At 72.7% G+C, this 112,182-nt stretch carries 113 protein-coding genes and 2 tRNA genes (1 of these 115 only partly in view); 64 read left to right on the top strand and 51 right to left on the bottom strand.

Features of this window, described 5'->3' with window-relative positions:
• Window positions 1–608, bottom strand: the 5' portion of a protein-coding gene (locus CFP66_RS38445; RefSeq protein ID WP_094930309.1) for a methyltransferase domain-containing protein. It extends 97 nt beyond the left edge of the window; the window shows 608 of its 705 coding nt (coding positions 1–608); the start codon lies at window positions 606–608; its stop codon lies off the left edge, out of view.
• On the opposite strand from CFP66_RS38445, the gene CFP66_RS38440 reads away from it, so the two are divergent.
• Complete coding sequence (locus CFP66_RS38440) at window positions 607–1,116, top strand: MerR family transcriptional regulator (RefSeq protein ID WP_233160052.1); 510 nt, start codon at window positions 607–609, stop codon at window positions 1,114–1,116. The two genes, CFP66_RS38445 and CFP66_RS38440, sit on opposite strands and share 2 nt — an antisense overlap.
• Here the strand turns inward: CFP66_RS38440 and CFP66_RS38435 are convergent.
• From CFP66_RS38435 to CFP66_RS38405, 7 genes are all read right to left on the bottom strand, one after another.
• On the bottom strand, window positions 1,082–1,582 hold the full coding sequence (locus CFP66_RS38435; RefSeq protein ID WP_198961957.1) for a hypothetical protein: 501 nt from the start codon (window positions 1,580–1,582) through the stop codon (window positions 1,082–1,084). The two genes, CFP66_RS38440 and CFP66_RS38435, sit on opposite strands and share 35 nt — an antisense overlap.
• Before the next feature lie 31 nt (window positions 1,583–1,613).
• Window positions 1,614–1,994 carry a hypothetical protein gene (locus CFP66_RS38430; protein WP_143517520.1) on the bottom strand — a complete coding sequence of 127 codons (381 nt, stop codon included), beginning with the start codon at window positions 1,992–1,994 and terminating at the stop codon, window positions 1,614–1,616.
• Window positions 1,991–2,326 carry a VOC family protein gene (locus CFP66_RS38425; protein WP_094930281.1) on the bottom strand — a complete coding sequence of 112 codons (336 nt, stop codon included), beginning with the start codon at window positions 2,324–2,326 and terminating at the stop codon, window positions 1,991–1,993. Before CFP66_RS38425 ends, CFP66_RS38430 begins: the two co-directional genes overlap by 4 nt.
• A gap of 23 nt (window positions 2,327–2,349) precedes the next feature.
• A complete protein-coding gene (locus CFP66_RS48755) occupies window positions 2,350–3,210 on the bottom strand; it encodes a DoxX family protein (RefSeq protein WP_233160058.1) in 861 nt (286 codons plus the stop codon).
• A gap of 61 nt (window positions 3,211–3,271) precedes the next feature.
• A complete protein-coding gene (locus tag CFP66_RS38415) occupies window positions 3,272–4,144 on the bottom strand; it encodes a sigma-70 family RNA polymerase sigma factor (RefSeq protein ID WP_094930280.1) in 873 nt (290 codons plus the stop codon).
• Between the two features lie 85 nt (window positions 4,145–4,229).
• Window positions 4,230–5,024 (bottom strand): SDR family oxidoreductase, encoded by a 795-nt coding sequence (locus CFP66_RS38410; RefSeq protein ID WP_094930279.1) that lies wholly within the window; start codon window positions 5,022–5,024, stop codon window positions 4,230–4,232.
• Between the two features lie 108 nt (window positions 5,025–5,132).
• Window positions 5,133–5,621, bottom strand: a complete 489-nt coding sequence (locus tag CFP66_RS38405; RefSeq protein WP_094930278.1) for a MarR family winged helix-turn-helix transcriptional regulator — start codon at window positions 5,619–5,621, stop codon at window positions 5,133–5,135.
• 72 nt (window positions 5,622–5,693) lie between these two features.
• Here CFP66_RS38405 and CFP66_RS38400 point away from each other — a divergent pair, with 72 nt between their 5' ends.
• Entirely contained in the window at window positions 5,694–6,284 is a 591-nt protein-coding gene (locus tag CFP66_RS38400; RefSeq protein WP_143517519.1) for a hypothetical protein, read from the top strand.
• Window positions 6,285–6,325: 41 nt separating this feature from the next.
• Complete coding sequence (locus CFP66_RS38395; protein ID WP_094930276.1) at window positions 6,326–6,805, top strand: NUDIX hydrolase; 480 nt, start codon at window positions 6,326–6,328, stop codon at window positions 6,803–6,805.
• A gap of 72 nt (window positions 6,806–6,877) precedes the next feature.
• Here CFP66_RS38395 and CFP66_RS38390 read toward each other — a convergent pair whose 3' ends face one another.
• From CFP66_RS38390 to CFP66_RS38375, 3 genes are all read right to left on the bottom strand, one after another.
• Window positions 6,878–7,288 carry a hypothetical protein gene (locus CFP66_RS38390; protein WP_094930275.1) on the bottom strand — a complete coding sequence of 137 codons (411 nt, stop codon included), beginning with the start codon at window positions 7,286–7,288 and terminating at the stop codon, window positions 6,878–6,880.
• A gap of 1,017 nt (window positions 7,289–8,305) precedes the next feature.
• Window positions 8,306–8,698, bottom strand: coding sequence for a VOC family protein (locus tag CFP66_RS38380; RefSeq protein WP_094930274.1), 393 nt, complete (start codon window positions 8,696–8,698; stop codon window positions 8,306–8,308).
• Between the two features lie 6 nt (window positions 8,699–8,704).
• On the bottom strand, window positions 8,705–9,079 hold the full coding sequence (locus tag CFP66_RS38375) for an MmcQ/YjbR family DNA-binding protein (RefSeq protein ID WP_198961954.1): 375 nt from the start codon (window positions 9,077–9,079) through the stop codon (window positions 8,705–8,707).
• 34 nt (window positions 9,080–9,113) lie between these two features.
• Between CFP66_RS38375 and CFP66_RS38370 the strand changes: the two genes are divergently transcribed.
• Window positions 9,114–10,265, top strand: coding sequence for a cytochrome P450 (locus CFP66_RS38370; protein ID WP_094930272.1), 1,152 nt, complete (start codon window positions 9,114–9,116; stop codon window positions 10,263–10,265).
• Between the two features lie 77 nt (window positions 10,266–10,342).
• Here CFP66_RS38370 and CFP66_RS38365 read toward each other — a convergent pair whose 3' ends face one another.
• Together CFP66_RS38365 and CFP66_RS38360 are read right to left on the bottom strand one after the other, a co-directional pair.
• Entirely contained in the window at window positions 10,343–11,050 is a 708-nt protein-coding gene (locus CFP66_RS38365) for a DUF6319 family protein (protein ID WP_094930271.1), read from the bottom strand.
• Between the two features lie 61 nt (window positions 11,051–11,111).
• Complete coding sequence (locus CFP66_RS38360) at window positions 11,112–11,909, bottom strand: SAM-dependent methyltransferase (protein WP_094930270.1); 798 nt, start codon at window positions 11,907–11,909, stop codon at window positions 11,112–11,114.
• A 102-nt stretch (window positions 11,910–12,011) separates the two neighbouring features.
• Here CFP66_RS38360 and CFP66_RS48275 point away from each other — a divergent pair, with 102 nt between their 5' ends.
• A complete protein-coding gene (locus CFP66_RS48275) occupies window positions 12,012–12,338 on the top strand; it encodes a PASTA domain-containing protein (RefSeq protein ID WP_094930269.1) in 327 nt (108 codons plus the stop codon).
• 12 nt (window positions 12,339–12,350) lie between these two features.
• Here the strand turns inward: CFP66_RS48275 and CFP66_RS38350 are convergent, their stop codons facing one another.
• Complete coding sequence (locus CFP66_RS38350; RefSeq protein ID WP_094930268.1) at window positions 12,351–13,445, bottom strand: substrate-binding domain-containing protein; 1,095 nt, start codon at window positions 13,443–13,445, stop codon at window positions 12,351–12,353.
• Window positions 13,446–13,553: 108 nt separating this feature from the next.
• On the opposite strand from CFP66_RS38350, the gene CFP66_RS38345 reads away from it, so the two are divergent.
• From CFP66_RS38345 to fmdA, 4 genes are all read left to right on the top strand, one after another.
• Window positions 13,554–14,009, top strand: coding sequence for a MarR family winged helix-turn-helix transcriptional regulator (locus tag CFP66_RS38345; protein WP_158228381.1), 456 nt, complete (start codon window positions 13,554–13,556; stop codon window positions 14,007–14,009).
• An 89-nt stretch (window positions 14,010–14,098) separates the two neighbouring features.
• On the top strand, window positions 14,099–14,374 hold the full coding sequence (locus CFP66_RS38340) for an FmdB family zinc ribbon protein (protein WP_094930266.1): 276 nt from the start codon (window positions 14,099–14,101) through the stop codon (window positions 14,372–14,374).
• A 1-nt stretch (window position 14,375) separates the two neighbouring features.
• Entirely contained in the window at window positions 14,376–14,996 is a 621-nt protein-coding gene (locus tag CFP66_RS38335) for an AmiS/UreI family transporter (RefSeq protein ID WP_094930265.1), read from the top strand.
• A gap of 16 nt (window positions 14,997–15,012) precedes the next feature.
• On the top strand, window positions 15,013–16,260 hold the full coding sequence (gene fmdA / locus CFP66_RS38330) for a formamidase (protein WP_094930264.1): 1,248 nt from the start codon (window positions 15,013–15,015) through the stop codon (window positions 16,258–16,260).
• A 557-nt stretch (window positions 16,261–16,817) separates the two neighbouring features.
• On the opposite strand, the gene CFP66_RS38325 is transcribed toward fmdA, so the two are convergent.
• Together CFP66_RS38325 and CFP66_RS38320 are read right to left on the bottom strand one after the other, a co-directional pair.
• Window positions 16,818–18,308: an NAD(P)/FAD-dependent oxidoreductase gene (locus tag CFP66_RS38325; protein ID WP_198961953.1), complete on the bottom strand. Its 1,491-nt coding sequence runs from the start codon at window positions 18,306–18,308 to the stop codon at window positions 16,818–16,820.
• A gap of 62 nt (window positions 18,309–18,370) precedes the next feature.
• A complete protein-coding gene (locus CFP66_RS38320) occupies window positions 18,371–19,462 on the bottom strand; it encodes an FAD-binding oxidoreductase (protein WP_094930262.1) in 1,092 nt (363 codons plus the stop codon).
• Between the two features lie 35 nt (window positions 19,463–19,497).
• Here CFP66_RS38320 and CFP66_RS48750 point away from each other — a divergent pair, with 35 nt between their 5' ends.
• Window positions 19,498–19,920 (top strand): class I SAM-dependent methyltransferase, encoded by a 423-nt coding sequence (locus CFP66_RS48750; protein ID WP_198961952.1) that lies wholly within the window; start codon window positions 19,498–19,500, stop codon window positions 19,918–19,920.
• A gap of 63 nt (window positions 19,921–19,983) precedes the next feature.
• Window positions 19,984–20,337, top strand: a complete 354-nt coding sequence (locus CFP66_RS48745) for a hypothetical protein (RefSeq protein WP_198961951.1) — start codon at window positions 19,984–19,986, stop codon at window positions 20,335–20,337.
• A gap of 19 nt (window positions 20,338–20,356) precedes the next feature.
• Here the strand turns inward: CFP66_RS48745 and CFP66_RS38310 are convergent, their stop codons facing one another.
• Window positions 20,357–22,039, bottom strand: coding sequence for an Hsp70 family protein (locus CFP66_RS38310; RefSeq protein WP_094930261.1), 1,683 nt, complete (start codon window positions 22,037–22,039; stop codon window positions 20,357–20,359).
• Between the two features lie 245 nt (window positions 22,040–22,284).
• Here CFP66_RS38310 and CFP66_RS38305 point away from each other — a divergent pair, with 245 nt between their 5' ends.
• The 5 genes from CFP66_RS38305 to CFP66_RS38285 all read left to right on the top strand — a co-directional run bounded on the left by CFP66_RS38305 (window position 22,285) and on the right by CFP66_RS38285 (window position 28,721).
• Window positions 22,285–22,884 (top strand): hypothetical protein, encoded by a 600-nt coding sequence (locus CFP66_RS38305; protein WP_094930260.1) that lies wholly within the window; start codon window positions 22,285–22,287, stop codon window positions 22,882–22,884.
• Window positions 22,885–22,965: 81 nt separating this feature from the next.
• Window positions 22,966–23,595, top strand: coding sequence for an IniB N-terminal domain-containing protein (locus CFP66_RS38300; RefSeq protein ID WP_233160057.1), 630 nt, complete (start codon window positions 22,966–22,968; stop codon window positions 23,593–23,595).
• Between the two features lie 30 nt (window positions 23,596–23,625).
• On the top strand, window positions 23,626–25,482 hold the full coding sequence (locus CFP66_RS38295; RefSeq protein ID WP_094930258.1) for a dynamin family protein: 1,857 nt from the start codon (window positions 23,626–23,628) through the stop codon (window positions 25,480–25,482).
• On the top strand, window positions 25,479–26,948 hold the full coding sequence (locus tag CFP66_RS38290) for a dynamin family protein (RefSeq protein ID WP_094930257.1): 1,470 nt from the start codon (window positions 25,479–25,481) through the stop codon (window positions 26,946–26,948). The genes CFP66_RS38295 and CFP66_RS38290 overlap by 4 nt, the downstream gene beginning before the upstream one ends.
• Before the next feature lie 210 nt (window positions 26,949–27,158).
• Window positions 27,159–28,721 (top strand): helix-turn-helix transcriptional regulator, encoded by a 1,563-nt coding sequence (locus CFP66_RS38285; protein WP_143517516.1) that lies wholly within the window; start codon window positions 27,159–27,161, stop codon window positions 28,719–28,721.
• A gap of 6 nt (window positions 28,722–28,727) precedes the next feature.
• Here CFP66_RS38285 and CFP66_RS38280 read toward each other — a convergent pair whose 3' ends face one another.
• Genes CFP66_RS38280 through CFP66_RS38270 form a run of 3 tightly spaced genes read right to left on the bottom strand, consistent with a single transcriptional unit; the run spans window position 28,728 to window position 33,063 of the window.
• The gene (locus CFP66_RS38280) at window positions 28,728–30,701 is read right to left on the bottom strand and encodes an ABC transporter ATP-binding protein (protein WP_094930255.1); all 1,974 of its coding nucleotides are present in this window, start codon (window positions 30,699–30,701) and stop codon (window positions 28,728–28,730) included.
• Window positions 30,698–32,431 (bottom strand): ABC transporter ATP-binding protein, encoded by a 1,734-nt coding sequence (locus CFP66_RS38275; RefSeq protein WP_094930254.1) that lies wholly within the window; start codon window positions 32,429–32,431, stop codon window positions 30,698–30,700. Before CFP66_RS38275 ends, CFP66_RS38280 begins: the two co-directional genes overlap by 4 nt.
• On the bottom strand, window positions 32,425–33,063 hold the full coding sequence (locus CFP66_RS38270; protein WP_198961950.1) for a TetR/AcrR family transcriptional regulator: 639 nt from the start codon (window positions 33,061–33,063) through the stop codon (window positions 32,425–32,427). The genes CFP66_RS38275 and CFP66_RS38270 overlap by 7 nt, the downstream gene beginning before the upstream one ends.
• 206 nt (window positions 33,064–33,269) lie before the next feature.
• Between CFP66_RS38270 and CFP66_RS38265 the strand changes: the two genes are divergently transcribed.
• Window positions 33,270–34,055 carry a polysaccharide lyase family 7 protein gene (locus CFP66_RS38265; protein WP_158228380.1) on the top strand — a complete coding sequence of 262 codons (786 nt, stop codon included), beginning with the start codon at window positions 33,270–33,272 and terminating at the stop codon, window positions 34,053–34,055.
• On the opposite strand, the gene CFP66_RS38260 is transcribed toward CFP66_RS38265, so the two are convergent.
• From CFP66_RS38260 to CFP66_RS38250, 3 genes are all read right to left on the bottom strand, one after another.
• The gene (locus CFP66_RS38260; protein WP_198961949.1) at window positions 34,025–34,363 is read right to left on the bottom strand and encodes a hypothetical protein; all 339 of its coding nucleotides are present in this window, start codon (window positions 34,361–34,363) and stop codon (window positions 34,025–34,027) included. The two genes, CFP66_RS38265 and CFP66_RS38260, sit on opposite strands and share 31 nt — an antisense overlap.
• 49 nt (window positions 34,364–34,412) lie before the next feature.
• Window positions 34,413–35,042: an SPFH domain-containing protein gene (locus tag CFP66_RS38255; protein ID WP_094930251.1), complete on the bottom strand. Its 630-nt coding sequence runs from the start codon at window positions 35,040–35,042 to the stop codon at window positions 34,413–34,415.
• 247 nt (window positions 35,043–35,289) lie between these two features.
• Window positions 35,290–36,006, bottom strand: coding sequence for a GntR family transcriptional regulator (locus CFP66_RS38250; RefSeq protein WP_233160051.1), 717 nt, complete (start codon window positions 36,004–36,006; stop codon window positions 35,290–35,292).
• A 76-nt stretch (window positions 36,007–36,082) separates the two neighbouring features.
• Here CFP66_RS38250 and manD point away from each other — a divergent pair, with 76 nt between their 5' ends.
• Window positions 36,083–37,297, top strand: a complete 1,215-nt coding sequence (gene manD / locus CFP66_RS38245; RefSeq protein ID WP_094930249.1) for a D-mannonate dehydratase ManD — start codon at window positions 36,083–36,085, stop codon at window positions 37,295–37,297.
• Between the two features lie 40 nt (window positions 37,298–37,337).
• Window positions 37,338–38,432, top strand: a complete 1,095-nt coding sequence (locus tag CFP66_RS38240) for a malate/lactate/ureidoglycolate dehydrogenase (RefSeq protein WP_094930248.1) — start codon at window positions 37,338–37,340, stop codon at window positions 38,430–38,432.
• A gap of 6 nt (window positions 38,433–38,438) precedes the next feature.
• On the opposite strand, the gene CFP66_RS38235 is transcribed toward CFP66_RS38240, so the two are convergent.
• Window positions 38,439–39,035 (bottom strand): hypothetical protein, encoded by a 597-nt coding sequence (locus CFP66_RS38235; RefSeq protein ID WP_094930247.1) that lies wholly within the window; start codon window positions 39,033–39,035, stop codon window positions 38,439–38,441.
• A gap of 63 nt (window positions 39,036–39,098) precedes the next feature.
• Here CFP66_RS38235 and CFP66_RS38230 point away from each other — a divergent pair, with 63 nt between their 5' ends.
• Together CFP66_RS38230 and CFP66_RS38225 are read left to right on the top strand one after the other, a co-directional pair.
• Entirely contained in the window at window positions 39,099–39,944 is an 846-nt protein-coding gene (locus CFP66_RS38230) for a helix-turn-helix transcriptional regulator (RefSeq protein ID WP_094930306.1), read from the top strand.
• A 24-nt stretch (window positions 39,945–39,968) separates the two neighbouring features.
• On the top strand, window positions 39,969–40,184 hold the full coding sequence (locus CFP66_RS38225; RefSeq protein WP_094930246.1) for a DUF397 domain-containing protein: 216 nt from the start codon (window positions 39,969–39,971) through the stop codon (window positions 40,182–40,184).
• 9 nt (window positions 40,185–40,193) lie between these two features.
• Here the strand turns inward: CFP66_RS38225 and CFP66_RS38220 are convergent, their stop codons facing one another.
• The 7 genes from CFP66_RS38220 to CFP66_RS38190 form a co-directional block, all read right to left on the bottom strand.
• The gene (locus CFP66_RS38220; RefSeq protein ID WP_094930245.1) at window positions 40,194–41,111 is read right to left on the bottom strand and encodes a carbohydrate ABC transporter permease; all 918 of its coding nucleotides are present in this window, start codon (window positions 41,109–41,111) and stop codon (window positions 40,194–40,196) included.
• Complete coding sequence (locus CFP66_RS38215; protein WP_233160050.1) at window positions 41,104–42,039, bottom strand: carbohydrate ABC transporter permease; 936 nt, start codon at window positions 42,037–42,039, stop codon at window positions 41,104–41,106. The genes CFP66_RS38220 and CFP66_RS38215 overlap by 8 nt, the downstream gene beginning before the upstream one ends.
• A 30-nt stretch (window positions 42,040–42,069) precedes the next feature.
• Window positions 42,070–43,356: an ABC transporter substrate-binding protein gene (locus CFP66_RS38210; RefSeq protein WP_198961948.1), complete on the bottom strand. Its 1,287-nt coding sequence runs from the start codon at window positions 43,354–43,356 to the stop codon at window positions 42,070–42,072.
• A 14-nt stretch (window positions 43,357–43,370) separates the two neighbouring features.
• Window positions 43,371–45,437, bottom strand: coding sequence for a hypothetical protein (locus tag CFP66_RS38205; RefSeq protein ID WP_094930243.1), 2,067 nt, complete (start codon window positions 45,435–45,437; stop codon window positions 43,371–43,373).
• The gene (locus CFP66_RS38200; protein ID WP_094930242.1) at window positions 45,424–46,716 is read right to left on the bottom strand and encodes an ABC transporter substrate-binding protein; all 1,293 of its coding nucleotides are present in this window, start codon (window positions 46,714–46,716) and stop codon (window positions 45,424–45,426) included. Before CFP66_RS38200 ends, CFP66_RS38205 begins: the two co-directional genes overlap by 14 nt.
• A gap of 131 nt (window positions 46,717–46,847) precedes the next feature.
• Complete coding sequence (locus tag CFP66_RS38195; RefSeq protein ID WP_198961947.1) at window positions 46,848–47,861, bottom strand: LacI family DNA-binding transcriptional regulator; 1,014 nt, start codon at window positions 47,859–47,861, stop codon at window positions 46,848–46,850.
• 511 nt (window positions 47,862–48,372) lie between these two features.
• Window positions 48,373–48,657 (bottom strand): hypothetical protein, encoded by a 285-nt coding sequence (locus CFP66_RS38190; RefSeq protein ID WP_143517515.1) that lies wholly within the window; start codon window positions 48,655–48,657, stop codon window positions 48,373–48,375.
• A gap of 194 nt (window positions 48,658–48,851) precedes the next feature.
• Here CFP66_RS38190 and CFP66_RS38185 point away from each other — a divergent pair, with 194 nt between their 5' ends.
• The 6 genes from CFP66_RS38185 to CFP66_RS38160 all read left to right on the top strand — a co-directional run bounded on the left by CFP66_RS38185 (window position 48,852) and on the right by CFP66_RS38160 (window position 54,830).
• The gene (locus CFP66_RS38185; RefSeq protein ID WP_158228379.1) at window positions 48,852–49,865 is read left to right on the top strand and encodes a LacI family DNA-binding transcriptional regulator; all 1,014 of its coding nucleotides are present in this window, start codon (window positions 48,852–48,854) and stop codon (window positions 49,863–49,865) included.
• Between the two features lie 66 nt (window positions 49,866–49,931).
• Entirely contained in the window at window positions 49,932–51,155 is a 1,224-nt protein-coding gene (locus CFP66_RS38180) for a sugar ABC transporter substrate-binding protein (RefSeq protein WP_094930239.1), read from the top strand.
• Window positions 51,148–52,125, top strand: a complete 978-nt coding sequence (locus CFP66_RS38175; protein WP_094930238.1) for a carbohydrate ABC transporter permease — start codon at window positions 51,148–51,150, stop codon at window positions 52,123–52,125. The genes CFP66_RS38180 and CFP66_RS38175 overlap by 8 nt, the downstream gene beginning before the upstream one ends.
• A gap of 7 nt (window positions 52,126–52,132) precedes the next feature.
• Complete coding sequence (locus CFP66_RS38170) at window positions 52,133–52,951, top strand: carbohydrate ABC transporter permease (RefSeq protein WP_094930237.1); 819 nt, start codon at window positions 52,133–52,135, stop codon at window positions 52,949–52,951.
• A gap of 35 nt (window positions 52,952–52,986) precedes the next feature.
• Window positions 52,987–53,733, top strand: coding sequence for a ThuA domain-containing protein (locus CFP66_RS38165; protein ID WP_233160049.1), 747 nt, complete (start codon window positions 52,987–52,989; stop codon window positions 53,731–53,733).
• Window positions 53,730–54,830 carry a Gfo/Idh/MocA family protein gene (locus tag CFP66_RS38160; protein WP_094930235.1) on the top strand — a complete coding sequence of 367 codons (1,101 nt, stop codon included), beginning with the start codon at window positions 53,730–53,732 and terminating at the stop codon, window positions 54,828–54,830. Before CFP66_RS38165 ends, CFP66_RS38160 begins: the two co-directional genes overlap by 4 nt.
• An 86-nt stretch (window positions 54,831–54,916) precedes the next feature.
• Here CFP66_RS38160 and CFP66_RS38155 read toward each other — a convergent pair whose 3' ends face one another.
• The gene (locus CFP66_RS38155) at window positions 54,917–56,113 is read right to left on the bottom strand and encodes an amidohydrolase family protein (RefSeq protein ID WP_094930303.1); all 1,197 of its coding nucleotides are present in this window, start codon (window positions 56,111–56,113) and stop codon (window positions 54,917–54,919) included.
• 273 nt (window positions 56,114–56,386) lie between these two features.
• Between CFP66_RS38155 and CFP66_RS38150 the strand changes: the two genes are divergently transcribed.
• The 7 genes from CFP66_RS38150 to CFP66_RS38120 all read left to right on the top strand — a co-directional run bounded on the left by CFP66_RS38150 (window position 56,387) and on the right by CFP66_RS38120 (window position 61,541).
• On the top strand, window positions 56,387–56,887 hold the full coding sequence (locus CFP66_RS38150; RefSeq protein ID WP_094930234.1) for a 2'-5' RNA ligase family protein: 501 nt from the start codon (window positions 56,387–56,389) through the stop codon (window positions 56,885–56,887).
• Between the two features lie 92 nt (window positions 56,888–56,979).
• Window positions 56,980–57,609 (top strand): hypothetical protein, encoded by a 630-nt coding sequence (locus tag CFP66_RS38145; protein ID WP_094930233.1) that lies wholly within the window; start codon window positions 56,980–56,982, stop codon window positions 57,607–57,609.
• A complete protein-coding gene (locus CFP66_RS48270; protein WP_094930232.1) occupies window positions 57,606–57,923 on the top strand; it encodes a hypothetical protein in 318 nt (105 codons plus the stop codon). Before CFP66_RS38145 ends, CFP66_RS48270 begins: the two co-directional genes overlap by 4 nt.
• A gap of 17 nt (window positions 57,924–57,940) precedes the next feature.
• Complete coding sequence (locus CFP66_RS48265; protein ID WP_094930231.1) at window positions 57,941–58,750, top strand: hypothetical protein; 810 nt, start codon at window positions 57,941–57,943, stop codon at window positions 58,748–58,750.
• A 347-nt stretch (window positions 58,751–59,097) separates the two neighbouring features.
• Window positions 59,098–60,072 carry a PQQ-binding-like beta-propeller repeat protein gene (locus CFP66_RS48260; RefSeq protein WP_158228378.1) on the top strand — a complete coding sequence of 325 codons (975 nt, stop codon included), beginning with the start codon at window positions 59,098–59,100 and terminating at the stop codon, window positions 60,070–60,072.
• A 52-nt stretch (window positions 60,073–60,124) separates the two neighbouring features.
• Window positions 60,125–60,568, top strand: a complete 444-nt coding sequence (locus tag CFP66_RS38125; protein WP_094930229.1) for an SRPBCC family protein — start codon at window positions 60,125–60,127, stop codon at window positions 60,566–60,568.
• A gap of 7 nt (window positions 60,569–60,575) precedes the next feature.
• Complete coding sequence (locus tag CFP66_RS38120) at window positions 60,576–61,541, top strand: carbohydrate kinase (RefSeq protein ID WP_094930228.1); 966 nt, start codon at window positions 60,576–60,578, stop codon at window positions 61,539–61,541.
• A gap of 85 nt (window positions 61,542–61,626) precedes the next feature.
• Here CFP66_RS38120 and CFP66_RS38115 read toward each other — a convergent pair whose 3' ends face one another.
• Window positions 61,627–62,499 (bottom strand): AraC family transcriptional regulator, encoded by an 873-nt coding sequence (locus tag CFP66_RS38115; RefSeq protein WP_198961946.1) that lies wholly within the window; start codon window positions 62,497–62,499, stop codon window positions 61,627–61,629.
• Window positions 62,500–62,603: 104 nt separating this feature from the next.
• On the opposite strand from CFP66_RS38115, the gene CFP66_RS38110 reads away from it, so the two are divergent.
• The 4 genes from CFP66_RS38110 to CFP66_RS38095 are packed head-to-tail and all read left to right on the top strand — an operon-like array spanning window position 62,604 to window position 66,429.
• On the top strand, window positions 62,604–63,389 hold the full coding sequence (locus tag CFP66_RS38110) for a phytanoyl-CoA dioxygenase family protein (protein WP_094930301.1): 786 nt from the start codon (window positions 62,604–62,606) through the stop codon (window positions 63,387–63,389).
• A gap of 9 nt (window positions 63,390–63,398) precedes the next feature.
• Window positions 63,399–64,643, top strand: coding sequence for an ABC transporter substrate-binding protein (locus CFP66_RS38105; protein WP_094930227.1), 1,245 nt, complete (start codon window positions 63,399–63,401; stop codon window positions 64,641–64,643).
• An 11-nt stretch (window positions 64,644–64,654) separates the two neighbouring features.
• Window positions 64,655–65,605 (top strand): carbohydrate ABC transporter permease, encoded by a 951-nt coding sequence (locus tag CFP66_RS38100; RefSeq protein WP_143517514.1) that lies wholly within the window; start codon window positions 64,655–64,657, stop codon window positions 65,603–65,605.
• Window positions 65,602–66,429, top strand: a complete 828-nt coding sequence (locus CFP66_RS38095) for a carbohydrate ABC transporter permease (RefSeq protein WP_094930225.1) — start codon at window positions 65,602–65,604, stop codon at window positions 66,427–66,429. Before CFP66_RS38100 ends, CFP66_RS38095 begins: the two co-directional genes overlap by 4 nt.
• On the opposite strand, the gene CFP66_RS38090 is transcribed toward CFP66_RS38095, so the two are convergent.
• The 8 genes from CFP66_RS38090 to CFP66_RS38055 form a co-directional block, all read right to left on the bottom strand.
• Window positions 66,419–67,264, bottom strand: coding sequence for a glycoside hydrolase family 16 protein (locus tag CFP66_RS38090; RefSeq protein ID WP_233160056.1), 846 nt, complete (start codon window positions 67,262–67,264; stop codon window positions 66,419–66,421). The two genes, CFP66_RS38095 and CFP66_RS38090, sit on opposite strands and share 11 nt — an antisense overlap.
• A 56-nt stretch (window positions 67,265–67,320) precedes the next feature.
• Window positions 67,321–68,346, bottom strand: coding sequence for a PHP domain-containing protein (locus CFP66_RS38085; protein WP_094930223.1), 1,026 nt, complete (start codon window positions 68,344–68,346; stop codon window positions 67,321–67,323).
• A 233-nt stretch (window positions 68,347–68,579) separates the two neighbouring features.
• Window positions 68,580–70,121: a CHAD domain-containing protein gene (locus tag CFP66_RS38080; protein ID WP_094930222.1), complete on the bottom strand. Its 1,542-nt coding sequence runs from the start codon at window positions 70,119–70,121 to the stop codon at window positions 68,580–68,582.
• Window positions 70,122–70,171: 50 nt separating this feature from the next.
• Window positions 70,172–71,599 carry an AMP-binding protein gene (locus CFP66_RS38075; protein WP_094930221.1) on the bottom strand — a complete coding sequence of 476 codons (1,428 nt, stop codon included), beginning with the start codon at window positions 71,597–71,599 and terminating at the stop codon, window positions 70,172–70,174.
• Window positions 71,596–72,978 carry an FAD-binding oxidoreductase gene (locus CFP66_RS38070; protein WP_094930220.1) on the bottom strand — a complete coding sequence of 461 codons (1,383 nt, stop codon included), beginning with the start codon at window positions 72,976–72,978 and terminating at the stop codon, window positions 71,596–71,598. Before CFP66_RS38070 ends, CFP66_RS38075 begins: the two co-directional genes overlap by 4 nt.
• A 46-nt stretch (window positions 72,979–73,024) precedes the next feature.
• Window positions 73,025–73,966 carry an NAD(P)/FAD-dependent oxidoreductase gene (locus CFP66_RS38065; RefSeq protein WP_143517513.1) on the bottom strand — a complete coding sequence of 314 codons (942 nt, stop codon included), beginning with the start codon at window positions 73,964–73,966 and terminating at the stop codon, window positions 73,025–73,027.
• 67 nt (window positions 73,967–74,033) lie between these two features.
• Window positions 74,034–74,402, bottom strand: a complete 369-nt coding sequence (locus tag CFP66_RS38060) for a VOC family protein (protein WP_094930299.1) — start codon at window positions 74,400–74,402, stop codon at window positions 74,034–74,036.
• 8 nt (window positions 74,403–74,410) lie between these two features.
• The gene (locus CFP66_RS38055; RefSeq protein WP_094930219.1) at window positions 74,411–75,184 is read right to left on the bottom strand and encodes an oxidoreductase; all 774 of its coding nucleotides are present in this window, start codon (window positions 75,182–75,184) and stop codon (window positions 74,411–74,413) included.
• A 78-nt stretch (window positions 75,185–75,262) separates the two neighbouring features.
• Between CFP66_RS38055 and CFP66_RS38050 the strand changes: the two genes are divergently transcribed.
• Window positions 75,263–75,841: a TetR/AcrR family transcriptional regulator gene (locus CFP66_RS38050; protein ID WP_094930298.1), complete on the top strand. Its 579-nt coding sequence runs from the start codon at window positions 75,263–75,265 to the stop codon at window positions 75,839–75,841.
• A gap of 15 nt (window positions 75,842–75,856) precedes the next feature.
• Here the strand turns inward: CFP66_RS38050 and CFP66_RS38045 are convergent, their stop codons facing one another.
• Both CFP66_RS38045 and CFP66_RS38040 read right to left on the bottom strand, forming a co-directional pair.
• Entirely contained in the window at window positions 75,857–76,801 is a 945-nt protein-coding gene (locus tag CFP66_RS38045; protein WP_094930218.1) for an o-succinylbenzoate synthase, read from the bottom strand.
• Window positions 76,802–77,072: 271 nt separating this feature from the next.
• A complete protein-coding gene (locus CFP66_RS38040) occupies window positions 77,073–78,548 on the bottom strand; it encodes an NAD(P)/FAD-dependent oxidoreductase (protein WP_094930217.1) in 1,476 nt (491 codons plus the stop codon).
• A gap of 72 nt (window positions 78,549–78,620) precedes the next feature.
• Between CFP66_RS38040 and CFP66_RS38035 the strand changes: the two genes are divergently transcribed.
• Both CFP66_RS38035 and CFP66_RS38030 read left to right on the top strand, forming a co-directional pair.
• Window positions 78,621–79,214 (top strand): TetR/AcrR family transcriptional regulator, encoded by a 594-nt coding sequence (locus tag CFP66_RS38035; protein WP_094930216.1) that lies wholly within the window; start codon window positions 78,621–78,623, stop codon window positions 79,212–79,214.
• 90 nt (window positions 79,215–79,304) lie between these two features.
• Window positions 79,305–80,048, top strand: coding sequence for a siderophore-interacting protein (locus CFP66_RS38030; RefSeq protein ID WP_094930215.1), 744 nt, complete (start codon window positions 79,305–79,307; stop codon window positions 80,046–80,048).
• 10 nt (window positions 80,049–80,058) lie between these two features.
• Here the strand turns inward: CFP66_RS38030 and CFP66_RS38025 are convergent, their stop codons facing one another.
• Window positions 80,059–80,748, bottom strand: coding sequence for a DUF2461 family protein (locus CFP66_RS38025; protein ID WP_094930214.1), 690 nt, complete (start codon window positions 80,746–80,748; stop codon window positions 80,059–80,061).
• Between the two features lie 131 nt (window positions 80,749–80,879).
• Here CFP66_RS38025 and CFP66_RS38020 point away from each other — a divergent pair, with 131 nt between their 5' ends.
• The 9 genes from CFP66_RS38020 to CFP66_RS37980 all read left to right on the top strand — a co-directional run bounded on the left by CFP66_RS38020 (window position 80,880) and on the right by CFP66_RS37980 (window position 92,643).
• Window positions 80,880–81,620, top strand: coding sequence for a response regulator transcription factor (locus tag CFP66_RS38020; RefSeq protein ID WP_094930213.1), 741 nt, complete (start codon window positions 80,880–80,882; stop codon window positions 81,618–81,620).
• The gene (locus CFP66_RS38015) at window positions 81,617–83,020 is read left to right on the top strand and encodes a cell wall metabolism sensor histidine kinase WalK (RefSeq protein WP_094930212.1); all 1,404 of its coding nucleotides are present in this window, start codon (window positions 81,617–81,619) and stop codon (window positions 83,018–83,020) included. Before CFP66_RS38020 ends, CFP66_RS38015 begins: the two co-directional genes overlap by 4 nt.
• Before the next feature lie 170 nt (window positions 83,021–83,190).
• Complete coding sequence (locus CFP66_RS38010; protein ID WP_094930211.1) at window positions 83,191–84,435, top strand: bifunctional glycosyltransferase family 2/GtrA family protein; 1,245 nt, start codon at window positions 83,191–83,193, stop codon at window positions 84,433–84,435.
• On the top strand, window positions 84,432–86,387 hold the full coding sequence (locus CFP66_RS38005; RefSeq protein WP_094930210.1) for a glycosyltransferase family 39 protein: 1,956 nt from the start codon (window positions 84,432–84,434) through the stop codon (window positions 86,385–86,387). The genes CFP66_RS38010 and CFP66_RS38005 overlap by 4 nt, the downstream gene beginning before the upstream one ends.
• A 142-nt stretch (window positions 86,388–86,529) precedes the next feature.
• Window positions 86,530–87,576, top strand: a complete 1,047-nt coding sequence (locus tag CFP66_RS38000) for an alcohol dehydrogenase catalytic domain-containing protein (RefSeq protein WP_094930209.1) — start codon at window positions 86,530–86,532, stop codon at window positions 87,574–87,576.
• Between the two features lie 285 nt (window positions 87,577–87,861).
• Entirely contained in the window at window positions 87,862–89,508 is a 1,647-nt protein-coding gene (locus tag CFP66_RS37995; protein WP_094930208.1) for an AMP-binding protein, read from the top strand.
• 13 nt (window positions 89,509–89,521) lie between these two features.
• Complete coding sequence (locus CFP66_RS37990; protein ID WP_094930207.1) at window positions 89,522–90,391, top strand: sucrase ferredoxin; 870 nt, start codon at window positions 89,522–89,524, stop codon at window positions 90,389–90,391.
• A gap of 69 nt (window positions 90,392–90,460) precedes the next feature.
• Window positions 90,461–90,970 (top strand): PH domain-containing protein, encoded by a 510-nt coding sequence (locus CFP66_RS37985; protein ID WP_094930206.1) that lies wholly within the window; start codon window positions 90,461–90,463, stop codon window positions 90,968–90,970.
• Window positions 90,967–92,643 carry a PH domain-containing protein gene (locus tag CFP66_RS37980; protein ID WP_094930205.1) on the top strand — a complete coding sequence of 559 codons (1,677 nt, stop codon included), beginning with the start codon at window positions 90,967–90,969 and terminating at the stop codon, window positions 92,641–92,643. The genes CFP66_RS37985 and CFP66_RS37980 overlap by 4 nt, the downstream gene beginning before the upstream one ends.
• Here the strand turns inward: CFP66_RS37980 and CFP66_RS37975 are convergent.
• From CFP66_RS37975 to CFP66_RS37965, 3 genes are read right to left on the bottom strand one after another with little or no spacing between them, the layout of a single operon-like run.
• Window positions 92,533–94,989 carry an FtsX-like permease family protein gene (locus CFP66_RS37975; RefSeq protein ID WP_094930204.1) on the bottom strand — a complete coding sequence of 819 codons (2,457 nt, stop codon included), beginning with the start codon at window positions 94,987–94,989 and terminating at the stop codon, window positions 92,533–92,535. The genes CFP66_RS37980 and CFP66_RS37975 overlap by 111 nt on opposite strands.
• Window positions 94,989–95,660 carry an ABC transporter ATP-binding protein gene (locus tag CFP66_RS37970; protein WP_094930297.1) on the bottom strand — a complete coding sequence of 224 codons (672 nt, stop codon included), beginning with the start codon at window positions 95,658–95,660 and terminating at the stop codon, window positions 94,989–94,991. Before CFP66_RS37970 ends, CFP66_RS37975 begins: the two co-directional genes overlap by 1 nt.
• A 38-nt stretch (window positions 95,661–95,698) precedes the next feature.
• Window positions 95,699–96,331, bottom strand: a complete 633-nt coding sequence (locus tag CFP66_RS37965; protein WP_233160047.1) for a M15 family metallopeptidase — start codon at window positions 96,329–96,331, stop codon at window positions 95,699–95,701.
• Between the two features lie 344 nt (window positions 96,332–96,675).
• On the opposite strand from CFP66_RS37965, the gene CFP66_RS37960 reads away from it, so the two are divergent.
• From CFP66_RS37960 to CFP66_RS37940, 5 genes are read left to right on the top strand one after another with little or no spacing between them, the layout of a single operon-like run.
• Window positions 96,676–97,353 (top strand): response regulator transcription factor, encoded by a 678-nt coding sequence (locus tag CFP66_RS37960; RefSeq protein WP_094930202.1) that lies wholly within the window; start codon window positions 96,676–96,678, stop codon window positions 97,351–97,353.
• 10 nt (window positions 97,354–97,363) lie between these two features.
• Window positions 97,364–98,506: a HAMP domain-containing sensor histidine kinase gene (locus tag CFP66_RS37955; protein WP_304528787.1), complete on the top strand. Its 1,143-nt coding sequence runs from the start codon at window positions 97,364–97,366 to the stop codon at window positions 98,504–98,506.
• On the top strand, window positions 98,496–98,855 hold the full coding sequence (locus CFP66_RS37950; protein ID WP_198961958.1) for a helix-turn-helix transcriptional regulator: 360 nt from the start codon (window positions 98,496–98,498) through the stop codon (window positions 98,853–98,855). The genes CFP66_RS37955 and CFP66_RS37950 overlap by 11 nt, the downstream gene beginning before the upstream one ends.
• Window positions 98,852–99,484 carry a cation diffusion facilitator family transporter gene (locus CFP66_RS37945; RefSeq protein WP_233160045.1) on the top strand — a complete coding sequence of 211 codons (633 nt, stop codon included), beginning with the start codon at window positions 98,852–98,854 and terminating at the stop codon, window positions 99,482–99,484. The genes CFP66_RS37950 and CFP66_RS37945 overlap by 4 nt, the downstream gene beginning before the upstream one ends.
• A 55-nt stretch (window positions 99,485–99,539) precedes the next feature.
• Complete coding sequence (locus tag CFP66_RS37940; RefSeq protein WP_094930199.1) at window positions 99,540–100,253, top strand: alpha/beta hydrolase; 714 nt, start codon at window positions 99,540–99,542, stop codon at window positions 100,251–100,253.
• Here CFP66_RS37940 and CFP66_RS37935 read toward each other — a convergent pair.
• Entirely contained in the window at window positions 100,216–101,751 is a 1,536-nt protein-coding gene (locus CFP66_RS37935; protein ID WP_094930198.1) for a helicase HerA-like domain-containing protein, read from the bottom strand. The genes CFP66_RS37940 and CFP66_RS37935 overlap by 38 nt on opposite strands.
• A gap of 116 nt (window positions 101,752–101,867) precedes the next feature.
• Between CFP66_RS37935 and orn the strand changes: the two genes are divergently transcribed.
• From orn to CFP66_RS37920, 3 genes are all read left to right on the top strand, one after another.
• Window positions 101,868–102,494 carry an oligoribonuclease gene (gene orn, locus CFP66_RS37930; protein WP_094930197.1) on the top strand — a complete coding sequence of 209 codons (627 nt, stop codon included), beginning with the start codon at window positions 101,868–101,870 and terminating at the stop codon, window positions 102,492–102,494.
• Between the two features lie 37 nt (window positions 102,495–102,531).
• Window positions 102,532–102,607 (top strand) — tRNA-His (locus CFP66_RS37925).
• Between the two features lie 81 nt (window positions 102,608–102,688).
• A tRNA-Lys gene (locus CFP66_RS37920) sits at window positions 102,689–102,760 on the top strand.
• A gap of 206 nt (window positions 102,761–102,966) precedes the next feature.
• Here CFP66_RS37920 and folP read toward each other — a convergent pair.
• From folP to CFP66_RS37905, 3 genes are all read right to left on the bottom strand, one after another.
• Window positions 102,967–103,749, bottom strand: coding sequence for a dihydropteroate synthase (gene folP / locus CFP66_RS37915; RefSeq protein ID WP_198961944.1), 783 nt, complete (start codon window positions 103,747–103,749; stop codon window positions 102,967–102,969).
• A 71-nt stretch (window positions 103,750–103,820) separates the two neighbouring features.
• Entirely contained in the window at window positions 103,821–104,675 is an 855-nt protein-coding gene (gene purU / locus CFP66_RS37910; RefSeq protein ID WP_094930195.1) for a formyltetrahydrofolate deformylase, read from the bottom strand.
• On the bottom strand, window positions 104,672–105,532 hold the full coding sequence (locus tag CFP66_RS37905; RefSeq protein WP_094930194.1) for a methylenetetrahydrofolate reductase: 861 nt from the start codon (window positions 105,530–105,532) through the stop codon (window positions 104,672–104,674). The genes purU and CFP66_RS37905 overlap by 4 nt, the downstream gene beginning before the upstream one ends.
• A gap of 220 nt (window positions 105,533–105,752) precedes the next feature.
• Here CFP66_RS37905 and CFP66_RS37900 point away from each other — a divergent pair, with 220 nt between their 5' ends.
• From CFP66_RS37900 to CFP66_RS37875, 6 genes are all read left to right on the top strand, one after another.
• Complete coding sequence (locus CFP66_RS37900; protein ID WP_198961943.1) at window positions 105,753–107,231, top strand: aminomethyltransferase family protein; 1,479 nt, start codon at window positions 105,753–105,755, stop codon at window positions 107,229–107,231.
• Between the two features lie 145 nt (window positions 107,232–107,376).
• Window positions 107,377–108,483, top strand: a complete 1,107-nt coding sequence (locus CFP66_RS37895) for an alpha/beta fold hydrolase (protein WP_094930192.1) — start codon at window positions 107,377–107,379, stop codon at window positions 108,481–108,483.
• A 32-nt stretch (window positions 108,484–108,515) separates the two neighbouring features.
• Window positions 108,516–108,908, top strand: a complete 393-nt coding sequence (locus CFP66_RS37890; protein ID WP_198961942.1) for a YciI family protein — start codon at window positions 108,516–108,518, stop codon at window positions 108,906–108,908.
• Window positions 108,909–108,928: 20 nt separating this feature from the next.
• On the top strand, window positions 108,929–109,780 hold the full coding sequence (locus CFP66_RS37885) for an NmrA family NAD(P)-binding protein (protein ID WP_158228376.1): 852 nt from the start codon (window positions 108,929–108,931) through the stop codon (window positions 109,778–109,780).
• Window positions 109,777–110,826 (top strand): AraC family transcriptional regulator, encoded by a 1,050-nt coding sequence (locus CFP66_RS37880; RefSeq protein ID WP_094930190.1) that lies wholly within the window; start codon window positions 109,777–109,779, stop codon window positions 110,824–110,826. Before CFP66_RS37885 ends, CFP66_RS37880 begins: the two co-directional genes overlap by 4 nt.
• Window positions 110,827–110,932: 106 nt before the next feature.
• Window positions 110,933–112,078 carry an MBL fold metallo-hydrolase gene (locus CFP66_RS37875; RefSeq protein WP_143517511.1) on the top strand — a complete coding sequence of 382 codons (1,146 nt, stop codon included), beginning with the start codon at window positions 110,933–110,935 and terminating at the stop codon, window positions 112,076–112,078.
• Window positions 112,079–112,182 lie beyond the last annotated feature (104 nt).

Raw genomic sequence — 112,182 nt, 5'->3', positions numbered from 1 at the left:
GTCATCCGGTGCAGCAGGCCGAGCGCGGTGTCGTCGGTGAGCACGAGGGTGTGCACCTCGACCACAGGGTCGGTGAATCCGGCGTCGAGCAGCAGGTTGCGGTACCTGCGGGCGACGCGCGGCGACGGGAGCGAGTCCGCCTTCGTGCGGACGAGCCGGCGCGTGGTCTCCGGCTCGTCCGAGTCGATGGCGAGGGTGTCCCAGTCCTGGCCGAGCAGCACGGCCCGCCCACCCGGGGCGAGCACGCGCCGAGCCTCGGCCACGGCGCGCTCCGGGTCGGCGAGCGCGTGCAGCACCTTGTCCGCGCGGTAGCCGGCAACCGACCCGGTCTCCAGCGGCAGCTCGCAGGCGTCGCCGACGTGGAACTCGCCTGTCGGCCAGCGCTCCCGGGCCACACCGATCATCTCGGGATCGCGGTCGACGCCGACCGCACGGGCACCGCGCTCGGCCAGCTCGGCGACCGCACGGCCACCGCCGCAGCCGACGTCGACCACCGTTCGGTCGGTGAGGTCGGTGAGGTCGCCGAGCAGCTCGTAGGAGCGTGCGCGCAGCGTGACGGCCACGGGATGCGCGTCGGCGGCGTCGAGGACGGCAAGGAGGCTGGACATGGCCGCCATGCTCGGACCTAATGTCGACATGAAGTCAAGCCCGATGACGATCGGTCAGGTGGCCGACCACTTCGGCCTGCCGGCCCACGTACTGCGCCACTGGGAGTCGGTGGGCCTGCTCTCCCCCGCCCGCGTCGAGGGCGGCCGCCGCCGCTACACCCGCGACGACCTGTTCCAGGTCGCCTCCATCGTGATCATGAAGCGCGCCGGTCTGCCGCTGCCGGAGATCCGGGAGTTCCTCACCTCGATCCACACCTCTGCGCGCAAGGACGTGCTACGCCGCAACCACGACGCGCTGCAGGTGAGGATGGCGGCCCTGCGGTCGGCGCTCGATCTCCTCGAGGCCGGGCTGAACTGCTCCCACGAAGACATCGCGACCTGTCCGAACGCCCGGGCCCACCTGGCGGAGTTGGTGGACGTCCCGCGCCCGGCCAGAACCGGGCGGTGTCCGGGCGACCTCCTCCCAGCGTCTGTCAGCGGCCCTGGCGGCGAAGCCCGTCCACGGTGAACGCGTGGCCGTGCGCCGGAGACAGCGCCAGCAGCAGCGCCGCGGCACACGCGCTGAACACGGAGGCGCTCAGCGGGGCCTCGAAGCCGGCGAACAGGAACATCGACAGCCCGAAGACCAGCAACGTTGCCACGCTCAGCCATGCCGACCAGCGCAGCGCCACCCCGAGCAGCAGAGTGAGACCCAGGGCGAGCTCGGCGAGCGTCGCCCCCCAGCCGGCGACGCCGAGCAGCGGTGCCGGCAGGTACGGCGCGAGGGCGGCGACGTAGGCGAGGTAGGGCTCGAAGCCACCCCAGGACACGTTGGCCGTGCCCGCAGGTCCCCACAGCCCGAACCGGTCGGCGACTGCCGACAGGAAGCCCGCCGACAGCGCCACCCGGGTGAAGACGGTGGCGACCGACCACATCCGTCGATCGTCGGCCGCGTCGTCGAACCGTCGACGAGTGCGCTTCAGCAGTAGCGCCATGGCTCCTCCGAGGGTGCACGGAAACAGGCGGTCACTGTCGTGACCAGGTTCGTGAGGCCAGGACGGCACCGCCCGCAAGGAGGAGGGCGCCGAGCGGCACGTGGAGCGCGGTGAGCCGAGCGGCACCTGCCAGCCCCTCCGCCAGCACCGTGACCAGCAGGAAGAAGCTGACCAGAGCGAACCGCGGCGATCCTCCACCCGGCCGCCACACCACGATGGCGGCAACCAGCTGCACCACGGCGGCGAGCACGACGAACGCCGCTGTGGCGCTGTGGGCCAGCCGGCCGCCCGGTGTCGAGAGCAGCAGCCCGGCGGTGACGGCCTGGGTCAACAGCGCGATCGCCAGCAAGGTCACGGTCACCCGCATTGCCGCGGCGAAGCGCTCGCCGCGGTCGTCGGCCGTACGTCTCACGCAGACTGGATCAGGCCGATGATGTTGCCGTCCGGGTCCTTCACCGCGGCGGTCAGCTTGCCCCCACCGACGTCCTTGACGTCCTGGTGCGCCACCGCACCGGCCTCCACCAGCGCCGTGACACCCGCCCTGATGTCTTCGACCTGCCAGTAGCTGACGGGGCCCGACCGGTGGCCGTGGGGATCCAGGCCGATGTCCTGCCCGGCCACGGAGAAGCCGACGTAGTACACCTCGTCCATGGTCGGCTGCACGCCCAGCAACTCGCGGTAGACCGCTTTGGCCTTCGCGAGGTCCGTGACGGGATAGATGATCGTCGTCATACCTGAAGTCATGAGAGCTCCTCGTACTGGTGGTGTCATTGCTCTGACGGATCGCGGCGAAGGAATGTGACCGATGAGCCGAGAGATCGGCGGTCATGGGGCCGCAGCGCCCACGACGCGATCGTGCAGACACTGAAAAGACCCGTCCAGATGAGGTGATTCGCGTCCGAACCGGACACCAGGTGCGACGTGAACGCTCCGGCGAAGTTGTAGAACGCGCCCGCGTATGCCCACTCCTTGAGCCGCGGAAATCGCGGGGCGAGCAATACTGCGACACCGAGCAGCTTCCAGGACCCCAGGATCGACACGAAGTACAGCGGGTAGCCGAGGGCCAGCACGCCGGCGGCCGTTTCCGGTCGCCGGGACAGGTCGGCCAGGCCGCCGGTCAGCAACACGAAAACGATCACGCCCGTGGTGGCCCAGTACCAGATCAGCAGCGCCTTGCCGCTCGTCACGGCGGGCGTGGACAGGCGGTCGAGGAACCCGGTCCCTGCCGCAAGGTCGCGGCGCGAGCAGGGGCGCAGCGCCCAGGACGTCATCGTGATGACGGTGAAGCCGACCGGGCCGATGGCGCCGGCGACGTCTCCGACGGCCAGGTGCGAGATGACCGCTCCGGTGTAGATGAAGATCATCCCGGCATAGACCCACTCCTTGAGCCGCGGGAACCCGGGCGCGAGCAGCACCAGGGCTCCCGGGATCTTGCAGATCCCGAGAATGATCGCCACGTACGGCGGGTAGCCGAGTTGCACCTCCAGGACATCCCGCACGTAGTCGGTTCGCAGGATGTCCCAGATCCCTCCCACCACGGACTCGGTCGCGATGACGCCGGTAGCGAACCAGAACACGACGACACGAGCTCCGGATATGCTGGAAATCTTCGTTCGGGCAGCCCTCATCGACGCCTCATTCTGATGGACGGTCTCTGCTTCCGAATTCGGGGCCCGCGCCGGGCGCCGCTCACCCGAGGATCGAGAGTTCGACCTCGGCGAGGTATTCGGGATCGGCGAGAATGTCGATCCTAACGATCTTCCCGCCACTGGTCGTGAACTCGAACACGACACGCGGCTGCCCGGCCGGCCCCCACACGGCCCCGGCGGCCCCGTCGACCAGGGCGAGTCGAGCCGCCTTCGCCCGTCCGGCGAACACGGTGGCCACAGCCGCGACGCCGCGGGCCTCCTCCGACGCGCCGGCCCGCACGGCGGCGGCGTCGGAACTCAGCACGACGTCCGGGCCGAGCAGCGACATCAACGCCGTGAAGTCTCCGTCGCGCGAGGCGGCGAGGAATGCCTCGACCATCGCCCGCTGCCGGGACAGGTCGTTCTCCGCACCAGGGGTCGCGCCCCGCACGCGGCGGCGGGCGCGGCTGGCGAGCTGCCGCGCGGCAGCGCGCGAGCGGTCGACGATCGGCGCGATCTCCTCGAACGGCACGGCGAACAAGTCGTGCAGCACGAACGCGAGCCGCTCGGCGGGCGTCAGCGTGTCGAGCACGACCAGGAGCGCCGAACCGACGGCGTCGACCAGCAGGACCTCGTGCTCCGGGCCGGTGCCACCGTCAGCGTTGATGTCGAGGTCGGGCGAGTGTGCGCTGTGGAGCTCCTCGCGCCGGGAGGTGCGCGAGCGCAGCATGTCCAGCGACACCCGGGCGACGATCGTGGTGAGCCAGCCGCCCAGGTTCTCCACCTGGCCGCTGTCGGACCGGGCGAGCCGCAACCACGCCTCCTGCACGGCGTCGTCGGCCTCGGCATGCGACCCGAGCACCCGGTAGGCCACCGAGCGCAGATGCGTGCGGTGGGCCTCGAACCGATCGGTCAGCCAGTCGCGTTCGACCACGGTCGCACCCTCCGGTTGTGTTCCGTCATGCCTTTGACGGACCGGAACGTGTCGATGTGACCTGACGGCCCCCGCCCGCAGCCCGTCACAGCCCCTGCCGCACCTGAGTGGCCAGGAAGTCCTCCCACGTGCGTCGGCCGACGGCGCACTCCGGGGCGAGGTTGGCACCGGCCCGGTACGCGGCCGCAGCCTTGCCGGGAGCCTTCGGGGAGATCATCAATCGGCGCTTGCCGACCGCACGCAGGTAGCTGCGGGCGAGCTCCTCCATCCCGTACACGCGCGGGCCCGCGATGCTGGGCACCAGCCCGGACGGCTCGCCGAGCGCCAGTTCCACCAGCCTGGCCGCGACCTCGCCGGAGTCGACCGGCTGGAACCGGGCCCCTCCCCAGAGCGGCATCACCGGCATCTTCGCCATCTGGCCCAGCAGCGTCAGGATCCAGTCGTGGAACTGGGTGGCGCGCAGCGTCGTCCACGGCACGCCGGATTCGGCGATGACGCGCTCGGCGTCGCGCTTCTCCGCGAAGTAGCCGTACATGGCGCGGTCGACGCCGCTGACGACCGGGATCCGGTCGGCGCCGACCACCGAGATGAACACCAGGTGCCGGACGCCTGCCCGCGATGCCGCCTGCACCAGGTTGCGAGCCTTGTCCCCGTCGCCCTTGGCGCCTCCCGCGCAATGCACGATCGTCTCGATGCCCGTCACCGCGGCGTCGACCCCGCTGCCGGTGCCGACGTCCCCGGTCACGTACTCGATCCCGTCGGCGGGCTCGTGCTGGTGCCGGGTGAGCACGCGGACCTTGCGGCCCGCGTCCCGCAGGAGCGGCAGCGCGAGGCGTCCGAGCGTGCCCGTGCCGCCGGTGAGCAGGAGGGGTGAGGTCATGGCTTCTTCTCTCCACGGTTGGCGAGTCCGGGACCCGAACGCATCGGCCGGGTTCCGGGGTTCACCTCCCTGACACGCCGCGGGGAAGGAGTGTGACCGCGAGGGGGATCAGGACTTCGCCGATTCGCGAGGCGGCCGCCGGTGGCGTGGATCGGTGGTGATGATGCGCTCGAGCGCCTGACGGAGCTGCGCGACGTGATCAGGACCGACCGCGTGGTCGAGCCAGGCGTCGAACTCGGCGATGACCCGCTCGCCGAGCTCGACCGTGCGCCAGCCGCGCTCGGTCAGCTGCACCCTCTTGGCACGCCCGTCCTTCGGGTCCGGCGTGAGGGTGATGTAGCCGCGGTCGCCGAGGTGGCGGATCAGCTCGCCGATCGCCTGTTTCGACATCGCGGCCCGCGCAGCCAGATCGGTCACCCGGGTGCCGTCCGGGTCGATCGCCATGAACACCGGGGCATGTGCCGCCCGCACGTCGTCGAAACCGGCCGCGCGCAGCGCACCGTCCAGCTCCGCGGACAGGCGCGTCGCGGCGGCGTTGAGCAGCGAGCCGAGCGGGGTGGGCCGGTTCCGCAGCGGATTAGTAAGGCGCTTGACCATCGATCACCCTCCGGGCTAGGTTCGATTTAGTACGGAACCTTACCAATCGAGGGGGCGGAGTCCGTGGAGTACATGGACCGTGCACGCAGGCTCGGAGGACTGGCGTGGGTGGGCGGCGGGGCACTCTTCCAGCTCGCGTGGGCAGCGTGGGCCGGCGTGGTGCCGGGGACCATCACCCTGGTCTTCGGCGCGGCCGCGGTCGGGCTGGCCGCGCTGTTCCTCGCGGGAGCCGGCACGACCCTGATCCGGGCCGGAGGATGGGTGATGGCCGTGCTTCTCGCCGTGGATTTCGCAGGCGCGGTGGCCGATCGGTTCGGTGCGTTCGGGCCGCCGGGCGCGCCAGGTGTGTCGTGGGGCAGCTGGGCGGTGTTCGTCGACTACACCCAACTCATGCTCGGCGGCTCGCCGCGCCTGCTCGCCACTGCCGCCGCCGTGGTGGCGACGGGCGTCGAGGTGCTGCTGGCCGTGGCGTTGGTGGCAGGTTTCCGGCGTCGCTGGACGGGCAAGGCCGCGGCGGGCCTGCTGGCGATCTACCTCTTCGCGATGTCCCTGACGATCGGGGTCGACGAGGTCGCCACCTATGCGATCCCGGTGCTCATCGGTGCAGCGCTGCTCGTCTCGGTCTGCCCGGCGCAACGGCTCCTGTCGCCCGTGGGGACCTGAGCGGCCGCCCGCGCGTCGCCGAGGCGCATAGGGTCCCGGAGATGGGATCGCCCGAGGATACCTACGCCACCCCTCGCGTCGCCGCCGGAGCGCTGTTCGTCGACGACCGGGGCCGCGTGCTGCTGGTGCACCCGACGTACAAGGACGACACCTGGGAGATCCCCGGTGGAACCGTCGAAAGCGGCGAATCCCCCGCAGCAGCCTGCCGGCGCGAGATCCGTGAAGAATTGAACCTCGATCGGGAACCGCAACGCCTCATCGCCGTGGACTGGGCGCCCAACGAGCGCGATGGCGACAAGTTACTGTTCCTGTTCGACTGCGGACCGCTCGGAGAGGACGAGACCCGCATCATCCTGAACGGCGAGGAACTCGATCGCCGGGAGTGGGTCGACGCGGACGATCTCGACGACTACCTGATCCCGCGCTTGTCCCGCCGCCTCAGGTCCGCGCTCCAGTTCGCCCGCGCCGGCAGCACCTACCTCGAACACGGACTGCCCCCGGTGGCCACAGCAGCGCGATGACCGGGGTACGGACGCACGAGAACGGCGCCGGACCCGAAGGTCCGACGCCGTTCCGCGGTCGCGCTCGAGAGGTCAGTCGTCGATCTCGGAGCTGTCGCCCGCCTCGCCGGCCGCCTTGCAGGAGTCGTCGAGCGAGCTGTCGCCGTCCTCGGCCTCGGCCTCACCCGAGCCCAGCAGGCCCAGGCCTGCCGCGCCCGTCAGGTCGGCGACAACGCTGGTGCTGTTGAGCGGCACCTGGACGCCCAGCACGTTCACCGGCACCTGGTTGTCGCAGGCGTTGATCGGAGCGGTGATGTTGTTGCCGCCGAGGTTCAGCAGGCCGCCGCTGCTCGAGTTGTCGATGCCGTTGGCGTCCTCGACGTTGGTCTTGCTGCCGTGGTGGCCGTCGTGGTCACCGTCGCCGTCACCGGCGAAGGCGAGCGGGCTCACCGCGAGCAGTCCGGCTGCGGCCGCAGCCACAACAATTCCAGCCTTCTTCAGCACAGTTCATCTCCTGTCGAGGGACCGGGGTCGACCGGAGCCGATTCCCTTCAAAGTCAGCGTGTACGAACGGGGAGCCGTTGCTGACTACGGAAAAGGTAGCCATCCGCGGCGGGCCAAGACAAATCGACTGCCCCTATCGTGTGAGTCGACTACTCCGCGCTTGGATACGCCTTCTTTCGTGAATGCTGCACGCCGGCCCGCACCGCGACGTGGGCCGCGATCACCACGGAGCGTCAGCGTTGATCACTCGGATGAGAGCGTGACCTTTCAGGGGCCCGAGCGTCTGCAACGCAGCTTCGCGCGCACCGGACGACGCCGGTGGCGTGGTTCGCGGACGGCGGCAGCCACCGTCTCCCCGCCCCCGACAGGCCCGGCTCGATCACGCAGCGCGCATCGTGAGCCGTGCTCCAGCGCCCTCGCGACCGCACTCACGTAGGTCTCGCACACCGGTGCGCCGTCATGATCGCCAGGAGTGGTGTGAGGGCGTCACATCGAGGTTGCCGAATCGGTCGGGCGCGGTCCGCGGTGATCGATCTGATCAGTACCTGGGTGCGGGTGTGACGACGGTGGCGTACGTCTCGGAGCGATCAGGGCCGGGTGATCGGTGCGAGCAGTGCGTGGGTGCTGTCGCGGCGACGTCAGGTGCTTCTCGCAGCGATCACCATCGCGCGTCCGCGGGCCTGGTTCGGCAACGAGGAGGGGCGTCGGTGCGGTCCTGATCGCCGCTCTAGCGCTGCTCTCCGGGGGGCGGGCCACCTGAACCGCCGCCGCTGGGTGTGGTCGGGGTGTCGATGCCGGCGGCGAGGGCGACGGTGTAGCCGCTGGTGACGTCGCCCGTCACGGTGGCCGGCTGGCTCGCGCCGCCGTCGTCGCCGAAGACGTTGTCGTCGTCCAGGCCGACCCTCGACAGGTTCCTCGTCGCTCGGTCCTGTCCTCATCACTGCCTCCACCGGTCCTGCGTCCTGACCTCCGCGACGCCAGGAACCGACCCTGTGCCCCGGCTGTGTGCCGACTGTCTCAGCGGGACAGCAGGTCCCAGCGGTTGCCGGCGATGTCGAGGAAGACCGCCACGCGCCCGTACGGCTCGCGGCGCGGCTCGGTCACGAACCGAACCCCGGCGGCGCGCATCCGCTCGTGGGTCGCATCGAAGTCCTGCACCTCGAGGAAGAAGCCGACCCGGCCGGCCACCTGGTTCCCCACCGCCACCTCCTGCGCGGGGCCGTCGGCGCGGGCGAGCAGGAGACCGGTGGCGGCGCCGGGCGGGCGGACGACCACCCATCGCTTCGGGCGTCCGTCGTTCGTCGACGCCGGGGAGTCCTCGACGAGGTCGAAGCCGAGCGCGTCGACGAAGAATGCGATCGCCTCGTCGTAGTCACGGACGACGATCGTGACGAGCTGCAGGAACGCCATGCGCCTTCACTCCCCGCGGCTCAGGGCCACCCAGCCGAGCCGCTCGCGCTGCGCCTTCGGCAGCCGGGCGACCACGAGGTCGTAGGAGTCCTCGATCATCTCGCGCACCGTCTCGTCGGGCACGGAGCCGTCGAGCACCACCGTGTTCCAGTGGCGCTTGTTCAGGTGATACCCGGCGGTGATCGCCGGATGGCTCATCCGCAGCTGCACGGCGAGGTCCGGATCGCACTTGAGGCTCACCCGAAGCGGGTTCCCGTCGAGCCGGCTGAGCGCGAAGATCTTGCCGGCGACCTTGAAGACGCTGTTGCTCTCGTCGAACGGGAACTCCTCGCCCGCACCTGCGAACGCCAGGCAGGCGGCTCTCAGCTCCTCCGCGATCACGCCGGTCACGCTAGCGCGCATAGGCTGCGGCGTCGTGGCCACCGTCTTCCCCGTGGGCGCGACGCTGACCCGCGCCGAGCTCGCTGCCGACCCGCACGCCGCGCTGGCCCGGCTGCGCGCCGCCGAGCCGGTGTCGTGGGTCCCCGAGCTCGGTTACTGGCTCGTGACCAGCCGCGACGCCGCCCTGCACGTCCTGCGCGACGCGCGCACGTTCACCGTCGACGACCCCCGCTTCTCCACCGCGCAGGTGGTGGGGCCGAGCATGCTGTCGCTCGACGGCCCGGCTCACTCCGCCGCGCGCAAGCCGTTCGCGGCGCCGTTCCGTCCCGCGCAGGTGGCGCAGCGCTTCGCGCCGCGGATCACCGCGCACGCGCAGGAGCTGACGGCCGCGATCGCTGCGGCAGGTCACGCCGAGCTGCGCGCCGCCTTCGCCGGACCGCTCGCGGTGCGCGTGGTGGCCGAGTCGCTGGGCCTCCCCGAGATCGACACCGCCACCGTCCTGCAGTGGTACTCGACGTTCGTCGACGGGGTGGCCGAGGTGACAGCGGGCGGCGCGGTGCCGCCCGAGGCATCGGCGGCGTTCGGCTCGCTCGCCCACCACGTGCACGCCGGGCTCCACGGCGATTCGCTGCTCGCCGACGCCGTGGCGGCCGGCCTGGGAAGGGACGCGGTCGTGTCCAACGCGGCGGTCCTGCTCTTCGGCGGCATCGAGACCACCGAGGGCATGATCCTCAACCTGCTGTGGCACCTGCTGCGCCGTGCCGACCAGCTCGCCGAGGTGCGGGCGGATCCCGGGCTGCTGCCCGGCGCCGTCGAGGAGTCGCTGCGGCTCGAGCCCGCGGCCTCGGTCGTCGACCGGTACGCCACCACCGACACCACGCTCGCCGGCGCGATGATCCGCCGCGGCGACCCGGTGACGGTGTCGCTGGCCGGGGCCAACCGCGACCCCGCCACGTTCCCCGACCCGGACACCTTCGACGTGCACCGTGCCAACGCCCGCCAGCACCTCGCGTTCGCCCACGGCCCGCACGTCTGCCCGGCGATGGACCTGGCCCGCCTCGAGACCGTGATCGGCGTGCGCACCGTGCTGGCCGCCCTACCGGATCTCACGCTCGACGACCGGCACCCGGTTGCACCGTCGGGCCTGGTGTTCCGCAAGCCACAGGCGCTGTACGTCCGCTGGTGACAGCGGTTCTGCTGTACGAGCGGCACTTCGGTATCGCTCTATCGGACGGGAGTGCCGCTCGTACAGCCGGGAAGTGCTCAGCTCAGCTCCTGCAACGCCCGCTGCGCGGCGTCCAGCTCGGCGCGTAGCCGCTCCACCCGGTCCACCTGGCGCAGGCGCGCGGCCTCCAGCGACGACTCGATCGCCTCCGCGACCTCGGAGGGCAGCGCGCGAGCGGCCTTGGCGACGTCGCCCGCCTGCACCGGTGTGGCCTTCACACTGCGCTTCTTGCCGGTCATGACCTCGACCGTCCACTCCCCGTCGGGAGAGGCGTTCAACGTGACCGTGACCTCGGCAGGCGGACGGGGCGTACGACCGGCTGCGCGCGGGCGCTCCGGGCGCTTCTCCGCCGCCGGCGGTTCGGCCGGGCGGGCCGGCTCCGCAGGAACGGGTGCCGGCGGAGCCGGGGCCGGTGTCGCGCGCTTCGCCGGTTCCGGCCGCTTCGCCGACTCCGGGCCCTTCGCCGGCTCCGGCGCCGGGGCGCTCGCGGACCCCGCACGCTTGCGCGGAGGCCGGGTGCGGGTGAGCTCGCCGGGCGAGCAGAACATCGTGTCGCGCGTGCCCGCGGGGCGGATCTGGATGAAATCCCCTTCGGCGGTGTCGTCGATCGCGATCAGCTTCGCCGAGCCACCGGCCGGGACCCCGACCGCGGCCGGGGTGAACCAGACCGTGACCGGCTTGCCTGCCGACAGCTCGGCGCGCGCTGCCTCCAGGTCCTGGTCCGACAGCGGATTGGGTGCAGCCATCCGTGCAATTCCCCCTCACTCGAGTGGGCTGCATTGTGCACGTCGGCACCGACAGGACGGATCAGGGCTTGCGTGCCACCACGCCGAACTGCGGCACGTCGGCGACGGCGCCGACCTCGACCCCGTCGGGCCGCCACCGCGAGCAGGGCACGATGCCGGGTTCGAGCAGCTCGAGGCCCTCGAGGAAGCCTGCGAGCTCGGCGTGGCTGCGCGCGGTGATCGGCGGCGTGGCGTTCTCGTTCCAAAACGCCATCGCCTTCGCGTTGGCCTCGCCGCCCAGCTCCAGGGTGGGGTGGGTGACGGCGACGAAGCTGCCCGAGGGCACCGCGTCCACGAGCGCGGCGACGACGCGCGCGGCCTCGTCGGTGTCCAGGATGAAGTTGAGGACGCCGAGCAGCATCACGCCGACGGGCCGCTCGAAGTCCAGCGTGCCGGCGGCGGCGCGCAGGATGGCCGCGGGGTCACGGGCATCGGCGTCGAGGTACTCCGTGCGCCCCGCCGGGGTGCTGGTCAGCAGGCCCCGGGCGTGGGCGAGAACGAGCGGGTCGTTGTCCACGTAGACGATCCGGCTCTCCGGAGCGATGCCCTGGGCCACCTCGTGCGTGTTGGACGAGGTGGGCAGGCCGGTGCCGATGTCGAGGAACTGTCGCAGGCCCTCGTGCCCGGCGAGGTGGCGCAGCACCCGCCCGAGGAATGCGCGATCCGCGCGCGCCACCTCGACGATCGACGGGAACATCTCCTGGACGACGGCGCCGGCCTCGCGATCCACCGCGTAGTTGTCCTTGCCGCCCAGCCAGTGGTTCCAGACCCGGGCGTTGTGGGCGACGGTCGTGTCGACGCCGCCTGTTCCGTCGGACATTCGTCCCCCTGCCGCTCATCCGATCGTGGCGGACCCTACCCGTGCGCACGTCGTATCACGCCTGCCCGTGAACATCCGCGGCCGATCGGGTACGCAGTGTGCGTGAGCGATCAGGAGAAGGTGCTGGTGCCCGCGCTGATCGGGCTGGAGGTGAGCGACGCGCACGACCTCGCCTTCACGGCGCGCGTCGTGGCGGTGGCAGCCGACCCCGCCATCCCCCTCCCGACCGCGGGGGTCGTCACGGCGCAGCAGCCGAGCGCCGGCACGCGGGTCGACCCCGCCGACACGGTCGCCATCGCCGTGGAGCCGCGCCACGGGGGCGGCGGCGGGGACGACGAGGGCGGCGGGGGCGGCGGAGGCGGCGGCAGGCCCCTACCGACGCCGCCACCCGGACCGCGCGACCCCGCGGGCACCAAGCCGGTGGGCTAGTGCCCCCACCGGTCAGATCGCGGTGAGCACCGTGAAGTCGACCTCGTCGGCCACCGCGAGGTGCACGCGCTGGCGCACGTGCCCGTCGCGCACGTGCATCACGCCGCGCGGGCCGTCGTAGCCGACGGAATCGGCCACCTCCATCATCCGGTCCACGCACGTGGAGCCCGCCCGGTGCGAGAGCGCGAACAGCGTGCGGATGCCTTCGTAGCAGGACTCGGCGGCGTTGTTGAGCGGCGGGGCGTGGCGCCCGAACCGGTGGACGTAGCGCCCGACGAGGTCCAGCGAACCCGCCGTGGTCAGTGACCGGAAGTACGACGCGGCCACGTACAGGCCCGCGGTCGCGTCCGGCCCGCTGGCCAGGAGCATGTTCTCCTCCATCAGCGGGCTGAACCGCACGATCTGCTCCTGCAGCCCGCGCCGGGCGAAGCAGCGGTTGAACCGCACGGCGTCCTGGCCGACGAGCAGCATCAGCACCGCGTCCGCCCCGCTGCGAGCGACGCGCTCGACGGCGGCAGGGACGTCACCCGCCCCGAGCGGCAGGTACTGCTCGTCCAGCAGGGTGAGTTCCAGGTCGGCCGCGTAGGTGCGCACCGCGAGGCTGGAGCGCCGGGGCCAGACGTAGTCGTTGCCGACGAGGGCCCACCGGCGCAGCCCGAGGTGGTCGCGCAGCCAGCGCAGCGCGGGGGCGACCTGGTCGGCCGGCGTCTCCCCCGAGCAGAACACGCCGGGACGGTGCTCGCCGCCCTCGTACAGCGACGTGTAGACGTACGGGACCCGCCCGGCGATCGCGGGCACCACGGCCTCGCGGACCGCGGAGATGTGCCAGCCCGTGACCGCGTCCACCAGGTCGTCGTCGACCAGGCGCCCGACCTGCCGGCCGATCTCCGCGGCCGGTGCCCCACCGTCGACGACCACGAGCTCCACCGGGCGGCCGAGCAGCCCGGTGGTGCAGTTCAGCTCCGCCGCGGCGAGCTCGGCCACCGCCTCGCACGAGGCGCCGAACAACCCGGCCGGCCCCTGCAACGGGATGACCAGCGCAACCCGGAAGGGACGATCGCCGCCACGTGGCCGGGGCGGCGCATCCCGGAGATCGGTGACGAGCATGTCCCCCCTCTCGAGGTGACCTGCGGCACGATGACGGGCTCGGACGGCTACTTTCACATGGAAGCACTAGATTGGGTAGAGGTCCGGCGAGGACGATCTGGGGGGACAGTGGGTAGCACCGGCGAGGACGACACCGCCGTCGCGCCGTCCCTTCTGCTGGACCGCGCCGCGGGCCGGGTGTCCGCCGCCGTGCAGAAGGTGCTGCGCGACAGCGCGATCACGCTCGAGAAGTGGCGGATCCTCGACCTGCTCGCCGAACGCGAGGGCATGACGATGAGCGAGATCGCGAGCGCCGTGGTCGTCACCGGGCCCACGCTCACCCGCATCGTCGACGACCTGGCCACGAAAGCGCTCGTGCACCGCGAGGTCGACGTGCACGACCGTCGTCGCGTGCTGGTGCACCTCACGCCGCGCGGGCAGCGCCTGCGCCGGTCCCTGCGCCCCGCGGTCGTCGAGGCCGAGGCGGCCGCGCTGTCCGCCCTCACCGATGACCAGCGCAGCACCCTGTCGGCGCTGCTCGCCCGGTTGACCGGTGCCACCGCGGCCGGTCCGACCACCGCCTGACCGTCCGAACGCCAACTCCCGCCCTGCCACCGGGCGCTTGACTTTCGCTTCCATCTGGATAAGTTCCAAATGGAAGCAATGGAGGTCGCATGGTCACCTACCAGTACCGCTGCCCCGGCTGCGGCGACGTCGACGTCCGCCGCCCCATGGGCGACGCGTCCGCCCGGCTGCCCTGCCCGCACTGCGGCACCGCCGCGCGGCGGGTCTTCACGAGCCCACGCACCCGGCTCGTGGCCCCGGGCCTGGTCGCCGCGCTCGACACCGCGGGCGCCAGCGCCGAGAACCCGCAGGTCGCGACCCGCGGCCCGGAAAGGCCGGCACCGCGGCTCGCCCATCCGCTGCACGCCCGGCTCCCGCGGCCCTGAGATGGGAAACGTCGGGCTGCTCTACGTCGGCGCGGTGCTGTTCGTCAACGGCTTGCTGCTGCTCGGCGTCGTCGACGGACGCGCGGCAGCGCCGATCAACCTCTTCGTCGGCGCGCTGCAGGTCGTCACGCCGACCTACCTGATCATCGCGGCCGACGGCGACGCCAGGTCCATCTCGCTCGCCGCGGGCCTGTACCTGTTCGGGTTCACCTACCTGTGGGTCGGCGTCAACGCGATGACCGGATGGCCGCAGACCGGCCTCGGGTGGTTCTCGCTGTTCGTGGCGCTCTGCGCGGCCGGGTTCGCCGTCCATTCCGTCGCCGCCCTCGGCGACCGCACGTTCGGCGTCATCTGGCTGTTCTGGTCGTTCCTGTGGCTGCTGTTCTTCCTCGTACTGGGTCTCGGGATCGACCGGCTCGCCCGCTTCACCGGGTGGGTCACCCTCGTCGAGGCGTTCGGCACCGGGGCCGTGCCGGGATTCTTGCTGATCACCGGTGTCTGGACCGACTCCACCGCCCTCGCCGCCGCCTATCTCGGCGTCGGCGCCCTGCTCTTCGGCGGACTCTGGTTCGCCGTCGGACGCCACCCCACGGCGTCCTCGTCCGCGCCCCACCCCGCCTGATCGAAAGGAGATCGTCATGCCGGAGGTCGTGTTCAGCGTCGAGCAGGCGAAGTCGATGCGTGACCAGCGGGTGCCCGGGCACAACCGCTGGCACCCCGACATCCCGCCCGCCGTCATGGTCAAGCCGGGCGACACGTTCCGGATCGAGTGCAAGGAGTGGACCGACGGGCAGATCGGCAACAACGACTCGGCCAACGACGTGCGCGACGTGAACCTCGACGTCGCCCACATGCTCAGCGGCCCGATCGGGGTCGAGGGCGCCGAGCCGGGCGACCTGCTCATCGTCGACATCCTCGACCTCGGCCCGGTGCCCCAGGAGGTCGGCGAGTTCTGCGGCCAGGGTTGGGGGTACTCGGGCATCTTCGCGAAGATCAACGGCGGTGGCTTCCTCACCGACTACTTCCCCGACGCGTACAAGGCGGTCTGGGACTTCCAGGGCCAGCAGTGCACCTCCCGCCACGTCCCGGGCGTGCGGATGACCGGCATCACCCACCCCGGCCTGTTCGGCACCGCGCCGTCCCCGGACCTGCTGGCGAGCTGGAACCAGCGCGAGCGGGCCCTGATCGCCACCGATCCCGACCGCGTACCGCCGCTGGCCCTGCCCCCGCTGGCCCAGGGCATCCTGCCCGGCACCGCCACCGGTGCCGCCGCGGAAGCAATCGGCCGAGACGGCGCGCGCACCGTGCCGGCCCGGGAGAACGGCGGCAACCACGACATCAAGAACTTCACGCGCGGCAGCCGCATCTTCTACCCCGTGCACGTGCCGGGCGCCCTGCTCTCAGGCGGCGACCTGCACTTCAGCCAGGGCGACGGCGAGATCAACTTCTGCGGCGCCATCGAGATGGGCGGCTTCATCGACATGCACGTCGACCTGCTCAAGGGCGGCATGGAGAAGTACGCGATCAAGAACAATCCGGTGTTCATGCCGGGCCGGGTCGAGCCGCAGTACTCGGAGTGGCTCACGTTCATCGGCATCTCGGTGGACCACCGCGACAACAGCAACCTCTACATGGACGCGACGCTGGCCTACCGCAACGCCTGCCTCAACGCCATCGACTACCTCAAGACCTGGGGCTACACCGGCGAGCAGGCCTACCTGATCCTCGGCACCGCCCCGGTCGAGGGCCGCATCGGCGGCGTCGTCGACATCCCGAACGCCTGCTGCTCGGTCTTCCTGCCGACCGAGATCTTCGACACGGACATCCGGCCGAACGCAGAGGGCCCGCGCCGCACCGACCGCGGGCAGGTGTGCGTGACGTCCTGAGCCCGCCCGTGATCGCGGGTATCGGTTGTCCATGGTCGTGCCGGAGGCTGTTGCCCGATCGTGTTGGGGCGGCCCGGCGGGGCCCCGCCAGGCCGAGCTCGCGCGGACCGAACATCGTGATCACCAGGTCGGCGCGTTCCCCGACGCAGGGTGTCGGGAAACGCGCCGATCCCGTGATCAAGCGCGCGGGTCCGCGAGGCAGGCCGAGCATCTGATTGGGCGATCACGGAGATCGGGCGGCGACGCGTGATCGTCTCGAGCCGTACCGCACTGCTCCCGCATCAGCGAGGCCGTGCGGTTCGCGGTGACCGACCGCGCTTGATCGGGGCGAGCCGGACGCCAGCGTTGTCGCGCCCGCGTTGACGTGCGACTCGCGGCGATCAACCGTCGATGATCGGTCCGAGGCGCACGTCGGTGCGGTCGCAGCGGCCCTCGGGTGCGGCTCACCTGGATCACGCACAGTTCGAGCATGGATCGCCTGCCCGGGGAGCTCGTTTCCCAGCTCCGACGATCGGGCAACAGCCTCGCCGAGGACCACGGACAACCGATACCGCGGATCATGACGGTCTGTGCCCGTCCGGGCGCAGGGAATCCACCGCGACCGGGGAACGGCGCATCGGGCGGGCGGTGAACACCATGTCCCGGGTGACGTCGCCGAACCGGGTGGCGAGCAGGTCGAGCGGGTAGTTCTGCCGCAGCACCCACGGATCCGCGCTGCCCTGCTTGGGCAGGACGTCGGCCGCGCGCCGCACGTAGCCCGAGTTGAGTGCGAGCAGCGGCCGGGCGGTGGCCGGACCGTCGTGCTCCGGGGTGGCGCAGCGGTAGCCGTGGGCGTCCATGTGCGCGAGCAGCCGGCAGACGTAGCGCGCCGTGAGGTCGGCCCGCAACGTCCAGGAGGCGTTGACGTAGCCGATGCACAGCGCGAGGTTCGGCACGCCCGACAGCAGGCAGCCGCGGTAGGCGACGGTGCGGCCGGGGTCGATCTCCGTGCCGTCCACGTCGATCCGCATCCCACCCCCGACCTGCAACTGCAGGCCGGTCGCCGTCACGACGACGTCGGCGGGCAGCTCCCGACCGGACGCGAGGCGGACCGCGCCCGCCGTGAAGCCCGCGATGGTGTCGGTGACGACGTGGGCGCGGCCCGACCGCATCGCCTCGAACAGGTCGCCGTCGGGCACCACGCACAACCGCTGGTCCCAGGGCTGGTAGCGAGGTGTGAAGTCGCGGTCGATGACCTCGCGCTCGGGGATCTGGCGCTCGAGCCCCGCGCGCAGCACCCGCTTCGCCACGGCGGGGGCGCGCCGGGCCAGCTGGTAGAACGCCGAGGTCACGAGGATGTTCTTCCAGCGCACGATCCGGTGGCCCAGCCGCGACGTCAGCCGCTGCGCGAGGCGGTCGGTGCCGGGCAGCGCGATGACGTAGCTCGGGGAGCGCTGCAGCATCGTGACCTCGGCACCCCGCTGCGCCAGCGCCGGGACCAGCGTGACGGCGGTGGCCCCGCTGCCGATCACGACGATCCGCTTCCCGGCGTGCTCCAGGTGCTCGGGCCAGTGCTGCGGGTGGACCACCTCGCCGCGGTACCCGTCGATGCCGGGCAGGTCCGGGCAGTAACCCTGGTCGTATCGGTAGTAGCCGCTGCACAGGAACAGGAAGTCGCAGGTGTAGCGCTCGGTGCCGCCGTCGGGCCCGGTGACCTGCACCTCCCACCGCTGCTCCGGGCTCGACCACGACGCGGCCGTGACCCGGCGGCCGAAACGCATGCGCCGGTCGATGCCGAACTCGGCGGCGGTGTCCTGCAGGTAGCGCCGGATCGAGGCGCCCTCGGCGATCGCGGTGGAACCCGCCCACGGCCGGAACGGGAAGCCGAGCGTGAACATGTCCGAGTCCGAGCGGATGCCGGGGAAGCGGAACAGGTCCCAGGTGCCGCCGATGCCGTCGCGGGCCTCGAGGATCGCGTACGTGCGCTGCGGATGCTCGGTCTGCAGCCGGTAGGCGGCGTCGATGCCGGAGATGCCGGCCCCGACGATCAGGACGTCGAGATGCTCCACGCGCGCATCATCCCCGACCGACGGCACTTTCGTCGGCTAGGTGGCGACGAGAGTGCCGTTCGTCAGAAGCGGTCGGGACGCCACCGGCTCAGGTCCATACCGGGCTCCTCACCCAGCACGAGCTCGGCTATCAGCGCGCCTGCGTACGGCGCCAGCGTGAGGCCGCTCGGGCCGAACCCGGTGGCCACCACGACGTTCGGGTGCCCGGGCAGGGCGCCGAGCACCGGCTCGCCGTCGGGTGTGGCGGGCCGGAAGCCCACCCGGGTCTCCAGGAGGGTGGCGTCGCGCAGGCCGGGCGCCACGGCGAGCGCCTCCTGGAGCACTTCGAGCTGCCCGGCGGCGGTTACGCGGTGGTCGAAGCCTGCGCCCGTCTCCCGGGTGGCGCCGACCACCACGCGGGAGTCCTCGAACGCGAGCAGGTAGTGGCCGCTGCTCTGCGGCGACACCACCGGCCACGCCGCGGTGTCCTGCTCGGGCGCGACGCGCAGGTGGGTGATCTGCCCGCGTTGCGGGGCGACCGGGAGGTCCACCCCGAGCGGCGCCACCAGCTGCCTGCTCCACGCTCCTGCCGCGACGACCACGGCGTCCGACTCGAGGCTTGCACCGTCCAGTCGTACGCCGTCCGCGGCCAGCGCGGCCGTCCCCGTGCGCAGCTGCGCCCCGCGCCGGCGCGCCGCGTCGAGCAGGCTCGCCCGGACCTGCCGCCCGTCCACCCGGGCGCCGCCGCTGACGTGCACGGCGGACAGCCCGGGCGCGAGCGGCGGGAACAGCGCCCGGGCCTGCGCCTCGTCGAGCAGCGCGCCCTCCCCTGCCACGGGGTGCGCGCCGGTCCGGGCGGCGACCCGGCGGTTGACCGCCGCCAGCGCGTCCCCGTCGTGACTCGCGACGAGCGCACCGACGACGGTGTAGGACGTGGGTTCGGGGGTGTCCTCGGCGAGCGCCGCCACGAGCTGCGGGTAGTAGCCCGCCGACGGCGCGGCGATCCGGAAGTGGTCCTCGTCGGCCGTGGCCCACGGCGAGACGATCCCCGCCCCCGCCGACGTGGCCCGCCCGGCCTGCGCGTCGTCCACGACAATCACGTCGACCCCGCGGCGTGCGAGGTGGTAGGCCACACCGGCCCCCGAGATGCCGGATCCGATCACGACGACGCGCACCCGTCGATCAGATCACACGCACGGAAGCAGGCACCATGACCGAGCTCGACACCGCGATCGCCGCGAACCGCGCCAACTGGGACCAGCGCGCCGACGTCCACGCGCGGTCACAGATGTACGACGTGGACGGGTTCCTCGCGGACCGGTCGGCGATCTCCCAGGTCGTCCGCAACGACGTCGCGGTCCTCGCGCCGCACATGAAGGGCGAGACCGTGTCCGGGAGGTCGCTGCTGCACCTGCAGTGCCACATCGGCACCGACACGATCAGCTGGGTCCGCCTGGGCGCGGTGGACGTCCACGGCCTGGACCTGTCGCCCGGCTCCCTGGCGCACGCGCGGCGGATCGCCGGGGCCGACGGCGCCGACGTCACGTGGGTCGAGGGCGACGCGCGCGCCGCGTCGTCGGTGATCGACCGCAGGTTCGAGGTGGTCGTCACCAGCGCCGGCACCATCGTGTAGCTGCCCGAGCTGCGCGCGTGGGGCCGCTCGATCCACGACCTGCTCGAACCGGGCGGGGTCTTCGTGATCCGGGACGACCACCCGATCCTGGGCGCCATGGGCTTCGAGCCGTGGGAGGTGACCGGCGACTACCTCAGCGGCGGCGGCGCGAACGTCTACGACGAGGCCGGCACCTACACCGACGGGTCGGTCGAGGCGATCACCCACACCGTCAACCACGAGTGGCGCCACGACCTGTCCGAGGTGACCGGCGCGCTGCTCGAGGCCGGCCTGGTGATCGAGGCGCTCGGCGAGCACCCGTTCATGGACTGGCGCGCCTTTCCCGACCTGGTGCCGTGCCCGCAGGGCTGGCAGTTGCCCGAGGGCGCCCCGCGGATCCCGCTGACCTTCTCGGTGGTCGCGCGCCGCCCCGGGTGAGGAACGGACGCCGGCGACCTCATCCCCCGGCGCCCTCCGCGGGGTCACCGGCCGGGGCGACGCTGCCGCCCTCGCCCTCCTCCTCGGGCCCGCCCTCGGTGTCCTCCTCGTCGCCGGAGGTCGTGGTGGTGGTCCTCGTCGGCGTGGTGGTCGGGGTCTCGGTGACCGTCGGCTTCTCGGGCGGCACGTCGGTCGCCGGCGCTTCCGCCACCGGTGGATCGGCGGCGCGCTCCTCGGCGGGCGCCTGCTCCCGTTCGACGGGGTCCTGCTGTGGGGCTCGCCTGCGCTGGGCCGGAGCGGGCGGGTCGGGTTCCTGCGGGACGGCCACCTCGTTGATCGCAGGCGCGGGGACGGCGGCGCTCGTGGGTTCGACACCGGGGGCGGGGTCCCCGGACCCCGTGGCGGCGAGTGCGATGGCGCCGCCGGTGAGCGCCAGCACCAGCACCCCGGCCACCCCCGAGAGCACGAGCGTCCGTTTGCCCGACGCCGCGGGGAGCACCGCGGAGAACGGCCGGGCCACCTTCGCGGGGCGGGCGATCGCGGCGTCCGGGGAGACCCACCCGGCCTGGGCCTCCTGCTCGTCCGCCGCGGGGGGCTCCGCGACGGACGCGGCAACCGGGGCGGCCGCGGTCGACAGCGCCGCGTCCGCGGCCCGGGCCGCCACCGCCGCGCCTGCGGCGACCACGCCCCTCGGGTCGGTGTCGACCACGGCCGGCCTGCCGATCCCGGCCGAGACCAGCTGCGCGACCAGCGGGATCCGGGACGAGCCGCCGACGAGCAGCAGCGTCGTCAGGTCGGCCGCTCCCACGCCGGCCGACGCCAGGGCCTGCCGCAGCACCTCGACGGTCTGCTGGACGACCGGCCGGATCAGCTCCTCGAACTCGTCGCGCCCCATCCGGACGGCGGTGTGGGCGCCCGGCACCATCACCGGGATCTGCACCTCGGTGTCGACCGAGAGCACCTCCTTCGCCGCCGTGCACTCCCGGCGCAGCAGGGCGACGGCTGCGAGGACCGCGGGATCGGTCGGGTCCAGCGCGTCCCACGCCGCACCGAGGTTCTGCCGGACGTGCTCGAACACGAGCTCGTCGAGGTCGATCCCGGCGAGCCGCTCCACGCTCTCCGGGCGGCCCAGCAGCTCGACCCCGCCTGCCTCACCGTGGCGCACCACCGCGGCGTCGCACGTCCCGCCGCCCAGGTCGTAGACCGCGACGACGGCGCCGGGTTGCCCGACGTGCCCGACGGCCGCGGCCTCCGGATCGGTGAGCATCAGCAACGGACCCACGCCCTGACCGGTCAGCGCCGTGCGCAGGCACTGCACCTTGTGCGGGCCCCAGCCGGCGGGGTGGGTCACGGCCACCCCGTCCGCCGGGCCGCCCTCGCGTCGGGCCACCTCCCGCACGACGTGCGCGATGAACCGGGCCGCCAGCTCCTCCGCGGCGATCGGGGTGCGACCGACGAACACCGGCGTGCCGTCGCCGACGCGCCCCACGATCCCCCGCACCACCCGGTCCGGCTCGGACAACGCGCGTCGCTCCGCCGCCTCGCCCACCAGGAAGGCGCCGTCCTCGTCGGCGTGCAGCGCCGACGCGACGACGGCGGACCGCTCCCCCAGCGGCACCGCCTCGGCCGGGCGGTCGCCCGCGCGGGCGACCGCCGCCCCGCAGCATGTGGTCCCCAGGTCGACCCCGACGTAGTAGGACATCGGACCCCCTCCGTGCTCGGTCCACCATTGGCCTTCTGGTGACCACGCCAGGATCGCGGGCGGCGTTACGGGTGTCGGCGAAGAGCCGGGCAAATCCCCTACTCGCGGACGCCGGCAGGCGGGGGATCCCGGTGAGGAGCCCGCAGCGAACAGGCGGCAACCCGGATCCGCGGCCTGGCGTGCGGATCTAACTTCCTCCGCACCGGCCGTCGAGCCGGCACCCCTGCCCTTGCGAGGAGACCACCATGACCGGCCCCGGCTTCAACATCCAGGACTTCATCGAGGACACCGTCGCGAGGGCGACCTCCGACATCGACCAGGACCAGCTCGCCGACCAGGACTCCAACCAGGAGAACGAGTCCGCCCAGGTGGGCGAGCAGGACTCGACCCAGGTCGGGCAGCTGGACCAGCAGACCACGACGGCCACCAACACCGAGGGCGGCGCCGGTGGCGACGGCGGTGTGGCCGTCGGCGGGGCCGGCGGCAGCGCCGACGGTGGCGCGGGCGTCGGCCAGGGCGGCACCAGCGGCGGGATCGACCTCGGTGGCGACGGCGACGGCGTCGACATCAACTTCGGCGACACCGGTGACGCGAGCGGCGTCGGCGTCGGCGGGGCCGGCGGGACCGGCGGGAGCGGCGGTGACGCCGACGCGTCCGGCGGGCGCGGTGGGGACGCCGACTCCGACGTCGACGTGGACGCCGACGCGGACCAGGACTTCGACTCCGACCAGGACCAGGACTTCGACACCGATCAGGAGAACGACAGCGACCAGGACCAGGAGCAGGACCAGGACGCCGACGCGGATGCCGACGCCGAGTCCGAGGCCGAGCTCGAAACCCTCTGACGAGTCCAGGCGGTCCCGGCCCGGTGCGGCCCACCGGGCCGGGATCGACCCCCCATCCCGGAGGTGGAACCCGTGCTGTCCATGCAATCGATCATCGACTTCCTGCTCACCATGATGCGCGACCCGCAGGCGCGTGCGGAGTTCGAGCAGAACCCACAGGCCGCCATGGCGACGGCCGGTGTCGAGGGCGCGAGCGCCCAGGACGTGCGCGACGCGCAGCTGCAGATGGTCGACCGCGGGATGGTGCGGTCCGACGAGGGTGGCTCGTCGTCGAGCTCCGGCAGCGACGACCCGGTGCAGGAGATCAGCAACACCACCCGGAACTTCCAGGTCACCGACGACGCCCCGGACAACATCACGAACATCAACAACACCTTCGCCGTCGACGACCGCGACATCACGATCAACGACTCCTTCAACTCCGACGACGACATCACCATCATCGAGGACTCGTTCAACAAGTCGGTCGAGAACGACGTCACCGCGATCCAGGACAACGACACGGTGGTGGTCCAGGACAACGACACGACCACCGGAGTGCCGGCCCCCGCCGCCGACCCGGCGCCTGCCCCGGTGGCCGCCGAGCCCGAGTCGGCACCCGAGGAGCCCGCCTCCGACCCCGTGGACGAGCCCGCCGAGGACTTCGGCGAGGACACCTCCGAGGACACCGGCGAGGACACCGGCGTCGTCGAAGCGGAAGTCGTCGTCTGAGCCACCGCGGCACCTGGTGAAGGAGCAACCGTGACCACCACCGATCCGGCCGAGGTCCTCGGCCTCGCCCTCACCACGATCGAGCCCTACGCCCGGCCGGACCTGCTCGAGCGGCTGCGCACCGCACGTACCCGGCTGCTCGACGGCCGGGTGCGCGTGCTGATCGTCGGCGAGTTCAAGCAGGGCAAGAGCTTGCTGGTCAACGGGCTGGTCGGCGTGCCGGTGTGCCCGACGTTCGACGACGTCGCGACGGCGGTGCCCACGGTGGTGCACCACGCCGAGACGGTGACGGTGACGCTCGTGCGCTGCCACGATCGTCCCGACGGCGAGCGGCGCAGCGAACGGATCGAGGTGCCGTCCGGCGAGCTCGCCGACCACGTCTGCGAGCAGGGCAACCCGGGCAACCGCGAGGGCTGGAGCCACGTCGAGGTGGGCATCCCGCGACCGGTGCTGGCGGGCGGCATGGAGCTGGTCGACACCCCGGGCGTCGGCGGGTTGCAGTCGGTGCACGGCGCCGCGACGCTGTCGGCGCTGCCGTCCGCGGACGCGGTGCTGCTCGTCTCCGACGCCTCCCAGGAGTACACCGCGCCCGAGCTCGAGTTCCTCGCGCACGCGGCCTCGGTGTGCCCCACCGTGGCCTGCGTCCTCACCAAGTGCGACCTCTACCCCGAGTGGCGGCGCATCGCCGAGCTCGACGCCGCGCACCTCGCGGCAGCCGGGATCACGGCCCGGGTGTTCCCGGTGTCCTCGACCCTGCGGTGGGAGGCGGTGCTCACCGGCGACGCCGAGCTGAACGCCGAATCGGGGTTCCCCCCGCTGATCGGTCACCTGCGCAAGAACGTGCTCGGCCAGGCCGACCGCGTGGCGCGCCGCGGCGTCCTGCACGACGTCGTCGCCGTCACCGACCAGATCGCGGGCAACCTGCGCGCCGAGCGCTCCGCGCAGCAGAACCCGGAGGCGGTGGGTGCGCTCGTCCAGGAGCTGGCCAGGGCGCAGGAACGCGCCACGGAGCTGAAGGAGCGGTCGGCGCGCTGGCAGCAGACACTCGCCGACGGGGTAGCCGACCTCAACGCCGACATCGACTACGACCTGCGCGACCGCATGCGGGAGATCAGCCGCCTCGCCGAGGAGGAGCTGCTGTCCGGGGGCGACCCCGCGAAGGTGTGGGACCAGTTCACGGCATGGGTGCAGCAGGAGGTGGCAGGCGCCGCCGCGGCGAACTTCCTCTGGGCGTCCCAGCGTGCCCGGTGGCTGGCCCACCGCGTGGCCGAGCACTTCTCGGCCGACCGCGACCAGCTGCTGCCCGCGCTGCGCAACGACCCGACCGACGCCCTGCGGTCGGTGCGGCCGATCGCGGCCCCGACCGACGCGACCTGGGGGATCGGCAACAAGGCCCTCACGGGGCTACGCGGCGGTTACATGGGCATGCTCATGTTCGGCATGATCGGCACGGTCGTCGGGTTCGCCTCGATCTTCAACCCGATCGGGATCGGCGCCGGCATCGCGATGGCCGGCAAGTCCCTCGGTGACGAGCGCAAGCGGCTCACGACCAAGCGCCAGAACGAGGCGAAGGCCGCCGTCCGCCGCTACGTCGACGACGTGACGTTCCAGGTGGCCAAGGACTCCCGCGACAGGTTGCGCATCGTGCAGCGCGACCTGCGCGACCACTTCACCCGGCAGGCCGAGCAGCTCAAGCGATCGCTGCAGGAGTCGCAGCAGGCCACCGAACGCGCGCTGAAGACCACCCGCGCCGAGCGGGAGGCGCGGCTCGCGGAGATCACGGCGGAGCTGGAGCGGCTCGAGGCCGTGCGCCGGCGGGCGAGGGCGCTGCTGCCGAACCCCGCTGCCGCACCGGCCGCGGCGCCCGCAATGGTGCCCGCCGGATGACCCGCCCGGCCCGGGAGGACCTTCTCCCCGCCACCCGGCGGGTGCTGCTGCTCGCGATCGAGGCCCGCCGCGACGAGCCCGACACGGTCCGCCGCCTGCGCGGCCAGCTGGAACGCCTCGACGAGCCGCTGCGGGTGGCGATCGCCGGCAAGGTCAAGGCCGGCAAGTCGACCCTGCTCAACGCGCTGGTGGGTGAGCGGGTGGCACCGACCGACGCCGGCGAGTGCACCCGTGTCGTCACCTGGTACCGCGACGGCCTCACGCCGCGCATCGTCATGCACCCGACCGCCGGCGACCCCGTCCCGCTGACCGTGCGGCGCCACGACGGGTCCCTCGTGATCGACCTGGACGGCACGCCCGCCGAGGAGCTGGACCGCCTCGTGGTCGACTGGCCGGCGCAGAGCCTGCGCACCGCCACGTTGATCGACACACCGGGCATCGCGTCCCTCTCGACCGCGACCTCGCGGCGCACGGTCGCCTTCCTCGACCCGGACGACGAGACGCCCACCGAGGCGGACGCCGTGGTCTACCTCATGCGGCACCTGCACGCCGCGGACGCGTCCTTCCTCGAGTCGTTCCGGGACCAGGGCGTGGCCCGGGCGACGGCGGTGAACACGGTCGCGGTGATCTCGCGGGCCGACGAGATCGGGGCCGGCCGCGTGGACGCGATGGTCTCGGCACGCGGGATCGCCCAGCGCTACCGCAACGACCCGACGGTCCGCGGGCTGTGCCAGAACGTCGTCGCGGTCGCCGGGCTGCTCGCCGAGACCGGGCGGACCATCCGGCAGTCCGAGCACGCGGCGCTGACCGAGCTCGCCGGTGTGCCCCGCGAGCGCCTGGACGCCGACCTCCGCTCGGTCGACAGGTTCCTCGCCGGCTCCGACGGCCCGCCCGCCGCCGTGCGGCACGCGCTCCTGCAGCGGTTCGGGATCTTCGGCATCCGGCTGTCGGCCACGCTGATCCGCCAGGGCGCGCAGACCCCCGCTGCGCTGGCCGACGAGCTGGTGGTCCGCAGCGGGCTGCGCGAGCTGCAGCGCGTGCTCGCCACCCAGTTCGCGCAGCGGCGCGGCCTGCTCAAGGCGCGTTCGGCGTTGCTGGCCGTGGAGTCCGTGGTGCGCGGGGACCAGCGGCTGGCCGGCGAGGTCGAACGGCTCCTCGCGGGCGCGCACGAATTCACCGAGCTGCGCCTGCTCGCCGCGTTGCGCTCGGGCGCCGTGCCCCTCCCCCGCGCCGCGGCGCAGGAGGCGGAGCTCCTGCTGGGCGACGCCGGTACCGCGCCCGGCACCCGGCTCGGCCTTCCCCCGGACGCCCCGGCCGCCGAGCAGGTGCGGGCGGGGTTCGCAGCCCTCGAGCGGTGGCGGCGGCTCGCGGTGAACCCGATGTTCGGGCGGACGGCGACGGATGCGTGCCACGTGCTCGTCCGCTCGTGTGAAGGCCTGCTGGCCGACCTGGAACACGCCCGGTAGCGCGTATCACGGTCGCGACCTCGCGGCTCTCCCCACAGCGCACCACCGGACGGATCGGGACACGCGATCCGAAAGGCCGAGCAGGAACCGGCGACCGGCCGTGCGCGAGGAGGCCCGGATGTACTCCATCAGTCCCGAATGTGCGCCCAGACATGTACGGCGGCGCCCAGGAGCACGACCATGGGCGCCCCCTCACTGTTCGGAGGCACCATGAGCGTGCGGCCACTCCAGCAGAGCATCGCGCCCACCGGGCCCGATGTGGCCCGGTCTCCCGCCGTCGACGGCCCGCCGGAGGTCGGGCCGGATGTGCTCCGGGCCGAACGGGCCTGGTGCGAGGGCGAGCCGCTCGTCGCGATCGACGCCGTCGACCGGGCGCTGGCCTCCGGTGGCGACGTCGACGGCCGGGCGGCCGCCGTGGCCGCCGCGGTGGCCGCCGCGGACGGCGCGCTGCTGGACGCCGCCCGTCGGTGGCGGGTGCTGGCCCGGACCCTCACCAGCACACGCAGTGCCCTGGCCGCCGGGAGGGCCGGGTTGACGGCCGCACTCGCGGGGGACGTCGACGCCGCGGTCCGGGACCTGGCCGCGGCCCACGCGTGCGTCCCGGAGCCCGCGCCCCGCGGCCTCATCGTGCTGCTGGACGGCGTGGAGGCCACGATCGAGGCGGTGAAGGGCGAGATCGACGGGGCGGGCCGCCGGCTCGCCGGGCTGGCCACGACCGCGGTGCCGCCCGACCCGTTGGCCTCCGACCGCTGGGACGACCTCGCCGCGGTGGTCATCGCGGCAGGCGGCGACGCGCGGTCCGCACAGGCGATGCTCGGCCACCCCGACCGTCCCGACCGCCCCTGGTACGGCCGGCACCGCCTGCTCGCCGGCTGGCTCGACCTGCGCACCGGACGGCTCACCGCCGCCCGCGCGGCGCTGACCGCGGTGGGCGGGGCCCCGGTCCTGCGCCGGGACGCGGTGCTCGCCGCCGCGGTCACCGCCGGGCTGGCGCGCCGGTCCGGTGACGAGCGGGTGATCACCACGACCTGGCACCGGGTCGCGCCGGTGATCGCGGGCGCCGACATCGAGATCCTGCTGCTCGACGCGTGGGGCGAGCTCGCCACCGCCGCCGCCACGGGCTCGCTCGCCGACGGCGACGCCATCGGCGAGGCGATGCACGCCACCGTCACGCGCGCCGGGTCGCCCTGGTGGGCCGTCGCCTCGGAAGCGTGGTGGAACCTGGAGCGCGCCGTCACGGCCCGCGGCCCGGCCCCCGCTGCCGAACGGCCTGCCCCCGGGGCAGCGGCCGTGGTCGCCGACGCCGCGCGGACCCTCACATCGCTGGCGAGCGACCACCCGGGCGTCGCCCTGCGTGCGGAGGCGGCGTCCACGTGGGGCGCCGTCCTCACCGGCTGCGCGTCGGCCCCGGCCGTCGCGCGCGCCGCCACCCGGCTGGCCGCGGCGGGCCACCACCAGGAGGCGGCCGCCCTCTGCAGCACCGCCGCCGCACGCGCGATCGACCCCATGTCGGCGAAAGCGCTGCTCGGCCAGGCACGCCGGGTGTGCGCGCAGGCAGGTGCCCGGCGGCGCACCGTGGGCGACGAGCTGTCCGATCGGGAGCGCGAGATCGGCGCCCTCGTCATCGACGGCCTCACCCACAAGCAGATCGGGGCCAAGCTCTACATCTCGCCGAAGACGGTCGAGCAGCACGTGGCCCGGCTCCGCCAGAAGCTGGACGCGTCGAACCGCGCCGCCCTCGTCGCCGCCCTGCGCCGCCGCCTCGACGACTGACCCGGGTCAGTCGACCGCGGACGCGGCTCCGGCGAACTGGCTCTCGTACAGCGCAGCGTAGGCACCCTGCGCCGCCAGGAGCTGCTCGTGGGTGCCTTGCTCCACGATCCGGCCGGCCTCCATCACCAGGATCAGGTCGGCGTCGCGGATCGTCGAGAGGCGGTGGGCGATCACGAAGCTGGTGCGGTCGGTGCGCAGCGCCGCCATCGCGTGCTGCACCAGCAGCTCGGTGCGCGTGTCGACGGAGCTGGTGGCCTCGTCGAGGATGAGCAGCGTGGGGTCGGCGAGGAAGGCCCGCGCGATCGTGATCAGCTGCTTCTCTCCCGCGCTGACGTTGGAACCCTCGTCGTCGATCACGGTGTCGTAGCCGAGGGGCAGGCTGCGCACGAACCGGTCGACGTAGGTGGCCCGGGCCGCCGCGATCACCTGCTCGTCGGTGGCGGCCGGGTCGCCGTAGCGGATGTTCTCGCGGATCGTGCCGCCGAACAGCCACGTGTCCTGCAGCACCATCCCGATGCCCGAACGCAGCGTGGCGCGATCCATCGCGGCCGTGTCCACGCCGTCGAGGGTGATGCGGCCGGCATCGAGCTCGTAGAACCGCATGACCAGGTTGACGAGCGTGGTCTTGCCTGCTCCGGTGGGCCCGACGATCGCGACCGTCTGCCCGGGCTCGGCCGTGAGCGAGAGGTCCTCGATCAGCGGCTCGTCGGGCTGGTACCGGAACGCGACGGATCCGAACACCACGCGCCCGCACCGATCCTGCGGCACCACGGGCCGCGCCGGGTCGGGCAACTGCTCCTCCGCGTCGAGCAGTTCGAACACCCGCTCGGCCGACGCCACCCCGGACTGCAGCAGGTTCACCATCGACGCCAGCTGTGTGAGCGGCTGGGTGAACTGGCGGGAGTACTGGATGAACGCCTGCACCTCGCCGAGGCTCATCGCACCCGACGCCACCCGCAGCCCGCCCACCACGGCCACGAGCACGTAGTTCAGGTTCCCGATGAACATCATCGACGGCATGATGATCCCGGAGATGAACTGCGCCCGGTAGCTCGCGTCGAACAGGCGGTCGTTGCGGGCGGCGAACTCCGCCTCCACCTCGCGGCGCCGCCCGAACACGCGCACCAGCTCGTGCCCGGTGAACGCCTCCTCGATGTGCGCGTTGAGCGCACCGGTGTGGCGCCACTGGGCCACGAACTGCTTCTGCGAGCGCGCCGCGATCGCCTTCGTGACCAGCAGCGACACCGGGATCGTCACGAGCGCCACCAGCGCGAGCAGCGGGGAGAGCACCAGCATCATCACCACGACGCCCACCACCGTCAGCAGCGACGTGAGCAGCTGGCTCATGGTCTGCTGCAGGCTCTGGGAGATGTTGTCGATGTCGTTGGTGACGCGGCTGAGCACCTCGCCGCGGGGCTGGCGGTCGAAGTAGCGCAGCGGCATCCGGTTGATCTTGTCCTCGACGTCGCGGCGCAGCGCGAAGATCGTGCGCTGCACGACGCCGTTGAGCAGCCAACCCTGCGCCCACCCGAACAGCGAGGCGGCCACGTAGATCGCCACCACCCCGAGCAGCACGCGGGCGAGCAGGTCGAAGTCGATGCCCACGCCCGGCACGGCGCCTGCGCCCTCGATCACGTTCGCGAACGTCTCGTCGCCTGCCGCCCGCGCCGCGTCCGCGGCCTCCTGGGCGGAGCTGCCGGTCGGCAGCCCGCGCCCGATCACGCCGGTGAAGATGACGTCGGTGGCGTAGCCGAGCACGAGCGGCCCGATCACGTTGAGCGCCACGCTGATCACGCCGAGGACGACCACCGCGAGCACGCCGAGCCGCTCGGGGCCCAGCCGCCCCAGCAGCCGTCGTGCCGACGGGCCGAAATCCATCGACTTCTCCGCCGGCATGCCCATCGACCCCCAGCCGGGGCCGTCACGGCGGGCGTTGGTCATCTCGCGCGCCGCGCGGTTGGTCTCACCCGGGCGGGTCATGCCACTTCCTCCGCGCTGAACTGGGACTCGACGATCTCGACGTAGGTGGGGCAGGTGGCCAGCAGCTCGTGGTGGTCCCCGATCCCGACGACCGCGCCGTCCTCGAGCACGACGATCTGGTCGGCGTCGCGGATGCTGGCGACGCGCTGACCGACGACGAGCACCGTGGCCGTGGCGGTGACCGGTCGCAGCGCCGCGCGCAGCCGCGCGTCGGTGGCCAGGTCGAGCGCCGAGAACGAGTCGTCGAACAGGTAGATCTGCGGTTGCCGGACCAGCACCCGCGCGATCGCGAGGCGCTGGCGCTGGCCGCCGGAGACGCTGGTGCCGCCCTGGGCGATCGGGGTCTCGAGGCCCTCGGGCATCGCGCGCACGAACTCGGCGGCCTGCGCCACCTCCAGCGCCTGCCACAGCTGCGCGTCCGTGGCGTCGGGGTTGCCGTAGCGCAGGTTGCTCGCCACCGTGCCGGAGAACAGGTAGGGCCGCTGCGGCACGATGCCCACCCGGCTCCACAGGTACTCGGGGTCCAGCTCGCGCACGTCGACGCCGTCCACCGCCACCTCGCCCGCCGTGGCGTCGAACAGCCGCGGCACCAGCCCGAGCAGCGTGGTCTTGCCCGCGCCGGTGCTGCCGATGATCGCCGTGGTCGTGCCGGGCGTCGCCGTGAGCGTCACGTCCCGCAGCACCGGGGAGTCGGCGCCCGGGTAGGAGAAGCCGGCGCCCCGCAGTGCGAGCACGCCGGTGGCCTCGGCCGGGGTGACCGGCCGGGCGGGCGGGGCCACCGACGACTCCGTGTCCAGCACCTCGGTGATCCGCTCCGCGCACACCGCCGCTCGCGGGATCATGATCACCATGAACGTGGCCATCATGACGGCCATCAGGATCTGGATCAGGTAGGCGAGGAACGCCGTCAGCGCGCCGATCTGCATCTGCCCGGCGTCGATCCGGGCGGCGCCGAACCACAGCACGGCCACGCTCGACAGGTTCAGCACGAGCATCACGATCGGGAAGACCATCGCCATCAGCCGCCCGACGTGCGTGGCCACGTCGGTGAGCGCGGCGTTCGCGCCCTCGAACCGCGCGGTCTCCTGCGGCTCCCGCACGAACGCGCGCACGACGCGGATGCCGGTGATCTGCTCGCGCAGCACGCGGTTGACCTCGTCGATGCGGGTCTGCATCACCCGGAACCCCGGCACCATCCGCAGGATCACCGCGCCCACGCCGAGCACCAGCACCGGGACGCACACGAGCATCAGCCAGGACAGCTGCACGTCCTCCTGCAGCGCCATCACCACACCGCCGAAGCACATGATCGGCGCCGTCACCAGCATCGTGCAGGACAGCAGCACGAGCATCTGCACCTGCTGCACGTCGTTGGTGCCGCGGGTGATCAACGACGGGGCGCCGAAGCTGTTGACCTCCCGCACGGAGAACTCCCCGACCCGGTGGAACAGCGCTGCGCGCACGTCGCGCCCGAACCCCATCGCGATGCGCGCACCGAGGTAGACCGCGGCGATCGAGCAGACGATCTGCACGAGCGTGACCAGCAGCATCCAGCCGCCGACGGACATGATGTAGCCGGTGTCGCCGCGGGCGATGCCGCGGTCGATGATGTCGGCGTTCAGGCTCGGCAGGTAGAGCGAGGCCATCGTCCCGGCGAACTGCAGCAGCACCACCAGCAGCAACGGCCGGGCGTAGGGGCGCAGGTTCGCCCGCAACAGGCGGATCAGCATCGGGGGTCCTTCGTTTCCGCTGTGGTGGTGCGAGCCGTGGTGGCGGTGGTGGGAGCGAGCAGGCCGTCGAGCAGGATCGCGACGATCTGCGGTGCGTCGAGCGGGCGGCCGTCGGCGATCATCGGGTGGGTCCCGGAGAACGCGAGCAGGCGCAGCACGTGCGCCAGCTCGGCCGCCGGCACCCGCAGCGCGTGCGCGTCCGGGCCGACGATGTCGACGACCGCGGCGCGGAACCCGTCGTTGATCCCCGATGACGGGGGCTGTCGCATCCGGTCCGGAGGGCCGGCCCAGCCCAGCGCGTGGAGCAGGCCGAAGACCTCCGACAGGCGCCGCTGCAACACCACGACCGCCTCCGTCAGCCGGTCCCGCAGCGGGAGGGAGCGATCGATCGCCGCCAGCTCCCGCAGCGTGGGCGCCGGATCGAACGCCTCCGCGACCGCGGCCTGGACCAGCGAATCCTTGTCCGGGAAGACGCGGAACAGCGTGCCCTCCGCGACGCCCGCGGCCTCGGCGATCTGCCGTGTGGTGACCTCGACACCGTGCTGCCGGACCAGCGGCAGCGTCGCCGCGACGATCGCCGCACGACGTTCCCCGGGCGCCATGCGGGGAGCGCGCCGACCGGAGGTGACCACCCGCGCAGAGTAATGAGTCCGCACTCACTACGCGAACGGGTTTCGCCACCGGCAGACAGGGCGGCCCCACGTCGCCCGTCCGGGTGCCTCCCGCCGACGGACCGGTCCCCAGCCCGCCGGCTGGCTACGCTTCGCTCACCCGCCGCTACGGTTCGCGTTGTCACGAACGCGAGGCCCCGCGGTCCGATGATCGGAAAGGTGACGGCGTGGACCGTCGGACCGCGAGACGTCGACCCACCGCGCACCGGCCGCTGCTGATCACGGCCGTGCTGGCGCTCGCCTGCGGCGTCGCCTGCGCGGCGCCCGAACCCGTCCCGGCCCCGCCCCCTCCTGGCCCCCCGACGGCGCCCGGCGCCGTGCTGGACCTCACGAGCTGGAAGCTGACGCTCCCCACCGGCCCGGAAGGCGAGCCGGACGAGCTGCACCCACCCGACCTGCTCTCGTTCAGCGGCGACTGGTTCCGCCTCAACGACACCCTCGACGGGGTGGTGTTCACCGCTCCCGCAGGCGGGGTCACCACCGAGGGCAGCAGCTACCCCCGCGCGGAGCTGCGGGAACTGGACGACGGCGAGCTGGCGTCCTGGTCCAACCGGGCCGGGACCCACACGATGACCGTCCGCGAGGCGATCACCAAGCTGCCCGAGGTCAAGCCGCACGTCGTCGCCGCGCAGATCCACGACGCGGAGGACGACGTCGTCATGGTCCGCCTGGAGGGTTCGCACCTGTTCGTCGAGTACGACGACGGGGAGGGCGAGTTCACCCTCGACCCGGGCTACCGCCTGGGCACGCCCTTCGAGGTGCGCATCACCGCGGCCGACGGGCGGGTGGAGGTCGCCTACAACGGTCAGGTGGCGGGCGAGGTCCCGCTGGCGGGCGAGGGCTGGTACTTCAAGGCCGGCACCTACACGCAGTCCAACCCCGAGCGCGGCGAGGCCCCGGACGCGGTGGGCGAGGTCGTCATCTACGCGCTGGACGTGACGCACACGCCCTGACCACGAACGCCCGGCCCGGGCCGCCGGCGCGACGCCGTGCCGGCGAGTTCGTCCAGCCGGCGTTCCACGTCGGCGAGCCGGTCGGGCAGGGAACGGCTCTGCAGGACCTCGGCGAGCTGGTCGGCCTCGTCGTGCGCCATGACGACGGCCTGCACGGGGACGTCGGCGTCGTGGGGGTCGTCGGCGTCGTAGATCAGCAGCGAGCGGCGGCCCGCCCGGTCGGCCAGCACGCCGAACCGCTGTCCATCCCGGGTGCGGAAGTGCCGCACGGCGCCGATGCCCGGAACGGTGTCGTAGGTGATCTCCACGTTGCGGCCGCCTTCCTCGTGTGGGTTGCGGTTCGGGGACGGGTGCCGATCACGCCGTCCGCGTGAGTTGCCCGGCCGCAGGCGAGGTCCGGGCCGCGAGGCCCTCGGCCCACCGGATCAGGTCGGCCGTGAGGCGGACCTCGATCCGGGAGAGCTCCACGCGCGCGACCTCGACGCCCCATTCACCGGTCCTCGCGGTGACCCTCGAGGTCAGCTCGCGGTGCTGGTCGGCCGCCGACTCGAACAGCTCGACCAGATCACGCTCGGCGACGTACCGGCCGGTCTCGGCCTCCAGGGCCTCATCGGTCGACGACTCCGGCGATCCGACGGCCTGGGCGTACCGCCCCGGGTCGAGCACGGAGACGAGCGCGGCGCCGTGGACCGTCACCGACACGCCGTCCCTGGTCGTGGCCTCCAGCCACATCACGTCGGCCCAGGTCGTGCCGCGCGGCACCCGGACTCCGCGGTGGATGCCCGGCAGCACGACGACGGGTCCGGGCCCCTTCACCCGATGACCGCTGCGGCCGCGCCGGAACCGGACGAGCCGCTCGCCCGCGGGAACGACGCGGAACGAGTGCACGGCGAGCACCGCCAGCGCCAGCCCGCCCGCCACCATCCACGCGAGCAGGGTGTCGCCGGCGAGCGCGGCTTGCAGGAAGTGCCCAGACACGTCGCTCACCGCAATCGCCTCCCGCCTCCACCCGACCGACCGCTCGGCTCACACCCCACAGTGCCCGCCGGCGGCCCCCGCCGCACCGGCTGCCGTCGGCCGAGTTCCTCCGGCCAGAGTTGCCGAGCTACGGCAATCGCGGAACAGCGGTGTCGCGCGTCACCGGGCGCTTGCTCGAATCCCTCGGCTGGACGTGAGTCCGATGCTGCCGAATGACGGCAATACCGGATTCCCTGCCGGCTCGCTGCAGGGCCGGCTACTGCAGGGTGGTGACGCTGCGGCGCACGGGCCGCGCGAGCCGCCCGCTCGCGAATAGTTCCGGGGACTGCTGCCGGACCCGCTCGATGTCGCTGAACACCGCCCGGAGGTGGGTGCGCATGGCCTCCTCGGCGGCGCCGAGGTCGCCTGCGGCGAGCGCGTCGACCACGGCGCCGTGCTGGGCCACCAGCAGCGCGACCGGGCTCACCAGCCGCAGCCCGAGCCTGCGGGCACGGTCGAGGTGCGCCTTCGCCGACTCGACGGCCCGCCAGGCCCGCTCGTGACCGCCGATGGCGAGCAGCAACTGGTGGAACTCCTCGTCGAGCCGGAAGAACTCGTCGGTGTCGCCCTCGGCGAGGCGCTGGCGGGCCAGGAGGTCGCGCAGCGCGGCGAGCCCCGCGGCGTCGAGACGACCGGCGGCGTCCCGCAGTGAGGCCAGCTCGATCGCCTCCCGCACGAACTGCGCGTTGGCGACCAGCGCCATGTCCACCCGCGAGACGAACGACCCGAGCTGCGGGAACACCTGCACGAGGTCCTCCTCGGCCAGGAGGATCAGGCTCTCCCGCACCGGCGTGCGCGACACGGCGAGCTCGGCGGCGAGGTCGTTCTCCGACAGCGGCGCACCGGGCGGCAGCTCTGCGCTGATGATCCGCCGGCGCAGCTGCTCGTGCACCACCGCCCGGGCCGATCGACGCGCCTGCACCCCCTTCGCCACGCGCTCACCGTACCGGTTTTGACCGTCATCCATGGCAGTGCTTGTATGGCAGTGGACCACCGGCAGAGGAGACGACATGACCACGATCACCGAGGCGCGCGTGATCGTCACCGCGCCCGGGCGCAACTACGTCACGCTGAAGATCACCACCTCGGACGGGGTGGTCGGCTGGGGTGATGCCACGCTGAACGGCCGCGAGCTGGCGGTGGCGGCCTACCTCACCGAGCACGTGTGCCCGCTGCTCGTCGGGCGCGACCCGGCCCGCATCGAGGACACCTGGCAGTTCCTCTACAAGGGCGCCTACTGGCGGCGCGGACCCGTCACGATGACCGCGATCGCCGCCGTGGACGTCGCGCTGTGGGACATCCTGGGCAAGGTCGCCGGCCTGCCGGTCTACAAGCTGCTCGGCGGCGCGGCCCGGGACGGCGTGCTGGTCTACTGCCACGCGACGGGCGAGGACGTCCCGGCGCTGCTCGACGACGTCGCCCGGCACGTCGACCAGGGCTACCTGGCCGTGCGCGCCCAGGCGGCCGTGCCCGGGCTGGCGAAGACCTACGGCGTCCCCACCCCCGACGGGAAGCTCTACGAGCCCGCCTCCTCCGCCCTGCCCGAGGAGCACCTCTGGGACACCGCGCCGTACCTGCGGTCCGCGCCCGAGATGCTCGGGGCGGTGCGCGAGCGGTTCGGGTTCGGCATCCACCTGCTGCACGACGTGCACCACCGGCTCACGCCGATCGAGGCCGGCCGGCTGGGCCGCGACCTCGAGCCGCACCGGCTGTTCTGGATGGAGGACCCGACCCCGGCCGAGGACCAGGCCGCCTTCCGGGTGATCCGGCAGCACACCACCACCCCGCTGGCCGTCGGCGAGGTGTTCAACTCGATCTGGGACTGCCAGCAGCTCATCACCGAGCGGTTGATCGACTACATCCGCACCTCGGTGACCCACGCCGGCGGCATCACACACCTGCGACGGATCTTCGCGCTGGCCGACCTCTACGGCGTGCGCACCGGCTCGCACGGCCCGGGCGACCTGTCCCCCGTGTCGCTCGCCGCCGCGCTGCACGTGGACCTCTCGGTGCCGAACTTCGGCATCCAGGAGTTCATGGGCCACCGCGAGCCCGCGAGCGAGGTCTTCCGCACCGGCTACACCTTCGAGAACGGCTACCTGCACCCCGGCGACGAGCCGGGACTCGGCGTCGAGGTGGACGAGGAGGCCGCGGCGCGGTTCCCCTACGACCCGCGGCAGCTGCCGGTGAACCGCCGCCTCGACGGTTCGGTGCACGACTGGTGACGCCGCGGTCGGTCATGCTGGGCGGGTGACGAGAAGCGAGATGAGTACAGCAGGGACGTCCGACATCCACCTCATCGCCGCCGACGAGCTGGAGTCGACGGTGCGCGAGATCTTCACCGCCGCGGGCTGCAGCACCGACGAGGCCGGGCTGATCGCCCGCGAGCTGCTGGGCGCCAACCTGGCGGGCCACGACAGCCACGGCGTCGTCCGCGTGCCGCTCTACGTCGACTGGATGCGGCAGGGCTACGTCCTCGCCGGGCAGGAGGCGCAGGTCGTCACCGACGGTGGGGCGTTCGTCGTCCTGGACGGCAACCGCGGCTTCGGCCAGACGATCGCCGCGCAGGCCGTCGCCCTCGGGGTGGAACGCGCGCAGGCGAGCGGCAGCTGCATCGTCGCGCTGCGCAACGCCGGCCACATCGGCCGCGTCGGCGCGTACGCGGAGACCGCGCTGGCCGCGGGCCTCATCTCGATCCACTTCGTCAACGTCGCCGGGTCGCCCCTCGTGGCCCCGTTCGGTGCGGTGGAGCGGCGGTTCTCGACCGCGCCGTTCGCGGTCGGGCTGCCGCTGCCCGAGCGTCCGGTGGTGCTGGACTTCGCCACGTCCCTCGTGGCCGAGGGCAAGGTGCAGGTGGCCTCGTACGGGGGCCGGCAGCTGCCGGCGGACGCGCTGATCGCGCCCGACGGCACGACGTCGAGCGACCCCCACGTCCTCTACGGCGATTACGGGCCCACCGACCTGCGCCAGCCCGGCGGCGGCGACGGCGCGATCCGCGCCTTCGGCGACCACAAGGGCTCGGGTCTCGCGCTGATGTGCGAGCTGCTCGCCGGCGCGTTCACCGGCGGTGGCTGCGCCGGCCCGCTCGACGGCCCCCGCAAGGGCATCACCAACGGGGCGCTGTCGATCTACCTCTCCCCCGCCCACTTCGGCACCCAGGCCGAGTTCGAGCGCATCGCCCGCGAGTACCTGGACTGGGTGCTCGCCGCGCGGCCCGCCGACCCCGCCGCGCCAGTCCTGGCGCCGGGGGAGCCGGAGGCCGCCATGCGCACCGCGCGCCTGGCCGAGGGGGTGCCCCTGCCGGCGAACACCTGGGGAGCCATCCGACGCACCGCGGAAGCCCTCGGCGTCACGCTCTGACGTCGCTCACCGCGACTGGAGCGCGTCGAGCGCCACCGCCATGGAGGCGGCCACCCGGAAGTCGACGCGGGGGTCGGGCACGTCCACGGTGTAGCGGTCCCGGATGGACTTCTGCCGCTCGCTGCTGAGCACCGGCTGCCCGGTCCCCGTGTCGACGAAGTCGAAGTGGAAGACGAACGGCACCCAGATGTCGCCGATGAAGGGGATGAAGTCCCACACCCTGCGCACGACCGCCAGCACCGGCCTGCGTTCCTTGCCGACGGCCTGGTAGCCCGGCCCGGCCAGGTGCCATGTCGAGCGCAGCAGGCTCGCGCCGAACTCCTTGCCGAACGAGCCGATCGCGGTGCCGTACTCGTCGAACACGTCGTGCTCGGCGCGCACGTCGAGTCGCTGGCGGGCCTTGAAGGAGAACACGGGCCGCGACCGCGACTCGTCGGCGTAGAAGGTGATCTCCTCCTTCAGCTTCATGCGCTTCTGCTGCGCGAACGCCAGCAGCGGGCCCTCGCTGCCGTCCGGGTTCGCCCCCCGGATCTCGTAGCGGTTGACCATCATCGTGATCCGCTGGCGGACGAAGAACCGCGGGACGTGCATCGGAGCGGTCATGGGCACGATTCTGGCACCCCCCTGGATCTTTCACCCCGCATCTCCCACTGACACTCTGTGACGATGGCTGTGCGCAGCGGCACCCTCGTCCGCAGACGGCAACTCGCCCGCATCCTGCGCGAGCTGCGGCAGAAGTCCGGCATGACCATCGAGGACGCCGCGCCCAGGCTGGACTTCTCCGCCAGCAAGCTCAGCCGCATCGAGAACGCCCACCAGGGCGTCGACGTCCACGTCGTGCGCACGATGATGGACGTCTTCGGCGTCGGCGGGGACCGGTGGAACGCGATCCTCGACCTCACCCGCGAGGCCAGGGGCAAGGGCTGGTGGCGCGCCTACGGCCTCGACGACCAGGGCTACGTGCCCCTCGAGGCCGAGGCGAGCGCGGTGCGCGAGTACACGGTGAACTACCTGCCCGGGCTCCTCCAGACCGCCGACTACGCGTGGGCCCTGTTCGAGAGCTCGATGCACGTCGGCAGCCGGGCGGTGCGGGAGAACGACGTCGCGGTCCGCATGATCCGCCAGGACCGGCTCCGCGACGCGGAGAACCCGCTGACATTGACCGCAGTGTTCGAGGAGCCGGCCCTTCGACGGATGGTCGGCGGCCCCGACGTGATGTGCGCGCAGCTCGCGCACCTGGTGGAAGCCGCCGGGCTCGACACGGTCACCATCCAGGTGTTGCCGGCGGACGTCAGCGCGCACCCCGGGGCGACCGGGGCGTTCATCGTGCTCAGCTTCGACGGGCTCGGCGAGCCGGACATCGGCTACGTCGAACACCCCATGGGAGCGGTCCACATCGAGAAGGCCGAGGACGTCGCGCGCGGTAGGCTCGTGTTCGACCGCCTGCGCTCGTCGGCGCTGGGCCCGGACGAGTCCGCGGCCCTGATCGAACGGGTGGCCATGGAGATGTGAGTCGGCAACGCGAAGGGGTGCCCGATGCCCGTCCCGAACGTCGACGACCTGGCCTGGCGGAAGAGCAGCTTCAGCGGTAGCGGGGGCGCCAGCAGCGGCTGCGTCGAGGTGGCACCGCTGCCCGACGGCGACATCGCCGTCCGGGACACGAAGGACCGGTCCCGGGTGCCGCACCGCCACTCGGCCCCCGCGTGGCGGGCGTTCCTCGCCGGCGTCCGAGCGGGCGAGTTCCACTCCTGACCGACGGCGTCACTTGAGGCCCGTCGTCGCGATGCCCTTCACCAGGTACTTCTGGCCGAACAGGAAGATCAGGAAGATCGGCACGAGCGACACGATCGACATCGCGAACAGCGGCCCCCACGAGCTCTCCCCCGTCGAGTCGACGAAGGTGCGCAGCGCCACCGGCACCGTGTACATGTCGGGGTCGGTCAGGAAGATCAGCTGGCTGAAGAAGTCGTTCCAGGTCCAGATGAACGTGAAGATCGCCGTGGTGGCGAGCGCGGGCAGCGAGAGCGGCAGCATGATCCGGAAGAAGATCCGGATGTGGCCCGCGCCGTCGATGAGCGCGGCCTCGCTGAGCGAGCGCGGGATGCCGCGGAAGAACTGCACCATCAGGAAGATGAAGAACGCGTCCGTGGCCAGCAGCTTGGGCACCACGAGCGGCAGGTAGGTGTTGATCCAGTCGAGCTGGGAGAACAGCACGTACTGCGGGACGATCACCACGTGGATCGGCAGCATGATCGACATGAGCATCACGGCGAACCACAGCCTGCGGCCGCGGAAGTTCAGCCGCGCGAACGCGTAGGCGGCCATCGAGCAGGACAGCAGGTTGCCCAGCACCGCCCCGGCCACGATGACGAACGAGTTCAGCAGGTAGTGCGTGAACGGGTGCTCCAGCGCGTACCAGCCGAGCGTGTAGTTGCTCAGGTCGAGCTCGGTCGGGATCAGCGCCGGGTCGCGGAAGATCAGCGCCGTCGGCTTGAACGAGCTGGAGAGCATCCACAGCAGCGGGTAGAGCATCACGAACCCGCCGAGGATCAGCACGGCGTGCTTGGCCGCCCGCCGGACCCGGAAGCCCCAGGACGGGCGGGGCGCCGTCGCTCGCGGCCCGGCGCCCTCGCGCGGCACGGCGGCCGGGCGGGCGCTCACGACATCGGTGTCAGTCATCGTAGAAGACCCAGTACCTCGAGAGGAGGAAGTTGACGGCGGTGAGCGCGGCGGTGATCACCAGGAGCAGCCAGGCCATCGCCGAGGCGTAGCCCATGTCCAGGTTCGTGAAGCCCGTTTGGTAGAGGTAGAGCGTGTAGAACAGCGTGGAGTCGACCGGCCCGCCGGTGCCCCCGCTCACCACGAACGCCTGCGTGAACGACTGGAACGCCCCGATCACCTGCAGCACCAGGTTGAAGAAGATGATCGGCGTGAGCAGCGGGATCGTGATGCTGCGGAACTGCCGCCACCGCCCGGCGCCGTCGATCGCCGAGGCCTCGTAGTAGGTCTCCGGGATCTGCCGCAGACCGGCCAGAAAGATGATCATTGGCGCGCCGAACGTCCAGACGTTGAGCACGACGAGGGTGCCCAGCGCGTAGTCCGGGTGCGACACCCAGCCCTCGCCCTGGACGCCCAGGCCCGCGAGGAGCTGGTTGATCAGGCCGCTGGTGCCGAAGATCTGGCGCCACAGGATCGCGATCGCGACGCTGCCGCCCAGCAGTGAGGGCAGGTAGTACACCGAGCGGTAGATCGCGAGGCCGCGCAGCCCGCGGTCGAGGAACAGCGCGAGCGCCAGCGCGGCCGCGAGCTGCAGCGGCACCGACACGAAGACGTAGACGAACGTGACGCGCAACGAGACCAGCAGCCGGTCGTCGCCCAGCATCCCGACGTAGTTCTCCAGGCCGATCCACTCGGGGGCGTCCAGGAGGCTGTAGTCGGTGAACGACAGGTAGAGCGAGGCCGCCATCGGCCCGATCGTGATCAGCGCCAGCCCGGCGAACCACGGCGCGAGGAAGAACGCGGCGGCCTTGTTGTCGCCCTGCTCCACCGGGCTGGGCCGCGTCCGCTTCGCGCGACGCAGGGCCGCGAGCTCACCGACCGCCGACACGGGCACCTCCGACCACACCGCACCGGCGCGTCATCCGATCACCCCTCCTACCTCTGCGATGAACCCCTCGGCCGCCTGCCGCGGGTCGAGGCGCCCGAAGAGCACCTGCTCGTTGAACCGGGCGAAGATCTCGGCGACCTCACCGGCCCCGATCGGCGGGGCGTTCATCCCGTCCTGCACGGTCGGGCCGACCTCGGCGAGGAACTGCGCGGCGCGCCGGTCCGCGTCGGTGAAGTGCGCGTCCAGCGCGGCGCGGACCTCGGTGTTCGCGGGCAGCCCGCGGTCGGACAGCATCAACTTGCCGGCCTCGACGTCATTGAGCAGGAAGTCGACCAGCAGCGCCGCTTCCTCCGGGTGCTCGGTGTCGGCGGAGATCGAGTAGTACATCGAGGGCTTGAAGTACGTGCCGCTCCGCTCGCCCGTGGTCTCGCCGGGCATCCGCAGCAGCTCCAGCTGACGGCCCGACCGCTCCTCGGTGGCGCCGAGTTGGCTGGTCCACCACACGCCCATGCCGCCGGTGCCGGTCGCCATCAGCGACTGCGTCGTGTCGGCGTTGATCTCCACCGAGCGGGCCGCGGGCGGGTTGCCGCCCGCGGCGCGCATGTCCGCCGCCCGCTGCCACCAGTCGGCCAGCGTCTCCGGGGAGAACCCGAGCCTGCCGTCCGCGGTGTAGAGCTCCTCGCCGCGCTGCCGCGCGAAGACCGCGAAGCCGACCTCGGTGAACCCGTAGTCCTGCGCGCCGTACGTGCCCTCCGGGCCGCCCGCGGTGATCGCGTTCGCGACCTGCGCGTAGTCGTCCCACGACCACGTGGCGTCGTCCGGCATCGGCACGCCGGCCTGCGCGAACACCTCCGGGTCGGCGAGGATCGCGGCCGCCACGATCCCGGTCGGCAGCCCGTACAGCTGCCCGTCGAGCTCTCCCGCCCGCGCCACGCTCGGGTCGAGCGCGCTCGTGTCGACGGTCCCGGCGAGGTCGTCGAGGTTCGCGAGGCTCCCGCGCGAGCCGTACTCGCGCAGGTACCGCTCCTCCTGGGTCATGACGTCGGGGGTGTCCCCTGCCGCGGTGGTCGTGGCGAGCCTGTCCCAGTACCCGCCCCAGTCGGTGTACTCGCCCTGCACGGTGATGCCCGGGTGCTGCTGCTCGAACAGGTCGAGGATCTGCTCGGTGGTGGCGTGCCGGTTGTCGTTGCCCCACCAGGAGAAGCGCAGCTCCACCGGGCCGCCGTCCTGGCTCCCCGCGCCGGTGCCGCAGGCGGCGAGGGCTGCGGAGAGTGCCAGTGCGGCGCACACCAGTGGCACCGCCTTCCGGTCGATCATGCTGCTCCTCCGTGTCATGGCGCGGGCACGAACCCCTCGTGCCGCACCGACCAGCTGCCGTCGCGCGGAAAACCGGGCCGGTCCCCGCTGCCGTCCCACCCGGCCGCCATCAGCGCCACGGCCGCGAGCAGGCCGCCGTTGCCGGGCAGGTAGACGGGCAGGGCGTCGCTCTGGCGGTTGTGGCCGCTGCGCACGTGCCGGTTCTTGGGGGTGTCGCGCAGCAGCACGGCCACGGCCGTCTCCGGCTCGTGCAGGCGGGTGGCGGTCATGGCGAGCGCCGGGAAGTCCCAGCCCCACGTGCTCTCCCAGTCCCAGTCGGCGAGCACCGCGTGCAGGGTTGCCCGCACCAGCGCGGGGTCGACGACGTCGGTCTCGGGCACGACGCCGAGGGCGTAGACCATCGAGGGGTGGTCGGTGCGCACCGTGAACGGCTCCGCGTCGATCGCGGCGTACCGCCCCTCCCGGACCAGCGGCCCGACCATGCCCTTGCCGACCTCGTCCCACAGCGGCTCGGGCGCCCGACCGGCCCGCACCCGCCACTCCTGCGCCACGCGCAGCGCCCAGGACCAGTAGGCCAGCTCGAACGGCGGGTTCGCCGCGCGGTCCCGGACGTCGGCGTAGCTCTCCTGCGCAGGCACCAGCGGCGGGCCGAGCGCGAACCCGTCCGGGGTCGGCTCGGCGACGTCGGCCATGAACCAGGCGGTGGCCTCCACGAGGTCGAGGTGGCGCCCGGCGTCGGGGCCCCCCGTGCGGCGCAGCAGTTCGGCCAGGTGGATCACGTGCGGCTGCTGCCACAGCAGGAACGGCCCGATGTGGCTCGGGCTCTCCCGCCCGTCCGGGCCGACCTGTTTGGGCCAGCGGGCGCCGCGGCAGCCCTGCCGGCTCGCGGTCTCCTGCGCGGACGGCAGGATCCGCCGGTAGAAATCCATGCTGTGACCCAGCAGGTCCGGCCGGCCCCACAGCGCGAAGTGCGCCGCGTGCCACCAGTGCATCTCCAGGTGGAACCGGCCGCGCCAGCTGTTGCACGTCAGCCCGGTCTCCTGCGGCGGGAGCGTTCCCGCGCACTGGATCGCCGTGAGGTACTGCGAGAGCACGACCCGGCGTTCCAGCTCGGCGGCCCGCGGATCGGTGCTGCCTGCCAGGTCGAGCGCGGCGCCCCGCTCCCAGAACGCGGACCGGTGCCGGGCCGACGCCGCGACGACCGCCGCCGCGTCCGGCGGCAGCGCGGGCGGGGCGGCGCCGAACGCCACCACCAGGTCCAGCTCCGCCCCCTCGGTCTCGACGACGAGCTCGTGCTCGCCCGTGGCGCGGACCGCGGCACCGTCCGCCCGCACCCGCACGACGTGCCGCGGCTCGTCGGCGCCGTCGAAGCACCGGTGCACGAGCACGCCGCCCGGCACCGGCTCGACGCGCGAGACGTGCGCGTCCGGGCGGACCCAGTCGGCGGCGTCGCCCCACGCCTGCGACCCGTACGGGAACGCGATCCGCACCGCCACTCCCGACCCGGTGATCCGCACCGCGAGCACGTCGCGGTCGGGATGGCAGGCCGTCGTCACACGCAGGCGCTGCCCCGCGAGCACGACGTCGCTCTCGATCAGCCCGGTCCACGGGTCGAGCGTCTGACGGCAGGCGCCGAGCTCGGCCGGATCCGGCGCGCGGTGCCCCGACCCGTCGCGGAGCACGAACCCGATGCGGGCGAGGTCGAGCCGGTGCGGGTTGGCGCGCAGCCAGCGCGTGCCCGCGTCCAGCCGGGACTCGTCCCCGCCGGGCATCGGCGGCCCGTCGACGAAAGCCACCTCGCCCCGCCACGTGCGGTACGGGCGCAGCGCCTGATCGAGGCCGACACCCTCGGGCGGCGGGACGCTGTGCCAGGCCCACTGGGACTGCGTGCCGAGCAGCGTGCCGCCGCCGCCCGGGTAGGCGTCGGGGAAGGTCTGCAGGCCCGTGACGTCCACGGTTGCGCAGAGCTCCCCGTTGCCGACCGACAGCGGGGCCGCCGGGTCGATTCCCGTCACCTCGACGACGTGGCGGCGCACGACCGCGCGCCGGTCGATCGCGGGTCCGGGTTCAGGCGACGGCATCGTTCAACTCGGCCACGAGCTGCTGCGCGGCCTCGGCGGGCGGCACCCGACCGAACAGCACCGAGTCGTTGAGCCGCGTCACGATCTGCACGCTCTCCGTCGAGCCGGTCGGGCCGATCACGAAGTGGCCGTCGACGAGCTCGCTCATCCGGTCGACGAAGGCGAACTCCACCTTCCGGCTCTCGTCGAGCGAGGCCTCCAGGTGCGTCCGGATCTCCGGGTTGGCCGGGATGCCGCGGTCGGCCTTGATGAAGTCGGCCGCCCGCGGGTCGGAGATCAGGAAGTCGATCAGGTTCGCGGCGGCCTCGGGGTGATCGCTGCGCCGGCTGATCGTGTAGAGCTGCGAGGCCTGCAGCCACATGCCCGGGCCCTGCGCGGTGGTCTCCCCCGGCGCGCGGAGCATCACCAGGTCCGCGCCGGAGGCCAGCCGGTAGGCCGACAGCTGGTTCGACCACCCGAACTTCATCGCCGCCAGCCCCTGGCCGATCAGCGACTGCTCGGGTGCGGGCTGGCCGGCCAGCTCGGCGGTGATGCTGGCGGGCGGCGTGGCCCCGCTCTGCATGAGCCCCGCGGTCATCTCCCACCACTGCTGCGCGGTCTGCGACTGCAGCGCGATGCCGCCCTCGGCGCTGTAGAGCCCGTCGCCGGTGTGCTGGTTGGCGTACAGGTCCATGACGTCGGGGCTCGTCGGGTCCTCCGCGCCGAACGTGCCCTCGGGGCTACCGGCGGAGATCTCCGCGGCGATCCGGGAGAAGTCCTCCCAGCTCCACGTGTTGTCGTCGGGCAGCGGCACGCCCGCGGCCTCGAAGACCGCGGGGTTCGCGATGAGGCCGTAGGTGTTCACGCCGGTCGGCACCGCGAACTGCGTGCCCTCGAAGTTGCCGCCGGCCATCGCGTGCTCGTCGAGCGCGGAGAGGTCGAGGTGCTCGGAGACCTCCGCGAGGTCGAGCAGCACGTTCCGGTCGGCGTACTCGCGGGGGTAGGCGCCGCCCATCGTGATCACGTCCGGCTCGTCGCTCGCGGCGACGGAGGTGGCCAGCCGGTCGAAGTAGGCATTGAAGTCCACCGACTCGGTGTCGACCGTGATCCCCGGGTTCGCCGCCTCGAAGGCGTCGACGGCCTGGTTCGTGATCTGCGCCCGCTCGTCGTTGCCCCACCAGGAGAAGCGGATCGTCACCGGGCCGCCGTCGCCGGTGCCACCCCCACCGCACGCCGTGGCGAGCAGGGCTGCCCCGCACGCGGCCGCCGCCAACCTGATCGTCCCTCGTGAGGTCCGCATCTCTCCTACTTCCCGGCCACGTCGTTGCGGTCCCGAAGCGGTACGAGGCGGAGCCGAACGCGTGGCTCACGTCTCGTTTTACACCGGTGTAAGTTCAGCACACGTTCGAGTGACGGGTCAACGTGGCCCCGTCAGCCCGACGACTCCCGCACGAGCAGCGCGAACTCCGCCACCCGCTCCTCGCCACCCGGCCCGGCCGCGGGCACCTCACCCGCGAGGCCCTCGACCAGCAGGTCCACCGCCGTGCGCGCGATCTCCGCGCGGCCCGGCTGCACGGTGGTGAGGCTGGGACGCGCGAAGCACCCGTCCTCGATGTCGTCGAACCCGGCCACCGCGACGTCCTCCGGCACCCGCAGGCCCCGTTCGTGGAGCACCCGCATCGCGCCGAGCGCGAGCACGTCGTTGAGGCCGAAGACGGCGTCGATGCCCACCCCGCGGTCGAGCACCTGGCGCATCGCCGCGGCGCCCGTGGTGCGCGACCACCGCAGGGCCTCGCCCGTGCGCGCCGGGTCGTGCCGGATGCCCGCATCCTCGAGCGCGGCGAGGAAACCCCGGGTGCGCAGCGAGCCCGCGCTCGGCCCGCGCTCGTCGAACGAGCCGATGATCGCGATCCGGCGTCTGCCCCGCTCCAGCAGGTGCTCGGCCACCGCACGAGCGCCGGCGGCGTTGGCCATCGCGACGTGGTGCACGCTCCCGTGCAGCGCACGCTCGCCGAGCAGGACGATCGGGTAGTCGACCTCGAGCCGCGCCGCGTCCGCGGGGCGCAGACCGATCGGCGAGAAGATCAACCCGTCCGTCATCCGCCGCCGCTCGCTCGCGAGCACCTCCAGCTCGCGCTCGCGCACACCCCCGGTCTGCTCGATCAGCACGGTGTACCCGCGGTCGGCCGCCGCGGCGATCACGGCGTCGGACAGCTCGGCGAAGTACGGCAGGGAGAGCTCGGGCACGGCGAGCGCGATCATGCCGGTGGTGCCGCGGCTGAGGTTGCGGGCGGAGAAGTTCATCTGGTAGCCCAGCTCGGCGATCGCCGCGAGCACCCGGTCCCGGGTGGTGCCCTTGACGTGCGGGAAGTCGTTGACCACGTTGGACACGGTCTTGACCGACACCCCGGCGAGGCGAGCGACGTCGCGCATGGTCGCCGACACGCACCCCACCTCCCTGATCCGCCGTGCTCGAGCTCGAAACCTAGCGCGCCGGGTTTCGGTAACCGGTTACCGGGCTGCGAGGCCCGGACAGCGACACATCTACCCTCCCGCCCCGACTCGCGGAGTTGGGCCCACCTCGCGAGTCGCGACGCAACACCCGCGAGTCGGGACGCAACACCCGCGAGTCGGGGTAGTACTCCCGCGAGTCGCGGCGCAACACCCGCGAGTCGCGGCGTGACACCCGCGGGTCGAGGTCGGACGTGTGGGACCCGACCACAACCGCATCGAAGGCGCGACTCGCGTGAACACCACCCCAACTCGCGCAAGCAGCACCCCAACTCGCGCAAGCACCACCCCAACTCGCGGGAGCACGACCCCGACTCGCGGGCACGACCCCAAGTCGCGGGAGCACCATCCCAACTCGCGGGAGCAGCACCCCGACTCGCGGGCCACGACCCCAACTCGCGCACGCAGCACCCCAACTCGCGGGAGCGGCGGGCCGCGGCTGGGTTCAGCGGGCGGCGGTTCCGCAGGGGCAGTCGCCGATGCGGCAGCGTGGGTGCGGCGGCGGGTAGGCGAAGGTCGGCTGGAACGGGATCGCGCCGACGGAGTTGCAGAGCGTCTCCGGGTCCTGGTCGTGGACCCACCCGCCCATCTCCTGCACGTAGTCCCACCGGTAGTGGCGGGGGTGGGAGTCCCACACCGGGGGGTGCTCCTGGGCTTCCGCCGCCGGGGTGCCCGGTGCGATCGGCGTCCCGGCGGGGGTGGCGCTCGGATCCATGTTCGGCGTGACCATGTGCACCTCGCGTTCCTCGGGAGTCGATCCAGTAGATCCGTCGCGCATCGACCCCGGAACCGCCGTTCGGTCCGACGGGTTCACCCGTCCCGCGACGGCGGGTGACTTGCGTCTCGCCCATCCGGGTGGCTACCGTCACGCCGTCGATGCGTATCGACTCCCCCTGTGGATTCCCGGACGAAGGAGGCGCGGCCGTGGTCACCAGCCGGGACGTCGCCCGTGCCGCGGGGGTCTCGCAGAGCACCGTCTCCTACGTCATGAGCGGGCGCCGCTCCATCTCCGAGGAGACCCGCAGGCGTGTGCTCGCGGCGATCGAGGAGCTCACCTACCAGCCCAACGCCGGCGCGCGGGCGCTCGCGAGCCAGCGCACCCAGGTCGTCGGCCTGGTCGTTCCGTTCGGGCCGGGCGCCGACACCACCGGCCTCCTGCCGTTCATCGAGACCATCGCCAGCTGCGCCCGGGCCGAGGACCACGACGTCCTGCTCGTCACCACCGACGAGGGCGCCGCCGGGCTCACCCGGCTCGCCGGACGCGCGCTCTGCGACGCGATCGTGCTGATGGACATCGGGGCCGCCGACCCGCGCCTGCCGGTCGCCGCGGCGCTGGGGGTCCCGGTGATCCTCATCGGTGTGCCGGACGACAGCGCCGGGCTGCACTGCGTCGACCTGGACTTCCCGCTCGCCGGCGCCATGGCCGTCGACGAGCTGGCGCGCCTCGGGCACGACCGCGTCGTGCTCATCGGGCACCCGGCCGAGGTGATCGAGCGCGACATCAACTTCGTGCGCCGGTTGCAGCGCGGGGCCGAGGCCGCAGCACGGCGTCACGGGCTCGGGTACTCGGTCGTGGCCCCGGTCGCCGCGGGCCGCGAGGCCGCCCGGCACGCCGTGGAGCGCGCGCTGGCCGACGGTGGCCGGCCCGGCCTGGTCGTGCCGAACTCGCAGGCAGTCGGCTCGGTGCTGCAGGCCGTCCTCGACCGCGGGCTCGTCCCGGGACGGGACCTGTCGCTGATCGGGCTGTCCACGGACGAGGCCGCCGAGGCGAGCACGCCCGCGATCACGAACGTGTCGCTCGAGCCGCGTGACGTCTCGCGACGCACGATGCAGATCCTGTTCCGGCTGCTCGACCGCGCGCAGGAGCCCCCTGCCGAGCTCGTCGAGCTGATCTCCCCGCGGCTCACCCGCCGGGAAACCACGCTGCCCGCCCCCTGACAACCCGCCCGCCACGGCGGGCCGCCGCACGACGGCAATCGATACGCATCGACGAGAGGACCGCAGATGGCTCGACGAGGAGCAGTAACGGGAACGGTCGCGCTGGTCGCGGCCGCGGCACTCGGCCTCACCGCGTGTGGCGGTGGCGGCGGGGACGGAGGCGGCGGTGACGTCACCTCGATCCGCGTGCTCGACTACTACAACAACGAGCCCGACCGCACCGTCTACGCCCAGACGCTGGACGCGTGCGGGCAGCAGGCGGGGGTGACGATCGAGCGCGAGGTCGTCCCCGGCGATTCGCTCGTCGCGAAGGTGCTGCAGCAGGCGTCCTCGCGGACGCTGCCGGACGTCCTCATGCTCGACAACCCCGACCTGCAGCAGATCGCCCAGACCGGCGCGCTCGCCCCGATCAGCGACTTCGGCCTGTCCGCCGACGGCTTCCAGGAGGGCGTCCGGGACGCCTCGACGTTCGAGGGCGATGTCTACGGGCTGCAGCCGGTGGCCAACTCGCTCGGCCTGTTCTACAACGTCGACATGCTGGCCGAGGCCGGCATCGCGCCGCCCACCACCTGGGACGAGCTGAAGGCCGCCGCGGCGGCGCTGACGCAGGGCGAGCGGTACGGCGTGGCGTTCTCCGCGGTGGCCGACTACGAGGGCGCCTGGCAGTTCCTCCCGTTCATGTGGACCAACGGCGGGGACGAGGCGAACATCGCGAGCCCCGAGACCGCCGAGGCGCTGCAGCTGTGGGTCGACCTCGTGAACTCCGGCTCGGCGTCCCGTTCGGTGCTGAACTGGAAGCAGGCCGACGTGAAGGACCAGTTCGCGGCGGGCAACGCCGCGATGATGGTCAACGGGCCGTGGCAGTTCCCCGCGCTGGACGAGGTCGAGGGCCTCAACTACGAGGTCGTGCCGATCCCCGTCCCGCAGGCCGGCGACACGGTGGTGGCCCCGCTCGGCGGCGAGACCTGGACGATCCCGCAGACCGGTGACCCCGACCGCCAGGCGAAGGCCGCGGAGATCGTGGCGTGCCTGAACACCGACGAGAACCAGATCGCGCTGGCCACGCAGCGCACGACCGTGCCCACGAAGACCGCGCTGCGGGACCAGTTCGTCGCGCAGGTGCCGCGGATGACCGCGTTCACCGACGTCGTGCAGAGCGCGCGGGCGCGCACCGGCAAGCTCGGCCCCGAGTGGCCCGCGGCGGCCACCCGCATCTACACGGGCGTGCAGACCGCCATCACCGGCGGCGCGGCCCCGTTGCCGGCGCTGCAGCAGGCCCAGGATGGCTGAGGCCGGCGCGCCGGTCGTGACGGCTCCCGCCCGGCCACAGCACGCCGCGCCGGCTCCCGCCCGGGGGCCGGCCGGCAGGTGGTGGTCGCCGCGCGGGCGCGAGCGTCTGCTGCAACTGGCGTTCCTCGTGCCCGCGGTGGTCTACCTGCTGCTCTTCTTCGGCTACCCCGTCGTGCAGAACGTCCTGATGGGCTTCCAGGAGTACACGGCCCGCACGTTCTACACCGGCGAGGCACCGTTCGTCGGGCTGGACAACTACGTCGCCGTGCTGTCCTCGGGCGTGTTCAGCACCGCGTTGCTCAACACGGTGCTGTTCACCGTCGGGTCGATCGCGGGGCAGTTCGTGATCGGGCTGGCGATCGCGGTGTTCTTCCACCGGCGGTTCCCGCTCAGCGGCTTCCTGCGCTCGCTGCTCCTGCTGCCGTGGCTGATCCCGCTGATCGTGTCCGGCGCGGTGTGGCGATGGATCCTCGACCAGGACAACGGCGTGCTCAACCGGTTCCTCGGCGCCGTCGGCCTCGCCGACGACCCCGGCTGGCTCACGAGCACCTCGCTCGCCCTGATCGCGGTGATCGGCGTGAACATCTGGATCGGGATCCCGTTCAACACGACGATCCTCTACGGCGGCCTGCAGGACGTGCCGCAGGAGCTGTACGAGGCCGCGGCGCTCGACGGCGCCACCGGCTGGCGGGCCTTCCGGCACGTGACGTGGCCGCTGCTGCGCCCGGTGGTGAGCGTCGTGCTGGTGCTCGGGGTCGTCTACACGATCAAGGTCCTGGACATCATCCTCGGGCTCACCGACGGCGGCCCGGCCAACGCGACGCAGACGATCGCGACGCAGGCCTACCACCTGTCGTTCCAGGAGTTCCGCTTCGGCGAGGGCGCGGCGCTGGGCAACGTGCTGATCGTCATCTCGCTGGTGTTCGCCCTCTTCTACCTGCGCGCCAACCGGCGCGCGCTGACCCGGTGAGGCGGTCATGACCGGTATCGCACGCCCGCGCGGGTGGGGCAGCACGGCCACCGGTGTGCTGCTGCTGGCCGTGATGCTGTTCCCGCTGTACTGGATGCTCAACGTCTCGCTGCAGCCCAGCGGCTCCGCCGTCGAGACGCCGTGGCTGCCCCTGGACCTGTCCTTCGACGGCTACGCCACGGCCGTGCGCGACCAGGGCCGCAACCTGGTCACCAGCCTCATCGTCGCCGGTGGCAGCGTGGTGTTCAGCCTGCTCATCGCGATGCCTGCGGCGTACGCGCTCGCGCAGTTCCGCGTGCGCGGCGCCGGCGTGGTGCTGTTCGGGATCCTGATCAGCCAGATGATCCCGGGCATCGTGGTCGCCAACGCGCTCTACAGCGCCTACAGCGACCTCGGGCTGCTCAACTCGATCCCGGGCCTGATCCTCGCCGACTCCACGCACGGCGTCCCGTTCGCGATCCTGATCATGCGGGCGTACCTGCTCTCGATCCCGACCGAGGTGATCGAGGCGGCGCGGGTGGACGGTGCGGGCCAGATCCGCGCGTTCGTCGCGATCGTCGTGCCGATGAGCCGCAACGCGCTGGTGACGGCCGCGCTCTTCACGTTCCTGTTCACGTGGAGCGACTTCCTGTTCGCCCTCACGCTCACGACCACCGAGGACGTGCGACCGGTGACGCTGGGGATCTACCAGTACATCGGCACGTACGTGAACGACTGGAGCTCGGTGATGGCCACCGCCGTGCTCGCCTCCCTGCCGGCAGTGGTGCTGCTGGTCGTGGCCCAGAGGTTCGTCGCCGCCGGCGTCGCCAGCGGCGCGGTCAAGTAGTCGAGAGAAGGGCATCACCTGTGACTCCCGTTCGCGTGACCGTCTGGGGCGAGAACCGCCACGAGCAGCGCGAGGAACACGTCCGCAAGATCTATCCCGACGGCATGCACGAGACGATCGCCGCGGGCATCCGGGAGAACCTGGGTGACGCCGTCGTCCGCACCGCCACCCTCGACGACCCCGAGCACGGCCTCACCGAGGAGGTGCTGCGCGAGACCGACGTGCTCACCTGGTGGGGCCACGCCGCGCACGGCGAGGTGGCCGACGAGGTGGTGGAGCGGGTGCACCACCACGTGCTGGCGGGCATGGGCCTCATCGTCCTGCACTCCGGGCACTGGTCGAAGATCTTCACCAAGCTCATGGGCACCAGCTGCACGCTGCGCTGGCGCAGCGAGCACGACCGCGAGCTGATCTGGACCGTGAACCCGACCCACCCGATCGCCGCGGGCGTGCCGCACCCGCTGGAGATCGAGGAGGACGAGATGTACGGGGAGTTCTTCGACATCCCCGCGCCCGACGAGCTGATCTTCCTCAGCACGTTCTCCGGCGGCGAGGTCTTCCGCAGCGGCTGCACGTTCCGCCGCGGGCACGGGAAGGTCTTCTACTTCCGTCCCGGCGACCAGGACTACCCGACCTACCACCACAAGGACGTGCGCCGGGTGATCGCCAACGGCGTGCAGTGGGCGCGCACCGACCGTCCGGAGCGCGCGTACCCGGAACTGCTGCGCTACGAGACCGGCGAGTTCTTCAAGGGCGCGGGCTACGGGGGGCCCACTCGATGACCCTCGCCGACCCGTTGCGGGTGGTGCTCGCCGGCGCCGGGAACATGGGCCGGGCCTGGCGCGCGACGATCGAGGCGGCACCGGACGTCGAACTGGCCGGGATCGCCGACATCGATCGCGCCGCGGCGGAGGCGGCCGCCGCCGAGCTCGGCCGTCCCGTGGAGGTGGGCACCGACGCGGTGGCCCTGGCCGCCGCGACCGGTGCCCGGGCGGTGGTGGACGTGACCGTGCCCGCGGCCCACCACCCCGTCACCACGGCCGCGCTCTTCGCGGGTCTCGACGTGCTGGGTGAGAAGCCCGTGGCCGAGACCGTCGCGCAGGCGCTCTCCCTGGCCGCGGCGTCGGAGGTGACCGGGCGGCTGTTCATGGTGAGCCAGTCGCGGCGCTGGAACCCGCAGCTGTTCGCACTGCGCGCCATGGCCGAGGACCTCGGCGCGCTCGGCTCGCTGACCACGGAGTTCTTCCGCGCTCCGCGGTTCGGCGGGTTCCGGGAGGAGATGGCCCACCCCCTGCTGGTGGACATGGCGATCCACGCGTTCGACTCGGCGCGGTTCGTGCTGGGCACCGAGCCGGTGTCGGCGTACTGCGAGACGCACAACCCGTCGTGGAGCTGGTACGCGGGCGACGCCGCCGCCACGGTCGTCTTCGCGTTCGAGGGCGGCGCCCGCTACACCTACACCGGGAGCTGGTGCAGTCCCGGCGAGCAGACGTCGTGGAACGGGGTGTGGCGCCTGTCCGCCGAGAAGGGGTCGGCGCACTGGGACGGCGACCACGACCCGGCGATCGACGCCGATGTCGAGCTCACCCCGCGCCCGCCGGGCCTGTTCTCCGGCATCGAGGGATCGCTGCTGGTGTTCACCGACGCGCTGCGCACCGGCGTGCCGCCGATGGGCGAGGTGCACGAGAACGTGCTCAGCCTGGCGATGGTCGAGGCGGCGGTGCGGTCGGCGGAGACGGGGCAGCGGGTGCTGCTCGACGACGTGCTGGCCGAGGCGCGCGCAGAGGCCCTGCGCACGGAGAGCAACCCGGACGTGCGGGACGCGCTGGCGAGCTGGCCGAACGTGCGAGAGGTCCTGACAGCAGCCACGCGCCCCTAGCCCCCTCCCCTCCCCCATCCCGCACCTTGGAGCCTTACTGCTGTTCAGGGCGCTGCAGAACAGCAGTAAGGGGCTCCAAGGTGGGGTCAGGGGGTGAGCAGTCTTCCGTTCTGGATCACCTTTCGGCCTTGCCCCTGCGTCCAGACCAGGTCGGGATCCTGAAGGGGATCGCCGTCCAGGACCAGCAGGTCGCCTGCGCAGCCGGGCGCGACGCGGCCGAGGTCCGGGCGGCCGAGCAGGTCGGCGTTCACCGACGTCGCCGCGCGCAGGGCGGGCAGCACGCCCTCCACCTCGGTCTGCAGACGCAGGCCCTCGAGCTGCTCGTCCTCGAGGGCGCCCATGAGGTCGGTGCCGAACCCGATGCGCACGCCCGCGGCTCGGGCCAGCCGCACCGCCTCACGGCCGGCGTCGAGCACCTCGCGGTTCTTGCCCTGGCCGGTGGCCGAGAGCCCCACCTCGGTGCCGCGGCGGTCCATCGCGTCGTAGGTGGCGAGCGTGGGCACGAGGAACGCGCCCCGCTCGGCCATGAGCTCGGCCGTGGGCCGGTCCACCAGGTTGCCGTGCTCGACCGAGCGCACCCCGTTCTCGACGGCGTGCCGGATCGCCTCCGGCGAGTACGCGTGCGCGGCCACGTAGCTGCCCCGCCGGGTGGCCTCCTCGGTGACGGCGCGGATCTCCTCCGCGGAGTACTGCGGCACACGGATCGGGTCCGTCGGCGAGACGACCCCGCCCGACGCCATGATCTTGATCGCGTGCGCCCCGCGGCGGAACCGGTCGCGCACGGCCAGCCGCAGCGCGTCGACCCCGTCGACCACCTCGTTCATGTGCGCGTGGCAGCCGCACAGGTCCGTCTCCGCCGGCCGCGGGTCGCCGTGCCCGCCGGTCTGGCTCAGCGCCGCGCCCGTGTAGAGGTAGCGCGGCGACGGCAGCAGCCCTTCGTCGATGGCCGCGGCGAGCCCCGGGTCGCCGCCCGCGACGTCGCGCACGGTGGTGAACCCGCGCTCCAGCGCCGCCGCGAGGCGGCGCGCGCCGGCGAGCGCCACGTAGGTCGGCGGGCGCGACTCGATGCCGACCATGTCGAGGCCGATCCCGTAGGCGTGGAAGTGCGCGTCGATCAGCCCGGGCACCACGGTGCCCCCGTGCGCGTCGAGCACTTCGCCTGCGGGAGCGGCCGCGTCCCCGACGGCGGTGATCCGCCCGTCGACGACGTGGACGGGCCCGTCGCGCAGCTCCCCCGCCTCCCCGTCGAACACCCGGCAGTTGACGATCGACATCGACCCCATGAACCGCATGGTGCCACGGGCGAAGATCCGCGTTGTCGGTTGCTCATCGCTGTCCGCGCAACCATGGACAACCGAAACTCGAGATCATGGTCGCCCGCACCGCAACACAACCGCGCTGGAACCCCGACTCGCGCGTAGGGGGCCCCGACTCGCGGAGCCTGCGTTACCCCCTCCCACTCCGCGAGTCGCGGCCTCGGTGCATGTGTGTCGCGCCCTCCCAACCGCGCGAGTCGGGGTCTGGGTGCGCGGGTGTCGCGGGCCTAGCGTGGTGTTGTGCGGTTGTCCGTGGCGCTCCACCTGCCCGCCGACGTGGTCGCGGTGCTCGGGGCGTTGCCGCGCGAGCCCGTGGCCGGCGTGAGCTGGTCGGTGCCGCAGCAGTGGCTGGTGAAGCTGCGCCCGCTGGGCCACGTGCCCGGCGACGTGGTCGAACCGCTGGTGGCGGCCCTGTCCGACGAGCTCGACGGCGTCCCGCTCGTCCGGTGCGCGCTCGGCCCGGCCACCCGGCGGCTCGGCGGCCAGTGGCTCGGCGCCCCGGTGTCCGGGCTGGACGACCTCGCCGCCGTCGTGTTCGACGCGACGGTCGGGTTGGTGCCGGTCACGCATCCCCAGCCGTTCCGGGCCGATGTGGTGCTGGCCAGGGGTCGGGTGCCGGCCTCGCTCGCGGGCAGGCCGGTCGCCGCGAGCTGGACGGCCCGCGAGGTCGCGCTGGTGGCCGACCGGTCCTCGCCCCACGGCCCCTGCCTGGAGGACATCGCCACCTTCCCGCTCTCGTGATCGCACAGCTCCTGACGATCAGCCGCCGATCCGCGTGGTGACTTCTCCGAAACGACCACGGGCGAGTGCCCGCTCCTCGTACCGTCCTGCACATGGACGAACACGGACCGCTCACCGGCGCGCAGAGTGCGCAGGCGGCGCTCCCGGCGCTGCCGCCGGACGGCCGGTACAGCGGCGAGGACGGCTCGGGCCACGTGCGTGTCGAGATCGACAGCGCTGCCCGGCACGTCGTGGTCGCGCTGTGGGGCGGGTGGCGCGGCGCGCTCGCCGGGAACAAGCTCGCCGCGGCCGTCCTGCAGGCCGTCTTCGGGGCCACGACCGCCCGCCTGACGGCATGGGCCGCCGGGCCCGTCGCCCAGGTGCCGCCACCGACGCGGGCAGGTCGGGCCGCGGTCTCCTCGACGTCGCAGGCGTGGCAGGAGCTGCGCGAGTTCCGGCAGCGGCTCAGTACCCTGCTCGCCGCCACCGGAAGCGTCAGCAGCCCCGGCCGGAAGGTGGTCGTCACGGTCGCCGACGGGGGGCTCGTCGGCGTGGAGATCGACCCGGCGTGGCAGCGCATCGCCACCTCGCGGGATCTCGAACACCACGTCGCTCACGCGTTGCGCGGCGCGTTCGCCCTGATCGCGGGGCTGCCTGAACGGGCCCTCGACGGCTACCCGGCACTGCGCGCCCTGCTGTCCGACACGCCACTCACGCCCGGCTCGGAGGAGGAAACGCGATGACGACACCGACGCCGGACGAGATCGAGGTCGCTCTCAAGGACCTCGAGGCCGATGCCACCACGTGGACGAACGCCGCCGCGGATCTGCGGGTCGCGGCCGCGGCCGCCGAGAGGCAGCGGCTCGATCCCGCCGTGTTCTCTTTCGCCGGGCCCGCCGCGGCCGCCGAGTACGAGGCCCTACGCGCCAAGCTGGCCAGCCGGATCAGTCAGGGCGTGGCCGGCTTCGCCGCCATCGCCGCTGCGTTGCGCGCGAGCGCCGCTGCCTACGCCGCGGACGAAGCCGCCGGCGTCCACCGCATGCAGAACATCTACTGAGCGATCCGGGCCCAGTCATGACCGCTTCCGACGCACCCGAGAACGACCTCCTCACTCTGGTCCCCGCCATCCACTCCGGGATCGAGGACGCCGCCGAGCTCGTGCACTGGCTCGTCAGGGGGGTCGACACCGTGCTCCGCGAGCTGCCTCCCGAGCTGGTCGGTGGCGTGCGCCAAGGCGTGGCCGATCTCCAACGCCAGTTCGACGACATGATCGGTCGGCTCCGGCACGCGCTCGAACAGGCCGGGGACCCCGCAGCCCTACGTGCCGCCGGTACCGCCTGGGCCAACACCATCGGCGGAACCGCGAGCAACCTCGTCGGGCTCGCGATCGAGGGCTCGACCCGGGCCGACGACAGTTGGAAGGGGCTGGCTGCCGACGCCTACCGCGGCGCCCTGTGGCCGCAACGACTCGCGCTCACCGCAGTCAAGACCACCGGCGACGCGATCGACGCGGCACTCAACGAACTCGCCAGAGCCATCGTCGAGTTCTGGAGGGATGTCGAGATCGCCCTCATCCTCCTGGTCCTCGGCCTCGCCTCGGCGGTGGCGGCCGCCGTCTCGACCGCGGCCGGGGGCCCGCTCACCTTTCCCATCGCTGTCGTGGCCGCGGCCGCAGCTCTCAACGCATTCGGCATCGCCCTGACCAACTCCATGACCATGTTCAGCGACCTCGCCAACGAGAACAGCGTCCGCACGGCCGAGCTCCACCGCCGCCTCAACGACAACAGCGGCTTCGAGGGCGAGAACTGGCCGAACCCCACCGCGGAGCGCTACAGCGACGGCAGCCTCACCGACGGCGACGACACCGGGTGGCACCTCAAGTGATCGGTTCACCGCGTCGGCATCGGGGTGGCCGGCCCGTGCGCGATCGTGTTCGGCTGGCGGTACTCACGGGCGTGGCGTTCCTCGTGGCCGCGTGCGGGGGCGGCCCCGTGGAGAACACCATCGACGAGGCACCCTCGCTCGCGCCGCTCGTGCAGGAGCGAGCCCTGTGGGACGTTACGAGCGCCCCCGCGATCGGCACCGTCGGGGAGGCGTCCCTGATCGGCGACACAGCGGTGATCAGTGGGAATGAGAGGGACGGCTTTCGGCTCGCCGTCGTGGACGCGGCAACCGGGATGCCGCACTGGGGCATCGGCTACCTGGATCCCCTGCCCGGCGGAGGTGGAGCCGTGTACTTCCGCCCGGGGAACGCCGAGCCTGGCTTCCTCGTGGCAGGTCCGCCCGAAGATTTCCTGGTGCTCGTGCCCTATTACCGCGACGACTGTGAGCACCCGACCGGTTGGTGCCCGCGCGAGGACGGAGAGCCGTACCGCGCCGAAGAGGGCGTCGCAGCCCTGTCCGGGAAGGACGGTTCCGTGCGCTGGATGGGTCCCGTCGTCCCCTTCGGCGAGGCGGGGGACACCGCGATCGCACTTCGCGACGTCGGCGAGAACCTGCTGCTGGTCGAAACCAGGGACATGAACGCCACCCCCGGCAGCCTCCACACGGTTGCGCTCCGCCTGTCGGACGGGCAGGAACTCTGGCGGCACCCCGGGGTGGAAGGGCGCATCAGCACAGCAGGAACGGTCCTGGTGCGAAGGCCGACCGACCTCGCCGAGGCGGTGCTCCTGGGCCATCCGTTTGCCGATGGAACCGTCACCGGACTGGACGCGGCGTCCGGTCATCGTCGCTGGGACCTGCAGGAACGGTTCTCGAACTCGGACGCGGAACTGGTGGCGGGCGACCTCGTGGTGGTGCGCACGAGTCGGGACGGGGCCGAGAGCACGCGGGTCCTGGATGCGGCTTCCGGGCGCGAGGTGGCGCATCTGGGCAATCCGCTCACCTGCGGGAGCGACACCCGCTCGCTCATCGCCTGCGTCGACCCGTTGGACCACACGCTGTCCACCTTCCAGATCGACGACCGCGAGGTCCGCGTCTCGGGTCGCGAGGTCCGTCCGATCTCCATCAGTGGCGTGTGGCGTGGTCGGGTGTTCCTCAGCGATGCGTTCACCGTCGGCGACCCTGCACGACGTGCCGTGGTCGACCGATCCGGCAACGTTCTCGCCGATCGCCTACCCGGCCACCTCCTCGCCATCTCCGACCGCTACGCGATTTTCCGCACGACCGACGACGGGAACATCTCCGTCCATGCCGTGACACCGTGACGCGACGGGGGCCCTCTGTGAGGCCGGGGCCGCGTCACGGCAGGATTGCCCCATGGCACAGGTGACCGCGCGGACCGAGCGCACGATCGACGCCCCGGCAGCGCGGGTGCACGCGGCGCTCGCCGACTACGAGACGGTGCGCCCGACGATCCTCACCGAGCACTACCGCGACTACCGCGTGGAGTCCGGCGGCCAGGGCGCCGGCACGCGTGCGCACTGGCTGCTGCAGGCCACGCAGAAGCGGGTGCGCGACCAGCTCGTCGAGGTGAGCGTGCCCGGCCCGGACCGCATCGTCGAGCGGGACGCGAACTCGAGCATGGTCACGACCTGGACGGTGACGCCGGCGGGCGACGCGCGCAGTGTCGTCACGGTCGAGAGCGCCTGGAACGGCGCCGGCGGGATCGGCGGCTTCTTCGAGCGCACCTTCGCGCCGAAGGGCCTGCAACGCATCCACGACGGGGTGCTGGCCAAGCTCGCCGACGCCGTCCGCGGCTGAGACCGGCATGATCGAGAACGGGGTCGTCGCGGTCGCGGGCGAGGCGCTCATCGACATGGTCCCGGCGCCCGTCGGCGACGAGTACCTGGAGATCGTGCCCGGCGGGAGTTCGGCCAACGTCGCGGTCGCGCTCGCGCGCCTCGGCGTGGACACCCGGCTGCTCGCACGGATCGCCGACGACGTGCTCGGCCGGCGCATCCGCGCCCACCTCACGACCAACGGCGTGGGGCTCGACCACGCGGCGCGGGCGAGCGAGCAGACCTCGTTGGCGCTGGTCGCCCTCGGCCCGGACGGCGGCGCCACCTACGACTTCCGCATCAACGGCACGGCCGACTGGCAGTGGAGCACCGAGGAGCTGGCCGGTGCCCTCGACGGCCCGGTCGTCGCGCTGCACGCCGGCTCGCTGGCGCTCACCACCCCGCCCGGTGCCGCTGTGTTGCGCGAGTTGATGGTGCGCGCCGCCGCGGAGGTGACGGTCAGCTACGACCCGAACTGCCGCCCGCTGCTGATGGGCGAGCCCGCCGACGTGCTGGCCGGGGTGCACGAACTGCTCGCCGTCGCCGATGTCGTGAAGGTCAGCAACGAGGACCTCGAGTGGCTCCTGCCCGGCACGCGCCCGGAGGACGTGCTGGAGAACTGGCTCACCCGCGGGCCCGCCCTCGTCGCCGTGACGCTCGGCGGTGAAGGTGTGCTCGCCGGCACCGCGGGCGGAGTCCGGGCACGGCGGCCGGGGGTGCCGATCACGGTGGTCGACACCGTCGGTGCGGGCGACACCTTCTCCGCCGCCCTGCTCGCCGGCCTGCACCGCCGCGGCCTGCTGGGCGCGGCCGCCCGCCCGGACCTGCGCGCGCTCGACGCCGACACCCTCGACGCCCTGCTCGACGACGCCGCCCTCGCCGCCGCGATCACGTGCAGCCGCCGCGGCGCCGACCCGCCCACGGCCGACGACCTGCAGGCACGCCGCCCGGCCTAGCGCCACGCCCGCACACCGGCGCGGCCCGGCACACCTGCCCTGGCGTGTGCGGAGCCGGCACGGTGGGTGCGGCCGCTGCGCCGCCCTACGGAGCCGGTGCGGGCGGGCCGGGCACGAACGCCTGTCCGCTGCGGCGCCGGTACTCCTTGGGCGGCATGCCGTAGGCGCCGCGGAAGCAGCGGGTGAAGTAGGACTGGCTGGAGAAGCCACAGCGGTGGGCGATCCGGGTGACCGACTCCGAGGTCGTGCCGAGCAGCTCCGCGGCGCGTTGCAGCCGAAGATCCGTGACGAACGCCGTGGGCGTGGTGCCGTAGTGCTCGCGCATGCTGCGTGACAGGTGTGCGGCACTGACGGCGGCCAGCTCGGTGAGCCGCGGCACCCCCTCGCGCAGGTGTGTCTCCAGGTGCATGTCCGAGCGCGCGCGCACGAGCCACTCGGGTCCGGCCGCGCCCTCACCCGGGGTCCGGTCCCCGCCCAGAAGCTCCACCAGGTCCGTCCAGAACCGCAGGGCGTCGATCATCGAGGGCTCGTGGTGGAAACGGTTGAGCACGCGGCGGAACAGCTGTTGCGCACGTTCGGACGCCGCGCCGCCCAGCCGCCACAGTGCCGGCTCGGCGCCGGTGCTGTCCGGTAGCTCCACGATGCCGGTGAAGTGGTGCCACGCCTGCGCGGGGAACGCGACGTTGACGAACCGCATGCCGTGCGGGCCGGCCCCCTGCGGCTCGTGCCGGTCCTGCGGTCGCACGAGGACCACGTCGCCGGGCCGGAGCTCCTGGGCCCCGACGGGCAGCAGGTTGCGCCCGCTCCCCTCCACGACCGCCATGAACTCGTAGAAGTCGGCGTGCCCGTGCAAGGGGGACGCGCCGACCGCGGCGGGCTTGCGCACGAGCGCCGCGTGGTACGGGCAGCCGAACGCCTCCTCGGCGAATCGCAGCTCCCGGTCGAACAGAGGAGACACATCAACAGAATGCACGTCTGGGCAGTGACGTTGCTATCCCCGCCGCTCCCCTGGCCGTGACCATGGGGTGCCCGCGCACGCAGTGGACCGAGGAGGCCGGACCGATGAGCACGTCCAGCACGGCGCAGCACAGCATGCTGCACGACTACGAGCGCGATGGTTACGTGATCTTCCGCAACGTGCTCGACCCCGAGCTCATCAACGAGGTGAACGGGCACGTCGAGTGGCTGCAGCGCAAGCACCCCGAGGTGCGTCCCGAGCAGCTGGGCCACGAGTTCCTGCGCGATGACCCGTTCTGGGTGCGGTTGGTCTCCGACGACCGCCTGCTGGACATCGCGGAGATGTTCGTCGGCCCCGACATCGCGCTTTTCGCCTCGCACTACATCTCGAAGCCGCCCCACTCCGGGCAACCGGTGCTCTGGCACCAGGACGGCGCGTTCTGGCCCCTCGAACCGATGCGTGTGGTCACGCTGTGGCTGGCGGTGGACCACTCGACCCCCGAGAACGGGTGCGTGCGCGTGGTCCCCGGGAGCCACCGCCAGGACTTCAGCGCGATGCGCGACTCGACCGACGTCGAGAACGTGCTGGGCAAGGAGATCGCGGTCGACGTGGACGAGTCGCAGGCCGTGGACATGGTGCTGGCGCCGGGTGACGTCGAGGTGCACCACCCGAACATCGTGCACGGCAGCCAGGCGAACACGTCGCCGGACCGGCGGTGCGGGCTGACCATCCGCTACATCCCCACCTCCACGAGGATCACCGACGAGCAGCCCTACCCGAGCGCGTTCTGGCTGCGCGGCGACGCCGGCTCCGTCAACCGCTACCAGCCCCAGCCCGTCTACGTCCCCGGCACGCACTACGCCTTCCGCGACGCCGCCTCCTGGTCCTGAGGGGTCGGCGTGCGACGCACGATCGCGCTGCTCGCGTTGGCGGTGCTCGCCCTGGTGCCCGCGCTGGCGGGCTGCGGCGCGGGCTCCGCGGGCGACCCCCGCACGCTGCGGGTGTGGCTGCTGTCGGCGGACACCCCGGAGATCGGCGAGGGCTACGACGCGCTCGTCGCCGACTTCGAGCGGCAGCATCCGGGGATCCGCGTGGAGCTCTCGCGCGTGCCCTACCAGCAGTACCGGGACAAGCTCGTTCTCGCGGTCCAGGGCGGCACGGGGCCGGACGTCATGGCGCTGGACCAGATCTGGACGCCGGAGTTCGCCGCGGCCGGGCTGATCACCCCGCTCGGCGACCTGGTCCCGGCGTCGTGGCGGGACCGGTACTTCCCGGGTGCGTGGGACTCCAACCAGTGGGGCGGGCAGACCTGGGGTCTGCCGTTCAACGCCGACGTCTGGGAGCGGATGTTCTACAACGCGGACCTGTTCCGCGCCGCGGGGCTCGACCCCGACCGTCCACCTCGCACCTGGCCGGAGTGGCTCACGGCGGCCGAGCGGCTCTCGGCCCTGCCGGACACGTTCGGCATCGGGTTGATCGGCTGTCGTGACGAGGCCGTCTCCGTGTGGACCGACTCGTTGCTCTACTCCGCGGGTGGGCACATCCTCGACGGCGACCGCGCCGACTTCGACAACCCCGCCAACCGCTCGGCGTACGCGCTGTACGCGCAGCTGGCCCGGTTCGCGCCCAACGGCGTCGCCGGCGCGTGCGACGAGGACGCGGTCGCGCACTTCACGTCCGGGACCACCGGGATGGTGTTGACCGGCGGGTGGCAACAGTCCTCGATCGAGGAGGCCGCCCGGTTCGACTGGCGGGTGGCCACCCCGCCCGCACCTGCGGGCCGCACGTTCGTCGGTGCGCTCGGCGGGTGGAACCTCGTGGTCGGCGCGCACGCCCCGGACCCGCAGGTGGCGTTCGCGTTCGTCGAGCTGGCCAGCACGTCACGCGCACACCAGCTCCGGGTCAACGACTCCGTGCCCGCACTGCGGGAGGCGGGCGTGCAGTTCGTCCACGAGACGCGCGCCCGCCCCGAGGAGATGCTGCGCCTGCTGGAGGAGGGCCGCCCCCGGCCCGTCACCCCGGTCTACAACCGGATCTCGAGAGCGCAGCAGGACGCGGTACAGGCGATCCTCGACGGCACGCCGGTACCGGACGCTCTGCACGAGGCCGAGCAGGTCATGCAGCACGTGATCGAACGGCCGTGAAGGGACCGACGATGATCCCCACCACCACGTCCCCACGGGCGGCGCCGCGCGAACCCGCGCCCGCGCCGGCGCCCCGGCTCACCGCCGCGCGGCGGGAGACGCTGCTGCGACTGGCCTGCCTCGCCCCGCCGGTGCTGCTGCTCGGGTTGCTCGTGGGCTACCCGATCGTCGAGACGCTGTGGCTCAGCCTCACCCACAGCAGCCTGATCCACCCGGACCCCGTGTTCGTCGGGCTCGAGAACTTCGCCGCGGCCGCGGCGAGCCCGACCTTCCGCACCGTGCTGCTGAACACGCTGGTGTGGACCGTGCTCGTGGTGGCGCTGCAGTTCCTGCTGGGCATGGCGGCCGCGTCCCTGCTCAGCAAGCGGTTCCACGGACGCGCGGTCCTGCGCGTGTTGCTGGTGGCGCCCTGGGTGATGCCGGGGATCACGGCCGGCCTGCTGTGGAAGATGCTCGAGGACCCCTACCTCGGGCCGATCAACGCGGTGCTCGAGGGCCTCGGGCTCGTCAGCGGCGATCCGGCCTGGCTCGCCGAGGAGAGCACGGCGCTGCTCGGCGTGGTGCTCGCCGCGGCGTGGAAGGGGTTCCCGGTCTCGGCGCTGATGTACCTGGCGGCGTACCAGAACGTTCCCGACGAGCTGCGCGAGGCGGCTCGCACGGACGGCGCGGGGCCGTGGCGGGTGTTCTGGCACGTCACCCTGCCGTCCATGGCGCCGACGATCCGCACCACGGTGCTGCTCACCACGGTGTGGACCTTCAACACCTTCGACCTGATCTACGTGATGACCAAGGGCGGTCCCGGCGTGTCCAGCGAAGTGATGTCCAGCCTGATCTACCGGACGGCGTTCGTGGACGTCGACCACGGCGCCGCGGCGTCGTACGGCGTGGTGTCGGTGGCCGTGCTGGCCGTGTTCTCGGTGCTCTACCTGCGCCAGGTGCGTGGGGCAGGGGGTCTGCGGTGAGGCCGCGGTACGGGCGCGCGGTCGGGCTGCACCTCGCCGCGTTGGCACTGGCCGCGTTCCTCGTCGGGCCGTTCGCGTGGATGCTGCTGACCGCCCTGAAGTCCCGCGACGAGGTCTTCACGACCCCGCCGACCTGGTGGCCGCACGCCCCGTCGGGGGAGAACTTCGCGGCGGCGGCGAGCACCGACTTCCTGGCCTCGTTCGGCAACAGCGCGCTCGTCTGCGCCGGCACCACGGTGCTCTGCATGGCGCTCGCGCTGCTGGCCTGCTACCCGCTGAGCCGCTCGCGGTCCCGTGGACGCGGCGGGGTGCTCGGCGCGATCCTGGTCTCCCAGCTGCTGCCGCACGCCGTGCTGCTGGTGCCGATCTACCGCACCGCCCGCGAGCTCGGCATGCTCAACACCCGCTGGGGTCTGATGGTGGCGATGCTCGCGTTCACCCTCCCGGTGGGCATCTGGCTGCTGCACGGCTACCTCGGCGCGGTGCCGCACGCGGTGGAGGAGGCGGCCCGGATCGACGGGCTCAGCCAGTTCGCCGCCTTCTGGCGGGTGACCGTGCCGCTCGCGCTGCCCGGGGTGCTCGCCGTGACGGTCTACGTGTTCTTCTCCGCCTGGCAGGACTTCGTCTTCGCGATGGTCTTCCTCACCGATCCGGCGCTGGGCACCGCTCCCCTCGCCCTGCTGGGTCTCATGGGCCGGCACTCGGTCGACTGGGGCCTGCTGATGGCGGCATCCACGATGATGATGGTGCCGGTCGTGGCCCTGTTCGCCCTGGTACAGCGCTCCTTCGTCGGCGGCCTCACCGGCGGGGCGGTCAAGGGGTGAGCCGGCGGGGCGCCCGATCCGGGTAGTCCTCCGGCTGACCCGTCGCCGCGTCGCCGGGGGCGAGCGACAGCTCGGCGGGCTCGCTCTCCGGCAGCGCCCACTGCTTCGCCCAGTCCATGTGCATGGCGGTGGGGCCACCCGCGGGCGGGAAGTAGTCCAGCTGCATCGTCATGTTCATCGGCCGGGGAGGGAAGTGGTCGGTCTCCGTGGACGAGTACCACTCCTCGCCGTCGACGTAGGCCGTGATCTTCTCGGGCGTCCACTCGAGCGCGTAGGCCGACCACTGCGTGGAGTCGTGCTGCACGGATCCGTGGTCCTGGTCGTTGTCGGGCCCGTAGTGCAGGAAGAAGCTGGTCTCCTGCCGGTCGTCGGACATGATCTCCATCCAGTCGATCTCCCCACCCACCGGGAAGTCCTCGGCCACCGGCCAGAGCAGCAACAGTGCGTTCAGCCCGCCGGACGCCTCCTCCGAGCGCACGCAGGCCTCCCAGCGGCCGTAGCGCTGCCCGGGGTGCCAGCTCATGGCGCCGGTCGTGCCGTCCTCGGTGGCGCTGATCGTGACGACGCCGTCCGCCACTGAGATCGCCTCCGGCGTGCGGGTCCCCTCCTGGTCGTGGCCCGGTTCCGGGCCGTAGGGGTGCCAGTCACCGGGTAGGCCGTCGGTGAAGTCGGAGCGCCGCGCCGGGTCGCCCCAGCCGTACCGCTGCGCGGCCGTCGTGGCGCACTCCGACGGGTCGGCCGACGCGGGGCCGGGTGGCGCGGGCGGGGCCTGGTCCGCAGCGAGCACGGCGCACGCACCCGCCAGGCCGGCCAGGGCTCGGGGCAATTCGGACATCAGCACCACTGACACCTCCAGCCCCATTGGAACCGGGAAGGCGCCGCGGCGCGAGATCAGCCACGCGGACGGGTGAGGAGCCGTTCCACGGACCAGGTGTTGAGGATCCGCTCAGCGGGCACCGCGCACTCGGCAGCGCGTTCGCACCCGTTGCGCAGCCAGTCGAGCTGGCCGGGCGCGTGGGCGTCGGTGTCGATGGTGAACTCGCAGCCCGCCTCCGCGGCGAGGCGCAGCAGCCGCCGGGGCGGGTCGAGCCGCTCGGGACGGGAGTTGACCTCCACGGCGACGCCCCGCTCCGCGCACGCGGCGAACACCTCGGCGGCGTCGAACTGCGACTCCGGCCGCTTCCGGCTCCCGGTGACCATCCGACCCGTGCAGTGCCCGAGCACGTCGACATGCGGGTTGTCGATCGCCGCGAGCATCCGCTCCGTCATCTCCGCGCGCGGCATCCGCAGCTTCGAGTGCACCGACGCCACCACGACGTCCAGCTCCGCGAGCAGCGCCTCGTCCTGGTCGAGGGAGCCGTCCTCGTTGATGTCGACCTCGATGCCGGTGAGCACCCGGAAGCCCTCGCCCAGCTCGGCGTTCAGCTCGGCGATCGCCTCCAGCTGCGCGCGCAGCCGCTCGGCGGACAGTCCGTTGGCGACCGTGAGCCGCGGCGAATGGTCGGTGATCACCAGGTAGTCGTGCCCGAGCGCCTGCGCGGTCTCGACCATCTCGCGCAGCGGCGACCCGCCGTCGGAGGCGTCGGTGTGGGTGTGGCAGTCGCCGCGCAGGGCCTCGACCAGCGCCTCGGCGGCCTCGTCGAGCGGTGTGGGCTCGATCGCCTCCAGTCGCTGCAGGTAGGCGGGCGGCTCCCCAGACACCGACTCGACGACGCAGCGCGCCGTGACGTCCCCGACGCCCTTGAGCCGCACCAGCTCCCCGGTGCGCGCCAGCCGGGCGATCTCGTCGGGGTCCCGGCGGCGCAGGACGGCGGCCGCGGTGCGGAAAGCCCGCACCCGGTAGGTCGACTCGTGGGCCCGCTCCAGCAGGAAGGCGATCCGGCGCAGATCGGCCACGGCGTCCCGGGTCTCGGTCACGCCGGGATCGTCGCACGCTCCGCCGACACCCCGCCCCGCGCGGCGCACCGCACCCCAGGACGCGACACACGCGCCCCCAGACCGCGACTCGCGGGGAAATACACGCGACACACGCGCACCAAGACCCCGACTCGCGGGGTGTCAGTGCACCCCCTCCGCGAGTCGGGGCGTGGTGCCCGCGAGTCGCGGCGTGGTGCCCGCGAGTCGCGGCGTGATCCCCGCGGGTTGCGGGGTCAGCGCAGCCAGCGGCGGTTGCGGCGTTGCCAGGCCTGCGCCCACAGCTGCGGCAGGTCCTCCTCGATCCGGACGGCGCGGGCGGCGTCGCGGCCGTGCAGCACGCCGAAGGCGAAGCCGTTCGCGCCGTCGGCGTGGGCCAGGGCTCCGAGCTCGCGCAGGGCGTCGCGGGCGACGACGGTGTCCTGGTGCTCGCCGAGCGCCTTCTGGAAGCCCTTGAGGGACTTGGCGAACCGCTTGGCGTCGCCGCCGACAGCCGGGCGGGCCACCTCGGTGGCGTAGCGCAGCCGCTTGCCCGCCTTGCGGGCCGAGTGCACGGCGACGTCGCGCTCGTCGTCGGGCCGGTTCGGGTCGACGGCCGTCGTCACGGCGCGGTCCAGCCTCCGCGCGGCGCGGGCGACGTGCGCCGGCAGCTCCTTGCGGGCGGGACGCGCGGCGCGCTTGGTGAGGGGCGGGCGCTGCACGAGGTCGTCGAGGGCGGTGCGCAGCCGGGCGTAGGGCTCCGCGTCGAGGGTGGCCTGCACCGCGGCTGCGGCCTCCGCCTCCACGCGGGCGTAGTGCCGCGTCACCTGCGCCTGCACCGGTCCGAGCAGCAGCTCGGGATCCAGCTCGGCCAGCGAGGAGCGGACCCGCGCGTGCAGCACCTCGGCGTCGCGCGCCGGGGCGAGGGCGCGGCCCAGCTCGCGCAGGCCGTCCACCAGCGGGTCGGTGCGCTCGCGGTCCAGCAGCCGCCGGTAGGCCTGCAGCGCGCTGCGGACGCGGCGCGACGCCACCCGCAGCTGGTGCACCGCGTCCGGCTCGCCGCGGCGGACCCGCAGGTCCTCGGCGGCGATCCGCTCGACGTGCGCGGCGAGGTACTCGGTCAGCGCGGCTCCCGCGGACCCCCGCTTCCCGCCGCCGTGCGACGCACGCGACGACGGCTGCGGCGCGGGGCGCAGCAGCCGGTCCAGCTCGGCTTCTGCGGCGCTCGCCGCCGGCCGCAACCCCGCCTCGGCGAAGCGCTCCCGCAGCTCGTTGCCGAGCGCGTCATCGGCCACGTCGCACAGCTCCGCCTCGGTCCACGCCACCCCCGCGGTCGAGCTGCCCTGGGTCGCGATCGTCACGTGGTCGTGGACGACGATGCCGAGCGCGCGCTCGCCGTCGCCCTGCAGCCGCGTCACGGTGCGCACGCGGCGGATCCGCCCCACCGGGCGCAGGGGGTCCTTGCGCGCGACACCGCGAACGAGCTCGGCCAGCTCGCCGGGCACCGCGGGGTTGGGCGGGGCGTCGGGTGCGAGCGCCACTCGGAGCTGCTCGGCACTGTCGCCGTCGGGGAGCTCCAGGTGCCAGTACCCCTGCTCGTCGTCGCTCCGGTGCAGGTCGAGCGTGATTCCCCCCGCCGCCAATCGGTGGTCGGCGGTGTCGTAGCGCTCGACCTCGAGCACCCGCTGCGGTGCGGCGTCCTCGCGGACGACGCCGGGGAGTGCGGCGAGTCGGGGTGCGCCGGCCTCGGCGGCTCCGCGATGGATCGGTCCCTCGGTGCGGGTCGTCGTGTCGGTCATCCGATCGAGTGCCCGCAGCGGCCCGCCGTCATGCCTGGTTCACCAGCTGTTCATCCTCGGGGCAGCCGCGACTTCTGCACCTTCCCCATGTCGTTGCGCGGCAGCGAGTCGGTGAACCGCACCTCCCGCGGGCGCTTGTGCGGGGCGAGCAGCGTGGCGACGTGGTCGACGAGCTCCTTCTCCTGCGGCGCCTCCCCGGCCGCGACGACGTGCGCGACGATCCGCTCGCCCAGATCCGGATCCGGCACGCCGACGACGGCCGCCTCGGCCACCCGCGGGTGCTCCAGCAGCGCGTTCTCGATCTCGCCTGCGCCGATCTTGTAGCCGCCGGACTTGATCAGGTCGGTGGCGCTGCGCCCGACGAGCGCGAGCGCGCCGCTCGCGCTCCACTTGCCGATGTCGCCCGTGGCGAACCACCCGTCCGCGGTGTGCGCGGCGGCGGTGGCGTCGGGCCGGTTGAGGTAGCCGGTGAACAGGCCCGGCCCGCGCACCTCGACCGCACCCAGCCCTTCCCCGTCGTCGCCCGGCAGCGGGGTGAGCCGCACCTCGGTGTCGCGCAGGGGCCGCCCCACGGTCCCGGGCTCCGGGTCGTCGGATGCACGCTGCGCGGTGAGGATGAGCGACTCGGTGAGGCCGTAGCGCTCCCGGACGGCGAGGCCGGTGAGCCGGTGCAGGCGGGCGTGGTCGACGGCGGTGAGCGCGGCGGAGCCGGACACCAGCAGCCGCGCACGGCCGATCGCCGCGGCGGATTCCGCGTCGTCCTCCAGGGCGTCGGCCAGCCGGTGGTACTGCGTGGGCACCCCGAAGACCAGCGTCGGTGCGGCGGCCGCGAGCGCACGCGGGTCGAGCGCGCCGATGTGGTGCAGCCGCCCGCCGCGCCTCAGCGGGCCGACCACGCCGAGGATCAGCCCGTGCACGTGGAACAGCGGCAGCGCATGGACGAGCAGGTCGGCGTCGGTCCACTCCCACGCCTCGGCGAGCGCGTCGACGTTGGACGCCACGGCCGACCGCGTGAGCACGGCCCCCTTGGGCGGCCCGGTCGTGCCCGAGGTGTAGATCACGAAGGCGGTGGCGTCGGGGGCCGGCTCGGTGGCGGGCACCGTGCCCTCGGCGGCCAGGTCGACGTCGAGGCGCGGGAGCGCCGCGAGCGGGCCCGGCAGCGTGACCCCCGGGGCGGCGAGAACGGTGTCGGGCGCGGAGTCGCCGACGACGTGCCCCAACTCGCGCTCCCCCAGCTTCGGGTTGAGCGGCACCGCCGTGACGCCGGCCAGCAGCGCGGCGGTGACCCCGACGGCGGTGTGGATCGAGGGCGTGGCGAGCACAGCCACCCGCTGCCGTCCGGCCAGCTGAGCCGCGAGCGCACCCGCGGCGGAAGCGAGGCGCGCGTAGCTCAGCGCGGTGTCGTCCCCCTCGCGGGTGCGGAACCGCAGCGCGGTGCGGTCCGGGGGGTCGAGCAGCGCGGGCAACAACGGGGTCATCCAACAGCCTTTCCGGGGTTGAGGATCCCTTGCGGATCCAGGGCCTGCTTCACGGCGCGTTGCAGCGCGAGCACCTCGGGGCCGAGCTCGGCGCGCATGCCCGGCAGCTTGAGCAAGCCGACGCCGTGCTCGCCGCTCACCGTGCCGCCGAGGGCGAGCGCTGCCGCGACGATGTCGTCGAACGCGGCCTGCGCGCGCCGCTTCGCAGCCTCGTCGCCGTGCGGGGTGAGCAGCAACGGGTGCAGGTTGCCGTCGCCCGCGTGCGCGACGTTGGCGATCAGGACGTCGTGCCGCGCGGCGATCTCCTCGACGCGCGCGAGCATCTCGGCCAGCCGCCCGCGCGGCAGGCACACGTCCTCGGTGAGCATCGCGTCGCCGCGCTGCTCCAGGGCCGGGTAGGCGAGCCGGCGGGCGTCGAACAGCGCGTCGGCCTCCACCGGGTCGGTCGAGAAGACCGCGTCGCGCGCGCCGGCCGCTTCGAACTCCTCGAGGATCGCCGCGGCCTCCTGCTCGGCGGCGGGCTCGGGCAGGTCGGTCTGGGCCAGCAGCAGCACGGCCGCGTCCTCGGGCAGGCCCGCGTGCTTCCACGCGTTCACCGCGTGCAGGCAGACGCGGTCGACCAGCTCGAACGCGGAGGGCTGCAGGCCGCGCGCGGTGACCCGGGAGACCGCGTCGCCCGCGGCCGTCAGGGTGTCGAAGAAGCCGACGACCGTGCGCGGTGTCCCGGTGCGCAGCGGGCGCAGCCGCACGGTGATCTCGGTGATCACCCCGAGCGTGCCCTCCGAGCCGACCATGAGCCCGGCCAGGTCGTAGCCGGCCACGCCCTTCGCGGTGCGCCGTCCCACCCGCACGACCTCGCCGGCCGCGGTGACCACCTCGAGCGCGAGCACGTAGTCGCGGGTGACGCCGTACTTGACGCAGCACAGCCCACCCGCGTTGGTGGCGACGTTGCCGCCCAGCGTCGACCACGGCGAGCTGGCCGGGTCCGGCGGGTACCACAGGCCACGCTCCGCCGCGGCCGCGCGCAGGTCGTCGTTGACGACGCCCGGCTGCACGACCGCGAGCCGCTCGGCCTCGTCGATCTCGACGATCTCCCGCATCCGCTCGGTGCTCAGCACCACGCACCCGTCGACGGCGTTCGCCCCGCCGGACAGGCCGGTGCCCGCACCGCGCGGCACCAGCGGGCGGCCGTGGCGGGCGCACGCGCGGACGACGGCCGCCACCTCGTCGGTGCTGCGGGGCCGCACCACCACGGCCGCGCGCCCGTGCACCGCCCACTCGGCCTCGTCGTGCAGGTAGGGGGCGACCACGTCCGGATCCACCAGGACGCGGTCGGCGGGGAGCGCGGCCAGCAGGTCGGCGACTACGGCGTCGGGCACCGTACGACGCTAGCTGCCGCAGGGCCCCCTCCGCATCAAGCTGTGGTCAGACAGGCAGCCGGGTGGCCAGGGCCTGGCCGAGCAGGTGGCCCGAGCGCCACGCCGTCTCCACCCGCGGGCTGCCCCAGCCGTCGCCGGCGAGCGCGACGCCGTCCACTCCCAGGTGGAACGGCTCCTCGCGGCCCTCGGCGGGACTGGCGTGCGGCCAGTGGTGCGCGAGCGTCCACCGCGGCTCGGTGGAGACGCCGAGCAGGTCCCGGATCGCGGCGAGGACCGGCTCGACCGCGCCGTCCGGGTCGCCGGCGTGGGCGCGCGCGACGTCCGCCGTCGTGTGCGCGACGAGGACCGGCGCACCGTCGCCGCGGCGGGCGCCGTCGTCGGCGACGAGGGTGAGCACCGGGTGGTCGTTGACGAACGCGGCCGGCAGCTCCTCCCACTCGCGGACAGGCCACTCGGCGGCGACGGCGATCGCGGGCCGCCACTCGCGGCCGGCCAGCCGCGCGGCTGCGGGGTGGGCGGGGTCGAGCAGGGACAGCGCCTGCGGATCGGGCATGGCGAGCACTACGGCGTCGACCTGCTCGCCGTCGACCGTCGGGCCCGGGCCGACGCGGCGCACCTCCCGTCCGGTCTCGACGGCGACGCCCCCGGCGAGCTCCGCGACGAGGCCGCCCAGCCCCGCCGGCGCCGCCCAGCGCTGCGGGCCCGGGGCGCGGCCGCGGGAGCCGTCCCCCAGCACCGCGAGCTCGCTCGTCCACGGCCGGGCGAGACCGGCGGCCCGCCAGCGCTCGACGACCGCGGCGAAACCGGGATCGCGCACCGTGAAGTAGGCCGCTCCGAGGTCCACCGCCCGTCCCCCGACGACCGTGCCGCCCATCCGGCCGCCGACGTCGGCCGCGCGCTCCACGACCCGCACGGGCAGGCCTGCGGACGCCAACTCCGCGGCGCACGCCACGCCGGCCATCCCCGCCCCGACCACCACGACCGACACGGGCGGGACCGTACGCCCACCTGCCGGGGCCCGGCGCGGTTCCGCCGGAGGAGGCACGTGGTGCAGGTCAGGCCGACCGGAGGCAGAAGGGGTGTCCGGCCGGGCTGGCGTAGACCCGGCCCCCTCCCCGCGATTCAGGGGTGACGTCGTCAGTGGGCTGCAGCCGACGCGCACCTGCCTCGAGCGCCAACCTGTCCGCGGCCGCGAGGTCGTCCGTCGTCAGATCGACGTGCATCTGCTGCGAGATGCCCTCTGGCCACTTCGGGGGAACGTGCCCCGGAGCCCGCTGGATGACGAACACCGGGAACCCGTCGATCCGGAGGAAGTGGTGGGTTGCCGTCTTCGCGATCGAGCCGCCCAGCAGCCGGTGCCAGAACGCGCTCTCCGGATCCAGCTCGGCGACGTCGATGATCACTGCACCGAGGGTGATGTTCATGATCGGCCTCACACCACCGGGATGATTCCGCCGTCGACCCGGAACTCGGCTCCCGTGAGCCACTTCGCGCGGGAGGATGCGAGGAACGCGATCATCTCTGCCACGTCCTCGGGATCGCCGGGCCGGCCCATCGGAACGTTCAGGTGGTCCACGATCTGCTGCTGCACCTCGTCCACCCCGACGCCCTGCCGATCGGCGATGCGCCGAAGGTGCGCGACGGCGCCCTCGGTGGCCACGAAACCCGGCAGGACGCACACCACGCGCACCCCGTGCTCACCCACCTCGGTCGCCAGCTCGCGGCTGTAGGTGTTGAGCGCTGCCTTCGCCGCCGCGTAGGACGCCTCGGTGCGCTGCGGCAGGCGGCTCGCGATCGACGAGACGTGCACGACCACGCCGGAGCCCCGCTCGACCATCCCCGGAACCAGAGCCCGGTCGAGCCGGACGGCGCTGAGCAGGTTCATCTCCAGGTCCGCACGCCACGACTCGTCGGACCGCGTGAGGGTGGGCGCCGGGGCGCTCGCTGCGCCCGCGTTGTCGACCAGCACATCGACCCCGCCCACGCTGTCGAGGACCCGCCGGCCCAGTTCCGCGACTCCGTGCTCCGTGGCGAGGTCCGCCGGGATGAAGGTGGCCGGCAGATCCTCCGGAGGCGCGCTGCGCGAGGCGGTCAGCACCGTGGCGCCTGCAGCGGCGAACCGACGGGCAGTCGCCTCACCCAGACCGCGGCTGCCCCCGGTGACCAGCACGCGAAGGTCGCCCAGCCCCTCTTCCGAAACCAGCATGGAAGCACTCCCCAGTAAGATGAACTTGACTCCGGAACCATACATAAGCGGAGCCGGACTCATCTTATGGAGGCACTGTTGCGCTCGTCACGTCCACTGCGCGCCGATGCGCGGCGCAACCGCGACGCGCTCCTGGCCGCGGCACGCGAAGCCTTCCTCGGCAGTGAGGCCGACGCTCACGTGGAAGAGATCGCCCGGAGAGCCGGAGTGGCGGTCGGAACCCTCTACCGGCACTTCGAGACACGCGAAGCCCTCATCGAGGAGGTCTATCGCCACGAGGTCGACGAGATGTGCGCCACACCCGCGGAGTTCCTCGACCAGCACGCGCCGGACGAAGCCCTGCGGCGCTTCCTCCTGCTGCTCGTGGAACACGCAGCCGTGGGCAAGGGCATGGCCGTCGCGTTGGAGAGCATCATGGCGACGGACTCACCCGTCTTCGACGACGCCCGCACCCAGATGGCACACGCTCTCGACCAGCTGCTCGAGGCAGGCGCAACGGCCGGCACCATCCGTGGCGGCGTCAGCGGCCGCACGGTGCTGCGCGCACTGGGAGGCGTCTGCGGGATGCACGCCACGGAAGGCTGGCAGGACGAGGCCGTGCGCATCACGGCGATCCTCTTCGACGGCCTGAGGTTCGGGGCACGCAACGCCGGCTGAGCCGGCGGGAGCGGCTCAGCCCCGCGCCAACGCGTCCACCCGGGCCAGCCGCTCCTGCCACCAACGCTCGCGCTCGGGCGCCGCGGGCACCTGGTCGCGCAGCACCGGCTCCGGCGCGCTGCGGGGAACCGGCAGCCAGCCGTCGCGCGGGACGAACGGCTCCGCCACGACGTCCGTGGTGAGCAGTGCGCCGGTGCCGAGGCCGCACGCCATGTCGAGCTGCGGCAGCGCCCCCGCCAGCGCCAGTTCCGCGGCCATGCCCACGCTCGTCTCCAGGGCCGAGGACACCACGCACGGCAACCCGCACGCCTCCGCGACGGCGAGCGCCCGCCGGACTCCCCCCAGTGGCGCGCACTTCAGCACCGCGATGTCCGCCGCCCCGGCGACGGCCACCCGCAAGGGGTCCTCGGCGCGGCGGATGGACTCGTCGGCGGCGATCGGGGTGTCGACGCGGCGGCGCACCGCCGCGAGCTCCTCGACGCTGCGACACGGCTGCTCGACGTACTGCAGCCCGCCCGCCACGCGGTCCAGCTCCCGGATCGCGGTCACCGCCTCGTCGACCGACCATGCGGCGTTCGCGTCCACCCGTATGGCCCCCGCCGGACCGAGGGCGTCGCGGACCGCAGCGACGCGTTCCAGGTCCTCGGGGAGTGAACCGGACGCGTCCGCGACCTTGACCTTGGCCGTGGCGCACCCCGACGCCCGCACGATCTCCTGCGCCCGCTGCGGCCCCACGGCCGGCACGATGCAGTTCACCGGCACCCGGTCGCGCACCGGCTCCGGCCAGCCCTGCTCGGCGGCCTCGCGCGCCGCGGCCAGCCACGGCACCGACTCCCGGTCGTCGTAGTCGGCGAAGGGACAGAACTCCCCCCACCCCGCCGGCCCGCGCAGCAGCATCCCCTCGCGCACGGTGATCCCGCGGAACCGGGTGGTCAGGGGAATGACGTAGACGTCGGGCACGCCGAGCGACCCTACGCGGACGCCCTCAGCCCGGTTCCGCCGCTGAGCACGACACACCTACGCCCAAACCCCGACTCGCGGGGGTGAGACCCCGACTCGCGAGGGTGAGACCCCCGCTTCTGGCGAGTCGCGGCCCCCTCCCCGCGAGTCGCGACCCCACCCCGCGAGTCGCGGCCCCACGCACGCGAGTCGCGGCCCTACCCCCGCGAGTCGCGGCCCTACCCCCGCGAGTCGTGGGGATGTGGGCGCGAGTCGGGATGCGCGTGAGGGGCTACGCCACCAGCTCGTGGTCGGCGGCGCGGACCTTGCGGGTGCGGCGGCGGAAGTCGAACGTGTAGCCCGGCCACAGGGTGCGGTTGCGGCCGTCGTCGTCGAGGTACCAGCTCGCACAGCCGCCCGCGGTCCACACCGAGCCGTCGAGGCGGTGCTGCAGCCCCGCGTTGTAGGCGTCCTGGCGGTCGCGGCGGGTGTCCAGGGCCACCGCGCCGTGCTCGTCGAGGACGCGCAGGGCGTCGAGCACGTAGTTCAGCTGCGACTCGATCATGAAGACCATCGAGCTGTGCCCCAACCCGGTGTTCGGCCCGGTCAGGACGAACAGGTTCGGGAAGCCGGCGACCGTCGTGCCGAGGTAGCCTTCGACGACACCGCCGTCCGCGAGCCGCACGCCGTCACGTCCGGTGATCGCCACCGACTTGCCCACGCCGGCACCGACGGTGAACCCGGTGCCGAAGATGATCGTGTCGACGGCGTGCTCGACCCCGTCGGCGGTCACGACCCCGTCGGGGGTGACCCGCACGATCTTCTCGGTGACGACGTCCACGTTCGGCTTCTTGAGCGCCGGGTAGTAGTCGTTGGACATCAGGATGCGCTTGCAGCCGATCGTGAAGTCCGGGGTTACCTTGGCCTTCAGCTCCGGCCGGCGGGCGAACACGCGGTCCAGGTAGGCGCGCGCGAACCTCTCCACCACGGCCATCCGGCGCGGCTTCAGGAACCCGCTGACCAGCGCCTCGTTGCGCGCGTAGACCAGCGCGCGCTGGAGCTTCTGCAGCATGGGCACGGCGCGGTAGAGCCGCCGGGCCACGGCCGGCACCGGGCGGTCCGGCTTCGGCAGCACCCACGGCGCCGTCCGCTGGAACAGCGCGAGCGTGGCCACCTGCGGTTGGATCGCCGGCACGAACTGGATCGCGCTCGCGCCGGTGCCGATCACGGCGACGCGGCGACCGGTCAGGTCGTGGTCGTGGCGCCACTGCGCCGAGTGGAAGACGGTGCCGGCGAACTCGTCCAGGCCCGGGACGTCGGGCACGGACGGCTCGTGCAGCGCCCCCGTGCCCCACACGACGGCGCGCGCGACCACCCGCGACCCGTCGGCCATGTCGAGCTCCCAGTGCCGCCCCGCCCAGCGGGCCGCCGCGACCTCGGCGCCGAAGCGGATGCGCTCGCGCAGCCCGTAGCGGTCGGCGACCCGTTCGAGGTAGGCGCGGATCTCCGGCTGCCGCGCGAACGTGCGCGTCCACTCCGGGTTGGGCGCGAACGAGAACGAGTAGAGGTGCGACTGCACGTCGCACGCACAGCCCGGGTAGGTGTTGTCGCGCCAGGTGCCCCCGAGGGTCTCGCCCTTCTCGAGGATCAGGAAGTCCTCACGTCCCGCGTCGCGCAGGCGCGCCGCGGCGCCGATGCCCGCGAACCCGCTGCCGACGATCGCTACGTCGACCCTGGTGACGTCGCCACTCTGCTCGGTCTCGTGCATCTGGGTCCTCCTCGACCGGGGGTTACCGCTGGTAAGTTACCACGAGTAAGTTACCTCCGGTAGGGTCACGCCGTGGAGACCCGAACGCCCCGCCGCCGCGTCGGCCGTGCCGAACGCGAGCGCCAGATCCTGGACGCGGCCGTGGCCGTGTTCGGGGAACGTGGGTACCAGAACGCCTCGATGGACCAGGTGGCCGAGCGCGTCGGCGTCACCAAGCCGGTGCTCTACACCCACTTCGGATCCAAGCACGGCCTGCTGCTGGCCTGCATCGCGCGGGCGCGCGCCGAACTGCTGGAGGCCACCTCCGCTGCCGCGGCATCGGCGTCCACGCCGGAGGACATGCTGCGCCGCGGCACCCTCGCGTTCTTCGAGTACCTGCAGCGCCAGGCACCTGCCTGGACCCTCCTCTACTCGGAAGCCGCTGTCGCGGGCGACGCCATCGAGGAGATCCGCGCGCAACAGACCGACTTCATCGCCGCGCTGCTGTCCGCGCAGGCCCCCGACGCCGACGCCCAGCGCCTCACGGGGTGGGCGCAGATCATCGTCGGCGCCTGCGAGCGGCTCGCGCTGTGGCGCGCCCGCGCCGACGTCAGCAGCGAGCAGGCCACCGACTACCTGATGGACCTGGTCTGGACGGGCCTGGCGGACGCGGCGAAGCGCGCGTAGCACCCGAAGCACTCGTACGAACGGCCCGCTCGTACAACGGATGCCGCCGCCGCGAAGCGGCCCCCGCGCCGCACGGCACAATCTCCGGCTGTGAGTACCACCGCACCCCGGCTGCTGCAGGTCCGGCGCAGCGCGCGCGTCACCCCGCGGATGATCCGGGTGACGCTCGCGGGCGAGGAGCTCGCCGGCTTCGCAGGCGAGGGTCCCGACCGGCGGATCAAGATGTTCTTCCCCGTGGAGGGGCAGGAGCGGCCGGCCGTGCCGCGGGCGGCATCGGGCGGGCCGGTGTGGCCTGCCGGTGAGCCGCGCCCGGCCATCCGCACGTACACGGTGCGCCGGTTCGACCCGGCCGCGGGCGAGCTCGACGTCGACTTCGTGCTGCACGAGGGCCACGGTCCCGCCGCAGCATGGGCGCGCGACGCAGAGCCCGGCGCCTGGGTGGGCGTGTCCGAACCCGGGGGCCGCTACGAGCCCGACCCGGCAACGGCCTTCCACGTCGTCATCGGCGACGAGACGGCCCTGCCCGCCGTCGCCACCGTGCTCGAGGCGCTGCCCGCGGGGGTGCCGGCGCGCGCGTTCCTCGAGGTCGCCGACGCCGGCGAGGAGCAGGACCTGCCCGGCGCCGCGCAGCTGCACTGGGTGCACCGCGGCGACGCCGAGCCGGGCGCACCCCTGGCCGCCGCCGTGCGGGCCGCGGACTTCCCGGCGGGCGACGGGCAGGCGTGGCTCTCGGGCGAATCGGCCTGTGTGCGCGACCTGCGCAAGCACCTGCTCGACGAGCGCGGTCTCGACCGTCGGCGGGTCTACGCCACGGGGTACTGGCGCGCCCGCTGACCGAGGCCCGTCAGCCGGCCGGTTCCGGCACCACCGACGGGCGCGGTCGGGGCGCGACCGGCTCGGGCGGTCCGACGTGCGCGTCCAGCCACGCCACCACCGGCGCGGCGGCCCGCCACGCGCGCCGGACCCGCTCGAGCGGCTCGCGGGTGGCGAGCCACTCCCCCGCCGGCCGGTCCTCCCCCAGGGGCCAGGACGTCACCACCTGCAGCCCGCCGTGGCGCAGCAACCCGATGCGCGGGTGGTCGCCCCGGAACCCGCGCGGGGTGCCGCGCAGCGCGCGGCCGCGATCGATCGTGCGCCCGGCGAGGAGCTGCGCCAGCTCGTCGCCTGCCGGCCCGTCGACGGCCGCGCGGTAGCAGCGCAGCTGGCCGCCGTCGAACGACCAGTGCCCGGCCGTCGTCGACAGGGCCTCGGCCGACAGCACGACGGCGAGCGCACACCCACCCGGACTGCGGGCGACCCCGCCGACGTCGGTGCGGTAGGGCGGCACGTCAGGCCGGAACCTGCGGTTGCGGTAGGGCCGCAGGACGCGGACCGGGCCGAACTCCGGCTCCAGCTCGGCCGCGAGCGCGCGCATCGGGCCGTGCGCCCCCGCGTGCCGGTGCCCGTGCACGGACCAGAACTCGCGGGTGTTGTCGGCCGCGATCTCGGCGAGGAACGCGGTGGCGTCGCTTCGCCAGCCCTCGAACGTGGTCATGCCGTCCTCCTGTCGGTGGAAATACCGGCATTGACGACGGCGAGAACCCCGCGGTTCCCTTTTTTCTTCGCACAGCTCGCGCACAGGATCCGCCCATCGAGGCCACAGCCGCGCGGGCGAGGCTGGCTAGCATGGCAACGGTGCGGGGCACGGCTCCTGAGCTGCGACGCGCGGACGGGAGTCCGATCCGCGTCCTCGTGGTCGACGACGAGGCCGCGCTCGCCGAGCTGCTCTCGATGGCACTGCGCTACGAGGGCTGGGACGTCCGGACGGCCGCCGACGGCACCACCGCCGTCCGTCTCGCCCGCGAGCACCGCCCCGACGCCGTGGTGCTCGACGTGATGCTTCCCGACGTCGACGGCCTCGAGGTGCTGCGCCGGCTGCGCGCCGAGACCCCCGAGGTGCCGGTCCTGTTCCTGACGGCACGCGATGCCGTGGAGGACCGGATCGCCGGCCTCACGGCGGGCGGCGACGACTACGTCACCAAGCCGTTCAGCCTCGAAGAGCTGGTCGCGCGGCTGCGCGGGTTGCTGCGCCGCTCCGGGATGACGGCCGCGCGGCAGGGTTCGCAGCTCGTAGTCGGCGACCTGGTGCTGGACGAGGACAGCCACGAGGTCCGCCGCGGCGACGACCTCGTGGAGCTCACCGCCACCGAGTTCGAGCTGCTCCGCTACCTGATGCGCAACCCCCGCCGCGTGCTGTCGAAGGCGCAGATCCTCGACCGCGTGTGGAACTACGACTTCGGCGGCCAGTCCAACGTGGTCGAGCTCTACGTGTCCTACCTGCGCAAGAAGATCGACGCCGGACGGTCGCCGATGATCCACACCGTCCGCGGGGCGGGCTACGTGCTCAAACCGGCGGCAGGCGGGTGAACGGTCACTCGCTGCGCACCCGGCTGGTGGCGGTCACCCTCCTGCTGCTGGCCATCGCCTCGGCCCTGGTCGCGGTGGCCACCACGATCGCGCTGCGCCAGTTCCTGATCCACCGGCTCGACCTCGACGTGCGTGCGGCCACCCGCGTCCTCATCCGCGACGAGCCGGGCGAGTCGCCCACCGTGCTGAGGGACGACCGCGGCCCGCGGCCCCCCGACAGCCTCACGGCCGTGGTCCGGGACGGGGACGTGCTCGCGGCCGCGGTGTTCCCGCTCGGTGGCAGCGTGCGCGATGTTCCCGTGCAGGAGTACGCCGAGCTCGCCGCGATCCCGGTGGGGGAACCGCCGCGCAGCGTGGACCTGGGCCCTCTCGGGGACTACCGCGTCGTCGCCACGCGGACGCCGGTCGGCGACGTCGTCGTGAGCGGCATGCCGGAAGCCCCCGTGCAGGACATCGTGTCCGGGCTCGTGCTCATCGAACTGGTCGTGGCGGGCGTGACCCTGGTCGGGGCGGGCATCGCGGGCGCCGTCGTCGTCCGGCGCGAGCTGCGGCCCCTCGAGCGGGTGGCGGCCACCGCGGCGCGGGTCGGCGCGCTGCCGCTGGACCGGGGCGAGGTGTCGCTCGTCGAGCGGGTGCCCGACGTCGATCCGCGCACCGAGGTGGGCCAGGTCGGCAGCGCCCTGAACCGCATGCTCGACAACGTCGGGTCGGCGCTGGAAGCGCGGCACGACAGCGAGGTGCGGCTGCGGCAGTTCATCGCCGACGCCAGCCACGAGCTGCGCACCCCCCTCGCCGCGATCAGCGGCTACGCCGAGCTCGCGCGACGCGACGCGCTGCCGCAGGACGCGGCGTACTCGCTCACCCGCATCACCTCGCAGGCCGAGCGGATGACCGCCCTCGTGGAGGATCTGCTGCTGCTCGCGCGGCTCGACGCCGGCCGCCCCCTCGAGCACGGCGACGTCGACCTGACCCGCCTCGTCGTCGACGCCGTGGCCGACGCGCACGCCGCAGGCCCCGACCACCGCTGGACGCTCGATGCTCCCGAGCACCCGGTGGTGGTGCCCGGCGACACCTCCCGGCTCGCCCAGGTACTGGCCAACCTGCTCGCGAACGCCCGGACGCACACGCCGGCGGGCACCGAGGTGACGGTCGCGCTCGCCGCCGACGCGGATGCCGCCCACCTGAGCGTCCTCGACACAGGGCCCGGCATCGCCGCGCACCTGGTGCCGCACGTCTTCGAGCGGTTCGCCCGTGGCTCGACCTCCCGCTCCCGCGACACCGGAAGCACCGGCCTGGGCCTGGCGATCGTCCGGGCGGTCGTGGAGGCCCACCACGGCACCGTGGAGGTCAGCAGCCGTCCCGGCCACACCGCGTTCACCCTCCACCTCCCCGCAGCCTGACCCGCCGGCCGGGCTCCCGGCCTCATGATCGGCGTGTCGGCGCGTTCGCGGGTTGAATTCCGCCCGTTATCGCGCCGAAGTACCGATCATGGCTGCTCGGGCGGCCGGCTCACAGCGGGGGCACAGGCGGGCCACACCGGGGCGACAGCGGGCCGGGCGAGCGTCGGGGCATGAGCATCGACACCGCGCCGGCATCCGCGCAGCCCGGACGGTCGGAGCGTCCCGTGCTCGACGTCGTCGTGCCCGTCCTCGACGAGCAGGCGACCCTCGAGCGCTCGGTGCGCCGGCTGCACGAGCACCTCACCGAGCGGTTCCCGTACCCGTTCCGGATCACGATCGCCGACAACGCGAGCACCGACGAGACCCCGGTGATCGCGGCCCGGCTGGCAGGCGAGCTGCCCCACGTGACCGCGTTGCGGCTGGCGGAGAAGGGGCGCGGGCGGGCCCTGCACGCGGCCTGGACCGCCTCCGACGCGCAGGTGCTCGCCTACTGCGACGTGGACCTGTCCACCGACCTGGCCGCGCTGCTCCCGCTGGTGGCACCGCTGGTCTCGGGCCACTCCGACCTCGCGATCGGCACGCGGCTGGGCCGCGGCTCCCGGGTGGTGCGCGGCCCGAAGCGGGAGCTGATCTCGCTGGCCTACAACCTCCTGCTGCGTGGCGCGCTCGCCGCGCGGTTCAGCGACGCGCAGTGCGGGTTCAAGGCGATCCGCGCCGACGTCGCGCAGCAGCTGCTGCCGCTGGTGGAGGACACCGGCTGGTTCTTCGACACCGAACTGCTGGTGCTGGCCGAGCGCAGCGGGCTGCGCATCCACGAGGTGCCCGTCGACTGGGTCGACGACCCGGACAGCCGCGTGGACGTCCTCGCGACGGCCGTGGCCGACCTGTCGGGCATCGCCCGCCTCGCCCGCGCGCTGGCCACCGGTCGCCTGCCGCTGGGCGAGCTGCGGGGCGCGCACGGGCGCGGACAGCTCCCCGGGGTCCCGTCCGGGATGCCGGCCGAGCTGGCGCGGTTCGCGCTGGTGGGCGGGTGCAGCACCCTGGCCTACCTCCTGCTCTACGTCCTGCTGCGCGGCGGGTTCGGGCCGTTCGGGGCGAACCTCGTGGCGCTGGTGGTCACCGCCGTCGCGAACACCGCCGCGAACCGCCGGCTGACCTTCGGCATCCGGGGTGGCCACCGCGCCGTCCTGCACCACGTCCAGGGCCTCGTCGTGTTCGCACTCGGGCTCGGCCTCACCTCCGGGGCGCTGGCCGCGCTCGCGGCATGGGCACCGGGCACCGGACGCGCCGTGGAGCTCGGCGTGCTCGTCACCGCCAACGCGCTCGCCACGGTGCTGCGCTTCGTCGCCTTCCGCTCGTGGATCTTCCGCCGCCCCGCGGCCGCCACCCCGACCCGTCAGGAGACCCCCGCGTGACCACCCTCGCCGCCCCCGAGGCCCCGCCGGTGCGCACCGAACGACCTCGCCACCACCGGCTCGCGCTGGCGGTCCTGCTGCTCGGCACGGCCCTGCTGTACCTGTGGGACCTGGGCTCCCTCGGCTGGGCCAACACCTACTACGCCGGCGCCGTGCAGGCCATGACGCAGAACTGGACCGCATTCCTGTTCGGGTCCACCGACGCGGGCAATGTCGTCACGGTCGACAAGCCGCCCGCGTCGCTGTGGGTCATGGCGCTGTCGGCGCGGCTGTTCGGGCTCTCGGCGTGGAGCATGCTCGTGCCCCAGGCACTGATGGGCGTCGGGGCGGTCGCGCTCCTGCACGCCGCGGTACGTCGGGTGGCCGGGCCGGGGGCCGGGCTGCTGGCCGGGGCCGCGCTGGCCCTGACCCCGGTGGCCGTGGAGATGTTCCGCTACAACAACCCGGACGCGCTGCTCGTGCTGCTGCTGGTCGGCGCGGCCTACGCGGTCGTGCGCGCCACCGGGACCGCGTCCACCCGCTGGCTGCTGCTCGCCGGCGCGCTCGTCGGGTTCGCGTTCCTGACGAAGATGGCGCAGGCGTTCGTGCCGCTGCCCGCGCTCGCGGCGGCCTACCTGGTGGCCGCCCCCGCGGGCGTCTGGCGGCGGGTCCGGCAACTCCTGGCCGCCGGCGTCGCGATCGTCGTGGCGGGCGGCTGGTGGTACGCGGTCGTCGAGCTCTGGCCGGCCGCGAGCCGCCCTTACATCGGCGGTTCCGAGTCCGACAGTGCCCTGGAGCTGGCGCTGGGCTACAACGGGCTGGGACGGATCTTCGGGCGCGAGGGCGGTGCCGGCGGCGGCGGGTTCCTGATGGGCCCGAACGGGCAGGTCCAGCAGATGGGCGCCGGCTTCGGCAGCGAGCCCGGCATCCTGCGGATGTTCGACTCCCAGATCGGCGCGATGGCCGGGTGGCTGCTGCCGGCCGCGCTAGCGCTGCTCCTGGTGGGGCTCTGGCTGACCCGCCGGGCACCGCGCACCGACGCCGTCCGGGCATCGCTGGTGCTGTGGGGCGGCTGGACGGTGGTGACGGCGCTCGTGTTCAGCCTCGCCGAGGGGATCTTCCACTCGTACTACACGGTCGCGCTCGCACCCGGGATCGCGGCGCTCGTCGGCATCGGCGGCACGCTGTTGTGGCGGCGGCGGGCGACGTGGGCCGGCCGCGCTGCGCTGACCGTGGTCACGGCGGGCACGGCGGTGTGGGCGTGGGTGGTGCTCGGGCGGACGCCGGAGTTCCTGCCGTGGCTGCGCTGGGCCGTCGTCGCGGTGGCGGCCGTCGTGGCCTTCGCGCTCCTGGCCGGGATCCGGCGCCGCGGGGCCGACGTCGTCGCCCTCGCGCTGGTGCTGACGACGCTGGCCGCCCCGACGGCGTACGCGCTGCAGGCCGCGGCGGACGGCGGCCAGGGCGGGATGCCGGGCGGGGGCCAGGCACGCTCGGGGACGGGCGGCCCGGCAGGGCCGGACGGCGGGCAGGCCGGACCCGACGCCGGGCAGCGCCCGGGGAACGCGCCCCGCCCGGGCGGCGGCGGGAACCCCGGCACCGTCGACGCGGAGCTCGTGGCGCTGCTCAGGTCGGCGGGAACGACCTGGTCGGCCGCCACGACCGGCGCGCAGAGCAGCGCGTCCCTGGCACTGGCCAGCGACACCACGGTCATGGGCGTCGGCGGCTTCTCCGGCGGCGACCCGGCCCCGACACTGCAGGAGTTCCAGGCGATGGTTGCCGCCGGTGAGGTGCGCTGGTTCGTCGACGGCGGGAGAGGCCCCGGAGGGCCGTCGACGGAGGGGCCGCGGGACCCCGACGGGTCGCAGGCCGGGCCGGGGCGCAACTCGGGGATCGCAACCTGGGTGCAGGAGCACTTCGCCCCGACCATGGTCGGCGGTCGCACGGTGTACGACCTCACGCAGCCGCTCCACTGACGGGCTGCGCGGGCGGAAATCGATGACCGCGCCGGATCGTCGCAGAACGAGACAGTCGGCAGTGAGCGGCGTCTCTAGCGTCGGTCGGACCGACGCGCTCGGTCACCCCGACGAGCTGTGTGCGACCAACGGAGGTAGCAGGATGAAGGCACTCGTTTACCACGGCCCGAACGACAAGGCCTGGGAGACCGTCCCCGACGCTGCAGTGCAGGACCCCACCGACGTCGTGGTCGAGGTCGACATCACCACGATCTGCGGCACGGATCTGCACATCCTGCAAGGCGACGTTCCCGCGGTGACCGACGGGCGCATCCTCGGCCACGAGGCCGTCGGCACGATCACCGAGGTCGGGTCCGCGATCAGCGGATTCTCCGTCGGCGATCGGGTGCTGGTACCGGCGATCAGCCGGTGCGGGCGCTGCGAGTACTGCACCCGGGGTATGCCGTCGCACTGCCAGACCCTCGGCGGCATCGGCTGGATCTTCGGGCACCTCATCGACGGCACCCAGGCCGAGTACGTGCGCGTCCCCTACGCGGACACGTCGCTGTACGCGATACCAGAGGGCGTGAGCGACGAGCAGGCGATCTTCCTGGCCGACTCGCTGCCCACCGGCTACGAGGTCGGCGTGCTCGCCGGCGGCGTCCGGCCCGGCAACACCGTCGCGGTCGTCGGCGCGGGCGCCGTCGGGTTGTCCGCGGTGCTGACCGCCGGCCTGTGGGGTGCATCCAAGGTGATCGCCATCGACTCCAACAAGTTCCGCCTCGAGAAGGCGCTGGAGTTCGGCGCCACCGATGCCGTCGAGGTCGGTCCCGGCACGGTCGGTGACGTGACCGCACTCACCGATGGGCTCGGCGTCGACGTCGCGATCGAAGCTGTCGGCTATCCCGAGACCCTGCTGACCGCCGCCTCCCTGGTCCGGCCGGGCGGCACGATCGCCAACGTCGGTGTGCACGGAACCCCGGTCGAGCTCCCCATGCAGGACATGTGGATCAGCAATGTCACCCTGACCATGGGACTGGTCGACACCGTCTCGATCCCGACCCTGCTCAAGATGGTGGCCGGCGGCCGGATCCCCGCAGAGAAGATGGGCACTCATTCGTTCACCTTCGACCAGATCGGCGAGGCGTACGACGTGTTCAAGAACGCCGCCGCCCACCAGGCGCTCAAGGTCGTCATCACCCCCAGCTGACGCGCCCGGCGCACGTCGGCCGGGTGCGGACATCTCCCGTGGGATCCGGCGAGAACTGTCCGCCGGACGCTCGTTGTCGGCACCGTCGCAGCCGTGGGGTACGCCGCGTCGCTCGTGGAACGGCGTGTATGACGCCGCGCGGCTGAGCGGTCAGGGGCGGGGTGGGCCGGCCGCGGCCCCGGGAGCGCGACGTGGGTCACAACGGTCGGCGTCCGCACCGTGTACCTCACGCAGCCATCGCCCTGACGGGCTGCGCGGTCGGGACGGGCTTGCCAGACTGGCGCCGTGATCGTGGGACGAGTGGTCGAGGGTGCGCGCGCGGGAGCCGAGCAGGTGGTCGGCTCCGCGCGGGCCGTGGTGGCGCTGACCCGCTCCGGGGTGGTGCGCCCGGTACGCCCCGACCGCCTGCTGGGCATGGTGACCGGCCTCCTCCGCTACGGCCTGACGATCACCGCCGGCTACGCGGCCGGGGCGGCACGGCACCCGCACCGCACCGCGATCGTCGACGACGACGGCGCGCTCACCTTCGCCGCGCTGTCCGCCTGGACCGACGCGATCGCACGCGGGCTCGCCGACGGCGGGCTCGGGCCGCGCGCCCGCCTGGGCGTGCTGTGCCGCAACCACCGGGGCGCGATCGCGGCTCAGGTCGCCGCGGGCAAGATCGGCGCCGACGCCGTGCTGCTCAACACGGGCCTGTCGGCGGGTCAGCTCCGCGAGGTGGCCGGGGAGCTCGACCTGCACACGGTGATCGCCGACGAGGATTTCCGGCCCGCGCTCGAGGGGCTGCCCGGGCACTGCCGCGTCGTCACCGACGCCGAGCTCGCCGACCTCGACGGCCCCGGTCCCCTGCCACGCCGCCCGGCTGCGGGCCACACGATCGTGCTGACGTCGGGCACGACCGGCACACCGAAGGGGGCACGCCGCCCGCCGCTGCACAGCATCTCGCCCGCCGCGGCGATCCTGTCGACCATCCCGCTGCGGGCCGCCGAGCCGGTGCTGATCGCGGCACCGCTGCTGCACACCTGGGGGCTGGCCGCGCTGCAGCTCGCCGTGCTGCACGGCGCCCCGATCGTGCTCTCACGCAAGTACACGCCCGCGGAGTTCCTGCGGATCGCCCAGGACCACCGCGTCGAGGCCGTGTTCGCGGTGCCGGTGATGCTGCAGCGGGTGCTGGAGCTGCCCGCCGACGAGCTGGCCCGGGTGTGGTCGTGGCACCACCCGCGGATCGTCGCCGTCAGCGGGTCGGCGCTGCCCGCGGACCTGGCCACCACGTTCATGGACCGCTTCGGCGAGATCCTCTACAACCTCTACGGCTCCACCGAGGTGTCCTGGGTGAGCATCGCGGGCCCGGCCGACCTGCGCGCCGCGCCCGGCACCGCGGGCCGCGCGCCGGTCGGCACCCGACTGGTGATCCTCGGCGACGACGACCGGCCCGTGCCGCGCGGCGAGGAGGGGCGCGTCTTCGTCCGCAACGACATGCCGTTCGAGGGCTACACGCGCGAAGGCGTCGACGTGCAACGGTCCGACGGGATGCTCGGCACGGGCGACGTCGGCCGCCTCGACGAGAACGGTCTGCTGCACCTCACCGGCCGCGCCGACGACATGATCGTCTCGGGTGGGGAGAACGTGCACCCGGGCCCGGTGGAGGACCTGATCGCGGCACGGCCCGAGGTGCGCGAGGCGGCGGTCACCGGCGTCGACGACGAGCAGTACGGGCAGCGGCTCGCCGCCTACGTGGTGCTGGAGCCGGGCGCGCAGGTCGACGCCGACGAGGTGCGGGGCTGGGTACGCGCGGAGCTGAGCCGCTTCGCGGTGCCGCGTGACGTCGAGTTCCTCGACGAGCTGCCGCGCAACACCACCGGCAAGATCGTCCATCGGGAGCTGCCGGCACCCGGTGAGAGGCGTCACCCCACCGGGTTAGGTAAGGCTTAGGTATTGTGCCGGGATGGGAACGGCACCGGGATGGCAGCGCTGCAGCCTCCTGGCCCTCGCGCGCGACGAGCCACTGGCCGGTTCGGCGCCGGTCACCCGCCGCTGGGTGTGCGTGGAGCAGCGCGGTTCGTGGCCCAGCGACCTGACCGCCCACCCCGAGCCCGCCCTCGCCGCTCTCGCCGCCACGCCCGGCTGGCGGCTGCTGCTGATCCGCAGGCCCGGCCGCCGCGGTGAGCACGGGGCGCCGCTGCGCGTGTTCCTCGCCGACACCGCGCCCGGGGCCACCCGCGTCACGACCTTCACGATCGACGGGCCGGAGCAGCTCGCCGAGCTCGAACTGCCCGCCGACGACGAGCCCTTGCCCGGCGCCCCGGTGGGTGACCCCCTGCTGCTGGTGTGCACGCACGGCCGCCGCGACCGCTGCTGCGCCGTGGACGGGCGCGCGCTCGCGCTGGCCGTCGTCGACGCGGGCGAGCAGCACGTCTGGGAATGCAGCCACCTCGGCGGGCACCGGTTCGCCCCCACGGCGCTCGTGCTGCCCACCGGCTACGCCTACGGCCGGCTCGACCCGGCCACCGCGATCGCGGCACGCAAGGCGGCGTTCCCCGGCGAGGTCGACACGGCGCAGTGCCGCGGGCGCAGTACGTGGTCGCCCACCGGGCAGGTGGCCGAGCTCGCCGTGCGTGCCGCCACCGGGCTGCGCGACGCCGACACCCTGCAGGTCGCCGACGTGCCCGGCGGCGCCGTCGTCACCGCGCGCGACGGCCGGCGCTGGGAGGTGGACGTGGCAGCCCTGGACGGCGCGCCCCGCCCGCTGTCCTGCGGCACCGACCCGGCCCCGATGACCGCACTGCACGCGAAGTCCGTCCGCGCGCTCCCCTGACCCGCCTTCCGACACTCCGGAGACCGCGTCGCGGACGGGGCGCGGGGTCTCAGGGGGCAGACTCCGGGCATGTCCGCCGCCGCGCCGCTCGCACTACCGCTGCGCCCGCCCGCCCACCAGGTCAGCCCGCGGGCCGTCCGGTGGTGGCAGCTGCGCGCCCTGCTCACACTGGTGGTACTCACGGGGCCGCAGCTGGTGGTGCTGGTCCTGTCCGCAGATGACGCCCCGGGCTGGCTCGTCGCCACCTCCGTCGCCACGGCGGTGATCGTGCTCGCGTACGGCGTCGTCGTCCCGCCGCTGCTCTACCGCATCCACCGCTGGGAGGTCACGCCCGAGGCGGTCTACACGATGTCCGGATGGCTGGTGCGGGAGTGGCGGATCGCCCCGATCTCACGCGTGCAGACCGTGGACACCGAGCACGGTCCGCTGCAGCAGCTGCTCAAGCTCGCCAGCGTCACGGTGACCACGGCCTCGGCGCGCGGGCCGGTCAAGATCCGCGGCCTCGACGAGCGCGGGGCCGCCGAGCTGGCCCGCGTGCTCACCGAGACCACCCAGGCCACCCCCGGGGACGCCACGTGACGGCCGACCCCGTGCCCCCCAACCCCCTGCCGCCCGACAGCCTGCCGCCCGATCCGGTGCCCCCCGACACAGCGCCGTGGCGGCGGCTGGACCCCCGGATGCTCGCGGTGACGCCCCTGTCCGGCGTGATCCGGCTGCTGCCCGTGGTGGTGATCCTGCTGCTGACGGGGCGGGGCGACGTGGTGGGGCGGCTGTGGATCCCGCTCGGCATCGCCGTGCTGCTCGTGGCCGGCGGCGTGGTGCGGTGGCGCACGACGCAGTACCGCATCACCGACGAGCGCGTGGAGCTGCACACGGGGTGGCTGCGCCGGCAACGCCGGTCGGTGCCGCGCGACCGGATCCGTACCGTCGACCTCACCGCGAAGCTGCTGCACCGCCTCTTCGGGCTCAGCGTGGTGCAGGTCGGGGCGGCGACCGGCGGGGCGCTGGAGAGCTCGGGGCTGAGCCTGGACGCCGTCAGCAAGGCCGAGGCCGACCGGTTGCGCCGGGAGCTGCTCGACCGGCCCCGCGCGGACGTGCCGGCCGCGCCGGCGCCGCCGCCCGGCGAGGAGCTGGCGCGGCTGCGCTGGTCGTGGCTGCGGTTCGCGCCGCTGACGTTCTCCTCGCTCGCAGGGATCGGCGCGATCGGCGCCGCCGGGTTCAACCTGTTCGACGACCTCGGCGTGGACCCCCGCGACCTCCCGCCGGTGGACGACGCCGCCCAGCGGCTCACCACCGCCCCGCTCTGGCTCGGCATCGCGGTGCTGGCCCTCGCGCTCCTCGTGCTCGCCGTCGTCGGCGCGGTGCTGCTGTTCGCCGAGCGCTGGTACGACTACCGCCTCACCCGCGAGGTCACCGCCGACCCTGGCGCCGGGACGGGCGGCGCGCTGCGCGTCAAGCGCGGCCTGCTGACCCGCCGGTCGCTGTCGGTGTCCGAGCAGCGGCTGCGCGGTGCGGAGGTCGTGGAGCCGCTGCTGCTGCGGGCCGGGCGGGGTGCGCAATGCCGTGCGCTGTCCACCGGCCTGTCCCGCGACGCCCAGGGCGGCGCGCTGCAGCCGCCCGTGCCGCGCGCCGAAGCGCACCGGGTCGCCGCCCTCGCGCTGCGGGAACACCCCGCCGAGGCCACCCTCGCCCCGCTGCGCCGGCACCCGCGGGCGGCGCTGCAACGGCGGCTGACCCGGGCCGTGGGGCCCGCGGCGGCGATCGTGGTGCTCGCGTTCGCGGTCGGGTGGGCGGTGCCGCTGCCCTGGCTCGGCCCGGCGAGCCTCGCCCTGCTCCCGGTGGCCGCGCTGCTCGCCCTCGACCGCTTCCGCGCGCTCGGCCACGAGCTCACCGCCCGCCACCTCGTCGCCCGGCAGGGCAGCGTCCAGCGGCGGACGGTCGCGCTGCAGCGCGACGGGGTGATCGGCTGGACGTTCCGGCAGAGCGTCTTCCAGCGCCGCGCCGGGCTCGTCGAGGTGGAGGCCGTGACCGCGGCCGGAGCCGGCGGCTACACGGTGCTGGACGTGTCCGCGCCCGACGGGGTCGCGCTGGCCGACGCCACGGTGCCGCGCCTCCTCACCCCGTTCCTGATTTCGGGGGTGTCAGTCGAGCGACAGCCCTGCGGTCGGGGTCACCCGGGCGGCCCGGCGGGCCGGGAGAACGCCGGCGAGCACTCCGGCCAGCGCCGCGATGGCGACGACGGCGCCGAGTGACGGCCAGGGAACGACCATGGTGGCGTGGGTGAGGGCCCGCGTCACGAAGGTCTCGTAGCCGACCCAGGCGAACCCGACGCCGATCACGGTGCCGAGTGCGGTCGCCACCACCGACAGCAGCGCCGCCTCGGTCGCCAGCATCCGCCGCAGCTGCCTGCGGGTGAGCCCGAGCGCGCGCAGCAGCGCGTGTTCGCGGGCGCGCTCGAGCACGGACAGACCCAGGGTGTTCGCGATCCCGATCAGGGCGATCGCCACGGAGACGCCGAGCAGGCCGAGCGCCGACCCGGCGAGGATGTCCCGCTCCCGGTTCGCCGCCGCCTGCGCCTGCAACTGGTCCTCGAGCTGCGCGCCGGTCGCATCCGCCAGCGCGTCCAGGGCATCGACGAGCGCGAGCGGGTCGGCGTCCTCGGCGGCGCGGACCCAGATGACGTGCGGTTCAGGGGCATCGGTGAGCTGGGCCAGCGTCTCGGGCGCGACCACACCCGACCGGCCCGAGCCGAGGGAGACGACCTTCAGCTGGGCCCGGCGATCGCCGACGCTCACCGTGACGCGGTCACCGGGCTCGGTGCCCGGGTCCACGAAGGCTCCGAGGTCGATCCGGATCGTTCCCGGCTCCGCCCGGGCGAACGCCCCGCCGTCGCGGGCCATCTGCACCTCGTCCGGGGCGGTGAGGACCGGGAGCGGCGCGTCGAACCCGGTGATCCGCGCGACGGTGCCGGTCACCGGGACGGCCTGCTCCACACCGGGGATCCGGCGTACCCGCTCGAGGAGGTCGGTGGTGACCGGCTCGTCGAGCGAGGTGAGCGCGGCGTCGATGGGGTTGTGCCGGTCGCGCACCTCGTCCAGCGCCGCCCGCCACGTGGTCATGCCGGTGAGTACGGCGGTCGTCAGGGTGACGCCGATCAGCAGGGCGGCGGTGGTGGCGGCGGTCCGGCGGGGGTTGCGCACGGCGTTCTCGGTCGCGAGCCTTCCCCGCGGACCGAGCAACGCGCCGGCGACCCGGACCAGGCGGGGGACGAGCACCGGCCCGAACAGCAGGACGCCGGTGAACACCGATGCTCCGCCGGCCAGCATGAGCACCGTGCTGCCGCCGATCATCGCCGCCCCGAGCAGGGCAGGCCCGGTGACGAGCAGCAGCGTGGCGAGCGCCGGCCGGGACCGGCCGCCGGCGGTGCGCGTGTCGAGGGCCGTCTGCGGTCGCAGCGCCGCCAGCGGACTCACCGAGACCACGCGCCGGGTCGGCAGCCACGACGCGACCACGGTGACCAGCAGGCCGAGGGCGAACCCGCCCGACAGCCAGGCGAGGGGCGGTACGGGGGCGACCATCGGGTTGGCGGGTGCGAGGGTGCTGATCAGGGGAAGCAGGCCGTAGCCGAGTCCGACGCCGAGCAGCGTCCCGGTCGAGGACGCGAGCACGCCGACGGTGAGCGCCTCGCGGCGTACCGAACCCAGCACCTGCCGCCGGGTCGCACCGACGCAGCGCAGCAGGGCGAAGTCGCGCAGGCGCGCCGCCAGCAGGATCGAGAACGTGTTCGCGACGACCAGGACCGAGACGACGAGCGCGACGCCGGCGAACAACAGCCCCATCAGCGCGAAGGCGTCCACATCGTTGTTGAGCCCGGCGAGGCTGTCCGAGACGTACTCGTCGACCGGCTGTACCGCCATGCCCTCCGGCACCGGACCGACGTCCCCACGCACCGCCACACCACCCACGTGCCACGTGGGGCTGTCGCGCCACTGCAGGTATTGCGGCCAGGTGACGTACACCGAGGCCTGGGTCCAGGTCGTGGGCGACTCCACGAGTCCGACCACGTCCAGGTCGGTCGCGCCGGCGCCCTCACCGACCCGGATCCGGTCACCGACCGCGAGCTCCTGGGCCTGCGCGTCCCACACGTGCACCACCGCCTCGCCGGTGCCTGCCGGGAAGCGGCCCGCCACGAGCTCCTGCCAGCGCAGCTCCTGCGCGGCGGCGATCGGCCCCACGGTCGTCCCGCCCCGGGAGTCGCGCCAGCCGAGCGGGGTGCCGCCTTCCCGGTGCACCGGGAGGTCGACCCGGCCCAGCCCGGACGCGTTGCCGCCGAGGCGGTCGACGAGCGCGATCGCGTCGGACGTGTCGAGGGTGCCGGGGCAACACGACGGGCCCCGCTGGGGTCCGTCCTCCGGGGCGTCGACGACGTAGTCCGCCCCGCGGAACGGCGCCCCGGACTTCTCCATGAGCCCGGCGCGCGCCCCGGCGGTGAGCACGCCGATCGCGACGACGAAGGCGACCGACACCGTCACCGCGATCGCCGCGGCGACGTAGCGGCGGGTGTGGGTGCGCAGGGAGGCGAGGAAGACGGTGCGCATCAGGCGATCCGCCCGTCCTGCATGGTGACCACGTCGTCGGCGTAGCCGGCCGCGTCCCGGTCGTGGGTGACCATCACGACGGTCTGGCCCAGCTCGCGCACCGACCGGCGCAGGTGCTCCAGCACCTCCGCCGACGTCGTGGAGTCCAGGTTCCCGGTGGGCTCGTCGGCGAACAGCAGCGCAGGCCGGGTGATCAGGGCCCGGGCGATCGCGACCCGCTGCTGCTGGCCGCCGGACAGCTCCGCGGGCCGGTGCCCGAGCCGGTCGGCCACGCCGAGGGTCTCGGCGAGCGCGTGTGCGCGCGCGGTCGTCGCGTCGTCGATCCGCGCACCGCCCAACTCGAGCGGGAGCAGGATGTTCTGTGCCGCGGTGAGCATCGGCAGCAGGTTGAACGACTGGAACACGAACCCGACGTGCTCGCGGCGGAAGACCGTGAGCGCGTCGTCGTCGAGTGATCCCAGGTCGGTGCCGGCCACGGTGACGGTGCCGCCGTCGGCCTGGTCGAGCCCGGCCAGGCAGTGCATCAGCGTGGACTTGCCCGACCCGCTCGGTCCCATGATCGCGGTGAACCTGCCCCGACGCAGGTCGAGGTCGATGCCACGCAGGGCGTGCACCTGCGCCTCGCCCCGGCCGTAGGTCTTGGTCAGGCCCCGCACGCCGGCCGCGAGCATCGACCGGCCGGCGGGCGGGGGGTTGCCGAGCGTCCTGGTCACTTCTGCATCCTCGGATCGTGCGTGGGGTCGGCGTACGTGCGTGGGCAACCGCGATCGGCGGCGTCGGGGTGCAGCTCGAAGTGCCAGGGCTCGTTGCGGTAGATCTGGCACAGGCCGTACCCGGCACCGTGCTCGGACAGCCACTGCGCGGCACCGGTGGGCCCGATGTCGACCGCGTCCCCCGACACGTGGGCAGAGGTGTCCGCGGTGGCCACCCAGCGGGCGGCCTCCTTCTTCGACCCGTACTCCGAGACCGCGTCGTCGAGCAGCCGTTCCTGGTAATCCCGGGAACGCCAGCCGCTGTTGACGACGAACTCGACCCGGTCGTCCGCGGCCTCCGTCGCCGCCCGGCGCAGGGCCTCGAGCAGGTCCGGATCGAGGTTGGCCACGGCCGGGAACCCGTCGTCGAAGACCGTCACCCCGTCGGGGACGGCACCGTCGGCCTCGTCGTCCGCACCGCGGCCGTCACCGTGCCAATCGCCGCTGCCCGGTGGAGGGGGACGTCCCGGAACGCCATCCGCCTGCCGGTCCGGCGTCGCCGTCGAGGGGGACGAGGATGCCCACGTCCGGTAACCGAGCCCTCCGGTCACCGCCGCGATGACCACCGCCACCGCGATGAGGATCGTCAAGCGGGTGGAGCGGGGTGCTGGTCGTGCTGGTCCGCTCGCCCCCGAGGCGGCGTGGTGGTGGTGCCGGGCCGGAGGTGGCTGTCGGCGTGGCGACGGCACGCGCCGGTTCACGGCACCGGGGCTGGGCGGAGGCCGGTCGAGGAGGACGCCCCCTGCCCGGGAGCGGGGGACCGCGATGGGCTGCGTCGGGAAGTGGTCGCCGAACGCAGCCGTCCGGCTCGCTCCGGGGCCCGGTCCGCGCGCGCAGTAGGTCATGCCCGCAGTCAAGGCAGCGCGGCGTTGCCGGCACGTATCCGCTTTTCGATATGCCGGCGATATGGCCCGGCTCGTAGCATCGAGGACTTGTGCGCGTGTTGATCGTCGAGGACGAGCCCTACCTGGCTGAAGCCATCCGCGACGCGCTACGCCTCGAGGCGATCGCGGCCGACGTCGCCGGCGACGGTGACACCGCTCTGGAGCTGCTGGGCATCAACGCCTACGACATCGCCGTCCTCGACCGTGACATCCCCGGGCCCTCCGGCGACGAGGTCGCGATGAGCATCGTCGCCTCCGGCACCGGCACGCCCATCCTCATGCTCACCGCCGCCGACCGGCTCGACGACAAGGCCTCCGGGTTCGGACTCGGCGCCGACGACTACCTCACCAAGCCCTTCGACCTGCGGGAGCTCGTGCTCCGCCTCCGGGCACTCGACCGCAGACGCGCACACAACCGGCCACCCGTGCGGGAGATCGCCGGCCTGCAGCTGGACCCGTTCCGCCGCGAGGTCTACCGAGACGGCCGCTACGTCGCGCTCACCCGCAAGCAGTTCGCCGTGCTCGAGGTCCTCGTCGCCGCGGAAGGCGGCGTCGTCAGCGCCGAAGAGCTCCTGGAACGCGCGTGGGACGAGAACGCCGACCCGTTCACCAATGCCGTGCGCATCACCGTCTCGGCGCTGCGCAAACGCCTCGGCGAACCCGGAATCATCACCACCGTGGCCGGCGCCGGCTACCGCATCGACGCCGAGGGAGGGGAACGTGGATAGGCAGCCGGGTTTGAGCGTCCGCCTCAAACTCACCCTCAGCTATGCCGGGTTCGTCATGCTCGCCGGTGTCCTGCTCCTCGCGGCCGTGTGGGTGTTCCTCCTGCCCGACGTGCGCGGGATCGACTTCAGCTCCCTCAGGAACGTGGTGTCCAACGTCCTGCTGCTCCAGGGCCGTGGGCCGATCGTCTTCGTTCCGGCGGCGGCCGTCGTGATGGCGTTCCTCCTGGTGTTCGGGCTCGTCGGAGGGTGGATCCTGGCCGGCCGCATGCTCGCCCCGCTGACCCGCATCACCGACGCCACCCGCATGGCCGCGAACGGATCGCTGTCCCACCGGATCGGGCTTCCCGGCCGCGAGGACGAGTTCCGCGAGCTCGCCGACGCCTTCGACACCATGCTCGCGCGGCTCGAGGCGCACGTCGCCGAGCAGCGGAGGTTCGCCGCCAACGCCTCCCACGAACTGCGCACCCCGCTGGCGATCACGCAGACGCTCCTCGACGTGGCCCGCACCGATCCGAACCGCGACAGCGGCGAGCTCGTCGACCGCCTCCGCACCGTCAACACCAGGGCGATCGACCTCACCGAGGCGTTGCTCCTACTCGGCCGCGCCGACCGGCGGACCTTCACGCGGGAACGCGTCGACCTGTCCCTCCTGGTGGAGGAAGCCGCCGAAACGCTCCTCCCCTTCGCGGAGAAGCGCGGCGTGACCCTCGAGACCGCGGGCGACATCGCCCCCACCGTCGGCTCACCCGCACTCCTGTTGCAGCTGACCACGAACCTCGTGCACAACGCGATCGTCCACAACCGGGCGGGACAGGGCGCCGTGTGGATCCGCACCTGTGCGCACCCCGACGGCGTGCTGCTCACCGTCGAGAACACCGGGGAGAAGCTCACCCGAGAGCTGGTCTCCACGCTCGCCGAGCCGTTCCAGCGCGGCACCGAACGGATCCGCACCGGCCACGCGGGCGTCGGGCTCGGCCTCGCGATCGTCGACAGCATCACCCGAGCGCACGACGGAAACCTCACCCTCGCCCCCCGGGCCACCGGCGGGCTCTGCGTCACGGTGCAACTCCCCGCCGCGCCACCCCACAGCGGCAGCCCATCTCCAACAGATCACCGAACCGGGCTATCATCGCCGCGTGGCGATGGAATGTGAGCGAGGACTGAGCCCCGCGGTGGCGCTGTTCCGGTCGCTCGGGGATCCGACGCGGTTGGCGATCGTGCAGCGACTGGCCGCGGGCGAGGCCCGCGTGGTGGACCTGACCCGGCAGCTGGGGTTGGCCCAGTCGACCGTGTCGAAGCACCTCTCCTGCCTGCGAGACTGCCAACTGATCGACTACCGCACGCAGGGGCGGCAGTCCTTCTACTCGCTGACCCGCCCGGAGCTGATCGACCTGCTGCGCAGCGCCGAGCTCCTGCTGGCCGAGACCGGGGATGCGGTGGCGCTCTGCCCCGTCTACGGCGAGCCCGGCAACTCGGTCACAGCGGAGGTCGCGGCGTCGTGAGCCACCCGACCGTGACCCCGCAGCGGCGGGACGTGCTGCGTCGACGCATCCGGTGGCTGGTCGCCGCCACGATCACCTACAACGTGATCGAAGCCGTGGTGGCGATCACCGCCGGCACGATCGCGGACTCGACCGCGCTGATCGGCTTCGGCCTGGACTCGCTGATCGAGGTCAGCTCCGCAGCCGCGGTGGCCTGGCAGTTCGCCGGCCCGGACCCCGAGCGCCGGGAGGGGATCGCGCTGCGGGTCATCGCCGGATCGTTCTTCGCTCTCGCCGCCTACGTCACCGTCGAGGCGCTGCGCACCCTCGTCGCGGGCACCCAGCCCGAGCACTCCCCTGTCGGGATCACCCTGGTCGTGATCAGCGTGGCAGTCATGCCGTTCCTGTCCTGGGCGCAACGGCACGCCGGCCGCGAGTACGGCTCGGCCAGTGCCGTCGCCGATTCCCGGCAGACCCTCATCTGCACCTACCTGTCCGCGGCCGTGCTCGCCGGCCTGGTGCTCAACTCGACGCTGGGCTGGTGGTGGGCCGACCCGATCGTCGCCCTCGGCCTGGCCGTCGTCGCGATCAGGGAAGGCCGCGCGGCGCTGCGGGGCGACACCTGCTGCCCGCGGCGCTCGTGCTCGTGAGTTCGACCAGCATCACGGACAGATCCTGTCCGCAAGGCCTGCCATCGTGGGTCGCATGGACGTCGTACTCGTACCGGGAGCGAACCACGGTGGCTGGTGGTACCAGCCCGTCGTCGAACAGCTGGAGGCGTCGGGTCACCGCGCGGTCGCCGTGACGCTGGACGGTCTCGACCCGCAGGATCCCGAACCGGACCGGCCGATCACGCTCGACACCCACGTCGCCGAACTCGTCGCCCTCGTCCAGGGCCTTCCCGGCCCGGTGGTGGCGGTCGGGCACAGCTACGCGGGCAGCGTGCTGAGCGGCGCCGCCGACGCCGTACCCGAGCTGTTCGCCGGCCTGGTCTACGTCGACGCGTTCGTCCCCGAGGACGGTGATTCGACCTGGTCGATGGTGCCGGACTGGGAACGCGAGTGGTTCGTCGACGGATCAGGGCGCACCGGACGTCACGTCGATCCGCTGCCCTTCTTCGACGAACGCGCCGTCGCACACCCGATCGCGACGTTCCTGCAGCGCTCCCGGCTCACCGGTGCATGGCGCCGGGTCGCCGACAAGCACTACGTCGCGGCCATGGACCCCGAGTGGCTGCCGCAGTCGCCCTTCGTGGCCACCGCCGAGAAGCTGCGCACCGCCCCCGACTGGACCGTGCACGACCTGGACGAGACCCACAACGTGCTGCTGAACGGGGCGGACGCGCTCGTCGGTGTGCTGCTGGAGGTTCTCGATCCGGCGGTCAGCGCCGGCGGCGGGTGCCGAACAGACCCCGGGTGATCTCCCGACCCAGCGCGCTGGCGGCCGAGCGCATGAAGGAGCGGACGGCGGGCGACTCGAACGCCTTCTCCACGAACCCGGGCTCGGCGCGCTCGGGAGCCGGCGGCGGTGCGTCGGCCGGGGCGGGAGCGGACGGCGCGGCGGGCGGCTCCGCGATCCGGGCCGTCAGCTTCTCGTAGGCCGACTCCCGGTCCACGGTCTCGCCGTACTTGCCGTACAACGAGGACTGCCGCGCCGCCGCGGTCACCGCCTCGGGGCCGATCGCCGCCATCAGCGAGCGCGGGGCCCGCATCCGGGCCCAGGCCACGGGGGTGGGCGCGCCTCGCTCGGACAACACCGTGATGATCGCCTCGCCGGTGCCGAGCGACGTCAGCGCCTCCTCCATGTCGTAGTGCGCGGTGGTCGGGTAGGTCTTGACGGTCTTGGCGAGCGCCGCCTGGTCCTCGGGCGTGAACGCCCGCAGCGCGTGCTGGATCCGCGCACCGAGCTGGGAGAGCACGGCGTTGGGCACGTCGGTGGGCAACTGGGTGCAGAAGAACACGCCGACGCCCTTGGAACGGATCAGCTTCACGGTCTGCTCGATGCGCTCCAGGAACGCCTTCGACGCCTCGTTGAACAACAGGTGCGCCTCGTCGAAGAAGAACACGAGCTTCGGCTTGTCGAGGTCGCCCGCCTCGGGCAGCTCCTCGAACAGCTCGGCGAGCAACCACATCAGGAACGTGGAGAACAACCGCGGGTTGGCCTGCTGGTCGGCCAGCTCCAGCAGGGTGACGACACCCTTCCCGTCGATCTGACGCATCAGGTCCGCCGGCTCGAACTCCGGCTCCCCGAAGAAGTCGTCACCGCCCTGCGCCTCCAGGTTGACCAGGGCGCGCAGGATCACGCCCGCGGTGGCGGGCGAGACCCCGCCGATGCCCTTCAGGTCGGCCTTGCCCTCGTCGGAGGTGAGGTGTTGGACGACGGCGCGCAGGTCCTTCGTGTCCAGCAGCGGGAGGCCGCGCTGGTCGGCCCAGTGGAAGATCAGGCCGAGCGTCGACTCCTGGGTGTCGTTGAGGTCGAGCACCTTGCTGAGCAGGATCGGCCCGAACTGCGTGAGCGTGGCCCGGATCGGCACCGCGGAGCTGCCGCCGCCGAGCGAGAGGAACTCCACGGGGTACGCCGTCGGCGCCCAGTCGTCGCCGGTGTCGCGCGACCGTTCCTCGATCTTCGCCCCCGGCTCCCCCGGGCGCGCCAGCCCGGACAGGTCGCCCTTCACGTCGGCCAGCAGCACCGGAACCCCCGCGGCCGAGAGCTGCTCGGCGAGCCCCTGCAGGGTCTTGGTCTTCCCGGTGCCCGTGGCGCCCGCGACGAGCCCGTGGCGGTTGAGCGTGGCGAAGGGGATGCGCACACGGGCGGTGGGGTCGACGGTGCCGTCGACGAGGATGCTGCCCAGTTCGAGGGCGGCCCCGTCCGTGGCGTATCCGGCAGCGATCTCCTGGGCGGGGGCCTGGGTGTCCACGGCGCCAGAGCCTAGCGCTACTCCCCGTCAGATCCCGACGACGCGCTCGTCGCCGCTGATCGACACGCGCGACGGCTGCCGACCCCACCCGAGCACGCCGGGCATAGTGTGACGGCGTGATGGACCGTCTGGTGTGGATCGACTGCGAGATGACCGGCCTCGACCTGGGACGCGACGCGCTGATCGAGCTCGCGGTCCTCGTGACCGACGGCGACCTCAACGTGCTCGGCGAGGGTGTCGACGTCGTCATCCACGCCGACGACGAGGCGCTCGCCGGGATGCCCGAGATCGTGCGGGAGATGCACGAGCGCTCCGGCCTCACCGAGGCCGTCCGCGCCTCCACCGTCACGGTCGCAGAGGCCGAGCAGATGGCGCTCGACCACATCCTGGAGCACGTGCCGGAACCGCGTACCGCCCCGCTGGCCGGCAACTCGATCGCCACCGACCGCGGCTTCCTCGCCCGCGACATGCCCGCGCTCGACGGCCACCTGCACTACCGGATGGTGGACGTCAGCTCGGTCAAGGAGCTGTGCCGGCGCTGGTACCCGCGGGTGTTCTACGCCAAGCCGGAGAAGGGGCTCGCGCACCGCGCCCTGGCCGACATCCAGGAGTCGCTCCGCGAGCTCGCCTACTACCGCCAGACCCTGTTCGCCCCGCTCCCCGGGCCGACCACCGAGCAGGCGCAGGCCGTTGCCGCACAGGTGTCGGCAACCCGCTTCGAGGCGCCGCAACCGCCGCGCTAAGCTGATAGTGCGCCCCAGTCGAGATCGGGGCCGCATGGTGGGTGTAGCTCAGCTGGTAGAGCACCTGGTTGTGGTCCAGGAAGTCGCGGGTTCAAGTCCCGTCACTCACCCCATGCTGCGGCACCCCACCGCACGGCCGCCTGGAGACGTTGTGTTAGCGTTTCCAAGCGCCGGACGGTAGGGCGCAACGGCAGGCGCCGCTAGCTCAATGGCAGAGCAGCTGGCTCTTAACCAGCGGGTTCGGGGTTCGAGTCCCTGGCGGCGCACTCGCTCTGGGCGAGGCATGCACGCGGAATGCGCGTGCATGCCTCGCTCGTTGTTTTTCCTGGGGGCGCAGCCCCCAGACCCCGCCCGGCGGGCTTCGCCCCCGGACCCCCGCCTGCGGTTCCGTTGGCAGCTCGGCTCCACCGCAACCCCCAGACCCCACCCCAGATCTACGTCGGAGGCTCATCCGACTGGGTGGTCAGAGGGCTCACTCGCTCCTCAGACGCTCCTCGATCCGGAGTGCCACCATGGTCCCGGCCACGTCGTGCACCCGGAGCATGTCGACACCCCTCGATGTGAGCATCGCGCTGACGACGGCGGTGGCCAGGTCCCGGCGCTCGCGGGCCGTCGCCTGACCGGAGACCTCGCTGAGCAGACGTTTCCGGCTGACGCCGACGAGCACCGGGCACCCCAGATCGCGGACGAACCCGATGTGGCGGAGCAACCCCCACGACTGGGAGGCGTCCTTGGAGAAGCCGATGCCGGGGTCGACGATGATGTGACGCTCGTCGATCCCGGCGTCGACCGCGCGCTGGACGCGCTCTCGCAGCTCGGCCGCGACGTCTCGAGCCACGTCGGCGTACGTCTCGGACCGGTGCACGGGCGTCCCGCCGGATCGCCAGTGCGTCACGACGTACGGGGTACCGAGCTCCGCGACGACGGCGAGCATCGCCGGATCGGCGAGGCCGCCGCTGACGTCGTTGACCAATCCGGCGCCGGCGTCGACGGCGCGGCGCGCGACCTCGGCTCGCATCGTGTCGATCGAAACCGGCACACCCAGCCTGGACAGTGCCCGGACGACGGGCAGGACGCGCTCGAGCTCGGCGCGGGGTGAGGGGCGCCGGGCTCCGGGGCGTGTCGACTCGCCGCCGACGTCGATCCAGTCGGCCCCGTCCGCGGCCAGTTCCTGACCGCGCCGCACTGCCGCTGCGGTGGTGCGGTAGGCGCCGCCGTCGGAGAAGGAGTCCGGGGTCACGTTGAGGACACCCATCACGCGGGGACGCCCCGGCCCTGGGAACGCGCCGGTTCCCGCCCGGCCCGGAGGCCGAGCGGTGCCTGCAGTCACTTCAGGACGACCGTCCTGCCGCCGTGGACGATCACCCGATTCTCGAGGTGGTAGCGCACCGCCCGTGCCAGTGCCAGACATTCGGTGTCGCGGCCGAGCGAAGCAACAGCCGCCGCGCTCATCGCATGGTCGACCCGCTGCACTTCCTGCTCGATGATCGGGCCCTCGTCGAGGTTCGACGTGACGTAGTGGGCGGTCGCGCCCACCAGCTTCACACCTCGGTCATAGGCCTGGTCGTAGGGCCGCGCGCCCTTGAAACTGGGGAGCATCGAGTGGTGAATGTTGATCACCCGGCCCTGAAGTCGGTCGCACAGCGCGGGCGAGAGAATCTGCATGTAGCGGGCGAGAACCACCAGCTCCACCTGCTCCTCCTCGACGAGCTGCAGCAGCTTGTCCTCGGCATCGGCCTTGGAGCCGGCGTCGACCGGATGGTGCACGAACGCGATGCCCATCGACTCGACGAGTTCCCGCCATACGAGGTGGTTGGACACGACAGCGACCACGTTTGCGCGCAGCTGCTCGGTGCGCACCCGGAAGAGGAGGTCGTTGAGGCAGTGCCCGTGCTTGCTGACCATGATCACCACTCGGGGTCTGCGCCGGGCGTCGACCAGACGCCAGTCCGTGTCGGGACCACGAGAGATGACCTCGAACTCCTGCCGCAGGGCGTCGACGTCCACCGGTCCGTCGGCCAGTTCCTCCGCGACGACACGCATGTAGAAGCGGCCGGCGTCGCGGTCGGTGAACTGGTGGCTCTCGACGATGTTGAGGTCGCGGCCGGTCACGAAGGTCGAGACCGCCTGAACCAGTCCGGGGCGATCCGGGCAGGAGAGCGTGAGCACCATCTCGCTCATGCCGTCGCTCCACCCTGCGTGCCGATCCAGGCCCGGAAGACGGGCACCTGGTTGAACGTGAAGACGTGCAAGCCCTCGATGTCGCCGCCCGGCCTCGGCTCGGCAGCGAGCAATGCCCGCACGAGCGGAGCGGGGTCGTAGGTCCGTCCGAGGAGCACGTTGCCGACCAGTCCGTGCTGCTTGGCCAGGAACCGCAGCGACGGGCCGACCCCGATACGCAGTGACAGCTCGGTGAGCTTGGCGAGCTTCAACGGCCCGGCGATGCCGACCCGGATCGGCAGCGTCACGCCGCGCGCTCGCGCCTGCGTCAACCACGACGTGAGCGTCGAAGCGTCGAAGCACATTTGACTGACCATGTACGTGGCCCAATCCTGCTTGCGCAGGAGCGCCTCCCACAGGCGGTCGTCGTCGATGTTCGGATGGCCCTCGGGATAGCAACCGATGCCGATCCGCGTGAACGGGTGCTCCATCGACGACAGGTCGTCGAGCATTGCGGCGGCCTCGTGGTACCGGCCGACAGGGGTCGCGGCGTCGCCGCCGATGACGTAGAGATCGGTCACGCCCAGGTCCGCGACGCGTTGCACGAAATCGCGCAGCGCCGCGCGATCCGTCACCATGCGGGCCGCCAGGTGGGGGACCACGCGTCGTCCGGAGTTCGCTGCCAGGGCGCAGTACTCCAGCGTGCGACGCAGACCGAACTTCGGAGAGCAGGTCACGGCGACCGTGGCATCCTCGGGCGTCGCCAGAATCTGATCCTGCGCGCCCTTCAGCGGAATGACCTCCATCGTGGCCTCGTTCAGCAATTGGAGATGCCGATCATCGGCGGCTGGGGAGGCGGCGCGCTGCTCGGCACTCATCCGGCGTTCCTCTCGGTCGGAAGCGGCCTCCTGGGTGTCGTACGTCGGCCGCGGGTGTGACGATGACCGGGAACGCTAGGTACGCCGGCGAACGCCAGCTAGCCACCAGCCGAAGCAGTCGGCGCCGGCTGACGAACCCCGTCCTCCGGCGGCGCGCGCCCAGCACGCGGACAAACCTGGAGCGCCGGGGTTCGCGTAGTGCATGAGGCCCCTTCGATCCGTGGCTATCCCCACTGCGCGAGCGCTCCTAGATTGGGCCGCCACACGCAGGATCGCCCGCCGTGCACCGCCGGCGCCGCCGGGTCTCGGCGCGGGGCCGGAGAAGGGGACGACATCCATGACCGCTTTCAACCTCCAGCAGGCCATCGACCGCAGCGGCGGCAACCCGGCCAGGATGTTGCGCTCCGATCCCCGCGGCCCGTACCAGTTCCCGATCCCACAGGTGGAGTACGCGAACTGGCGTGACGAGCAGCGCGTGTGGCGCGAGTCGGCGATCCTGTTCGACCAGTCGTTCCACATGAGCGACGTGTACTTCCGCGGCCCCGACACCACACGCCTTTTCTCCGACGTCGGGGTGAACTCCTTCGCCACCTTCGGGAAGAACAAGGCCAAGCAATTCGTCGCGGTGAGCCCACGCGGGCTGTTCATCGGCGACGCCATCCTCTTCGGGCTCGACGAGGACGAATATGCGCTGGTCGGGGCGCCGGTGGCGGCGAACTGGGTGCAGTTCCACGCCGAAACCGGCGACTACGACGTCGAGGTGACGCGCGACGAGGCCAGCATGATCAACCCTCGCGAGCGCCTGCTGTTCCGCTACCAGATCCAGGGACCGAGCGCTCTGGAGGTCGTCGGGTCCGCCTCGGGCGCGAGGCTCGACCGCATCAAGTTCTTCACCATCGGCGAGTTCGAGATCGCCGGCGTGCCGGTCCGTGCACTCAACCACACGATGGTCGGCACCCCCGGCCAGGAGCACACGGGCCTGGAGATCTTCGGGCCGCGCGAGCACTCCGCACGCGTCAAGGACGCCCTGCTCGAGGCAGGGACGCGGTTCGGCATGCTCGAGGGCGGCGCACTGTCCTACCCCACCACGTCCAACGAGTCCGGATGGATCGCCCGGCCATTGCCGGCGATCTACACCGGTGACGATCTGAAGGCCTATCGGGAGTACCTGCCCGGGGAGGGCTTCGAGGCGCATGCCTCCCTCGCCGGCAGCTTCGTGTCGGACTCGATCGAGGACTACTACCTCACGCCCTACGACCTGGGTTACGGGCGCGTGGTCCGTTTCGACCACGATTTCGTCGGCCGCGAGGCGCTGGAGGAGATCGCTGCCGGACCGAGCCGCCGGAAGGTGTGGCTCGAGTGGGACGACGAGGACACCGGGCGGGTGATCACGAGCAGCCTGTTCGGGGGCGGTCGGGGAGCCAAGTACCTCGGGCTGCCGACCGGCGGGTACTCGCTCATCCACTACGACCGGGTCCTGCACGACGGTGCGGGCGTCGGGCTGGCGATGGATCCGATGTTCACGGTCAACCACGGGTGCGTCGTCTCCTTGGCGACCGTCGACGCGGAGCTCGCCCAGGACGGGCAGCGGCTGACGCTCGTGTGGGGGGACGAGGCGTCCATCGGCGTCAAGCCGAGGGTCGAGCAGCACCGCGAGACGGAGGTGCGCGTGACGGTGCGAACGGGCGCTGCGAGCTGACGTGGATGTGCGGCAGGCGGGCACGGCCCCGGTGCGCACCGGCTGCACCCCGCTCCACCGAGCAGCGCCGACGGACCTCCCGCTCGGAACGACCCGGGTCAACACAGCCACCTGATCCATCCACATCTCATCAGGGAGATCGACAATGACGTCCACCCCCAGCTCGACTCGCGTCGCCGACGGCTGGACCGAGCCGCCCGCGCGTGTGGCGCACCACCTGGCCGCCGTGGCGACCATGTGGCAGGAGCTGCCCCACGTACTGCCGAAGATCATCGCGGCGCCGGAGGACTTCTTCGGTGCCGAAGCCCCGATGGGCGACATCGCTCGACGTCTCGCGACCATCTCCGAGGTCGCCGCTCCGCCGCCGTCCTCCGACGGCGAGGTCGAGGTGCTCGCCGGCACCGAGTTCACCCACCGCTTCGTCGACGCTCCCGGCGACGGGGAGACCGTGCGGTGGCACTACGTCGAGAGCGGACCGGCCGACGGTGATCCGGTGGTCTTCCTGCACGGCGTGCCGGACTCCTGGTTCCAGTGGCACCTGGTGATGGCGGCCGTCTCCGACCGGCACCGCTGCATCGCCATCGACCTCAAGGGCTACGGCCAATCCGACAAGCGCACCGGCGACTACCGGCAGGAGGGCGTGGCCGAGCAGCTGAAGGCGCTGTTGGACACCATCGGTGTCGACCGCTTCAGCCTCATCACCCATGATCGCGGGACGCCGCCGGCAGATCATCTGGTCGCCGACGTCGGGGATCGGGTCATCCGGTACGGCCGCGGTCAGCAACACCTGTGGCACCTGCACCCCAGCCTGCACCCGCAGGAGCTGATGTTCACCGCGCCGACCGCACCGTTCGTGTTGGAGAACGCACGCACCACCACGATCGTGGCCTACACGGCCCTCGCGACGAAGCCGGTCGACGACGCGCTCCTCACCCGGACGGTCGCCGAGTTCTCCTATCCCGGCATCAACACGGCAGTCCCGCGCTACTTCAACTCCTCTTCCTTCCGGCAGGAGTGGGTCGAGCGCCGTACGCGCCTCATCGCTGCCTGGCGTTGCCCGGTGCTGCTCCTCCAGGGCCGGGAGGACCCCGGCCAGCCGCACGAGTTCTACAGCGACCCGGACGTGCTGGCGATGCTGCCGAAGGGCAGTGGGCTGCACCTGTTCGACGCTGGTCACTTCTGGCCGTTCGAAGCGCCGGAGGAGGCGGCGGAGACCATCCGCGGTTTCCTGAGCAGCGACGTCGACGCCTGAGCCGCAACCCACGTCCCGAGAGAAGGCATCCGATGAGCAACGACACCGCCGGCAGCGTCGACGGCATGACCTGGGAGCAACTGCTGAACCGCTCCCGCGAGCTCGACCTGCACGCCGAACAGCTGTTCTTGATCCAGTCCAAGCCGGTCGACGGCTTCGGGCCCGTCGAGGCGGCGCTGGACGAGCATCTGCCCTACCAGAAGCAGCTGGAGGACAGCGGTGTGATGTTCGCCGCCGGCCCCGTGGCTTCGGCCGACGGGGCCGAGTGGAACGGTGAGGGCGTGTTCGTCTACCGCGCCGCGAGCCTCGACGAGGCCGTCCGGTTGGCGGAGGCCGACCCGATGCACTCACGAGGGGCACGCCGGTTCGAGGTCAGGGCGTGGTGCCTGAACGAGGGCACCACCACTCGGTCCGCGACCACCTGAGCAGCGCGACCATGATCCTCGTGACCGGCGCCACGGGCACGATCGGTCGGTCCGTCGTGTCCGGGCTGATCGACGGTGGGGCGGAGTTCCGGGCCACGACGCGCCGTGATGCGTTGCCGGGCTCCGACCTGCCCCTGGTGCGCATGGAGCTCTCGGACCGCGAATCGGTCGTGGCCGCGGTCGCCGGAGTGGACGTGGTGTTCCTCAACAGCAGCCAGCACCCCGAGATGGCGGTGCACCAGGGCGGGCTGATCGATGCGGCAGCCGAGGCCGGCGTCCGCCACATCGTGAAGGTCTCCGCCGGTAGCGCGGCCACCGGACCGGACAAGCCGAGCTGGGTCGGCCGCGCGCATGCCGCGATCGAGGCACGGCTCTCGGCGTCCGGGCTGGGGTGGACGGTCCTGCGACCGAACTACTTCATGCAGAACCTGCTCGGACTCGCTCCGGCGATCTCCGAGGGCACGCTGCCCATGGCGCTCGACGATCATCGTCTCGCCCTGGTCGACGCACGGGACATCGCTGCTGCGGCCACGGCCGTGCTCCGTGATCCTCTCCCCCACCACGCACGTGTCTACGAGATGACCGGGCCGGAGTCGCTCACCCCGGCCGACATCGCGGATCGCCTGTCGGTCGGTGTGGGACGGCGGGTCGCCCACGTCCGGCTCACCCTCGAAGAACTGCGCTCCGGCGCGGCACGCGCGGGAGCGCCCGAGTGGATCTGCCGGCACGTGGTGGAGCTCATGCAGCTCTACTCTCGTGATGAGTCGGTCGGCGCCGTATCGCAGGATGTGGAACGGCTGATCGGGCGCGCGTCCAGCTCGCTCGCGAAGTTCGTGGCGGACCACGCATCGACATTCGGGAGAGCCGCATGACCGCTTTGCCCGACGTTGCCCAGCGGCCACGTCTCGACGCCGTCCTGCCGTCGCTCACCGCGTACAAGCGCTACGAGACACACGATCTCGAGGTTGCGGAGGTGGAGATCAGGCGGTTCATGGCACCGGGCCGGCTGCGTACCCGCCCCGATGACCGCTGTGACGTCGACGCGCGTGCCTTCTACGCCGACACCGGCTCCGTCGGGGTCGGTCGGATGAGCTTCGGCGCGGACGTGGTCATCGACCGGCACGCCGATTCCAGGTACCTCGGGATCGCGATACCGCTGTCGGGCCACATGCGCGTCTGGGAAGGGCGCGAGGTCGTCGAGGCACGGGCCGGGGACTCGGTCGTCGTCATCGCGCCAGAAGGTCGCTTCCTCACCGGGTGGAGCGCCGACTGCAACGCTCTCATGCTGCGCGTCACGACCTCATCGCTCGCCCGTGCGGCACGGACCTTGACGGGCGACCACGATTCGGACCGACCACCGCGGTTCGTGCACCAGGTGCTGTCGCTGGAGCAGGGCCACGTCGTCATCAGCGCCGCCAGACTGCTCACTGAGATCCTGGGGCGGTACGACGACCTCGACGCCGTTCCCGGCAGACTGCTGCACCAGCTCTCCGAGCACGCCCTGAACGCCGTCCTCCTCGGGCTGGAGCACGATCTCAGCACTCCTGCCAAGCCCGCTTACCGTGCAGCTCCGAGCAAAGCGGTCCGGGCAGCGATGCGCCTGATCGAGGACGAGGCCGCGGCCGTGTTCAACGTGAGCGAGCTGGCACGCCATCTCGGTCTCACCGTGCGCGGCCTCGAACTGGGTTTCCGGCGCGCGCTCGACGAAACCCCGCACCAGTACATGCGGCGGATCCGGCTCGACAGGGCTCATCGCGAGCTCCTGGCTGCCGACGCCACGGACGGGACGACCGTCACCGAGATCGCGACCCGATGGGGGTTCTTCCACATCGGACGGTTCGCCGCCTCCTACAAGGCGGTCTACGGCGTCATGCCCTCCGTGAGCCTGAGGGCCACACCTACGAATCCCCTTCGCTGACTCCCGGCGGTTACCAGGCACAGCTCGCTCTTGCCGGATCCCGGCAGGACGCCGTCCTGCGACGACTGGGCGATATTCGTGCAGCGTCGACCACCAGGAGACGAGAATGCGTCGGACACGCAACGGTGCATCGCCGATTCAGGTCCCGCCCACGCGGCGGGCATTGCTTTCTGGCATGGGCGGGCTGGCAGCCATCACCGCTCTGTCGGCCTGTGGCGGCACGAAGACGGACGAAGGCTTCACAACGGTACAGCCCGACGACAGAGCTTTCTCCACAGGGCTGCACGTGGTCACCCTGGGAACGCAGGCCGGGCCCCCGGTCGAGCGGGAAAGAGCTGGCATCTCGACCGCGCTGATCGTCGACGGAGCGGTTTATCTCGTGGATTGCGGCAGGGGCAGCACGACACAGTACATACATGCAGGTCTCCGATTCTCCGCGTTGCGGTCGATCTTCATCACTCATCTGCACGCAGACCACATCGCCGACTACTACAACTTCATCATGCTTGCGGGCTCCGGCCCGAACTTCACGGGGGACATGTTGTCGCCGATCGATGTCTACGGCCCGGGCCCGGCGGGTGCACTGCCCGGGAAGTTCGGAGGAGGCGACGTGGGTACCGTGGCCCCGGACAACCCGACGCCTGGAATGCGCGACCTCACCGAGATGTGCAGCCAAGCATACGCGTACAGCAGCAACATCTTCATGCGTGACAGCGGTTCGTCGGATCCGCGTGACCTGGTCCGAGTGAATGACATCGGCATCCCGGGGCACATCCCGGCCTCGTACGTCGATACGAGCCCGACGATGGAGCCCTTCGTCGTGATGCGCGACGACAACGTCATCGTTTCCGCGAGCCTGGTTCCACACGGCCCGGTGTTCCCCAGTTTCGCGTATCGTTTCGACACGAAGTACGGGTCGGTCACGTTCTCGGGCGACACGACGTACAGCGAGAACCTGATCACCCTCGCCCGTTCCACTGATGTCCTGCTCCACGAGGCAGTAAATGTCCGCGAGGCGACGAACGTGCCCGCCAAGATCCTTTCACATATTCTTGAGTCGCACGTCGAGGTTCAGAAGGTCGGAGCCGTCGCCGAGCGAGCGGAAGCCAAACAGTTGATCCTCACGCATATCGGCGACCGCGTGACAAGTCCGCTACCAGTTCAACAATGGGAGAGTTGGGCAGCCGTCGGATACAGCGGAACAGCCAGGGTCGCCTCGGACCTCGAGCACTTCATCGTCAATCGCGGCTAGTACTGCAACGGCAGTTCATGTCCGCGGTGGTCGGTGGCCGCGACGTCGGTAGTGGCATGCGCGTGCCTGGTGTTGGCGGCGTCGTCGCCAGATCGACCAGTTGA

It is taken from the genome of Pseudonocardia sp. MH-G8 (genome assembly GCF_002262885.1).
Classification (GTDB): domain Bacteria; phylum Actinomycetota; class Actinomycetes; order Mycobacteriales; family Pseudonocardiaceae; genus Pseudonocardia.
This window is presented reverse-complemented; position numbering and strand designations above follow the sequence as displayed.

Bases quoted from the DNA above. Each gene is read 5' to 3' on its own strand.
- CFP66_RS38440 (WP_233160052.1), top strand. From the start codon at position 607: ATGGCCGCCATGCTCGGACCTAATGTCGACATGAAGTCAAGCCCGATG.
- CFP66_RS38435 (WP_198961957.1), bottom strand. From the start codon at position 1,582: ATGGCGCTACTGCTGAAGCGCACTCGTCGACGGTTCGACGACGCGGCC.
- CFP66_RS38425 (WP_094930281.1), bottom strand. From the start codon at position 2,326: ATGACTTCAGGTATGACGACGATCATCTATCCCGTCACGGACCTCGCG.
- CFP66_RS48755 (WP_233160058.1), bottom strand. From the start codon at position 3,210: ATGAGGGCTGCCCGAACGAAGATTTCCAGCATATCCGGAGCTCGTGTC.
- CFP66_RS38410 (WP_094930279.1), bottom strand. From the start codon at position 5,024: ATGACCTCACCCCTCCTGCTCACCGGCGGCACGGGCACGCTCGGACGC.
- CFP66_RS38405 (WP_094930278.1), bottom strand. From the start codon at position 5,621: ATGGTCAAGCGCCTTACTAATCCGCTGCGGAACCGGCCCACCCCGCTC.
- CFP66_RS38400 (WP_143517519.1), top strand. From the start codon at position 5,694: ATGGACCGTGCACGCAGGCTCGGAGGACTGGCGTGGGTGGGCGGCGGG.
- CFP66_RS38395 (WP_094930276.1), top strand. From the start codon at position 6,326: ATGGGATCGCCCGAGGATACCTACGCCACCCCTCGCGTCGCCGCCGGA.
- CFP66_RS38380 (WP_094930274.1), bottom strand. From the start codon at position 8,698: ATGGCGTTCCTGCAGCTCGTCACGATCGTCGTCCGTGACTACGACGAG.
- CFP66_RS38365 (WP_094930271.1), bottom strand. From the start codon at position 11,050: ATGGCTGCACCCAATCCGCTGTCGGACCAGGACCTGGAGGCAGCGCGC.
- CFP66_RS38360 (WP_094930270.1), bottom strand. From the start codon at position 11,909: ATGTCCGACGGAACAGGCGGCGTCGACACGACCGTCGCCCACAACGCC.
- CFP66_RS38350 (WP_094930268.1), bottom strand. From the start codon at position 13,445: ATGCTCGTCACCGATCTCCGGGATGCGCCGCCCCGGCCACGTGGCGGC.
- CFP66_RS38340 (WP_094930266.1), top strand. From the start codon at position 14,099: ATGGTCACCTACCAGTACCGCTGCCCCGGCTGCGGCGACGTCGACGTC.
- CFP66_RS38335 (WP_094930265.1), top strand. From the start codon at position 14,376: ATGGGAAACGTCGGGCTGCTCTACGTCGGCGCGGTGCTGTTCGTCAAC.
- fmdA (WP_094930264.1), top strand. From the start codon at position 15,013: ATGCCGGAGGTCGTGTTCAGCGTCGAGCAGGCGAAGTCGATGCGTGAC.
- CFP66_RS48750 (WP_198961952.1), top strand. From the start codon at position 19,498: ATGACCGAGCTCGACACCGCGATCGCCGCGAACCGCGCCAACTGGGAC.
- CFP66_RS38310 (WP_094930261.1), bottom strand. From the start codon at position 22,039: ATGTCCTACTACGTCGGGGTCGACCTGGGGACCACATGCTGCGGGGCG.
- CFP66_RS38305 (WP_094930260.1), top strand. From the start codon at position 22,285: ATGACCGGCCCCGGCTTCAACATCCAGGACTTCATCGAGGACACCGTC.
- CFP66_RS38300 (WP_233160057.1), top strand. From the start codon at position 22,966: ATGCAATCGATCATCGACTTCCTGCTCACCATGATGCGCGACCCGCAG.
- CFP66_RS38290 (WP_094930257.1), top strand. From the start codon at position 25,479: ATGACCCGCCCGGCCCGGGAGGACCTTCTCCCCGCCACCCGGCGGGTG.
- CFP66_RS38285 (WP_143517516.1), top strand. From the start codon at position 27,159: ATGAGCGTGCGGCCACTCCAGCAGAGCATCGCGCCCACCGGGCCCGAT.
- CFP66_RS38280 (WP_094930255.1), bottom strand. From the start codon at position 30,701: ATGACCCGCCCGGGTGAGACCAACCGCGCGGCGCGCGAGATGACCAAC.
- CFP66_RS38275 (WP_094930254.1), bottom strand. From the start codon at position 32,431: ATGCTGATCCGCCTGTTGCGGGCGAACCTGCGCCCCTACGCCCGGCCG.
- manD (WP_094930249.1), top strand. From the start codon at position 36,083: ATGACCACGATCACCGAGGCGCGCGTGATCGTCACCGCGCCCGGGCGC.
- CFP66_RS38240 (WP_094930248.1), top strand. From the start codon at position 37,338: ATGAGTACAGCAGGGACGTCCGACATCCACCTCATCGCCGCCGACGAG.
- CFP66_RS38235 (WP_094930247.1), bottom strand. From the start codon at position 39,035: ATGACCGCTCCGATGCACGTCCCGCGGTTCTTCGTCCGCCAGCGGATC.
- CFP66_RS38230 (WP_094930306.1), top strand. From the start codon at position 39,099: ATGGCTGTGCGCAGCGGCACCCTCGTCCGCAGACGGCAACTCGCCCGC.
- CFP66_RS38225 (WP_094930246.1), top strand. From the start codon at position 39,969: ATGCCCGTCCCGAACGTCGACGACCTGGCCTGGCGGAAGAGCAGCTTC.
- CFP66_RS38220 (WP_094930245.1), bottom strand. From the start codon at position 41,111: ATGACTGACACCGATGTCGTGAGCGCCCGCCCGGCCGCCGTGCCGCGC.
- CFP66_RS38210 (WP_198961948.1), bottom strand. From the start codon at position 43,356: ATGATCGACCGGAAGGCGGTGCCACTGGTGTGCGCCGCACTGGCACTC.
- CFP66_RS38205 (WP_094930243.1), bottom strand. From the start codon at position 45,437: ATGCCGTCGCCTGAACCCGGACCCGCGATCGACCGGCGCGCGGTCGTG.
- CFP66_RS38200 (WP_094930242.1), bottom strand. From the start codon at position 46,716: ATGCGGACCTCACGAGGGACGATCAGGTTGGCGGCGGCCGCGTGCGGG.
- CFP66_RS38190 (WP_143517515.1), bottom strand. From the start codon at position 48,657: ATGGTCACGCCGAACATGGATCCGAGCGCCACCCCCGCCGGGACGCCG.
- CFP66_RS38180 (WP_094930239.1), top strand. From the start codon at position 49,932: ATGGCTCGACGAGGAGCAGTAACGGGAACGGTCGCGCTGGTCGCGGCC.
- CFP66_RS38175 (WP_094930238.1), top strand. From the start codon at position 51,148: ATGGCTGAGGCCGGCGCGCCGGTCGTGACGGCTCCCGCCCGGCCACAG.
- CFP66_RS38170 (WP_094930237.1), top strand. From the start codon at position 52,133: ATGACCGGTATCGCACGCCCGCGCGGGTGGGGCAGCACGGCCACCGGT.
- CFP66_RS38160 (WP_094930235.1), top strand. From the start codon at position 53,730: ATGACCCTCGCCGACCCGTTGCGGGTGGTGCTCGCCGGCGCCGGGAAC.
- CFP66_RS38155 (WP_094930303.1), bottom strand. From the start codon at position 56,113: ATGGGGTCGATGTCGATCGTCAACTGCCGGGTGTTCGACGGGGAGGCG.
- CFP66_RS38145 (WP_094930233.1), top strand. From the start codon at position 56,980: ATGGACGAACACGGACCGCTCACCGGCGCGCAGAGTGCGCAGGCGGCG.
- CFP66_RS48270 (WP_094930232.1), top strand. From the start codon at position 57,606: ATGACGACACCGACGCCGGACGAGATCGAGGTCGCTCTCAAGGACCTC.
- CFP66_RS48265 (WP_094930231.1), top strand. From the start codon at position 57,941: ATGACCGCTTCCGACGCACCCGAGAACGACCTCCTCACTCTGGTCCCC.
- CFP66_RS38125 (WP_094930229.1), top strand. From the start codon at position 60,125: ATGGCACAGGTGACCGCGCGGACCGAGCGCACGATCGACGCCCCGGCA.
- CFP66_RS38120 (WP_094930228.1), top strand. From the start codon at position 60,576: ATGATCGAGAACGGGGTCGTCGCGGTCGCGGGCGAGGCGCTCATCGAC.
- CFP66_RS38110 (WP_094930301.1), top strand. From the start codon at position 62,604: ATGAGCACGTCCAGCACGGCGCAGCACAGCATGCTGCACGACTACGAG.
- CFP66_RS38100 (WP_143517514.1), top strand. From the start codon at position 64,655: ATGATCCCCACCACCACGTCCCCACGGGCGGCGCCGCGCGAACCCGCG.
- CFP66_RS38090 (WP_233160056.1), bottom strand. From the start codon at position 67,264: ATGTCCGAATTGCCCCGAGCCCTGGCCGGCCTGGCGGGTGCGTGCGCC.
- CFP66_RS38080 (WP_094930222.1), bottom strand. From the start codon at position 70,121: ATGACCGACACGACGACCCGCACCGAGGGACCGATCCATCGCGGAGCC.
- CFP66_RS38075 (WP_094930221.1), bottom strand. From the start codon at position 71,599: ATGACCCCGTTGTTGCCCGCGCTGCTCGACCCCCCGGACCGCACCGCG.
- CFP66_RS38060 (WP_094930299.1), bottom strand. From the start codon at position 74,402: ATGAACATCACCCTCGGTGCAGTGATCATCGACGTCGCCGAGCTGGAT.
- CFP66_RS38055 (WP_094930219.1), bottom strand. From the start codon at position 75,184: ATGCTGGTTTCGGAAGAGGGGCTGGGCGACCTTCGCGTGCTGGTCACC.
- CFP66_RS38040 (WP_094930217.1), bottom strand. From the start codon at position 78,548: ATGCACGAGACCGAGCAGAGTGGCGACGTCACCAGGGTCGACGTAGCG.
- CFP66_RS38025 (WP_094930214.1), bottom strand. From the start codon at position 80,748: ATGACCACGTTCGAGGGCTGGCGAAGCGACGCCACCGCGTTCCTCGCC.
- CFP66_RS38020 (WP_094930213.1), top strand. From the start codon at position 80,880: ATGGCAACGGTGCGGGGCACGGCTCCTGAGCTGCGACGCGCGGACGGG.
- CFP66_RS38010 (WP_094930211.1), top strand. From the start codon at position 83,191: ATGAGCATCGACACCGCGCCGGCATCCGCGCAGCCCGGACGGTCGGAG.
- CFP66_RS38000 (WP_094930209.1), top strand. From the start codon at position 86,530: ATGAAGGCACTCGTTTACCACGGCCCGAACGACAAGGCCTGGGAGACC.
- CFP66_RS37990 (WP_094930207.1), top strand. From the start codon at position 89,522: ATGGGAACGGCACCGGGATGGCAGCGCTGCAGCCTCCTGGCCCTCGCG.
- CFP66_RS37985 (WP_094930206.1), top strand. From the start codon at position 90,461: ATGTCCGCCGCCGCGCCGCTCGCACTACCGCTGCGCCCGCCCGCCCAC.
- CFP66_RS37975 (WP_094930204.1), bottom strand. From the start codon at position 94,989: ATGCGCACCGTCTTCCTCGCCTCCCTGCGCACCCACACCCGCCGCTAC.
- CFP66_RS37970 (WP_094930297.1), bottom strand. From the start codon at position 95,660: ATGCTCGCGGCCGGCGTGCGGGGCCTGACCAAGACCTACGGCCGGGGC.
- CFP66_RS37950 (WP_198961958.1), top strand. From the start codon at position 98,496: ATGGAATGTGAGCGAGGACTGAGCCCCGCGGTGGCGCTGTTCCGGTCG.
- CFP66_RS37940 (WP_094930199.1), top strand. From the start codon at position 99,540: ATGGACGTCGTACTCGTACCGGGAGCGAACCACGGTGGCTGGTGGTAC.
- folP (WP_198961944.1), bottom strand. From the start codon at position 103,749: ATGGGTGTCCTCAACGTGACCCCGGACTCCTTCTCCGACGGCGGCGCC.
- purU (WP_094930195.1), bottom strand. From the start codon at position 104,675: ATGAGCGAGATGGTGCTCACGCTCTCCTGCCCGGATCGCCCCGGACTG.
- CFP66_RS37905 (WP_094930194.1), bottom strand. From the start codon at position 105,532: ATGAGTGCCGAGCAGCGCGCCGCCTCCCCAGCCGCCGATGATCGGCAT.
- CFP66_RS37895 (WP_094930192.1), top strand. From the start codon at position 107,377: ATGACGTCCACCCCCAGCTCGACTCGCGTCGCCGACGGCTGGACCGAG.
- CFP66_RS37890 (WP_198961942.1), top strand. From the start codon at position 108,516: ATGAGCAACGACACCGCCGGCAGCGTCGACGGCATGACCTGGGAGCAA.
- CFP66_RS37880 (WP_094930190.1), top strand. From the start codon at position 109,777: ATGACCGCTTTGCCCGACGTTGCCCAGCGGCCACGTCTCGACGCCGTC.
- CFP66_RS37875 (WP_143517511.1), top strand. From the start codon at position 110,933: ATGCGTCGGACACGCAACGGTGCATCGCCGATTCAGGTCCCGCCCACG.